Raw genomic sequence first — 112545 nt, forward strand, 5'->3', positions numbered from 1 at the left:
GCGGAGTTGGACACCACCCGCAACTGGGTCAGCTCGAGGGCGAGCAGCTCGTTCTCCAGCTCGGCGATGCGCGCGGCGAAAACCGGATCCGCCATCAGCGTGCCGTGCCCGGTCCTGGTCTGGCGCGCGTAGTCTTTCGCGAGCCCGATCTTGACCTTGGTCTTGCCGACACCGGTGATGGAGGTGCGCTCGTTGCCGAGCAGGAACTTCGCGTAGGTCCAACCCTGGTTTTCCTCGCCGACGAGCTGATCGGCGGGCACCCGGACGTTCTCGAAGAACACCTCGTTCACCTCGTAGCTGCCGTCGATCAGCTTGATCGGTCGCATGGTGACACCCGGCGACTTCACATCGAAGAGCAGGAAGGAGATGCCCGCCTGCTTCTTCGGCGCGTTCGGGTCGGTGCGCACGAGGCAGAAGATCCAGTCGGCGTACTGACCGAGGGTGGTCCAGATCTTCTGTCCGTTGACGATGTAGGAGTCGCCGTCGCGGACCGCGGTGGTGCGCAGTGAGGCCAGGTCGGACCCGGCGTCGGGCTCGGAGAAGCCCTGGCACCACCAGATGTCGAGCGCGGCGGTCGGTGGGAGGAAACGCTGCTTGAGTTCCTCGGAACCGAACTGAGCGATCACCGGCCCCACCATCGAGGCATTGAAGGTGAGCGGTTCCGGCACCGAGGCCAGCTGCATCTCGTCGAGCCACAGGTGCCGCTGCATCGGCGTCCAGTCCTTGCCGCCCCAGGCCACCGGCCAGTTGGGCACGGCGAGGCCGTGATCGTTGAGGATCTTGTTCGAGGTGACGATGTCGTCGCGGGACAGCTCGTGGCCGTACTTCACCCGGTCGCGGATCTCGGCCGGGATCTGGGTCCGATAGAAATGCCGGAGCTCGTCGCGGAAGGCGACCTCTTCAGGGGAAAGGGCTAGCTTCATCCGGGTCTCCCAGCGTGGTCGGTAGCCGTCGAAGTGAAACTTACCTCCGGGTAAACGGTGGTGTCGACAAAATCACACTCGCGCGCCGGTCGCGTCGCACCGGTGCCACGCGCGCGAGGTGACCCAGCGACCCGATGGCGGACCTGGTACGTTGCCAGGCGAGCCCGGGGAACCGGTGAGAGCAGCCTCCGAGGAGTTATAGGTGAACGGCAGATCCATCGCAGGCAGGGCAGCGGCGGTCGCTGCCGCGAGCATCGGCGCGCTGGCACTGCTGGCGCCGGGTGCGAGCGCGGCCCCGGTCGATGACGCCATCACCCACCTGACCGAGGCTGCAGGCACCGACGCCGCCGCGAAGGCCGGTGTCGGCGCGCTCGACAGCTTCACCAAGATGGTCGACACGAACACGCTGCGCGACATCTCCGCGCAGTTCATGCCGTTCACCTATGCGGCGCCTACCTTCGGCTGCGGCAGCAACGGCCCGATCACCACGATCATCGCCGCCGCCACCTTCGAGGGTCCCGGTCCGCGCACCGAGATGAGCATGGCCCCCGGTGACATCCGGTTCAGTGCCAGCCCGCGGCATACCGGCTTCGCGCTGGCGTCCGGCCTCAGCGTCGCCTGGGTGAATGTGAACACCGGGCAGAGCGGCATCGTCCCGCTCGACGACCTCACCGAATTCGGTACCCCGTCGCTGTCGAAGACCGTGCACAGCGGCGCGGGCACGGTGATCGCCTCGATGTGGGGCACCATCGACTACCCGTTCGCCCGCTGCGTGATGACGCCGACCGTCGGCACCTTCGTCGTCCCCGATCTGCCGGTACAGGCCACCGAGGCGCCGGCGGCGCCGCCCGCGCCGGAACCGGAGATCACCAGCCCCGGTTCGGGCGAGGGCAACGGCTCCGCGCCGCAACCGCAGGCACCCGCGCCCGAGACCCCGGCGCCCGCACCGGCTCCGGCGCCCGCACCCGCCCCGGTCGAGACCACGCAGCCCGCGCCGCCGCCGGCGCCGTCCGCGGTCACCGTCGGCGGCTGAACTCGCGCCACCACGGCTGAGACTTCGAGGAGCCGGGCCCCACTTGGGTCCGGCTCCTCGCCTGTCGGGGGAATCAGTGCAGCGGGCGGATACGCAGGACAGTGCCTTCCTCGGAACCGGCGAGCAGCGCCGACGGATCAGCCGGATCGGTGACGACGGCGGTCAGCGGCTGGGTGGAGACCACGGTGCACGCGGTGCCCGTCACCGGATCGACGCGGACGAGATGCCCGGCCAGCGTGGTGACATACAGCGCGCCGTCGCGCACGACGAGGTCGTCGACGAAGTCGGGCAGGCTGCCGAACGAGGTGAGATCGGCGATCGTGACGGCCTGCGCCGGATTCGTCCGCGACAGGCGTAGCACCCGGCCGACCGGACCGCCTTCGGCCGCGACGTAGTTCGCCGTGACATAGACCGAATCCCCCTCGACGACAACACCGTTGGGGCCTTCGACCGAGACGGCCGACCACCACTCCATGTCCTCGCTGCCGTCACGGCGCAGGCGGTGCAGGCCGTTGGCGGTGGTCACGTAGAGGTTGCCGTCGGCGTCGAAGGCGGCGCCGTTCGGCTGCGGGAAGCCGGTGGCGAACGGTGTCGGCACCGGGTTCTCGGCGGCCGGATCGAAGCGGACGATCCCGCCCGAACCCGCCAGCGGCGAGTTGCCGGTGACCACGTAGAGCAGCCCATCGGGGCCGAGCCGGACCGCGCCGGGGGCGGCGACCTCGACCGTGGCGGTGAGCCTGCCGCCCTCGTCGTAGCGTTGCACCTCACCGCGCATGACCCTGGCGACCCACAGATCGCCCGCGGCGTCGATGCCGAAGTTCTCCGACCAGTCGAGCAGCGGAACGCTGGACCGGATCGCGATCTCGTGGCCGGACCGCCCGCAACTCGCGACGGGGTCGGCGGTAGCGGTGCCGGTGGCGATGGCCCCGGTGGTGGCAAGAGCCGCGCCGACGGCAACGTGGGCGACGCGACGACGGAACGACGACATGGAGACCTCGACTCTGTTGACCCGGCTCGACGCGCGAAAGTCTAACGGCTACCGGCGGGTAGTGGCTGGTCCGAACGCCGGGGGTCGGCGGCTGGTATCGCGCACAATCCGCGCGGCGCGGACCGTCGATGGCGCGCAGGATGATTCGCGGTGCGGTCATAATCGGTCGGTGCCCTATTTCGACAGCGCCCGCGGACGGCTGCACTACCGTCGCCGCCATGTCGTCGACGCGGCGGCGACGGTGCTGCTTCTGCCCGGCACCGGCCAGCACAGCGGGCACTATCACCGCTTCGCGACCGCGCTGGAGCGACTGGCGCGGATCGAGCTGTGGACCCTCGACACCGCGGGACAGGGTCTCAGCGAGGGCGATCCGGACACGCCTGGCACCGTCGACGAACTCGTCGCCGATGCCGAAGGGCTGCTCGCCGAGCTCGATCCAGGAGTGCGGCCCGTGCTGATGGGGCATTCGCTCGGCGCGGTCACCGCGCTCGCGGTCGCCGCGCGGCGGGCCGACGGGCCGGCCGGGCTGGTGGTCTGTGGCACGCCGCGGCGCGCCGTCGAGATCGCGCCGGACCCGCGGCTGCCGGTGCTCGCGGTGCACGGCGCCGACGACCGCCGCGCGCCCATCGATGTGATCCGGCTATGGACAGCGCGGCACGGATCGGTAGATTTGCGCGAGTACGCCGACGCGGGCCACGACCTGTTACACGAACCGGTACAGCAGCGCGTGACGGCGGATATCGCGGAGTGGGTACTCGCCGCAGTGCGATGACGACGAAGGGGGAACGGTGCAACCGAACAGATCAGGGCTGCCGGATACGGCGGCGCTCGGCCAAGCCGTGGACGAGGGCACACTGTGGATCGACGGCGTGCTGGTCGCCGACGGCGTGCCGGAACGCTGCGCCCGGCGCTACGAGCTGCTGGCCGACGCGGTGGACGCCCAGGTGCTCGCCCTCGGTGCCACCGAGGTGATCCCCGGATTCGGCGGACTGCCCTCCGGTGCCGCCCTGCGGTCCGGCTTCGAGGGCAAGGCGGTGGACGCGCTCGAGCAGTTGCGCGCCTACGCGAGCGCCGCGCGGGAGCTGGCCGCCGTCTTCCGTGCCGCTGCGGCCGCCTATCAGGACGCCGACCGGGCACTGGCCGGTGCCGTCGCCGCGACCGAGATCCCAGGAGGCGGCGATGCGTAGTATCTCCGGCCGCGCGGCGGGCACCGATCCCGATTACGCGCCCGTTGTCGAGGTCTTCGACCATCTCTCGCACGCCGAGATCTATCAGGCCGTGCGAGAGCTCGACCCGGCCGCGCTCACCGGGGCGGGCGAGCTGTTCCTCACTACCTCCACCGCTCTCGGCGGCGAAGTGGAGAACGCGCACGGCGAGATCGGCGCCGCGATCGCCGACGGGTGGCGCGGCGGTGCCGCCCAGCGCGCCGTCGACGCGGTCCGCGAGTTCGAGCAGGCGGGCAGGCGGATCGCCGATGTGCTCACCGCCGTCGGTGTGCGCCTGAGCCGGGCCGGCGACGCCGCCGAGTCGGTGCGCGCCGCCGTGGCCGAACCCGAAGGGACTCAACCGGATCCGGACACGGCGCTGCTGTATTCGGAACAGGCCGGTGCCAATGCCACGATCGCGCGGCAGGCCGAGAACGCGCGGCTGGACGCGGTCCAGGCCATGGAGACGATCTACGCCGGGGTGTTCGTGCCGACCGGGTCGGGTGTCCCCGCGTTTCCCGGAATCGCCTCGGGGACCGGGGATGTCGGCGCTGCCGCGGCACCATCGTTCCTCGGTGGCGGGGCAGCTGTTCCGTCGGGATCGGCGGTCACCCCGGACACCGATACGACGTCCCGGTCCGGGACTGCCGACGATGACGGCACCATCGACACGGATACGACCACCCCGGCAGGCGTTCAGCTCGCCAGTGGAAACTCCGCTGGTGCGACACTATCCGCGGCGACCTCGATGTCGACGCCGACCGCGGCGACGCCGATCCACGGCGCGACGCCCGGTGGCGGCCACACCGGAGCGACCGCAGGCGTCTCGCCCGGCGGCCCCGGGTCCACGGCCCCGTCCGGGGGCGCCCTGCCTGGTGTCGGCGGGCCACCGCGCCGGAATCGCCCAGCCACGGACCGGGTGGCCAATGGCGGAACCGGCATTCCGGTGCTCACCGGCGAGAACGGCGGAGCCGGCGGCGGCCGGTCCACCCCGAACGACAGCGCCCAGGTCAGCGCCCGAACCAACGGCGGTGTCGCCGATCCCGCGAACACCGATGTGGCCGCTGCGGCCGCGCACTCCGGCGGCGATGGCCCGAGCTCCACGGGAACGGCTGGGGTGCAACAGCTCACCCACACCGTGAACAGCGAGTCGACCGAGACCGCGCAGGCCAACGAGGGCCGTCAGGATGTGGTTGCCGCCGGGGCGGACGCGACGGCCGGGATGAGCGCGGGCGCGATCGGCGGGCTGCTCGGCGGGGCGATGGTCGCCGCCGACCACACGCGACCGCCCGGTGGGCCGCGACCGCCCGAGCGGCAGGACGACGAGGACGAGGACGACGAGTTCCTGCGCTATCTCGACGAGGAGCCGACCTATCTGGAGCCCGCCGACGAGGTGAACCCACTGATCGGCAGGATGGAGCCGACCAGTCCCGCCGTGCTCGGTGAGTGGACCGGTCGGGAGTGAACTGGCATCTCACTCCGGACCAGTTCGCGCTGGCCTGGGCGCGCACCGACGGCGACCGGATCCCGTACCCGCTCGCCGTCCGCGCCTCGGCCCGCGACACCGCCGAGCGCGCGGCCGCCCAGCCCGCCCTCGACACCTGGTGCGCCACCGGCCTCGACGCCGATCTGTCTGCGGCGCTGCGGGTGCTGGCCAAGCCGGAGATCCGGGTCGAGGTCTGCGGGAGCGCGGGGACCGCGGTGCGCATGCTCGGCACGGTCACCGGGGACGTCGCCGTGCTCGCGGTGCAGGCCCCCGGTTCCGCCGACGACCGAGGCGGCACCGTTCACATCCAGGTCGGCAGCACGAAACGCTTTGCCGCCCAGGTATTCACCCGGATGCCCGCCCACCAGCCAGGCACCGGGCCGACCCTGTCCGCACCCGCGGCGCGGGTGCGGGAGGACAGCCGTGACCTGGTCACCGCGCCCGTCGCCGGGCCGTCCGACGCCGCAAGGGTGCGCAAGCTGCTGCAACGCCCCCGCAGCGGGATCGGCCAGATCCTGGTCGGCACCGGCACCGACCACGACCTGGTCGGCGTGCTGTCCTGGATCGATGTCACCGGCGACGGCCGCTACCTGGTCCACACGGCACGCAACGTCGACATCGCCCCGGCCACTCCACTGTTCGCGACCGACTGGTTGCGCAGGCTGCTGCGCATGGCGAGCGGCGGCTGAATCCGTTTCGCGCCGATCGCGGCAGCCGTACTCGCCGACCAGATCGGGAACAATCCGGTCGCCCTGACGCTCTTCGGCCTCGCAGTGCTCACCTGGCTCTGTCTCCCCCAGTTCTTCCTGCCGTCGGCCGGCCGGATCGCCACTGACTCCCGGTGCTGGTCGCCGAGTTCGGCACCGCGTGGGCGATTCGTGCCACCCGCGCCGAGTCCGCTGTGCCTAGCCCAGGCGCAGGAAGCCGGTGAGGGCGGCGAGTTCGTCCTCGGTGTCGGGGAGGTACTCGGTGAGCAGCGGCGAGCGGATGACGATGGCCTTCCACATCGCGCGGCACAGGGTCGCGTGGATCATGGTGCGCGACAGCAGTGTTCGCATGCCGAAGGGCGCGTCGGCGGGGGTGGACGTGGTCATCGAGAGGACGACCACGGCGGCCTCGCGGCCACGGAAACGGTCGGGAGTACCGACCAGGACGTCCTCGATCTTGGCGCGCGCGAGCAGGGTGCGGATGCGGGCCACCTGGTTGGCATAGGGGGCGACGACGAACACATCGTGCGGATGCAGGCGACGGGTGCGGCCGCCGGAGGTCCAGGTCTCGCCGAGCAGGGCACGTACCCGGCGCACCACCTCGCGCGCCTCGGCGTCGGATTCGGTCGCGCTGCCACGATGTTCGACCAGCACGGTGCTCACACCCGGTGCGATCCCCGCCAGATCCCGTGCGAGCGTGATGGTTTCGCTCGACCGCAGGCGCCCGTCGTAGCAGCTGGCAGAGACCGGCTCGCACAGCGCGGGATGCATGCGCCAGGTACGGTCGAGGAAATAGCCGCGCTCCGGTGGCAAGGTGGTGGCGCCCGCGCACAGCCACTCCAGCGCCGAGGACTGCACGGGTTCAGGATGCGCCGCGCGCGCCCGCGCCGGGACCGGATCGCCGATCAGCAGCAGATTGCGCGCACTCACCGCGACGGCGACGGTGTCGGCCAGCGAACTCGCGCCCGCGTCGGCGATCACCAGCAGGTCGAGGCTGCCGGGCGCGATGAGTGTCTCGTCGACGAAATCGGCGGTGGTGCCGCCGATCACGCAACCGTTCACGGCGTTGTCGAGGAAGCGTGGGTAGCGGTCGGCATCGATGGCCGACCACTCCGGGCCCACCGAGGCCACATCCTTCTTGGCGACCAGCTCGGGCAGCAGCCCGGCCTCGACGACGGCGTCGAAGATCCGCTCGATCACCGCGTGCGATTGCGCGACAACGCCGATCCGCCATCGGTGCCGGGCGACCAGCCGTTCGATGGCGCGGCCGGTGGTGCCGGTCTTGCCGGTGCCCGGCGGGCCGTGCACGGCCAGGTAGGAGGCGTCGAGTGCGCCGACGGCGTTGGCGAGTGCGGCGGCGGCGTCACCGTGGACCTGTGGCAGCGCCAGGTCCGCACGCAGCCGTGGGGCGCGCCGCAGCAGCAGATCGAAGACGGCGCTCTCCGGGACCGAAGGCAGCGTCATCAGTAGGTCCTGGGCGGTGACCTCCAGTGCCGCTTCGATTTCGGCCTCGCCCTCGGGTGGGCCCGGCGCGATGGCGGCGGGCAGGTCGTCGTAGGGTGGGCAACCCGCGGGGAGCAGCTCCTCCAGGCGGACGGTATCGTCGAAGTTCGCGTCGACGGAGCTGCCGAGCACGATGGCGGTGGCGGTGGCCCGGCGGCCGAGGGTCTGGGTCATGCCCGCGGCGGCGGCACCGTCGTAGATGGTGACCACCGTGGTGCCGGGGGTGAGGGTGGCCCCGGTGCCGAGCCTGCCGGTGAGGGTGAGGTAGCGCCGCATCGTCGGAAGCTGCGGTGTGCGATGCCATTTGGTGTCGACGGTGCCCCAGTCGGCTACCAGCACGCCCGGCGCGTCGGCCCACTCACCCACCGGATGCCCGAGCCGGTCGATATGCGCCCACCACCGCGGCTGCCGTTCTCTGCGGTGATAGCCGAGTACGGCCGACATCAGCGCCGCCGCCCGCGCCGCGTCGCCGGTCGCGCCCGCGGCGAATTCGGCGAGCGCCGCCTCGAGCGAGCTGGTGCGCAGGGACGGCGGCACATCGGCCGTGGCCACCGCGAACCGGCTACCCGGCACCTCGACCCCGGCCTCGCCGGCTCGGTCGAACAACCAATCCCGCAATGCGAGTACGGTTCCGGCTCGCCCGTCGGACCAGATCGGAGCGGGCGACCCCAGCACGCCGCTGTCGGTCGGCACCGCACCGGCCGCGATCTCATCCGCCGGGCGGCCGGCATGCGATCGCGACCCAGCGGCGTCATTCGCCCCGCCGGGAACACCCGGCTCGGTCCCGGTTCTCCGGACGGCCGTGGTTCCCGCCGACGCGCTACCGGCAGCGACCGAGCCGAGGAGAGTCTCCCCTTCGACCGGACCTGCCGCTTCGGTCGCCGAATTGGGCAACCTCGATCGGTCTCCCGCCACGGGCAGTAGGGCCGCGAGGCCGGTGAGATCGTAGGACTGTTCGCCGACGAGCAGCGCGGTACGGACGATGGGGGCCAGGTCGAACAGGGCGCCCGTGGCGAGGAGTTCGTCGAGCTGATCGGCGCCGGTACCGACGCGGCCCGCCCAGTCGAGCAAGGCGGTGCGGACGGCCGAACCGTAGTGGTAGACACGGAGATCCGGGTCGAGGGCGCGGTGCTCGCCGATGATGTCGAGAAGTTCGTCGAGGATCGCGGCTTCGTCGGCGGGTGCGCCGGGACCGATCGGTACCGGCCGGTAGACGACGGTCCGCGCGTCGGCCAGTTCGACGGCGGTGATGGCGCCGCGCGCGTCGAGGTCGATGATCAGTGCGAGGTCGCCGTCGCTCGGTGCGGGCAGCGCGCCGAGGGCGGTGGCGTCGCGCAGCGCGAAAGCCGGTGCGCCGCAGCGTTCCCGCCGCAGCTGGAGCTCGGCCTGCTCGCGCAGCGATGTCACGGTGCGCGGGGTGAGTCCGGCCACCGGCGTGTCGGTGATGGCGAGCCGGTCGATCGTCAGCACGCCCGCCTCGCGCAGCCGCGCCCGCTGGTTGGGGCGGATCCCGGCGACCAGCAACAGATCCCGTGCCGTCCGCACCGCGTCCCGGCAACTCGCGCACCGCCCGCACGCGAGGAAGCGCGGATCGCCCCACTGCACCGGCAGCAGTTCGGTCAGTTTCTCCTCCACGATCGCCGTCACCCTGGCGCGGCGCGCCCGATACACCGGCGCCAGCTCCTCGACCCGCACCCGCCGCACTCCAGCCGATGTCGTCAGCCACGCCACCGGGTCGACCGCGGCACCGAGGTCGGCGAGCGCCGCCGCACAGGCCGCGAAGGCCAGCCGCGCACGCAGGCTTTCCCGGAACGGATCCGGGTCGGCAGCGCTCACCGCCGCCGTAGCCCGTTCGAACGGCGTCCGCCCCGCCGCCAGTTCGCGCCGAAGGGCACGGAAGTCGGCGGTCACACCATGACTCCCGGCCGGATCTGATTGCGGCGCACCGCCGCGCGGTGCGCTGTCCGGCCCGCCACCGGTGACCGCGCCGTGGTTCCTCGTCGCCGCATCCCCCGCGGTACCCAGCCCGGCCGGCTCATCGCGGTCGGCCGGCTCATCGCGGTCGGCCGCCCTCGGGTCACGTTGCCCCGGCCGAACGCCCTCGGCTCGTACCCGGCCGGCCGGATCCCCGGCGGTCGCCTCCGTCTCGGCCACCGAGGCGCTTCGCCCAGTGGAGTCGGCCTGCCCGGCACCGCTCCCGTCACTGTGGTCGCCCTCGGCCCGCGCGAACCCAGCCGCGGGGTCAGTGCCCGTGGCGGTCCCCACCGCATCGGAACGCGGCGAGCGGCCGAGCGGGGTGGGGCCGTCCCCCGGCCGAACCCCGACGAGCCGAGCCGGCACAGTCGTCGGTGCGGTTCCCGGCAGGTCCGACGAGGCACCGCAGGCGATCGCCGCGCGCCCCGAGTCGGCGGCCCGTCCGCCGGTGCCGACCACGCCGCCGGGAGTGGCGGCGTGCAGGGTGTAGTGGCCGGTGTCGGGATCGCGGACCAGAAGGTCCACGCCGCAGGCGAATCGACCGTCGAAGAAGACGGCGCCGTGAATAGCCGGGGCACCCGCACGCAGGGCCGTCGCCGTCTGCTCGGCGGCAGCGGTGAGCGCCGCGAGACGCGCGGCGGGGGTAGCGCCCGTGGTCTCCGGTGACGGGATGCGGACCAGCGTGTCGCCGAAGCGGCGCAGCCGATCGGGATCGACCGCGGCCTGCCGTACGACGGGGGTCGCGGAATCGGCGCTGCCCGACACACTGCCGATCGCCGCGTCGACGGTGCGCAGCAGCGCGAATTCGCAGTCCGCGGCGCGCACGAGGTCGCCGACGGCACCGATCACCCGATCACCGGAGACGAACAACCGCGGCCCTCCTGCTGTGTTCACGCACACCCGACGGCAAACACCTTAACCAGCAGCGCGGGCCACCAGGCGCACCCGGCGGACATGTCCAGCAATCGCCCAGCAGCCCGAGGTACTCAGGAACGCGGCTTGCGCCGTTCGGTCCGCGGCCGGAAATCACGATCCCGGCGGGGACCACGCGCGTTCAGCCGCTGCGCGGGCGGCCCCTGGTCGGGCTGCAGCTGGATGAGCACACCGCTGATCCTGGTGCGGCGCAAGGCTTCCAGCGTCTCGTTCGGCAGATTCGCGGGCAGCTCGACGAGGCTGTAGTCGGGCCGGATGCTGATGTGCCCGAAGTCGCTGCGGCGCAGCCCGCCCTCGTTGGCGATGGCGCCGACGATGGCGCCGGGCACCACACGGTGGCGCTTGCCGACGCTGATCCGGTAGGTCGCCAGCTCCTGGCCGGACTCGCGGGAGAACGACGGACCGCGGCGGCCACGGTCCTCGTCGTCGAAGCGGCGGGGCCCACGATCACGGTCGCGGTCCCGATCGCGCTCACGGCGTGGCGCGGGTTCCGGCTCCGGCTCGAGGAAGAAATTGTCGCCTTCGAACCCGCTCACGGCCAGCGCGGCCGCGATATCGACCAGCGGCGTGTTGTGCTCGGCCTCGTAGTCCTCGATCAGTTTGCGGAACAGCGCCACGTTGTCCGAGGAGAGATTCTCGGTGATCATGTCGCCGAACTTGGTCACCCTGGTGGCGTTCACATCGTCCACGCTGGGCAGCTGCATCTCGGTGAGCGGATGCCGGGTGGCGCGCTCGATCGACTTGAGCAGGTGCCGCTCACGCGGGGCGACGAACAGCAGTGCCTGCCCGGAACGGCCCGCGCGGCCGGTGCGGCCGATGCGGTGCACATACGACTCGGTGTCGTGCGGGATGTCGTAGTTGACGACGTGCGAGATGCGCTCCACGTCGAGACCGCGCGCGGCGACGTCGGTGGCGACCAGGATGTCGAGGGTGCCCGACTTGAGATGGCCGATGGTGCGCTCACGCTGGTTCTGCGCGATGTCACCGTTGATCGCCGCGGCGGAGAAACCGCGCGAGCGCAGCTTCTCGGCCAGCTCCTCGGTGGCCTGCTTGGTGCGGACGAAGATGATCATCGCCTCGAAGTCCTCGACCTCGAGCACGCGGGTCAGGGCATCGAGCTTGCGCTGATGCGACACCTGCACCCAGCGCTGGGTGATGTTGGTGTTGGTCTGGGTCTTGGACTTGACCGTGATCTCCACCGGATCGTGCAGGTACTGCTTGGAGATCTTGCGGATCGCGCCGGGCATGGTCGCCGAGAACAGCGCGACCTGCTTGTCCTCAGGCGTGTCGGCCAGGATGCGTTCGACGTCTTCCTGGAAGCCCATCTTGAGCATCTCGTCGGCCTCGTCGAGCACCAGGTAGCGCAGCTGCGACAGGTCGAGCGTGCCCTTCTCCAGATGGTCGATCACGCGGCCGGGCGTGCCGACGACGACGTGCGCGCCGCGGCGCAGGCCCGACAGCTGCACGCCGTAGCTCTGCCCGCCGTAGATGGGCAGCACGTGCAGTCCGGGGATATGCGCGGAGTACTTGCCGAAGGCCTCGGCGACCTGGATGGCCAGCTCGCGCGTCGGGGCGAGCACCAGCGCGCTCGGCTTCTTCTGCGCGGTGTCCAGACCCATCAGGATCGGGATCGCGAAGGCGGCGGTCTTGCCGGTACCTGTCTGCGCGAGGCCGACCACGTCGGCGCCGGAGAGCAGCGGCGGGATCGTGGCCGCCTGGATCGGGGAGGGCGACTCGTAGCCCACATCGGCGATGGCCGCGAGGACGCGGTCATCGATCCCGAGATCGGCGAAAGTCGGGCCTTCTTCGTGCCTGTCGTCGTCGGCAGGAACGCTGTCGACCTCATTGGTACTCATTGACCAGCAGTTTACTGCCTGACGGTAGCTGTCCCGGCCACCGGGTGAATACGGTGAGACCTATGCAACTGCCGAACGGGTCAGCACATCAGGAACCGGCACCGGCACCGGTGCCCATCGCGGTCGTCCAATTCGCTCCACGAACCGATCCCGCGGCCAACCTGGCGACCCTGCGCGGGCATGTCCGCGCGGCCGCCGAGGCCGGTGCGCGGGTGGTACTCGCCCCCGAATACTCGATGTTCGCCGTCACCCGGCTGGATGAGCGGGTGGTGGCGATCGCGGAGCCGCTCGACGGTCCGTTCGCCACCGGACTCGGCGCGCTCGCAGCCGAATTCGGGGTGTATCTGGTGGCGGGCGTGGTCGAGCAGCCTGGTCCGGCGGCGACCAGGATCAGCAACACCCTCGTCGCGCACGGGCCGGACGGGGCGCGGGTCGCGGTGTACCGGAAGGTGCATCTCTACGACGCGTTCGGGCACAGGGAGTCGGACGTGGTCGAGGCAGGGCCGCTCACCGCGCCCGCCACGTTCACCGTCGACGGTGTGATGTTCGGCATGCAGACCTGCTTCGACCTGCGATTCCCGGAGGGATGTCGGCGTGTCGCGGCGGCGGGGGCACAGGTGCTGCTGCTGGGCGCGCAGTGGATTCCCGGCCCGGCGAAGGTCGACCAGTGGACCACCCTGCTGCGGGCCCGCGCGATCGAGAACACCGTCTATGTGGCGGCCGCCGATCAGTGCGCCCCGCGCGGTGCGGGCGCGTCGATGATCGTCGACCCGACCGGCAGCGTGCTCGCCGAACTCGGCGACGATCCCGGTGTGCTCACCGCGACGGTCGACCCGGCCCATCTGGCCAGGGTCCGCACCGCCAACCCGAGCCTGGCGCTGCGCCGGTTCGTGATCACCGAGCGCGTATCGCCGGAGCCCGTCGCGGAGTAGCGTTCGAGGTGATGGTCTATCCGGATCGCGCAGCCGCGGGCCGCGTCCTCGGCACGGCCCTCGAACACCTGCGGGGTACGCATCCGCTGGTGCTCGGGCTCCCCCGCGGCGGTGTGCCGGTCGCGGCGGCGGTGGCCGCGCTGGTCGACGGCGAACTCGACGTACTGCTGGTCCGCAAACTCGGCCTGCCGTGGCAGCCGGAGCTGGCGATGGGCGCGCTCGGCGAGGGGAATGTGCTGGTGCTCAACCGGGATGTCGTCGAGCGTGGCGGCGTATCCGCGGACGCCTTCGACGAGGTCGAGCGGGCCGAGCGCGCCGAGCTGGCCCGACGGCAGCGGGCACTGCGCACCGGCGAACCGGTTCCACTCACCGGGCGCACGGTGGTGATCGTCGACGACGGGATGGCGACCGGCGCGACCGTGGTCGCCGCGTGCCGCGTCGCCAGGGCCAAGGATCCGGAGTGGCTCGTTGTCGCGATGCCGGTGTCCTCACCCGAAGCCGCGCGCCGGGTGCGCGCGGAATGCGACGAGCTCGTGTGCCTGTGGACACCGGCCGAACTCGGCGGAGTCGGCATGGCCTACAACGACTTCCACCAGCTCACCGACGCCGAGGTGACCACGCTGCTCGCCTGACCGAGCTCCCTAACCGAAGCACTGCCCTTCGCCGCGGTAGGTGGGAACCGTTGTCCGCGTTCCTGATTCGTCGACCAGGTGGATCTCGGCGAAACGCTCGCAGAGTTCCCCCGCCTTGGCGTGCCGGAACCAGACCCGATCGCCGATCGCCAGCTCCCCGGCACCGGCCAGCGGTGTCTGCACCTCACCCGCGCCCTCGGCACCGAGCAGCTTCAGTCCGGCGGGCCAGACCGGCAGGGGGACCCGGCTCGGCCCGGCCGGGCCGGAAGCGATGTAGCCGCCGGCGAAGACGGTGGCGATGGACGGAGTCGGTTTGCGCAGCACCGGGGTGGCGAAGAACAGTGCCGGGCGCGGGGTGAAGGAACGGTAGTGGTCGAACAGCGTCGGCACGTACAGGCCGGAGCCCGCGGTGACCTCGGTGACGTCGGGGTCGGTGATCGACACCTCGATCGAGCCGGTGCCGCCGCTGTTGACGATCTCCAGCGGGCCGCTCACCATGCGCACGGCGTCGAGCACCCTGGTCCGCCTGCGGCCGATCTCGAGCGCCGAGAGCCGTTTGACCACTCGCACGGCGGGGTTGCTGTCGGGCAGTCCGGCGATCTGGGCCTCGTAGGTCATCACGCCGACCACGTCGAAGCCGCGCTTGCGCGCCTCGGTGGCCAGCACCGCTGCCTGGTCGGGGCCGCGCACCGGGGAACGGCGAGTGCCGAGGTGCAGCGGGCCGATCCGCAGGGCGGCGTCCACGTCGAGGCAGACTCGGGGGTGCGCGGTGTCGGTGCCGAGCGCGGCGCGGGTGAGTTCGAGCTGGGCGACATCGTCGATCATCAGGGTGATCGCGTCGCGCAGGGCCGGGTCGGTGGCGAGCTCGGCCAGCGCGGCACGGTCGAGGGTGGGATAGCCGAGCAGGATGTCGCGGGCGCCGAGGCGGGCCAGCCAGATGGCCTCCCGCAGCGAATAGGCCATGATCCCGGCGAAGCCGCCCGCGGCGGTGAGGCCGGTGCCGAGCGCTCGTTCGAGCACCGCCCGGCAGCGGACCGATTTGCTGGCGACCCGGATCGCGACGCCGTTCGCACGGCGGACCAGGTCGGCGGCGTTGGCGTCGAGCGCGGCGAGGTCGACGGCGGCCAGTGGCGGGTCGAGGTCGGCGGTCGCCGCGTGCAGTTCGGGCAGCGATGTCGGCTGGGTCACCAGACTACTGAAGCATCTATCTGGTCAATCGTCCAGCAATTGGCCGGTCAGGCCTCGACGGCCTTGAGGGTCAGGCAGCCGACCAGATCGTCGATGACCACCAGAGTGGTCTCGTCGTTGCCGTCGGCCAGCCAGCGCAGCACCGCGCCATGGATCACCGAAACCATGTAGGTGGCAACCGAATCCACCGGCTCGAGCCACTCGGTGCCGGAGAGCCGGGCGGCGAGCCCGAGGAAGCTGATCGCCTCGTCGTCCATCCGCTGGAACATGGTGGCGGCAGTGGGATCGCCCACGGCCTCGCCGCCGGACCAGCGCTGCCGCAGGGTGCGCAACGCGGACTCGTAGGCGGCGACCTGACGGTCGGGTGCGGCCTTCACCAGCGGCCAGTACGCACTGAGACCGGCATGCAGCAGCACCCGCAGAGCGCGTACCCCGGTGGCGTCCGAGTGCGCGGCGGCCTCCTCGACGGCCCGGCAGACAGCCGGTCGCAGCGAGGTTTCGGAAAGTTCACGACTGGCGCTCAACGACAACTCCTCGGCAACAAATTTCGCTGCCCGCGGCGATGCGAGCGATGCGGAGAGATCGCCCGAATACGGATCAACCTATCCAACAAGCTCGATCTTAGAAGGTTTTCTGGATTCACGAACTGATTCAGCCACCCTTTTCAGACTGAAAGATTGTTTTGTTACCCGAATGCGACCTAGCGTAAAACCGACCATACGGTTGAATTAGCTTTTCCGGTGGCATCGACACCACCGAGCCACAGCAGGCATACCGATCAATACTACAAGTCACCGCAGGTCCGGCCACGTCCTGTGGGCGACGGCACAGTGACACCCGACGAAACGGACACAACACACTGCGTGACCGATGCGCGAACACACCGGCGTCCGCTCCGGCGGCACCGATAATCTGGACGAGTGACTCTCTCGCCTCCCGCCGATCAGTTCGCCCTGAGCGGCACCTTCAATTTCCGCGATGTGGGCGGCCTGCGCACCGCCGACGGCGCGACGACCCGCCCCGGAGTGCTGCTGCGCTCGGCCCAGCTGAGCGGACTCGACGCACAGGGCCATGCGACCCTGCGCGCACTCCGGGTGACCGATGTGCACGATCTGCGCGGCCTCCCCGAGATCGACCACATCGGCCACGACTCGTTGCCCACCGACATCCGGCTGCACGTCACCCCGTTCGATTCCCGGATGGGCGACGCGCCGCCGCACGAGGCACAGACGGTCTCCGCGCTGGCGCACATGATCGAGGTCTACAAGCAATTCCCGGTGATGCCGGAGGCGAGCGCCGCGATCATCCGCCTTGCCACCACCGTCACCGCCGGTGACGGCGCGGCGCTGGTGCATTGCGCCGCGGGCAAGGACCGCACCGGCTGGGCGGTGGCCACCCTGCTACGCGCGGTCGGCGTCACCGAGGACGAGATCTACACCGACTACCTCACCAGCAACGCGGCCGTCGCGCCGCTGCGGACGCTGCTCGCGCCCAAGCTCGCCGCGGGCGCCGCGCTGTCGGACGACCTGCTCGGCGTGCGCGAGGTCTACCTGCGGACCGCCGACACCACCGTGCGCGAAACCTACGGCGGCACCGAGGAATACCTCAGCGCGATCGGGCTCACCGGCGAGCTGCGCGACACCCTGCGCACCCGGCTGGTCTAGAACCCGCTGACCTGCCGCTGCCGCACCGGCAGCACCGCGTTGACCAGACCGTCGGCATCGATGCGCACCAGATTGCCGGTGTGGAACCAGCTTCCGCTGAACCGGGCGGCCGAGGCGTCGGGGTTGTTCCAGTAGCGCCTGCTGACATTCGGTCCGCGGCACAGCAATTCACCCCGACCCGCCCCGGCCTGCGGGCCGGACAGTGCCAGTTCGGTCCCGCCGAAGGCGAAGCCGAGGGTGGTCCCCGGCTCGTCGCGGTCGGTGTCGTCGACCATCAGGCCGATGCCGCTGGTCTCGGTGGCGCCCCAGACCGACCACTGCCTGGCCGCGGGAAAGAGCCCGCGCAGGGCGGCGGTGAGCGAGGCGGGCGCGGCCGCGGCGGCGCGTTCGGAGCGGTGGCAGGCCTTGCTGATGCGCCGCACGCCGGCACCGGCACCGCGCGCGGTGAGTTCGGGCAGCATCCCGGCGAAGATCCGCGGCGTGGCCGAGACGGTATCGATGCGCTCGGCTGCCAGCACGTCGGCCAACCGGTGCGGACGCGGCGCGAGCACGACTGTGCCGCCGACCGCGAAGGTGGGCAGCAGCTGATCGACGCAGCCACTGGCATGGGCCAGCGGCAGCAGCACCAGATTGCGCAGGCCGTAGGCGGGCAGATCCAGCGCCCCGACCACCGACGACACCGCCGAGAGCAGGTTCTCGTTGGTCAGCTCGACACCGGTCGGCACCGGTCGGCGCGCCGCGGTCCCGGTGTAGCAGAGCAACGCCGGATCGCCGAGGGCCGCACCGTCATCGATGTAGGCGGCGCTGTCGGGCAGCGGGCCGTCCGGACCGAGGACGAAATCGGCGCTGCTGTCGGCGATCACCCGCTCGGCGACCGCGGCAGGCAGTGAATCCGGGACGAGTACCGGCACCGCGCCCGACAGCAGCGCGCCGAGGAAGGCCTGCACCCAGCGCGCGCTCGTCGGCATGTGCACCGCGACCCGGTCGCCGTAGCCGATGCCGTGGTCCTGCAGCCCACCCGCGATGCGGGAGGCGCTGTGCCACAGCTCGCGGTAGGTCAGCCGGGGTCCACCGACCTCGACGACGGCCTCGCGGCCGGTGAACGCGTGCACCCGCAGATCCAGCAGCTCGGTGAGCGCCGGATTGAGATCGCCGTAGCGCAGGACGCCGTCGGAACCTCTGGTCAGCCGTCCGGCCGCGCCACCGGTGGGGAACTCGATGATGGTCGCGTCCGGCTCGTGCTCACTCTGACCCATCTGGCGACCTCCACGTACGTCGATGCAGCACCGCACCTGTGACTATATGACGTGGATCACATCGCTGTCAGGTACTCGAGCGTGTCATTCGCCGCGATAGGTCGCCTTGCCCGGCCCCACCTCGAGGAAACTGCGGACCGCGCCGCGCAGGTCCGCGGTGCCGAACAGCTGTCCGGAGACCTCGGGAGTCACCGAATCCGCGTGTGCCACACCGCCGGAACGCCAGGCCTCGATGATCTGCTTGGTCGCCGCGTGCGCCATGGTCGGGCCATCGGCCAGCCGCGTGACCAGCGCGCAGGCCGCGCTGTCCAGGTCGTCGTGGATCGCGTTGACCACGCCCCAGTCGGCCATGGTCGCCGCGTCGTAGAGGTCGCCGGTCATCACGAACTCGCGGGCGCGGCCCGACCCGGCCCGTTCGGCGAGGCGCTGCGGACCACCCATCGACGGAGTGAGCCCGACAACGGTCTCCACCAGCCCGAACTTCGCCTTCGGCGTGGCCAGGATGATGTCGCAGGCCAGCGACATCTCGAAAGCCGCGGTGAGCGTGAGCCCGTGCGCGGCGAACACCACCGGGCACGCCAGCGCCTCCAGCGGGTGGATGATCCGCCCGAACAGGTCGCGCCACAGCTGCGCGCCCTGCTCGACGGTGAGTCCGTCGAAGACGTTCACGTCGACACCGCCGGAGACGACCTTGCCTTCGGCCCTGATCAGCACGGCGCGCGGGGTTTGCGCGGTCAGCGCGGCGATATCGGCGACCAGCGCGTCCATCATGGCGCGGTCGAACAGGTTCAGCGGCGGGTTGGTGAGGGTGATCGTGGCGAACTCGGCACCGGCGTCGGTGAACTCGCGCGTCAGATTCGTCGGCTTCGTTGCACTCATCCGGTCAGCCTAGAACCGGCGGCGGCCGCCCGGCGAGACCGTGCCCACATGCCGGAACCGGCGAGGTGTCGGTACACGTTGGCATGATGAGCTGTCGGGGACCGCGGTGCCCTACAGTTCGATTCGTCGCAGGCGAAGAGGAGGACGACGCCGTGTTCAACAAAGCGATCGAGAAGGCCGTGGTCGACGTGCTCGACACCGGTTCGAAACTGCAGGCGCCCGCCGTGCGTCGCTATGTCGAATTCCTACGCGAGCGTCATCCGGGCGATAACCCGGCGCAGATCGTCACGCGACTGGAGAAGCAGTACCTGCTCGCCGTCACCGGCAGCGGTGCCGCCGTCGGCGCGACGGCCGCCGTCCCCGGTGTCGGCACCCTGGCCGCGCTCGGCGCGGTCGGCGCCGAGACCGCGTTCTTCATGGAGGCCTCCGCGCTGTTCACGCTGGCCCAGGCCTACGTGCACGGCATCGAGCCCACCGACAAGGAGGCGAGGCGCGCCATGGTGCTCGCGGTCGTGCTCGGCGACGCGGGCCTGGCGATCGTGCAGAAGGGCCTCGGCACCTCGTCGAAGAACTGGGCAGGCACCCTCGCCAACAAGGTCCCCGGCATGGCGGCGATCAACAGCCGCCTCCTGCAGCAGTTCATCAAGCGCTTCATCACCAAGCGCGCCGCGCTGATGGCGGGCAAGGTACTGCCTGCGGGCATCGGCGCGGCCATCGGCGGCGCGGGCAACCGGGCGCTCGGCAAGGTGACCATCGACAACGCGCGCAAGGCGTTCGGACCCGCACCCGCGCGCTGGCCGACCCCGCTGCACAAGGTGATCGACGCCGACCCGCTGCCTGCCATCGACGCCGCGGCCCCGGTGCGCAACCAGTGACCGCGAGCAACGGCGACGCCATTCGGGTCAGCGGGGTCGGCAAGCAGTTCGATCTGATCGGCGCGGTGCACGACGTCGACTTCGCGGTCCCGACCGGCGCGGTGACCGCGCTGGTCGGGCCGACCGGCGCGGGCAAGTCGACGCTGCTTCGGCTGGTCACCGGCTTGCAGCAGCCGAGCAGCGGTGCCATCGAGATCGGGATCCCCGGCCGTGGTCCGCGCTCGATCGGCGCGGTGCTGAACCCGCGCGGCCTGCATCCGGCGCGCACCGTCGCCGATCATCTGCGCTGCTACGCGCCATTGGCCTGCGCGTCACGGCACCGGGTCGACACGGTGCTCGCCGAGACCGGGCTCGCCCCGGTCGCCGACACCGTCATCGCGGGGTTGCCGCCGGGCCAGGCCACCAGGCTCGCCCTGGCCACCGCGTTGCTCGCCGATCCACCGCTGCTCGTCCTCGACGACCCGTTCACCGACGCCGAGCCGTTCGAGCGCGGCTGGCTGCACGAGCTGCTGCGCCGCCACGTCGCGCGCGGCGGGAGCGCGCTGGTGAGTGCGGACCGCCTCGCCGATGTGGTGTCCTCGGCCGATCAGCTGGTGGTGCTCAGCGAGGGCACGGTGGTCTGGCAGGGCAGCCCGGCCAAGCTGCGGCGCGGTCATCCCGACCGGCTCGTCGTCGCGGCGGCGCCGTCGATCGCGCTGGCCACCGCGCTGGCCGCGCGCGGCTTCACCGACGCGGTGATGCGACCCGACGGGCGGCTCGCCGTCGCCGAGGCGGACGAGGCCACCATCCGCGCGGTCGCCGAATCCGCGCAGGTGCGCATCGCGAGCATCGTCGCCGATCCGATCCACCCCGACCGGGTACTCGCCTCGCTGACCAAACCGCGCAGGCACCGCCACACCAGGCAGGCCCCGCAGGTGCCCGCCGCGTTCGTGCCCGCCCCGACCTCCGCTGGGATGCCTCGATGACCTCCTCCGTGCTGCCCGCCGATCTCCTGCCCGGCTTCGAGTCCGAGGCGCGCAAGATCGTCGCCGTGCGCCCGGTCCGGCTGCTGCTCGGTGTGCCCGTGGTGCTGGCGCTGGTGGCGACGCTGATCACCGGGCTGATGGCGGGCCCGGCCGACCCGCTCGGTCAGCCGGTCACCGGCGCGGCGACGATCGGGCTCTATCTCGGGCTGATCGCGGCGTGCGTGGTGGCCGCGCTGCTCGGCATCGCCGCCACCGGCGGCGAGTACCGGCGTAAGACCATGGCACTGACCGTGCTGTTCGCCCCCGACCGCGACCGGCTGGTCACCGCCAAGTACGGCACCACCGCCGCCTTCGCTCTAGCGATCACCCTCGTCGCCGAAGTGGTGAGCCTGCTGGTGCTGTTCGCCGCAGCGCGCGGCAAATTCGACCTCGGCTGGCGGCTGCTCGAGGTGCTCGGCGCCGGGCTGCTGGTGGCCATGTGCTGGGCCGTGCTCGGCGCGGGTATCGGGCTGCTCACCCGCACCGTCGGCAGCGCGGCCTGGCTGGTGCTCGGCTGGGCGTTCGTACTGGAACCACTGATCTGGCTGGTGGCCAAGGGCTTCGGTGCCGGGTGGGTGGCCGCTGTGCTGCCGATCTCGGCGACCGTCGCCGGGGTGAGCGCGGGCTCGTTCGCCGAGGCCGCCGTCTTCGCGCCTGCGCCTGCCGCACTGGTGGTGCTGCTGCTGTGGACCGTCGCCGTCGGCGCCGCGGGCTGGTGGGACCTGCGCTCGCGCGACCTGTAACGCCGGTGGCAGCTACCGGACCCGGCTGGATCCGCCGCCTGTGGCGGCTGTGTCTGGCATACCCGCGGCTGCTCGCCGGGATCGTCGCCGCGGTGCTCGGCGGCGCGGTGGTGTCGATCGCGGCACCACTGGCGACGAAGCGCGCGGTGGACGCGGCCGTCGCCGGTGATACCTCGGTCATCGGCCCGGCGGCGGCACTGCTGGCGGCGCTCGCTGTCGGCCGGTTCGTCGTCTCGTTCGCGCGCAGGCTCTGGGCGGGCAAGCTCTCCCTGGAAGTGCAGCACGGTCTGCGGATATCACTGCTGGCCGCGTTGCAGCGACTCGACGGTGCCGGGCAGGACGCGATCCGCACCGGTCAGGTGGTCTCCCGTTCGATCACCGACCTGCAACTGGTGCAGGGACTGCTGGCGATGGTGCCGTGGTCGGGGCTGGCGGTACTGCAGTTCGTGCTGTCTGCGGTGGTGATGGTGTGGCTGAGTCCACCGCTGACGCTGGCCGCGCTGCTGGTGGCGCCCGCGATGGCGGTGGTGGTGCTGCGGGTCCGGCCGCGCCTGTACGCGGCGACCTGGTCGGCCCAGCAGCGTGCCGCCGACCTGGCCGAGCACGTCGAGCAGACCGTCACCGGCGTGCGGGTGGTGAAAGGGTTCGGGCAGGAGGCCAGGATGGTCGACGTGCTCGAGGAGCACGGCCGCCGCCTGTTCGCCGAGCGCATGCGCGCCGCCAGGATCAATGCCGGGTTCGCGCCGCTGGTCTCCGCGCTGCCGCAGGCCGGGCTGGTCGCGGTGATCATCGTCGGTGGGCTGCTCGCCCGGCACGGCACGATCGGGGTCGGCACCTTCCTCGCCTTCACCGCCTATCTGGCCACCATGACGGCATCGGCGCGCACGATCAGCTCGGTGGTGATCATGGGTCAGCTCACCAAGGCCGCCGTCGACCGGGTCTTCCAGGTGATCGACGCCGCGCCGGTGCTGGTCGACCCGGAGCGGCCGGTCGACCTGCCGCCCGGCCCGCTCGGCATCGAGTTCGACGCGGTGAGCTTCGGTTTCGAGCCCGATCAGCCGGTGCTGCGGGAGCTCGACCTGACGGTGCGGCCCGGTGAGACGGTCGCGATCATCGGTCCGGCCGGGTCGGGCAAATCGACGCTGTCACTGCTGCTGCCCCGGTTCTACGCCCCGGATGCGGGCCGGATCAACCTGGTCGGCACCGATGGAACCAGGGTCGACCTGGCCGAGCTGCGTGCCGATGACCTGCGCGGCGCGCTCGGCGTCGTCTTCGACGATCCGTTCCTGTTCTCCGACACCATCGCCGCCAATATCGCCCTCGGCAGGCCGGAGGCCACCGATGCCGAGATCGCGGCCGCCGCGACCGCCGCCGCCGCGGACGAGTTCATCGCGGCCATGCCCGACGGGTACGACACCGTCATCGGGGAACGTGGCCTTACTCTCTCCGGCGGACAGCGGCAGCGCATCGCGCTGGCAAGGGCCCTGCTGACCAGGCCGCGCGTGCTGGTTCTCGACGACGCCACCTCCGCCGTCGACGCCGTCACCGAGGCCGAGATCTTCCGCAGACTGCCCGACCCCGGCGGGCGGACCACGCTCATCCTGGCGCACCGGGAGTCGACACTGGCCCAGGCCGACCGCGTCATCCGGTTGCCCGCGCCGACGGGCTCGGCGGTCCCAGCCGCGCCCGCACCGACAAGCAGGGCCCGCGAGGTCGGTCGGCCGCGCTCGATGGCCGCCGCCGCGGGCGACCTCAGCGAGACCCCCGAACTGCGCGCCGCCGTCGACGCCCTGCCGCCGGCCACCGAGCGCCCCGGCCTGCCAGGCGACCTGCGCGCGCCGCAGCCCGGCTTCGGCCTGCGCGCGCTGCTGCGCCCGGTTCGCGGCCTGGTGTGCGCGGTGATGCTGCTGCTCGCGGCCGACGCGCTGATCGGCGTCGCATTCCCACCGCTGGTCCGCTACGCCATCGACACCGGCGTCACCGCGGGCGACGGCACCGCGCTGGCGATGGCGGGGGCCGCGGGCATCGGTCTGGTCCTCGCCGGTCTCGCGGTCGGCGTCGCGGTCACCGTGCTCACCGCCCGTACCGGGGAGCGGGTCCTGTTCGGCCTGCGGGTGCGCAGCTACGCGCACCTACAGCGCCTCGGCCTCGACTACTACGAGCGCGAGCTGTCCGGCCGGATCATGACCAGGATGACCACCGACGTCGACGCGCTCTCGACCTTCCTGCAGACCGGGGTGGCCACCGCGCTGATCGGGCTGATCACGCTGGTCGGCGTGGCGGTGGGCCTGGTCGTCATCGACGCCGGGCTCGCCCTGGTCGTGCTGGCCACCGTGCCGCCGATGCTGCTGGCCACGCTGGCCTTCCGCCGGGTGTCCTCGGTGGCCTACACGGTCTCGCGCGAACGGGTCTCCGCGGTCAACGCCGATTTCCAGGAGAACATCGCGGGCCTGCGCGCGGTGCAGGCCGCCCGCAACGAGCCGACCGCGGCCCGCCGCTTCACCGAGTACTCGCACCGCTATCGAGATGCCCGCGTCCGTGCTCAGCGCGCGATCGCCGGGTACTTCTCCTTCGGGTTGGCCTGGGCCGATCTCGCGCTGGCCGCGGTGGTGTATCTAGGCGCCAACGCGGTCGCCGACGGGCGAACCACCGCGGGCACCCTGGTGGCCTTCGTGTTGTATCTCGGCTTGCTGTTCGGTCCGATCCAGGAGCTCTCCCAGGTCTTCGACGGCTATCAGCAGGCCAGGGTCGGGCTGCGCCGCATCGGTGATCTGCTGCGCACCGAGTCCTCGATCGCGGCCGACCCGCCGGACGCGGTGCGGATCGACCGGCTCGACGGCGAGGTCGTCTTCGACAACGTCGGATTCCGCTACCCGGGTGCGGCCACCCCCGCACTCGACGGCGTCTCGTTCACCGTCCCGGCCGGCGCGACCCTGGCGCTGGTCGGCCCGACCGGCGCGGGCAAGTCGACGATCGTGAAGCTGCTGGCCCGGCTCTACGACCTGCCTGATGACCCGTCGGCCGGAACGATTCGGGTCGACGGGAAAGATATACGTAAATTTGTGCTCACCGACTATCGGCGGCGGCTGGGAATTGTGCCGCAGGAAGCTCACTTGTTCACCGGTGACGTCGCCAGCAACATCGCATTCGGGTATCCATCGGCCACCACGGCCGACATCGAATCGGCCGCGGCGAGCGTTGGTGCGGCCGAGATGATCGCCGGATTGCCGCAAAAAATAAACCAATCGGTCGGTGAACGAGGACGTGGACTCTCGGCGGGCCAGCGCCAGCTGATCGCGCTCGCCCGCGCCGAACTCGTCGACCCCGACCTGCTGTTACTCGACGAGGCGACCTCGACTCTCGACCCTGCTACCGAGTCATCGGTGCTGGTAGCGAGCCGATCGCTGGCCAAGGGCCGGACCACCGTCGTGGTCGCTCACCGCCTCGCCACCGCGGCGCGCGCCGATCTGATCGGCGTCGTCGAGCACGGGCGGATCGTGGAATTCGGAACGCACTCCGAACTCCTCGCCGTCGGCGGACGTTACGCGCGACTCTGGTCGGCGACGGGTTCGCGGGAGGGAATATTCTCCGCCGACGACGGGGCTGTAACCCGGAGGTCGGGTCAGTAGCAACACCAGGATGCCACTGGGCATATGCTCGGTGAGGGCGCATCGGCAGCCACCCGCTGATGAGTCTGCCGGGCACGTCACAAACGTCGCAGCGCAAAGAACGAAATGAGGCGAACACCAGCTGTGAGCAGCTCAACTTCCCAGTTCGGACAGAACCAGTGGCTAGTCGACGAGATGTATCAGAAGTTCAAACAGGACCCGACCTCGGTCGACGCGAGTTGGCACGAGTTCCTCGCCGACTACACCCCGGAGGCAGGCACCGAATCCGGTAACAGCCAGACTCCGGCGGCTGCTCCGGCACCGGCACCCGCGGCTACCGCCCCGGCACCGGCCGCGCCGAAGGCCACCGCCGCGCCGAAGGTTGCTGCGGCTCCGGCGCCCGCGCCCAAGCCCGCGACCGCGCGCACTCCGCAGACCACGCCTGCGCCCGTGTCGAACGCCCCGGCCACCGCGCCCAAGGCCGCCGTCGCCACCGCCGACGAGTCCAAGGTGCTGCGCGGCCCCGCCGCCGCCATCGCCAAGAACATGTCCGCCTCGCTGACGATCCCCACCGCCACCTCGGTGCGCGCGATCCCGGCCAAGCTGATGATCGACAACCGCCTGGTGATCAACAATCACCTGGCCCGCACCCGCGGCGGCAAGATCTCCTTCACCCACCTGCTCGGCTACGCCATCGTGCAGGCGGTCAAGGCGTTCCCGAACATGAACCGCCACTTCGCCGAGATCGATGGCAAGCCCAACTCGGTCACCCCGGCGCACACCAACCTCGGCCTTGCCATCGACCTCGCGGGCAAGGACGGCAACCGTTCGCTGGTCGTCGCGGCCATCAAGGGCACCGAGGAGATGAGCTTCGGCCAGTTCCACACCGCCTACGAGGACATCGTCCGCCGCGCCCGCGAGGGCAAGCTCGGCACCGACGACTTCTCCGGCGTCACCATCTCGCTGACCAACCCGGGCACCATCGGCACCGTGCACTCGGTGCCGCGGCTGATGCCGGGCCAGGGCGCGATCATCGGTGCCGGCGCCATGGAGTACCCCGCCGAGTTCCAGGGCATGAGCGACGAGCGCATCGCCGATATCGGCGTCGGCAAGCTCATGACGCTCACCTCGACCTACGACCACCGGATCATCCAGGGCGCCGAGTCCGGCGACTTCCTGCGCACCATCCACAACCTGCTGATCTCCGACGAGTTCTACGATGAGATCTTCCACGGCCTCGGTGTGCCGTACGAACCGGTCCGCTGGCGCAAGGACATCAGCGAGCGCGGCGTCGACAAGAGCGCCCGCGTGCTCGAGATGATCGCGGCCTACCGCAACCGCGGTCACCTGATGGCCGACACCGACCCGCTGCGCCTGGTCAAGGACAAGTTCCGCAGCCACCCCGACCTCGATGTCACCGAGCACGGGCTCACCCTGTGGGACCTGGACCGCACCTTCAATGTCGCCGGCTTCCACGGCCAGGAGCGGATGAAGCTGCGCGATGTGCTGTCGATCCTGCGCGACGCCTACTGCCGCCACGTCGGTGTGGAGTACACCCACATCCTCGATGTCGAGCAGCTCAAGTGGATCCAGGACCGGGTCGAGCAGAAGCACGTCAAGCCGACGGTCGCCCAGCAGAAGTACATCCTGAACCGGCTCAACGCCGCCGAGGCGTTCGAGACGTTCCTGCAGACCAAGTACGTCGGGCAGAAGCGCTTCTCGCTCGAGGGCGCCGAGGCCGTCATCCCGATGATGGACGCCACCATCGACCAGTGCGCCGAGCACGCGCTCGACGAGGTCGTCATCGGCATGCCGCACCGCGGTCGCCTCAACGTGCTGGCCAACATCGTCGGCAAGCCGTACTCGAAGATCTTCACCGAGTTCGAGGGCAACATGAACCCGGCGGCCACCCACGGCTCCGGCGACGTGAAGTACCACCTCGGCGCGCAGGGCCAGTACCTGCAGATGTTCGGCGACAACGAGATCGAGGTCTCGCTGACCGCGAACCCGTCGCACCTGGAGGCGGTCGACCCCGTCCTCGAAGGCCTCGTGCGCGCCAAGCAGGACCTGCTGGACAAGGGCGACGGCCCCGAGGGCTTCTCGGTCATGCCGCTGATGCTGCACGGTGACGCCGCGTTCGCCGGTCAGGGCGTGGTGGCCGAGACGCTGAACCTGGGTGGCCTGCGCGGCTACCGCGTCGGCGGCACCATCCACATCGTGGTGAACAACCAGATCGGCTTCACCACCGCGCCGGAGAACAGCCGCTCCACCGAGTACTCCACCGATATCGCGAAGTTCATCGGCGCGCCGATCTTCCACGTCAACGGTGACGACCCGGAGGCCTGCGACTGGGTCGCGCGCCTCGCGGTCGACTTCCGGCAGAAGTTCCGCAAGGACGTGGTCATCGACCTGGTCTGCTACCGCCGCCGCGGCCACAACGAGGGCGACGACCCCTCGATGACCCAGCCGGAGATGTACGACGTCATCGACACCAAGCGTTCGGTCCGCAAGGCTTACACCGAATCGCTGATCGGCCGTGGCGACATCTCCATGAAAGAGGCCGAGGACGCGCTGCGCGACTACCAGGGTCAGCTGGAGCGCGTGTTCAACGAGGTCCGCGAGCTGGAGAAGTACAGCCCGGAGCCGTCGGAGTCGGTCGAGGACGACCAGAAGGTTCCGGCCACCGTGCAGACCGCGGTCGACAAGTCGGTCCTGCAGCGCATCGGCGACGCCTTCAACAACCCGCCGGACGGCTTCAACGTGCACCCACGCGTCAAGCCGGTGCTGGAGAAGCGCCGCGAGATGGCCTACGAGGGCAAGGTCGACTGGGCCTTCGCCGAGCTGCTTGCCTTCGGCTCGCTGATCGACCAGGGCCACGATGTGCGCCTGACCGGTCAGGATTCGCGCCGCGGCACCTTCACCCAGCGGCACGCGGTGATCATCGACCGCCTCAATGCCGACGAGTACACCCCGCTGCACAACATCGGCTCGGAGAAGCCGGGCTGGTTCGCGGTGCACGACTCCGCGCTGAGCGAGTACGCCGCCGTCGGCTTCGAGTACGGCTATTCGCTGGGCAACCCGAACGCGCTGGTCCTGTGGGAGGCCCAGTTCGGTGACTTCGTCAACGGCGCGCAGTCGATCATCGACGAGTTCATCTCCTCGGGCGAGGCCAAGTGGGGCCAGCTCTCCGACGTGGTGCTGCTGCTGCCGCACGGCCACGAGGGCCAGGGTCCCGACCACACCTCCGGCCGCATCGAACGCTTCCTGCAGCTGTGTGCCGAGGGCTCGATGACCGTCGCGGTGCCGTCCACCCCGGCCAACTACTTCCACCTGCTGCGCCGCCACGCGCTCGACGGCATCCGCCGGCCGCTGATCGTCTTCACCCCGAAGTCGATGCTGCGCAACAAGGCCGTGGTCTCCGACATCAAGGACTTCACCGAGTCGAAGTTCCGTTCGGTGTTCGACGAGCCCACCTACGAGCAGGGCATCGGCGACACCGCCAAGGTCAAGCGCATCCTGCTGACCTCGGGCAAGCTCTACTACGAGCTCGCCGCGGAGAAGGCCAAGCACAAGCGCGAGGACGTGGCCATCGTCCGGATCGAACAGCTCTACCCGATCCCGACCTACCGCCTCAACGAGGCACTGGCCAAGTACCCCAACGCGACCGATATCGCCTGGGTCCAGGAGGAGCCCGCCAACCAGGGCGCGTGGCCGTTCTTCGGCCTCAACCTGCCCGAGGTCCTTCCCGAGCGACTCGGCAAGCTGCGCCGCATCTCCCGCCGCGCCATGTCGGCCCCGTCCTCGGGTTCGTCCAAGGTGCACGCCGTCGAGCAGGCCGAGATCATCGCCGAAGCCTTCGAGCCGACCGCGTAATCGGTTACCGCACAGCGGCGAACGCCGGGCGGATCGAGATGATCCACCCGGCGTTCGCCGTTTGCCCTACCCGCTCGGCTACCTGACCGGCGCCAGTTCCGCACGCCGCCGCGCCAGCATCCGGGCAAGGCGGTCGGTCGTCGGGTCATCGGGGTGTGCCACCGTCGGAGCGAAGCGGGACCACTGTCGCTGCCGTCGTGCCGACATCACGTTGAGGCAGACACGCGAGGGTCAAGCCGAGTGCGTCCAGGACCGCAGTGTCACATCAAGCGGCGGGGAACGCCGACCGGATTCCAGATTGTGCACTGTCGACACGCCGACATCGGCCAGGTCGGCGAGATCCAATTGCGCGAGCCCCAGCTGATGTCGACGGTCAGCGAGTGCTCGGCCGAATTCCGCAAGGGGACCCGGATCTGACACGATGCGCCTCCGCGGCCTCGGCCTGCTTTCGTCCAGCGTTGTCCAGGCAACGATAGGGCCGAACCGCCCGGGCCGGATCCTGCTTGGAGCCGAAAGCGCAGGCCGGAGCGGACACCCACCCCGGCCTGCTACTTCTACTCCCCGAGAGTGATCCAGGCCATGCCCGAGAGTTGTTCCAGGTCCATGTGGTGGGGATAGCTGTCGGTGGTCGCGACGATCGTCGCCTCGACCCGGCCCGGACCGGGCCCCATTCCCATTCCGGTGATCACGCCGTCGGGCGCGTGCTCGACGACCCCGTCGACGACTTTGTGGGACTGCCCGTTGGTGTTTCCGGTGTCGAGGTTCTTCCACCGCACCGCGACTCGGAAGACCTCGCAGTTCTGCCCGGTCTGGACGATTTTCACGCGGACACCGAGGTGACCGGCCTGCGGTTGCGGGACCGTCTCGGCGTTGATGATGGCCGCGCAGCCATTGCCCGGAATCCTGGCGAGAGTCGGGTTGAACTGGACGACCTGATCGGACGGCAAGGCCGCCGCTGGACTACTGAACCCGACGAGCGCGGCAACGGCCGCTGCGGCGGCCACCCCGACCCGAACCGAAACCCGTTGACTTTGTGTGCTTTTCAGACTCATGTTGGTGTTTTCGCGGGCCACCCGGAGATCGTTAACCACCGTAATGGTCTCGATGCGGCAACGCACCACGGAGATCTGGATCACAGAGTTTCCTCAGTCGGGCGGCACACTGCCCTCACAGAACCCGGGTACCGTCCAGCGCGAACCATCGGATGGGAGTGACGACAGATGAGCGGACGTAACGGATTTCTGCTGCTCGGCGGGATCGCGTCGGTCGGTGCGGGTGCGGTGCACTTCCTGGCCGCGGGCCTGCACGACGAACACACCACACTGGCGCGGCTCATGGTCGTGCTCGCCGCCGTCCAATGCGCCATCGGCCTCGCGGTACTGCTGAGCGAGCGCAGGCCGGTCGTGTCGGCGATGGTCGCCGTCAACGCGGCGGCGGTGGCGATCTGGGCGTACACCCGGTTCGCGGATATCCCGTGGATCACCGGTCTCACCGCGGAAGCGCCGGGGGTGGCCGACACGGTGTGCGCCGCGCTCGGAGCGCTGGCCGTCGCCGCAGCAGCCGTCGCGCTGCTGCGCCCGACCGCGACCCTGCCACCGCTGCGGTCCGGGGTCGCGGCCTCGGCGGTAGGTGTGCTCGCGCTGGCGGCGATGCTCAACGGCGTCGGCCACGTCCACAGCCACGGCGGCGACCACGCGGCCGGCGACGACCACGCCCACGCCGCGGGTGAGGACCACACCGACCTCGGTGACGCGTGGCCGCGCCCGTTCGACCCCAGCGCGCCGATCGATGTCTCCGGCGTACCCGGCGTGACCGCCGAGCAGGAACAGCGCGCGAGCGCCCTGATCCGCGACACCCTCGACAAGCTGCCCGCCTTCGCCGACGTCACCACGGTGGCCGCACTCGGCTACCGTTCGATCGGCGACTCGGTGACCGGCTACGAGCACTACATCAATACCAGCTACATCCGCGACGACGGTTTCCTCGACCCCACCCGCCCGGAATCGCTGGTCTACCGCGTCGACGGCACCGACCGCACCCTCGTCTCGGCCATGTACATCGCCAAGGGCAAGACGATCGACGACCCCGAGCTCACCGACTACGCGGGCCCGCTGATGCAGTGGCACGTCCACGACAACCTGTGCTGGCGCGCGGGCGACAACGGACCCCAGGTCGCCGGCGTCACCGACGCCGCAGGCAACTGCCCACCCAACTCGATCAACCCCGGATCCGGCAACCCGATGGTGCACGTGTGGATCGCCCCGCACCAGTGCGGCCCGTTCGCGGCACTCGAAGGACACGGCGCAGGCCAGGCCGCGACCGACGGCCGCCGCACCGACACGTGCGACCACGACCACGGGGGTGGCCACAAGTAGGTCGTCTCCGGCACGGGCCGCCCGCACGCGACAGTGGTCGGGCCCAGGTGGGCCACGGCGATCTGCCCGTCCGGCTGGGCCACCACCCCGAGCCGGACTGTCATGTTCAGCTCGGCCGCACCCACCGCCGCAGCGCGTCGATCGTGGTTTCCGGAGAAGTGTTGAAGCAGAACCGGATTCCGGGCGCCAGCGCGGTCGCGACATTGATCAGCCGCTCGAACAACAGGGTGTGCTCCGGCGCCATCCGCACGCCTGCGCCGATCATCGCGACTCCGAACTCCCGGCCGGCCACGCAATCGCGCAGCACAACCTCGGCGGCATCGGGGTCGGCCGGAACCTGGCAGGTGACGATGTCGAAGCCGGCCTCGCGCAACGCGGCTTCACCGGCCGTGATGCGTGCGGTGAGGGTGGCTTCGTCGAGCTGCGGGTAGCGGCGGTAGTCGACGGCGCCGGGGTGTAGGCCGATCGACAGCACGGTGTCCGAATACTGTTGTGCCACTGCGTCCTCCGTAGTCATGAGCTGGGCGGCGATCGCCCTCACCACGGTGCGGTGCCGTTCCGGTCGGCGAACGTGCCGGTCGGGCCGTCCGGCCCCGTTGTCGCCATGGCGACGACGGCGTCGGTGCCCTCGGTCACGGCCTGGAAACCACTGTGCCCGTTCAGGTCGGTGGCGGTGTAGCCGGGATCGATCGCGTTGACCTGCATCCCGCGCAGTTCCCTCGCATACATCACGGTCAGCATGTTCAGCGCCGCCTTCGTGGTCGGATAGCCGAGGACCGGCGGCAGCTGCTCGGCCCATATCGGGTCGGTGATGGTGGCGATCGAACCCATGCCGCTGGAGACCATCACGATGCGTGGCTGTTCGGCGCGACGAAGCAGCGGCAGGAAGGCGCGAGTCACCCGGATCGGGCCGAATACGTTGGTCTCGAACAGTTTCCGCAGGTCGTCCGGGCAGGTCTCGGAGGTTGCGGCATGCGGACCCAGGATGCCCGCATTGTTGATCAATACGTCCAGTCTGCCCGCGACGGATTTCACCGCGTCCGCGGCCGCGGCTACCGACGCATCGTCGGTGACGTCAAGGCCGAGGAATTCGACGTCGAGTCCTGCCGCGGCGAACTCGGCCACCGCCGCTTCGCCGCGGGTCCGGTCGCGGGCCGCGAGGAACACCCGCTATCCCGCTTCGGCCAGTCTCCGAACCGTTTCCCGGCCGAGACCCTTGTTGGCCCCGGTGACCAGGGCAATCGTTGTCGTCATCACTCCAGCTTCGCGTCGCGGATCGCCCATCTCCAGTGCCACGGTGGCCTAGGACCGGCGATACCACCCCGAGCCGCTGGGCCTGCGGCACCATGGAAGGCGTGGACAGAGCGGAACTGGCGACGGTATTGCGCACCGCGCGCTCCCGTATCACCCCCGCCGACGTCGGCTTGCCGACCGGATCGCGCAGGCAGGTGCCGGGACTACGGCGCGAAGAGGTGGCCGCTCTGGCCGGGGTGAGCGTCGGCTACATCGTGCGGCTGGAGCAGGGGCGCGGGCCGAAGCCGTCCGAGCAGGTGCTCGGCGCACTCACCAGAGCGCTGCGACTCACCGAGGTGGATCGCGATCTCGTCTACCGGCTGGCCGGATCCGAGCCACCGCAGGCGGGCCGGATTCCGATGGTGGTCCGGCCGAGCGTACTGCGACTGCTGGACCGGTTGGCGGATCTGCCGGTGCTGGTGCTGTCCGCCAAATCTGATGTGCTGGCGTGGAATCCGATGGCCGCCGCGCTACTCGGAGACTTCTCCGCGCTCCCACCCGCTCGGCGAAACATCATGTGGCAGCGGTTCCTCGGCACCGGTATGGGCCGGATGGTCATGACCCCGGAGGAGGCCGAGCGCAATGCCGCGGCGTGCGTCGGCTGCCTGCGCGCGGTCAAGGCCACCTACCCCGACGACCGCGACCTGATCCGCCTGCTCACCGAACTCCGCACCGGCAGCACCGAATTCGAGACCCACTGGCAAGCGGGCCGCTCGAGCACCATGCACAGCCTCACCAAGACCATCGCGCACCCCACCCTTGGCACTCTCACCCTGGACTGCGACGCCATGCACGTCCCCGCCACCGACCACACCGTCATCATCTACTCCGCTCCCCCGAACACCCCCACCGCCACCGCCCTCGAACTCCTCCGGGTAACCGGCCTGGAGTCCTTCGACGCCAGGTAGCCGATCCGCGCCGTTTCACCCACGAAATGCGTCGGGTCGAATTCGATGGCTCAAGGGTCCGCCGCCGGGATAGGGTGCCTGCTTCACCTGAGGGAGGACCCATGACGACCGCACGACCCACCACCACTCTCTGGCGCCTCACCGGCCCGGAGGAGCTGGCACTGGTGGCCGAATCCGGGTGGCGGGCATGGCCGCCGCGGCTGCCGGATCAGCCGATCTTCTACCCGGTGCTCAGCGAGGAGTACGCCGTGCTGATCGCCCGCGACTGGAATGTGCCCGCCTCCGGCGCCGGGTACGTCACCCGGTTCGAGGTGCGCGCCGACTTTCTCGACGGGTACCAGGTGCGGCAGGTCGGCGGGCGCGACATTCTCGAATACTGGATTCCCGCAGAGGATCTCGACGAGTTCAACCGCAATGTCGTCGGTCCGATCACGGTGGTGCGCCGGTTTCCCTGGGATGCGCCGCTGCCCTGATCAGCGGGAGCTGGTGTGCTCGCCTACCGCGGCCTCGATGAGCGCGACGGCGGCGCGGGGGTCGTCGGCCCAGAAGGCGACGACGCGGGTGGTGTGTTCGCCCGTAGGTGTGGCGAATGCCCGTGGTTCGATCAGATCTATGCGGACGTTGGTCGAGTCGCCGACGGGTACGACGAGGGTGCCGTCGTCGACGAGCTGTGCGGGCCGCACGCCGTCGTGGGCCCGGAGAACCGGACGGGCGGTGCGGATCTGCGCCAGCGGAAGGTCGAGTTCGGTGCGGCGCAGATAGCGCACGCGAAGCCGGTCGGCCGTCAGTACGTGCGGGTACATGTGGTGGGCGGCGAGCAAGCCGAGCATCCACAGCACTCCCCAGATGCCGAGCGCCAGCGCGGCCAGCCGGACCGGCGTCCACGGGATGAGCAGGTGCACCGCGGGGATCTCCACCGCGCTGACCACGACGAATGCCCAGAGCACCGCCGACATCGCGCCCGCGTAGCGGAGGGGGGTGCCGCCCGCGGTATCGGGTCGACGGGTGACGGCGCGGCCGAGACTCGCCCAGATGTCGATTTCCCAGCGGACGAATCGGCGGGCGAGCCGCAGGATGGGGCGCATATCCGGTCCTCCTTTGCAATACGACTGCATTGTAAAGGCCGCGAGGTCGCCGTGGCAATACGACTGCATTGTGAAAGGATCGGACGCATGCCGAAAAGGGTCGACCACAGTGCTCGCCGGACGGCGATCAGCGACGCGGTGATGCGACTGCTCGCCCGCGACGGACTGGAGGCCATCAGCCTGCGTCACGTCGCCGCCGAAGCCGGGGTGTCCGCGGGCCAGGTGCAGCACTATTTCCCCACCAAGGACGCGATGATGGAGTTCGCCGTCGGCGCTATCGCGAGCCGGATCGAAGCCCGCATCGCCGCCGCGGGTCCCGACCCCGACCTCCCCACCGTCCTCAGCGCCCTGCTGCCCACCGACGCCGAGTCGACCGCCGACTCCCGCACCCTGATCGGCTACCTGGCCTTCGCTTCGGTGCGCCCCCGAGTCGCCGAGACCATCGCCGCCAACGGCCTCGCCTTCCGCGACCACATCGCGACCATGCTCCCAAAGAGCCCCGACCCGACGGCTGCCGCCGATACCCTGCTGGCCCTGCTCGACGGCCTCGCCCTGCACGTCACCCTCGGCCAGCTGTCCGCCGACCGCGCCATAGCCCTGCTCACCGCCGCGATCGACGACCGATCACACCGAGCCACACCATGATTCAGCCGTTCACACCCACCTGGACGTTCGATCACCAGGCTCTAAGGCAAGCAATCGCCGAGTACGATTCTGCCCCATTGCCTGGTGATCGAATGTCCAGAATCATGAACCGCCGGAGAGCGCGGAACCTGGATCACACGCCCACTCGAGCCGCCGCGACCGCGCGCTCGGTGTCGACCATGACCAGTTCGGCGTTGATCTGCGCCCCGGCCATGGCTCCGGCCGCGGCGGCGGCGCCGACCTGGGCCGACGGGTCGGTGGCATTGCCCGCGATCCAGACGCCGGGCACGCTCGTGCGGCCCACCGGGTCAGCGGGGATGTGCTCACCCATGCCGGAGGGATGCGGTTCGGGGGTGAGCCCGAGGTCGCCGAGGAAGGTGGCGCGGGTGTTCATCCTCGGGGCGACCACGAGCGCGTCGATGGCGACCGAGGAGCCGTCGGCGAGGGCGACACCGGCGAGCGTGTTCGTATCGGACAACACCTCGGTCACTTCGCCCTCGATGATCGAGATCCCGCGCGCCACCAGCTTTTCCGCGTCCTCGGGCGACAGCGCGGGCGCGGTGTGGACCAGGAACACGACGTCGTCGCTCAACTGGCTGAACAGCAGCGCCTGGTGCACCGACATCGGGCCGCTCGCCAGGATCCCGATGCGCTGGTCACGCACCTCCCAGCCGTGGCAGTACGGGCAGTGCAGCACGCCGTGGCCCCACTGCTCCCGCAGGCCGGGGATCTCGGGGAGTTCGTCGGCGAGGCCGGTGGTGACGAGGATCCGGCGCGCGGTCACCTCGCGGCCGTCGGCCAGGGTCACCCGGAACTCGGGCGCAGGCGCGTCCGAGGTCGCCGGGCCGTCCGCCACCGGACGGTTGTCCCCACCCTGCGGCACGGTGACCCGATCGGCACCCGCGCCGCCGGCATCGGATTCGCCCCGCTCCGTCGAGCCGATGCGTTCGACCGTGACGACCGTCCCCGGCACCACGTGCCCGCCGTAGGCGCGCACTTCCGCGCGGCCGCGCTCGAGGAGTTCCAGTGGCGGCATCCCTTCGCGGGCCAGCAGGCCGTGCACCCCGTCGGCGGGTGCGTTGCGGGGCGACCCGGCGTCGATCACGGCGACCGAGCGGCGCGAGCGGGCGAGCATCAGCGCGCCGTTCAGCCCGGCCGCACCACCGCCGAGCACCACCACGTCATAGGTTTCGTTCAAGTCCGTCATCTCGTCCTCCTTCGGGTTCCACCCTGCGCCCTCCACGCGATATTGGCAACTATGATTGCCGATATGGCAAAATAAGTGTCATGGACGACCTCGAACAAGCACTCGACGCGGTCGGCCCCCGGCTGCGCGGCCTGCGCAAACAGCGCCAGACCACCCTCGCCGACCTCGCGTCCGAGACCGGCATCTCGGTGAGCACCCTGTCACGCCTTGAGTCCGGCGACCGCAAACCCACCCTGGAACTACTCCTCCCCTTGGCCAAAGCACACGGCGTGACGCTCGACGAACTCGTCGACGCGCCGGAAACCGGCGATCCCCGCATCCACCTGCGCCCGATCATCCGCTTCGGCGTCACCATGCTCCCGCTGACCAAACGCGCGGGCGGCATCCAGGCCTTCAAGATGGTCATCGCCCCCAACGCCCGCGCCACCCCGGAACCGAAGGTGCACGAGGGCTACGAGTGGCTCTATGTCCTCAACGGCCGCCTCCGCCTGATCCTCGGCGACCACGACATCGTCCTCACCCCCGGCGAAGCCGCCGAATTCGACACCCACATCCCCCACTGGTTCGGCACCGCCGACGACCACCCCGTCGAATTCCTCAGCCTCTTCGGCAAACAGGGCGAGCGAGCCCACTTCCGCGCCCGCCCGAAGTCATCGGACTGATCTCATGATCTCGAGCTAGGATCGCCGGAGAAGATCCATGGGGGCGGGCTAGTGTCGTTGCGATACAACATTATTCAATCCTGCCTCCACAGGCCTGCGCTCGGAACGCAACCGCACCGCCACGTCGGCCGACCAGCCACGGAGGCACTGTGAACAACGTCGCGGTCGACACATCCCGGCTCGCCGGATTCAAGCTCGATCTCCAGGACATCGCGGCGAACGTATCGTCGAACGCCACCCGATTCAACACCGCGCTGACCTTGCCGACCGGCACGTCGGGCCTGCTCGGGAACCTCGCGGCGTCACTGGAGAAGTTTCGCAGCGCCCACACGTCGGCGCTGCAAAAGGACTCCCATGGCACCACAGATCCCACCGATGCCCACGCCACCTGAGACGGACGCCGGCGCAGGCGGACACGGCTCACAGCCGATATACAGCCGAGCTGACGATCTCGCGTTCTTCACCGTCGCGCTGCGGGCGCAGGTTGTTGCGGACGCTGCGGGTTTGACTCACGCGGCGTCAGGCATGCGCCACTACCTCTCCAATTCGGGCGACGACTTCACTATCAGCCCGGACGAGGCGATGAACGACGTTCCTGGGCTCAAGAAGTGGGCCGACTATGTCGTCACCGAAGCAGTGACTGCTGTGGCCAACAACCCAGCCAACTACGACAAGGCGGTCGCCTTCACCTCAGAATGGTTGGACTACTATGTCGGCCAGGAAGCGAGCCAGGACTGGTTTCTCGCAATGGGTGGGGTGGAAGTCTCCGCAACCGGAGTGGTGACGACAACCCTGGCTGAGTCAGGAAGCCGTCCCCGAATCTCGATGAGCTACCAGATTCACCTATTCGATCGCTACAACTGGGATGGCGGAAAGGGTGTCACCATCTTGGGCATCGACATATCCGACGAGCGGTTGGGGGCGTTGCACACAGCAGGGTTGGCGCGAGAGTTCAATCAGTACGGCACCTCTGGTACACAGCAGTTCGAGGGTGTTCTGCCTGACGTAGGCCCACTCGACCTGCCCGCGCCCGATCCAGGGCGCAGCGGCTCACGGACGGATCCGGGCCGGTGACGGAAGGCACGTCCCGCATGCGAAAGCGCATCCGACACTTCTTTGCCCTCACCGTGATCGGGCTAGCCTTAGCCGGATGTTCGGGAATCACCGTTCACCATGAACCTCCCGTGTCTTCGGACAGTCCCGAGCTCATCCAAGAAGCCATCGAATTCGGCGACTGGTCCTTGCCCACAGATGGGAAGGTGCTGCTTGTCCGCCGCGAACACCTCGACGACGTCAAATACAACATGGTCGTCGAGACCTCACCGAACGGCTTGACCCACATGCTGGAGCAGTCGAAGTACACCGCGCAATTCAGAAAGTGGTATTCGATTCAACCCGAGTACGAACAGGTTATTGCCGGACCACCGCTGGAAACGTCACCGAACGTACAAAAGGCCCAGGATCTGTTTGTCTCAACGGAGGGCGACTCCATGATCCGCGATGTGCTCGTCGATGAGCGCACCCCCGAACTCCGGATCGTGCACATCGAGTTCCGCGGGCAATAGAACTCAGCCCTGCAAGGCCGCGACCAGCGCAGGGCTGAGCGCGAGGGCGGGCAGCGATTCCACCAGCAGGTCCACCAATTGCTCACGGGTGATGGGCTTTTCGTTCATCCAGGTGAGGATGGTCTCCTCGACGAAGGCGATCCAGCCGCGGATGGCGAGGGTGAGGCGGGCCAGATCGGGGTCCTCGGGTGGGAGGGGGAGCTCGCCGACAATGAGATCGGCGATGGCGGCACGGGTTTCGTTGACATAGTTGGCCAAGTCGGGGGCGACGCTGGCGGGGCCGCGCAGGACCGAGCGGTAGGACGCGGAGTGTTCGGTGGCGTAGTCGACGAAGCGTTCGATGGAGTCGCGCAGCATGTCGAACAGCGACAGCTCGCGGTTGGGGGTGACCGCGGCGAAGAACTCCGCGCTCACATGCCTGGCGATGGCCTCGTGGAACTCCTGCTTGGAGGCGAAGTAGTGGAACAGCAGGCCGCGCGAGATGCCCGCCTGCTTGGCGATGTCGTCGACCGAGATGTCCTCGAGCGAGCGTTCGGCCAGCATCTCGGCACCGAGGGTGATCAGCTGCAGCCTGCGCTCCTCGGGACTGAGCCGCACCCGCTTGGTCTCTCCAGCACTCCTGATACTCACACCGCCATCCTAGCCACTACTGAACGCCGCTCAATAGCTGTTGACTCCGGCTCAATAAGAACGTAGTCTGCATTACATGAGTCGCAAGGTTACAGACAAAGTCGTCGACAACCGCCCCCGCCACGTGCAGACGATCATCGTCGGCAGCGGGTTCGCGGGCCTGGGCATGGCCATCCGGCTGCGGCAGCAGGGGCGCGAGGACTTCCTCGTGCTCGAGCGCGGCAGCGATGTCGGCGGCACCTGGCGGGACAACACCTACCCCGGCGCCGCCTGCGACGTGCCGTCGCACCTGTACTCCTACTCGTTCGCGCTGAACCCGGACTGGTCGCGCTCGTTCTCCAAGCAGGGCGAGATCCAGGCCTACATCCGCAAGGTCGCCGAACAGAACAATGTGCTCGACAAGCACCTGTTCGACTGCGATGTGCTGAGCATGCGCTGGAACGCCGAGACCGCCCGCTGGGACATCACCACCAGCAAGGGTGATTTCACCGCCGAGACCGTGGTCTCCGCGGTCGGCGCGCTGTGTGAACCCTCGCTGCCCGATATCAAGGGCATCAACGATTTCGAAGGCGAGATCTTCCACTCGGCCCGCTGGGACCACGATGTGGAGCTCGCGGGCAAGCGGGTCGCGGTGATCGGCACCGGCGCCTCGGCCATTCAGATCGTGCCCGCCATCGCGGGCAAGGTCGCCCACCTCGACCTGTACCAGCGCACCGCGCCGTGGCTGCTGCCGCGCATGGATCGCCCGTACTTCCTGCCCGAGCGCCTGGCGTTCAAGTACATTCCGGGCGTGCAGCGACTGTCCCGCGCCGCGATCTACGCGGCCCGCGAGACCCAGGTCGTCGGCCTGGCCAAGTACCCGGCGCTGATGAAGATCTTCGAGACCATCTCGCGCGCCAAGCTGCTGGCCGAGGTTCGCGACCCGGTCAAGCGCGCCAAGGTGACCCCGAACTACCGCATCGGCTGCAAGCGCATGCTGATCTCCAACGAGTACTACCCGGCGATCGACCGCGACAATGTCGAAGTGGTCACCGACGGGATCGCCGAGGTGAAGGCGGGCTCGATCGTCACCAAGGACGGCACCGAGCGTGAGATCGACGCGCTGATCGTGGCCACCGGCTTCCACGTCACCGACTCCCCGGCGTTCGAGACCATCACCGGGCGCACCGGGCAGACGCTGTCCGAGCAGTTCGACGAGGTCGGCCAGCGCGGCTACAAGGGCTCGGCCATCGAGAACTTCCCGAACATGTTCTTCCTGCTCGGCCCGAACGTGGGCCTCGGCCACACCTCGATGGTGTACATGATCGAATCGCAGATCAACTACGTCGCCGACGCGCTGGCCACCATCGACAAGAAGAAGCTGAAGACTGTCGAGGTCAGCCCCGAAGCGGTGCGCGTATACAACGCCGAACTGCAGGACAAGATGGCCGACAGTGTCTGGATGAACGGCGGCTGCGCCAGCTGGTATCTGGACAAGCACGGCAACAACACCACGCTGTGGCCCGACTTCACCTTCCAATTCCGTAGGCTGACCAAGAATTTCGACGTCGCGGCCTACAACACGACTACCACGACCGACTCCGACACCAAACTGAAAGCGGTGGCTGCACAGTGAGCAAGGACGCTTACTTCACGAACAAGGTCTGCGTGATCACCGGCGCCGGCTCCGGCATCGGGCGCGCGCTGGCCGAGAACCTGGCCCGGCGCGGCGCCAAGCTGGCGCTGTCCGATATCGACGCCGAGGGCCTGGCCGAGACCGTGCGCATCGTCGAGGGGCTCGGCGCGCAGGTCAAGTCCGACCGGCTCAATGTGGCCGAGCGCGAGGCCTTCCTGCTCTACGCCGACTCGGTGAAGGCGCACTTCGGTGTGGTGCACCAGGTCTACAACAACGCGGGCATCGCCTACCACGGCGACGTGGTGAAGACCGACTTCAAAGACATCGAACGCATCATGGATGTCGATTTCTGGGGTGTCGTCAACGGCACCAAGGCGTTCCTGCCGATGCTGATCGAGTCCGGCGACGGACACGTGGTGAATGTGTCGAGCCTGTTCGGTCTGGTCACCGTGCCCGGCCAGGCGGCCTACAACTCGGCCAAGTTCGCGGTGCGCGGCTTCACCGAGGCGCTGTACCAGGAGATGAAGATCTCGAAGACGCCGGTCAAGGTGACCTGCGTGCACCCCGGCGGCATCAAGACCGCGGTGGCCCGCAACGCCACCTACGCCGCCGGCATCGACGGCGCCAACACCGCCTCGCTGTTCGACAAGTACCTGGCGATCCACAGCCCGGAGATGGCTGCCCAGACCATCACCGAGGGTGTGCGCAAGGGGCATTCGCGGGTGCTCATCGGCTGGGAGGCCAAGATGCTCGACGTGAGCGTGCGTTTCCTGGCCTCGGGCTACAACCGGATCTCGGCCGTGGTCAACGGCCGGTTCATGCCGCACTGAGCCGACGCGGGTAACCCCATGCGCGAGTTCACGATTCCGCTGCCGATCGCCCGCGCGCTGCTCGACCCGCTGTTCCGGGTCGCGTTGCACGCGCGGATGCCGGTGACGGTACAACGCACGCTGCTGGACGTGGCCTCCCTGGCGCAGCTGCTGCCCGACGGTTCGATCGTGCAGCACCTGCAGCTGGGCGGCCGCCCGGCCGAGCGGATCATGGCCGAGACAGCCATCCCCGGGTCGCGGACCGGGGCGGTTCCGCCGGAGCGCGCCGCGGGCGCGGTGCTGTACCTGCACGGCGGCGGGTATGTGATCGGTTCGCTCACCACGCACCGGTCGCTGGTGGCCCGGCTGGCCAGGGAGAGTTCCTGCGCGGTGTACTCGCTGGACTACCGGCTGGCTCCCGAACACCCGTTCCCCGCCGGCCTCGACGATGCCGAGGCGGCGTTCCTCGACCTGGTGCACAACGTGGGCTACCGACCGGAGCAGATCAGTCTGGCCGGCGATTCCGCGGGTGGCGGGCTGGCACTGGCACTGGCCCAGCGGCTCATCTCCCGGCACGGAATGACTCCGGCCGCGCTCGGCCTCATCGCGCCCTGGGTCGATCCGACCCAGGCGCCCGACAAGGCGCGCGACCTGGTGATCAACCGGGCGTGGTCGCGGGCCTGCGCCGCCCGATATCTCGGCGACGCCGCCGCGACCGAACCCGGGTACGCCCCGCTGCACGGGAAACTGATCGGCCTGCCTCCCACCTATGTCCAGGTGGATGTGAGCGAACTGTTACACGATCAGTGCACCCGGCTCGTCGCGGCGTTGCGCGGCGCGGGCGTGCATGTCCGGTTCACCGAAACGCGCGGATTATGGCATGTCGCGCAACTACAAGCAGCGCTGGTCACCGAGGCCGCGCTGGCACTCAGCGAACTCGCGGAGTTCCTGCGAGAAGCGATTCAGCCGGTATCGATCGACGATTTACGATAAGTCCTGGTGAGGGCCAATTCGGGCGGCGATATCGCAACCCGGCCGAACGTGTCGTAGATTACTGGCGAGTAGAACCCACTGGAAGGGCACTGATGCGAGAGTTCGAAGTTCCGGCTTCCTACACCATCCCGGACGATGCGAACAATTCCGACAACGTCTTCCGCTTCGGCGAGGAGTCACCGAACGCGGTGTTGTTCAACGTCCCGAACGGCAGCGGCGGCTGGAGCGACGTCACGGCGAAGGAGTTCGCCACCGCCGTCACCGGCGTCGCCAAGGGTCTGATCGCGTCCGGTATCGGACTCGGCGACCGCGTGGCGATCATGGCGGCGACCCGATACGAGTGGACGCTGCTCGACTTCGCGATCTGGGCCGCCGGCGGCGTCACGGTCGCGATCTACGACAGCTCGGCGGCCGAGCAGGCCAAGTGGATCCTGCAGGATTCCGAGACCAAGCTGCTGGTCGTCGAGAACGACAAGCACCGCGCCACGATCGACGAGATCGAAACCGGTTCGCTGCCCGCGCTGGCCGAGACCCTGCAGATCGACAAGGACGCGATCGGCGAGCTCACCAAGCGTGGCGCCGAGCTGGACGACGCGGTCGTGCACGAGCGGCGCAAGCAGGTCGGCGCGGCCTCGCCCGCGACCCTGATCTACACCTCGGGCACCACCGGCAAGCCCAAGGGCGTGCAGCTGACCCACGCGAACCTGTACGCGGAGTCGCGTTCGGGCGGCATCGAGCTGTCCGCGTTCGTCTCCGAGGGGCAGAAGACCCTGCTGTTCCTGCCGCTGGCGCACGTGTTCGCCCGCGCGGTGGCGCTGATCGCCTTCGACTCGAAGGTGACCATCCGCCACTCCTCGGACTGGACCACCCTGGTCGAGCAGTTCGGCGAGTTCAAGCCGGACTTCATCCTGTCGGTGCCGCGCGTGTTCGAGAAGGTCTACAACTCGGCCAAGCAGAAGGCGCACGACGGCGGCAAGGGCAAGATCTTCGACGCCGCCGCCGAGACCGCCATCGCCTACAGCGAGGCGCTCGAGAAGGGCAGCCCCGACCTGCTGCTCAAGCTCAAGCACTTCGTCTTCGACAAGCTGGTCTACAGCAAGCTGCGGGCGGCGCTGGGCGGTCAGTGCCTGGCCGCGGTGTCCGGCGGCGGCCCGCTGGGCGCGCGTCTTGGCCACTTCTTCCGTGGCGTCGGCGTCACCATCTACGAGGGCTACGGTCTGACCGAGTCCACCGCCGCGTTCAGCGTGAACACCCCCCAGCACATCCGGGTGGGTTCGGTGGGTCGCCCGATCCAGGGCCACGCCGCCAAGATCGCCGAGGACGGCGAGCTGCTGCTCAAGGGTTCGGTCGTGTTCGGCGGCTACTGGCAGAACGAGGAGGCCACGGCCGAGTCCTTCGACGACGGCTGGTTCAAGACCGGTGACCTCGGTGCCATCGACGCCGACGGCTTCATCACCATCACCGGCCGCAAGAAGGAAATCCTGGTCACCGCGGGCGGCAAGAACGTCTCCCCCGCCGTGCTCGAGGACTCCCTGCGCGCGCACCCGCTGATCAGCCAGGTCATGGTGGTCGGTGACGGGCAGCCGTTCATCGGCGCGCTGATCACCCTCGACCCGGAGGCCCTGCCGGGCTGGAAGGACCGCAACGGCGTCGCCGCCGACACCGCGATCGAGACCCTGATCGAGAACACCGCGCTGGTCGCCGAGATCGAGGCCGCGGTCGCCGAGACCAACAAGAAGGTCTCCAAGGCCGAGGCGATCAAGAAGATCCGCATCCTCCCGGTCGACTGGACCCAGGAGGGCGGCGAGCTCACCCCGAAGATGTCGCTCAAGCGCGCCGTCGTCATGAAGCAGTACGCGTCCGAGGTGGACAAGATCTACAGCTGATCCGTCCGCAGTTCTCCGCCAAGGCCGGTTGCGCTCGTCGCGACCGGCCTTCCGGCTGTTCGGGGCCGGATCTCGGATTGCTTGCCGGGCAGGGGATTCCGATCCCGGATAGGGTCAGCGGGTTCGAGGTGGTGTTCGACGAAGGGGACTCTCGACGATGATGAACAGTGGTAAAGCCCTGCAGTGGGCCGAGTTCGAGCTCATGCGGCTCATCAGCAACGCGCTGACCGGACCGGTCCGGTTCCCCCACCCGTTCCGCCCCAGCCTGCGTGACCGGGTTGCGGGCAAGACCGTGCTGATCACCGGCGCCTCCAGCGGGATCGGGCGCGGGCTGGCGATGCGGCTGGCCGAAGCGGGGGCGATCACCGTCGTCACCGCGCGCCGCACAGCGGAATTGGATCAGCTGGTCGCCGAGATCCGCAGTAGTGGCGGAACCGCGTTCGCCATCACGTCGGACCTGTCGACCGAGGAGGGTGTCGAGCGGCTCGCCGACGACATGCTCGTCGAGTTCGGGGCACCGGACATCCTGGTCAACAACGCGGGCCGCTCGATCCGACGGCCGCTGGCGAAATCCACCCAGCGACTCCACGATTTCGAACGCACCATGCGGATCAACTACTTCGGCGCGGTCGGCCTGATCCTGCGACTACTACCCGACATGCGTGAGAAGGACGGCGCGCAGGTCATCGCCAGCTCGTCGCTCGCCACGCTGACCTATCCGCCGCAATTCGCCGCCTATATCGGTTCGAAGGCCGCCCTGGACGCGGTCATGCGCATCGCGGCCATCGAAACACTGTCCGACGGAGTTGTTTTCACCCGAGTGCACCTGCCCTTGATCGACACCGACATGGTCGCGCCGGAGGGCTTGCACGTGTACGCCAAGCTGCCCGTCGACGCCGCGGTCGACATGATGGTCGATGCCATCATCCGCCGCCCCGACCACGTCGAGGACCTGCTCGGCCTCGCGGGCGCCTGGCTGAATCTGCTCATTCCCGGGGTGGTCAAGCACGCGCTGCACGGCGTGCACCACAGAATGCCGCGTGGAACGGCATCGGCGCGGGCGCCGCGATCGCCGCAGTCCGCGCTCCCGCAGCAGCAACCGATCGACTGATCCGAATCGGTGGGGCAGGTCGCGAATCCGCGGCCTGCCCCACGGCTCGGCGCTAGCCGCGCTGCAGGGCGAAGTCGGCGGCGGTGAGGGTCATTCCGTTGACGCTGTAGAGGACGTGCAGACCGTTGGGCTGGGCCAGCGGTGATCCATCGCAGATATTGTCGCCGGTGATGCACAGGTCGATCGTCTTGGTGCGGTAGGACGGTTCGAGGACGGGGACCGGGGCGCCCGCATCACGGAGGAAGCGTTGCGACGGCTTGCCGAACAGGGCGACGGCGGTGACCCGTTCGGCCACCTCCGGCGCCATCGGCGGCGGCAGGTACTTCTCGTATTCGGCGGGTACCCCCTCCGGCACCTCGCTCATGGTGGCGAACTCGGCGACCGCCGCACCCTGCGAATACCCGCCGAGCACGATCTCGGTGTCCGGGCAGCCAGCCGCGATCTGTTCGATCCGCTGCCGCGCATCCCCGATCCCCTGCAGGACGGTGTGCGCGAAGGCGAGTTTGTCGGCGAACTCGGCGCTGGCCGGGTAGTTCACCCCATACACGCCCACCGACCGGCCACCCGAGTTCAGGCGCAACGATTCGGCGAAGCTGGTGCCGGTGAAGCCGACACTCCCCCCTGGTTCGGCGGTGCCGCGAGCGAACACCACCTCGATCTCGGCGCAGGGCGCCGCCTGCGCGGCTTGCAGGGGCGAGGCCAGCGGAATCGCCGCGGCGATCATGGCCGAACACACGAATCTCGCGGAAAGACGTGGAGGCATGCTCGGCAGACTACTGACCATGCCGACGGACGAACACCCGCCACACCGTCGGCGCCGCTCAACAGGGCGGCCAGACGGGCTCGGGGTCGGCAGCGGTACTCGCGCGCACGGGCGCCGGCTCCGCACAGGGCCGACGAGACAGCAGGCGATGACGGCGGCGCCGACCAGCAGCGCGGCGGCCGGCCGGAATACGGTGGCGATCGCGGGCAGCGGCGCCCAGGGGGCAGACGGTCACCGCCCCACCGACCGCCGCGAACCCCGTCGGCGGCTCGGCCGGGTCGGCCACGTGCAGGGCCGTGGCGCCAGCGGCGCCACCGAGAACGACGAACCCGGCAATTCGGCGCCGAATCTCCTTGCGCAGAGGCCATGTCGACGTCACCGCGCGTTCGCCGACATCTGCGGTCGGCGGGCGGGCCGTCATACTTCGGTCACAGTTGAGGTAGTCGGCGCGCAGTAGGCTCGATTCATGGCGTTGTTGCGGGTGGTGGCCGGGATCGTGGCCGCCGCGCTGGTGCTCGGAGTGGCGGAACTGGTCGCGGTGTTCGCCGGAGCGCAGAGCGCGCCCGCGTACGCGCTGGGGGCGACCGTCGTCGATCACACGCCCGACGGCGTGCGGGAGTGGGCGATCCAGACATTCGGGACCAGCGACAAGGCCGTGCTGTTCGCGTGCATGGGCGTAGTCGCGGTGGTCGTCGCCGGGCTCGCGGGGTTGGTCGAGCGGACCGACCGGGCGATCGGATCGATCGCCTTCGGCGCATTCGGCGTGGTCGCCGCGGTGATCGGGGCGAGCCGGGCAGGTTCACCGGCCGGGGCACTGCCCGCGCTGCTCGGGACCGCCGCGGGGATTCTCGCATTGCGCGCGCTCACCCGCCGGATCGACGCCGCCGCACCGGCACTCGGCGCGACAACGGTTCCGGCAAGCGACGACTCGGCAGTGACGGTATCCCGGTCCGGAGCCGCGGGCGTGGGACGCAGGCCCATCCTCGGGGGCATCGCGGCGACAGGCGTGTTCGCGGTCGGTGCCGGGCTGGCGGGACGGCTGCTCGGGGGCGCGCGGTCGAATGTGTCGGCCGAGCGCGCGACCGTCGCGCTGCCGAGCCCGGCGACCCCGCTACCCGAACTGCCGCCGGAGGCGGATCTGCGGGTGCCCGGGCTCACCCCGTACCTCACGTCCAACCGCGAGTTCTACCGGATCGACACCGCGTTGATCGTGCCGCAGGTGTCCACCGACTCGTGGTCGCTGCGCATCCACGGCCTTGTCGAACGCGAAGTCGTGCTGAGCTGGGACGATCTCGCGCGCCGCACGCCGGTGGAGCGGCTGGTGACGCTGGCCTGTGTCTCCAATCCGATCAACGGCGACCTGATCGGCAACGCGCGCTGGCTCGGCTATCGGGTCGACGAACTGCTCGCCGAGGCAGGCCCGCGGCCCGAGGCCGACATGGTGCTCTCGCACAGCACCGACGGCTGGAACGCGGGAACCCCGCTGTCCGCGCTCACCGACGGCCGGGACGCGCTGCTCGCGATCGGCATGAACGGCGAACCGCTGCCGGTGGAGCACGGGTATCCGGCGCGGCTGGTGGTACCGGGTCTGTACGGGTACGTGTCGGCCACCAAGTGGGTGACCGAACTCGAGGTCACCCGGTTCGACCGTGCCACCGCCTACTGGACCCGCCGCGGCTGGTCGGCGCGCGGCCCGATCAAGACCGGCACTCGCATCGACACCCCGCGCGGCCGCGGCCGGATCCCGCAGGGGCGCACGACGATCGCGGGGGTGGCCTGGGCGCAGCATCGCGGGATCACCGGGGTGGAGGTACAGATCGACAACGGCGACTGGCAGCCTGCCCGCCTGTCGACTGAGGTGTCGATCGATACCTGGCGGCAATGGGTCTTCGAGTGGGACGCCACGCCGGGTCAGCACACCATCCGCGCCCGCAGCGCCGACCCGGCAGGCACCCAGACCGCGGTCGGACAGGACGTGATTCCCGACGGTGCCACCGGCTATCCGACTCTCACCATTCAGGTGCGGGACTAGCTCCGACCACGCTGCTCGTTCACAATCACGCGGATCGGTCGAAATCCAGGCACGCGAACCGATTTGTGGTCGTTCAGCGCGGGACTTTCGCGGACTCGCCGTGCCCGACGAACATGGCCGCCGCCGCGAGGCCTACGAGCAGGATGACGGCGGGCAACAGCATCGCCTGCGCCAGCGACGTGCTGAACTCGTCGACGATCTGCGGTGGCAGTGGGCCGGTGGCGGTGCCCTCGCCGATCGGGGCGCCGCCGCCGAGCCCGTTGGCCGCGAGCCTGGCCGCGATCAAGGCGCTGATGGCGGCACTGCCGAGCACCGAACCCACCTGGCGGGTGGTGTTGTAGACGCCCGCGCCCGCTCCGGCCTGGGCGACCGGCAGGTTGTGGGTGGCGGTGGAGGCCAGCGGCGCCCAGATGCAGGCGTTGGCGAAGCCGGCCACGGCGGCCACGACCAGGAACCAGCCGATCTCCGAGTCCGGACGCATCAGCCCGGCGAAGGCGAAGATCGAGGCCGCGAACAGGGCGAAGCCGACGGTGGGCACCAGCCGGGGCGGTAGCCGGTCGGAGAACCGGCCGATGAACGGGGCGGCCACGCCGGTGGTGATCGCCATCGGCGCGAACACCAGCGCCGACGAGGTCGGCGACAGCTCGCGCACCGCCTGCAGGTAGAAGTACGCCGGGAGCATCTGCGCGGTGACCGCGGCACCCATGGTGGCGATCGCGATATTGGCCAGCGAGAAATTGCGGTCGCGGAACAGGCTCAGCGGCACCAGCGGTTCGCCGGTGTTGCGGGCCTGGTTGCGCACGAACAGCACCAACATCACCAGCCCGAAACCGATCAGCAACCAGATCAGCGGCGACCAGTCCTGTGCGTTGCCCTCCTGGATACCGAACACCAGCGCTGTCATGCCGACACCGCTGAGCACGACGCCGACGAGGTCGAACCGGTGCTCACTGGTCGGCAACGCGGGCACCAGCCAGACCGCGAGCCCGAACGCGATGATGCCGACCGGCACGTTGACGATGAAGATCCATTCCCAGCCGAGACTGTCGACCAGCACCCCGCCGAGGATCGGGCCCACCAGCGTCGCAAGCCCGGCGACCCCGCCCCACAGCCCCATCGCCGCGCCGCGCCGGTCCGGCGGGAAGGTACGGGTGATCACCGCCATCGTCTGCGGCGTCATGAGCGCGGCGCCGACGCCCTGCGCGGCGCGCGCGGCGATCAGCATCCCGATGCTGCCGGACAACCCGCACCACAGTGACGCGCCGGTGAAGATCGCCAGGCCGATCAGGTAGATGTTCTTCGGCCCGAACCGGTCCCCGAGCCGCCCGGTCACCAGCAGCGGCACCGCGTAGGTGAGCAGATACGCGCTGGTCACCCAGATGACCGAGGAGATATCGGTGTGCAGGTCGGCCATGATGGCCGGATTGGCGACCGCGACGATCGTCATGTCGAGCAGGATCATGAAGAACCCGACCACCAGCGCGAACAGCGCCAGCCACGGATTGCGCCGGGGCGCCGCTTCCGGCTCGGTGCCGACCACTGATTCCGACCCTTCGCGCGGTGCCGACATGGTGTTCACCCTACTGGACAGACGCCCGGCTGCAGACCGCGCGGCGGCGGTAGCTCGTGCGCGTCGAGCCGAGTGGGCGCGCCACATTCGCCGGCGAAGTCGACATCGGGATCACCCCGACCCGATTACCCGTGCGGTCAGAGTCCGTGATCGTCCAGCCACGTCCGGGCGAGAACCGATGCCTCGGCGCCGTTCTCGGCCTGGCGGACCAGGTCGACCAGCTCCTCGGTGGTGAGTTCGCCCGCGACGTAGTTCAGCTTCTTCAGCTGCCGCCGGTCGAAGACGCCGGAGCGGTACACGGTGAGGATGTTCTCCGCGCGCAACGCGTAGTCGGGGTCGTCGAGGACCAGCAGGTCGGCGAGGTCGGGGTCGGCGGGTGGGCCGTTGACGATGCCGACTCCGACCTCGCCCGCGCGCAGGGCATGTCGGAGGGCGGCGGGGTCGGGGTAGGCCCTGGCGGTGCGCACAGCGCAGCCGGCGACGGCCGGTACCCGCACCGGGTCGAGGCCTGCGACGGTGGCGGTGCCGGCGGTGAGTTCGGCGCAGCGCGGGTCCAGGTCGGCGACGGTGGTGATGCCGAGCTCCGGGGTGACCAGCAGCCGGGGCCGCAGATCGGTGCCGTCGGCGGGGTCGGAGACCGACAGCCCCTGGGGGAGGGCGGCATTGACGGCCGCGCCGACGGCCGCGGGGGTGTTGGCGGCGGATTCGGGGTTCCAGCGGTCGAGCAGGGCGCCGTTGCGGGCCGGCAGCACCGTGATCCGGCCCGCATCGAGATCGGCCATGGGGGTCGCCGAGTCACGCACGACGGCGGCGGTGCCGGTGCGCGCCAGCGCCTGCGCGTAGATCTGCGCGAGCAGAACCGATTCGGTCGAGGAATCCGCACCGACCGCGACTACCCGTTCCGGCTCGCCACCAGCGCACGAAATCGTGGTGAAAGCGCAGGTCGTGAGCAGAAAAGCAGCGACAGCCGAACGCAGCGCTCCCGACACCATCCGGCGACACCAACTTTCCGTCTTCGCGGACCACCCGCGCGATTCGGCGCGACGCGGGCAGTATGAACAACCAGAATGTACCCGCGGCCCGATGGCCGCACGCACAGCGCACTGCCCGCCTTTGCCGGAAGGACCCCTGTGAAAACCGTCGTCTCCCGAGTACACGGACCACGCCGACCGGCCCGCCGCCTCGCAGTTCGCGCGGGTCGGGTGCTCGCCGCCGCCGTCGCGCTCGCGGCCGCCATGATCGTGGCCTCCTGCGGCAACTCCGATCCGCTCGCCGCCAAGGGCGATTGCGCCAGCGACGACCTGATCATCGGGTCGGCCAATTTCCCCGAATCCGAGACCGTGGCCAATATCTACACCGAGGTGCTGCGGATCAACGGGTTCAAGGTCGATACGAAATTCAATATCGGCAGCCGCGAGGCCTATATTCCGGCGCTACGCCAGTGCGCGATCTCGCTGATCCCGGAATACACCGGAAACCTGCTGCAGTACTTGAACAAAGACGCCACCGCCACCGCGGAACCCGAGGTGAACGCGGCGCTGACCGCGGCCCTCGGCAGCGAATTGGCCATCGCCACCCCGGCGCCGGGTCAGGACTCGGACGCGGTCGTGGTCACCCGCGAGACGGCCGAGAACTGGAGCCTGACCAGCATCGCCGACCTCGCCCCGCACTCCGCCGAGGTGAAGTTCGGCGCGCCCGCTGAATTCGCGCAGCGGCCAGGCGGGCTGCCCGGTCTCGCGAAGAACTACGGGCTCGAGATCAGCGAGGCCAACTTCGTGCCGATCGCCGACGGTGGCGGCCCGGCCACGGTCCGCGCCCTGGTCGACGGCCAGGTCACCGCGGCCGATATCTTCACCACCTCACCGGCTATCGCCCAGAACGACCTGGTGGTGCTCACCGATCCGGCGAGCAACTTCGCCGCCCAGAACGTGGTGCCGCTGTTCAACGCCGCCAAGCGGACCGACAAGGCGGTGGCCGTGCTCGACGCCGTCTCGGCCAAACTCACCACCACCGAACTGATCTCGCTGAACACGGCGGTCTCCGGCGACAGCAAGATCGAGCCGAAGGCGGCCGCGCTCGCCTGGATCACCGCACAGGGCCTCGACTCCCCCATCGGCTAGGAGATCTGTTGTCCGACATCGAATTCCGCGGAATCGAGAAGACCTATCCCGATGGCACCGAGGCGGTCCGCGCACTGGATCTGCGGATCGAGTCGGGATCGTTCACCGTGTTCGTCGGCCCGTCCGGCTGCGGCAAGACCACCTCGATGCGGATGATCAACCGCATGGTCGACCCGAGCGCGGGCACCATCACGATCGACGGGCGCGATATCGCCTCGGTCGACCCGGTGAAGTTGCGGCTCGGCATCGGCTACGTGATCCAGAGCGGCGGGCTGCTGCCCAACCGCAAGGTGATCGACAATGTGGCGACGGTGCCGATGCTGCTCGGCAGGCCGCGCAAACGGGCGAGGGCCGACGCGCTCGAGGTGCTCGACCGGGTCGGCCTGGATCGCGAACTCGCGCAACGGTATCCGGCGCAACTGTCCGGCGGCCAGCAACAGCGGGTCGGGGTGGCACGGGCGCTCGCCGCCGACCCGCCGGTATTGCTGATGGACGAGCCGTTCAGTGCCGTCGACCCGGTGGTGCGCGCCGAACTCCAGGTGGAGATGCAGCGGCTGCAGGCCGAACTGCACAAGACGATCGTGTTCGTCACCCACGACATCGACGAGGCCATCACCCTCGGCGACCGGATCGCGGTGTTCGGCCGCGGCGGCGTGCTGCAGCAGTACGACGCGCCGGACCGGGTACTCGCCCAGCCTGCCACCGATTTCGTCGCCGGCTTCGTCGGAAGGGATCGCGGCTACCGTGCGCTGTCGTTCCGCACCGCCACAGATCTCGAGCTCACGCCGATCCGCACCGTCGCGGCGGACGAGGTGGCCGGTTTGCGGCTCGCGCAGGGCGAGTGGGCGCTCGTCGTCGACGCCGATGGCAAACCCGGCGGCTGGGTCGATGTCACCGGAGTCGAGGGCGTCCGTGCCGGAAATCCCGTCGCGACGAGCGTGTCGGCAGGCGGTTCGCTTTTCACCCGAGACGGTGACCTGCGCCAGGCGCTCGACGCGGCCATCTCCTCCCCCTCCGGCATCGGCGTCGCCGTCGACGGCGAAGGCGCGGTGCGCGGCGGAGTACTCGCCACCGACGTGCTGACCAGGCTGGCACGGCAGCGCGAAGCCGAAGACGCCGAACGCAATCGGGAATTCTTCGAACAGGGCGTCTCGTGACGTACCTCATCGACAACTTCGCCGACATCATGGCGATCACCAGGGAACATCTGGTGCTCGCCCTGGTTCCGCTGCTGCTCGGGCTGCTCATCGCGGTGCCGGTCGGTGCGCTGATCCGCGGCAACGGGTTGGCACGCAAGATCACGACGACGGCGTCGAGCCTGGCCTACACCATTCCTTCGCTCGCGCTGTTCGTCATCATCCCTCCGCTGGTCGGGCTTTCGGCGATCGACCCGCTCAATGTGGTCATCGCGCTCACCGTGTACTCGACGGCGCTGCTGCTCATCGCGGTGCCGTCGGCACTCGACACCGTCCCGGCCGAGGTGGCCGACGCCGCGGACGCCATCGGGTTCGGGCGGCTGCGGCGCACGCTCACCGTCGATCTGCCGCTGGCGCTACCGGTGTTCGTGTCGAGCCTGCGGGTGGTCGTGGTCACCAATATCGCGATGGTGTCGGTTGGCGCGCTGATCGGGGTCGGCGGACTCGGCAAGCTGTTCACCCAGGGCTATCAGCGCGACTATCCCGACCAGATCATCGCCGGCATCATCGTCACACTCGCGCTCGCGCTGATCTTCGACCGGCTGGTGTTCGCGCTCGGCAGGCTCGCGACCCCATGGGTCCGCGCCGGGACGCGCGGGCCGAAGACCGCGCGGACGGCGTCATGACCACACCGAGGACCAACGTCGCGGCGCCGAGCCCGCAGCCAGCCCCCGCTGCGCTCGGCTGCCGAAAGGAACCGGCATGAATCTGTTCGTCGACGCGTGGCAGTACCTGACCGACGGTGCGAACTGGGGCGGGCCGTCAGGCATCGATCAGCGGCTGCTGCAACATCTCTGGTACAGCTTCCTCGCTGTCGCGCTGTCGGCGGTGATCGCGGTACCGCTCGGCCTCGCCATCGGGCACACCCGGCGCGGCAGTGCGCTGCTCGTCGGCTTCGCCAATGCCATGCGGGCCCTGCCGACGCTGGGTCTGCTCACCTTCCTGGTGCTCGGCCTCGGGCTCGGGCTCATTCCGCCGCTGCTCGCGCTGATCACGGTCGGGATCCCGCCACTGCTGGCCGGGGCGTACGCGGGCATCGCCAATGTGCCCGCCGATGTGGTCGACGCGTCGCGGGCGATGGGGATGACCGAGTCGCAGATCCTGTTCCGGGTCGAGGTCCCCAATGCCATGCCGGTGCTGCTCGGTGGGCTGCGCAGCGCCACCCTGCAGGTGGTGGCGACCGCGACGATCGCGGCCTACGTCAACCTCGGTGGGCTCGGTCGCTACATCTTCGACGGGATCGGGCTCTACCGCTACGACCTGGTGCTGGTCGGCGGACTGCTGGTGGCGGCGCTCGCGCTGGTGCTCGATGCGCTGCTGGCCGCCGCGGTGTGGGTGAGCGCGCCGGGCAGCGGGCGATTGGCACGGGGGACGATCGTCGGGACCGACGCGTCCACCGTCAGCAAGTAGGGCACCACCCAGGCGGAGGCGGCAGCTCGACCGTGCCAGACCGTGTGCCAGGTGAGTACCAGGGCGATCCGCCCAGACGAGTGCGCCGCGCGAGGCAGGTGGCACGTGGGAGCCACGAACTGCTCGCCACCGCGCCGTTCTGCTGCGCGGGGTGGATATCGCGCCGCTGCGGGCCCCTGGATCGCCGCGTCAGTCGTCGCCGAGCAGTGCCCGCAGTTGCGGGTCGCCCGCGAGCACGGATCGCATCCTGGCGCGCTCGTTGGCCCGCTGGGCCTGGACGTGCAGCCAGTCCTGGACCGCCGCCACCACGGCCGCGTTCACCGAGATGCCATCGGCACCGGCCGCCGCGGTCAGCTGCGCTGCCAGCTCGGCGGGGAGATGCACGCTGATCGTCGTCATGCCCCGATGATCCCAGAAAGCCGCGAAGCGCCCCGTTCCGGGAACAGGGCGCTTCGGCTGTGTCGGTGTGCGGCTACGCGACGCCCTCGGCGCGCGCGGCCTCGGCCACCGCCTCGGCGACGGCCGGTGCGACCCGCGGGTCGAGGGGGCTCGGGATGATGCGATCCACGGCGAGCTCCTCGGCGACCACGCCGAAGATGGCGTCGGCGGCGGCGACCTTCATACCCTCGGTGATCCGGCGGGCACCCGCGTCGAGCGCGCCCTTGAACACGCCGGGGAAGGCGAGCACATTGTTGATCTGGTTCGGGAAGTCGCTGCGCCCGGTGGCCACGATCGCGGCGTACTTGGCGGCCACGTCCGGGTGGATCTCCGGGTCGGGGTTCGACATGGCGAACACGATCGACTGCGGCGCCATCGAGGCGATGAGCTCCTCGGGAATGGTGCCCGCGGACAGGCCGAGGAACACGTCGGCGCCCGCCAGCGCCTCGGCGGCGCCACCGGTCAGGCCGCGCGGGTTGCTGCGGGCGGCCAGATCGGCCTTCACGCCGTTGAGACCGTCGCGGCCGGTGCTCACGATGCCCTTGGAGTCGAGCACGACCACATCGGGCACCCCGGCGGCCAGCAGGATGTTGGCGCAGGCCACACCGGCCGCGCCCGCACCGGAGACGACGACCTTCAGCGCCGACATGTCCCTGCCCTGCTGCGCGGCGGCGCCCTTGAGCGCGGCGAGCACCACGATGGCGGTGCCGTGCTGGTCGTCATGCATGACCGGGCAGTCGAGCGCCTCGATCACCCGCTGCTCGATCTCGAAGCAGCGCGGCGCCGAGATGTCCTCCAGGTTGACCGCGCCGAAGCTCGGGCGCAGCCGGATCAGAGTCTCGACGATCTCGTCCGGATCGGTGGTGTCGAGCACCAGCGGGATCGAGTTCAGCCCGGCGAACTTCTTGAACAGCGCCGCCTTGCCCTCCATCACCGGCAGCGAGGCACGCGGGCCGATGTCGCCGAGGCCGAGCACGGCGGTGCCGTCGCTGACCACGACCACAAGGCGATCGGTCCAGGTGTAGGTCTTGGTGAGCGCCGGGTCGTCAGCGATCGCGCGGCTGACCTGGGCGACGCCGGGCGTGTAGGCGATCGAGAGGTCACGCTGGGTCTCGAGCGGAGCGCTGAGCTCTACCGACAGCTTGCCGCCGAGGTGACCCGCGAAGATCTCGTCGTGGGTGATGGCAGCGAGGCTCGCTGCGTCATCGGCCTTGGGCGCCGCGGTGGCATTCGGTGCGTCAGTCACAGATGACACGATTTCACTCCTGCTCGAGTCGGACTCAACCGGGGGACGGTTACCGCCGGGTATATCGGGATCACGGAATATTCGAAGCGCTCGTGGGTGCGCAGCCTGCGAAAACACCGGCGAAACCGGGTTCGAGTGGCGCGACACTGGTCCGCCGAGCGGAGCCGGACGGGTGGTCCGGGGAACAAACGGGTCGGCCGTCGGCCGCGACGGTGCGTCGCGGAGCGGAGGCCACCTTGGTTCCCGTACCCGGCGGTGGCAAGGGCAGGGAATCCGCAATATTCTGCCAGCCGTGGCGACCACTTGCCAAACCGGTTCGGTGTGTCACCCGGCCACGCTTCATGGACCGAGCGTAGCCGCGGGGAATTGCCGTGGCGTTAGCGAAATCTCGCGACCGCGAGGGAACAGCCGGTGAACAATCACACCGTGGCGGGTCGGCTCGCGGTGAGCTCGGCGGCCGCGACGCACCGCCGCACCCACACCGTGTCCAGCCCACCACAGCGCTGGCCGACCTGCCAGCCGACGGCCGGTTCCGGGTGATCGACGCGCCGGTGGATGCCGCGGCTCTCGGTGCGCACCAGCGCGCTGTAGCCCGCCCACCGCGCGACCGCGAGCAACGCTGCGGCCTGCCTTGCCCGCACCTGTCCGGCACCGATCCCACCCAGTTCGTAGCGCGCGGCCGGCCAGATCGAGTCCAGCTCGGCGATGCTGTCGCGCAGGCTGCCCGCGCTGCGGCGATAGCTGCGCCGCAAGGGCAGGGTGTGTTCCTGCACCAGCCCGATGACGGCGCGTGGGTCGAGGTGAGCGTGCGGACCGAGTCCGCCGCCTGGCACCGGACGCGCGTCATCCGCCCGCCCTGCGTCCAGCGCGAAGGCGGCCGCACCGGCACCGGCCCAGGTACCCGAGGACAGCGCCCACGCGCCACGCGGGCCACCGGTCGGCCCGGCCGCCCCGAAGACGACCTCGCGCCCGGCCACCGCGCCCGCGGCGAAGAGCCCACGCACGGTGGTCGCGCAGTCGGTGCCGGTCAGCGCGAGTCCGCCCGCACCTGCGACGGTCCCGGTGAGCACCGCGCGCACCGGCACCCGGCCCACCGCGTCGACCGCGCCGTGCCTGCTGAGCCAGTGCCGCACCGTGTCGGGCACCTCGTGCAGCGCCGCGAACACCCTGCGGCCGTCGGCCAGCGCGGTCAGCGCGGCCGGATAGCCACCGGCCAGCTCCCGGCCGCCGTCGTCGTAGAGCGCGGCGAACCGCACCGAGAGTCCGGGGGCGACAGCCGGATTCGGGTGCACCTTGGCCAGCACCGGGGCCAGGCCGTACGCGCTGGAGAATTCCATTCCGGACAGTTCGGCGCCGGCCTCGGCCGCCATCAGCAGACCTTCGCCGGTGTTCACCTCGGTGCCTGCCCCGCCCGAGAGGAAGGCGCAGCCACCGGTGGCGACCACCACCGCGCCGGCGCGAATCGTCCACGGCCGGAACTTGTTGTGCCGCTGGACGCCCGCCGCCCCGACGATGGTGCCCGCCGGATCGGCGAGCAACTGCAGCGCCGGATGATGATCGAGGATGCGCACCCCGGCTTCCAGCGCGCCGCGCCGCAGGCGGCGCAGGTAACTGGCCCCGTCGAGCCGCGCGACCGGCGGATCGCCATCGGCGCCGTCGGGACCGCGGTGCCTGATACCGGACCAGACCCGCAACCGCCGGTGGGTCTCGTCGACCATCCGGTGCAGCCACGCCTCGTCGCCGAGACCACCGCCGCCGCGCAGCGCACGGTCCACCGCTTCGGTCCTGGACCGGCCGGGCGGGATGTCCCACAGCGTGGTGCTGCCGTAGACGGTCGGGCCGTTGGACCCGCAGCGGCTCTTGTCCACCAGCACGACGCGCGCCCCTTCGGCCGCCGCGGAGACGGCGGCCCAGAGCCCGGCGGGGCCACCGCCGAGAATGAGCACATCCGTCTCGATGCTGGTCACAAAGAGAAATATTCCGGCACAGTTCACCCGTGCGCAACCATTACGCGCCCATCAACCCCACCATTGTGTCCAGAGCAACCCGCCCGCCACACCGAGCACGATCGCCGACCCGGCGAAGGCAGCCGCCCCCCGATGCCGATCGGCGTAGACCTGGGCGGCGACAACGGTCACCGCGGCCACCACATGCCAGGTCAGCGATTCGGCGCCGGGCCCGGGAAAGTCCCTGCGCGCCCCGATCACCGCCGCGCCGACCACCACGCCGAGCAGCACGACCACCCCACCGGCGACGATGCCGCTGATCCCGCGGATCAGCGTCACGACGCGATCACCGGCACCCCACTCGCCTTGCCGATCAGCGCCTCGAACTGTTCGGGATCGGTGTGGCAGGCACCGAGCGCGATGGTCTTGTTGCTGCCGTGGTAGTCCGAGGATCCGGTGCGCAGCAGGCCGAGCTCGGCCGAGAGATCGGTCAGCCGCTCGCGATCGGCGGCGCTGTGGTCGGGGTGGTCGATCTCGAGCCCGCCGAGGCCGAGCGCGGCCAGGTCCCTGATCTCGTCGATCGCGAGCAGCCTGCCGCGCTTGCGGGCACGCACATGGGCGAGCACGCTCACCCCGCCCGCCGCGGCGATCAGCTGCACCGCCCTGGTCAGCGGAGTGTCCGCCTTCTCCGCGTAGTACGGACCGTGCGGGGCGAGCAACTCGTGGAACGCGGCGTCGACGCTCTCGACCACACCGGCGGCGACCAGCGCCCTGGCCAGATGCGGCCTGCCCGCCGCCGGACCGGCACCGGCGAGCACCGCGTCGGGATCGATCGGCAGACCGTCGGCCACCATCTTGTCGGCCATCGCCCGCACCCGCGCCACCCGCTCGGCGCGCAGCCGTTCACGCTCCTCGGCGAAACCCCGATCGGTGGGGTCGAACAGGTAGGCCAGCAGATGCACCGGCACCGGCCACCCGTCCTCACCCATGCCCTGACACGACATCTCCATACCCCGCACCAGGGTCAGGCCGGGCGGCCGGGCGGCCTCGGCCTCGGCCCAGCCGGAGGTGGTGTCGTGGTCGGTGATCGCGACGACGTCGAGCCCGGCCGCGGCGGCGCGGCGCACCAGCTCGGCCGGGCTGTCCGTGCCGTCGGAGGCCGTCGAATGGGTATGCAGATCTATGCGCACCCTCTCAGTCTTACAGTGCCGTCTCGGCCCGCGTCTGGTCCACCGCCGAGTCCGTCGGTGGCCGTAGCATCGGAGTTCGTGCCCTCCCTCCCGCAGATGCCGTCGTTTCGCGGCCAGAACCGGACGGCGCCGCCGCTGCCGCGGATCCCCGTGCCGACCGCACGCGCCATCGTGGACTGCGGTGTCTATGTCGACGGACAGCGGCTGCGCGGACACTTCACCCCGCGGCAGGCGCTGACCGAAGCCAACGAGACCGTGAGCGGTTTCGTCTGGGTGGGGCTGCACGATCCCGACGAGGGCCAGATGACCGAGATCGCCGAGATCTTCGGGCTGCATCCGCTGGCCGTGGAAGACGCGGTGCAGGGCAGGCAGCGACCCAAGCTGGAGCGCTACGACAACACCCTGTTCCTGGTGATGCGCACCGTCAAGTATCTCGAGCACGACATCCACGCCATCAGCGAGATCGTGGAGACCGGCGACATCATGGTCTTCACCGGCCCGCATTTCGCCATCACCGTGCGCCACGGCGAGCACACCGGGCTGGCCGGGGTGCGCAGGGAGCTGGAGGACAAGCCGGACCAGCTACGGCTCGGACCGTGCTCGGTGCTGCACGCGGTGGCCGACCATGTTGTCGATTCCTATGTTGCCGTCGCCGATTCGGTGGAGTCGGATATCGACGAGATGGAGGAGGCGGTGTTCACCCCGGCGGCGAAGGTGGGCATCGAGTCGATCTATCAGCTCAAACGCGAAGTGGTGGAACTGCGTAGAGCCGTCGCGCCGCTGGGGACACCGCTGCAGACGCTGGTGCAGAACGAGGACATGCCGATACCCAAGGAGATCCGCCGCTACCTGCGCGACGTGGCCGATCACCACACCAGCGCCACCGAGCACATCACCTACTTCGACGAATCACTGTCGGGCCTGGTCAACGCCGCGCTGGCGAAGATCAGCGTGCAGCAGAGCACCGACATGCGCAAGATCGCCGCCTGGGCCGCCATGGCCGCGATACCGACCATGATCGCCGGCATCTACGGCATGAACTTCGACTACATGTGGGAACTGCACCAGCCGTGGGGATACCCGGTGGTGGTCGCGATCATGGTGGTCATCTGCGCGATCCTGTTCCGCAGCTTCCGCAGGAACAAGTGGATCTAGAGGTTCACCGCTCGGCGGTCCGGGTCGCGGACATCGATGCCCGCCTCTGCCCAGGCCTCGCGCAGGGCCTGGGCGCCGCGGACCCGGACCCAGGCGGCTTCGGTCGCGGTGACCGGGGTGACGCTGAAATACCGGACGGGGTCGGCGGGTTCAGGGAGGTCGACCGGGGCGATCTCGCTCTCGCTGAGCAGGACCGCGGTGAACGAGGCGTTGCGCCACAACGGTTCTCCCAGGTCGAGCAGCGCATCGGCTTGCAGCACAACACCTTCCACGGACGGTGTGGCGACGAGCACGCCGAGGGTCTTGGCTACGCCTGCCTGCGGTCCGGCCGAAGCCAGGAGCGAAAGCACCAGTTCGGCGCGCGGGCCGCGGACCGGGTCGGCCAGCAGGTCGGCCGGGTCGCCCATCGGATGCCTGGCCCCGCCCAGAGTGGCGTAGTGCACCGCGTCGGTGCCGGGGATGCGCAGGATCTCGATCGGTTCGAGGCCGAGGAAGGTCACCGAGGCCGAGTCGACCGCATCGCGCGCCACCCCGAAGTGGTCCAGCACCGCGGTGCGGACCGTGTTCACCACATCCATCGGTTCACAGGGCCAATCGGGCGAGCATGTCGCGGGCGCGTTCGGCGGTCTTCGGGTCGCACAGCACGTCGTAGCGGCCCGCCACCAGCTGCATGGTCGAGGCGAAATCGCGCTGGCCACGGGTGGCCGCGTACGGGATGGAGGTGGTGATCACGCCGAACACGATGCCACCGAGCAGGCCGACGGCCAGCGGGCCGAGCGCACCGCCGGTGGTGGTGAACAGGCTGAGCAGCAGACCGAGGAACAGGCCGAGCCAGGCGCCCGACACCACACCGCCACCGATGACCTTGGCCCAGGTGAGCCGGTACAGCACCCGCTCCACCTGCATCAGGTCGACGCCGACGATGGTCACGTCCTGCACCGGGAACTGCCCGTCGGCCAGGTAGTCGACCGCGCGCTGCGCCTCGGCGTAGGTCGGATACGAGCCGACCGGCCAGCCCGACGGCGGCGTCGGCAACGCCTGCCGTCCGCGATTCGGGTTGCCCAAGGGATTCGTCATAGTCCCATTCTGCTAGTTCTGCTCGGGTGTTGGTGGAGTGAAACGCGTCGTGCGGGTCATGCCGGCGGCCCTGCCCTTGTCCGCGATCACCTGCGCCATCTTCGCGCTCGCCTCATCGATCATCTCATCACCGAGCATCACCGCGCCACGAGCGCCGCCCGCGGCCGAGGTGTGGAACGCGTAGGCCTCCAGGATCAATTCGGCCCGGTCGTAGTCGTGCTGGCGGGGGCTGAAGATCTCGTTGCAGGCGTCGACCTGGCCGGGATGCAGCACCCATTTGCCGTCGAAACCCAGTGCGGCGGTGCGGCTCGCGGCCCGGCGGAATCCGTCGACATCGCGGATCTGCAGGTACGGGCCGTCGATCGCCTGCAGGCCGTGCGCGCGGGCGGCGAGCAGGATGGTCATCAGGATGTGATGGTAGGCGTCGCCGACGTCGTAGCCCTCCGGCTGCTCGCCGACCACCAGCGTGCGCATATTGATACTGGCCATGAAATCCGCTGGGCCGAACACGAGTGTCTGCACGCGCGGGCTCGCGGTGGCGATGGCATCGATATTGCGCAGCCCCATGGCGTTCTCGATCTGCGGCTCGATCCCGATCCGGCCCACCTCGAGGCCGCTGGCCTTCTCCAGCTGGGTCAGCAACAGATCGAGGGCCTGCACCTGGGCGGCGTCGGTCACCTTGGGCAGCAGGATCGCGTCGAGCGCGGCGCCCGCGCCCTCGACCACCATGATCACATCGGCGTAGGTCCACTCGGTGGACCAGTCGTTGACCCGGACCACCCGCAGCTGCGAGCCCCAGCCTGGTTCGTGCAACGCCGCGACCACATTGGCCCGTGCGGCGGCCTTGGCGCCCGGCGCCACCGCGTCCTCGAGGTCGAGGAAGATCTCGTCCACCGGCAGGCCCTTGGCCTTGGCGATCATCTTCGGGTTGCTGCCGGGGACGGCGAGCACCGATCGGCGGGGCTGCATGGGCTCCTCCTCCATTCGCCTAACCTGAAGGCCATGGCAACCACCAGGGTGTACGTTGCCCGGCTCGCCGGTCTGACGGTGCTGGGCCCGGACGGGGAGTCTATCGGCCGGGTCCGCGACGTGGTCGTCGCCGTCCGGCACGGCCGCCAGCAACCGCGGGTGCACGGACTGGTGGTCGAACTGGTCACCCGGCGAAGGATTTTCGTGCCGATGCTGCGGGTCACCGCGATCGAGCCCGGCATCGTCACGCTCAATACCGGCACCGTGAGCCTGCGCCGGTTCGCCCAGCGACCCGGTGAGATGCTGGCCCTTGCCCAGATCGTGGACACCCAGGTGCGGGTGAACGATCCCGGTCTGCCCGACCTGGACGGGGTGGATGTGTTCGTCGCCGATCTCGGGATCGAGCAGACCAGGACACGGGACTGGGTGATCGGCCGGGTCGCGGTGCGCGGACATCGCCGGATCGGGCGCAGGCGCACCGTGCACGTGGTCGACTGGTCGCAGGTGGACGGACTGACCCCGGCCGATGTCGACCGGCCCGGCCAGGACGTCACCACCCTGCTCGAACAGTTCGAGGGGCTGCGCGCCGCCGATGTCGCCCACCGGTTGCGCGAGCTGCCGGAGAAGCGCCGCGTGGAGGTGGCGCTCGCGCTCGACGACGGTCGCCTCGCCGATGTCGTCCAAGAGCTGCCCGACGACGACCAGGTGGACCTGCTCGGCCATCTCGAGGTGCGCCGCGCTGCTGACGTGCTGGAGGCGATGGACCCCGACGACGCCGCCGACCTGCTCGGCGAGCTGCCCGAGAGCGAGGCCGAATCGCTGCTCGCCCTGATGGACCCGGAGGAGTCCGAACCGGTGCGCAGGCTGCTCGCGCACTCCCCCGACACCGCGGGCGGTCTGATGACACCGAAACCGGTGGTGCTCGGCCCGTCCACCACCGTCGCCGAGGCACTGGCCCGGGTCCGCGACCCCGACCTCACCCCGGCGCTGGCCTCGATGGTCTTCGTGGTGCGCCCGCCGACCGCGACGCCCACCGGCCGCTACCTCGGCTGCGTGCACATCCAGCAGCTGTTGCGCGAGCCGCCGGCGCATCTGGTCGGCGGCATGGTCGACGCCGATCTGATGCCGCTGTCGCCGGAACTGCCGCTCGCGGCGATCACCCGCTACTTCGCCACCTACAACCTGGTGTGCGGACCGGTGGTCGACACCGAGAACCATCTACTCGGGGCGGTCACCGTCGACGATGTCCTCGACCACCTGCTGCCGGAGGACTGGCGCGAGGAAGAAGAGCCCCTCGCGGAGGGAAGCGGACTATGAGCGAGAAGAATCCCGCCCGGTTACGGCTGGAGACCCCGGTCGGTTCGCGGTTGCGCCTGGACTGGGACTCCGAGGCGTTCGCGCGCAGCAGCGAGCGGGTGGCGCGGTTCCTCGGCACCGGGCGATATCTGGCGATCCAGACGGTGATCGTGATCGTGTGGATCGTGCTGAACGTGTTCGTGGTGGCGTTGCGCTGGGACCCCTATCCGTTCATCCTGCTCAACCTGGCATTCTCCACCCAGGCCGCCTACGCGGCGCCGCTGATCCTGCTGGCGCAGAACCGCCAGGACAACCGGGACAAGGTCTCGCTGGAGGAGGACCGCAGCCGAGCCGCGCAGACCAAGGCCGATACCGAGTTCCTCGCCCGCGAGCTGGCCTCGCTGCGCCTGGCGGTCGGCGATGTCGCCACCCGCGACTATCTGCGCCGTGAGCTGGAGGAGATCCGGGAGGTGCTCGACCGGATCGACGCGGTCACCGCACCCGACGGCGCGCCGAAGGCACCCAAGAAGCGGAAGACTTCCCGCAAGAAAACCTCCGGTCAAACCCCCGGTGCCGCCCCGGTTTCGCCAGCTGGGCAAGCTGAGTAACCGGAAATGCTCTACAACCTTCTGACCGGTGGGTAACCTGGATCACGTTGTTCCGGGCGGGCCGGAGGGGGACTTGCGGGCCGCTGCTTCGACGTAAAGGGTTGGTGTGGCCGCAATGCGAATCTCTGCTCCGATAACGATGTCGGCCCTTGTCGTCGCGGGACTGGTCGCCTCCGGGTCCACCGTGCAGACCGCGGCGCCGAGCAAGGCGCCCACCGCGCCGGAGGCACTGCTCGCCGCCGCGGCGAGCAGCACCGAAGAAACCGGGGAGACAGACCCTTCCGAGATCGTCGGGCTGCTGCCGATCACGCAGGAGGCGCCGCGCAAGCTGCGCGCGCTCACCCCGTCGGCGAACAGTCTGGCCCCGTTTGCCGGAACCGTTCCACTCCAGAGCATCTCGCTCCCCGCGGGCAGCGGCGCGCTAGGCATCCCGGAGATCGTGCTCGCCGCTTATCGCAATGCCGAGCTGGCGCTGGAATCCGCCCAGCCGGGCTGCGGGCTCACCTGGAACCTGCTGGCCGGCATCGGCCGGATCGAGTCGGGGCACGCCAGCAACGGCCGCACCGACGCGGCGGGCACCTCCACGACGCCGATCTTCGGTCCCGCACTGGACGGCACCCTGCCGGGCAACGAGATCATCCGCGAGGCCGACGGCGGTTTCGTCCGTGCCGTCGGTCCCATGCAGTTCCTGCCGAGCACCTGGGCGCTGTACTCCGCCGACGGCAACGGTGACGGCGCCAGCGACCCGCACAACGTATTCGACGCCGCGCTCGGGGCGGGCAAGTACCTGTGCTCGGGCGGGCTGAATCTGCGCGACGCGGCCCAGGAATTGCGCGCGGTACTGCGCTACAACAACTCGATGTCCTACGCGGCCAATGTGCTGAGCTGGTCGGCCGCCTACCGCACCGGCGGCGCGCCGAGCCAGGTGACCATCTCCCCCGATATCGTGCCGCCTGGCAGCGCGCCGACGGTGGCGCCGAATGTGCTGGCCGCGGTCACCGACGCGCCGGTCACGGCGGCACCGCCGTCGACGGTCGACCAGTTGCCGCCGAACACCCCCAAGGTCACCACGCCCACGGAGGTGATGATCACCCTGCCCGGGCTGCCGCCGATTCCGTGCGGCATCTTCTGCCCGGCGCCCGCCCCGGTTCCCGAGGTATGTACCGGCGATCCGGTCCCGGCGCAGATGCCGAACCCGATCGAACCGGGCAGGCCGCTCGAACAGACCTTCGGCGCCGCGGCACCGCGGGATCCGGCCCAGCCGGAGCAGGCGCCCGCGCCGGTGTGCACGCCCGAACCCGCCGAGCCCACGCCCGCGGAGAGCCCGGCGCCGATGGCACCGGAGAAGACACCGGAACCGGGCATCGCGACGACCGAGGAACCCGCTCCCGCCGAGCCGGCGCCCGCGGCTCCCGAGCCGACCCAGCAGCCGGGAATCACGTTGCCGTTCAACATCGTCATCCCGCTGCCGCCCGGTCCGCCCGCCCCGTAGAAATCAAACCGATATTCAGATCACGGAGGGGTAACAAAAAGGTCTCGGATGCGGTAGCCTCGAACCATGGGTCGCCATCGGAAACAGCCCGCTACCAACGTTCGACGTAGCTCGCTCATCGCTCTGACCGGATTGGTTCCCGCCGGACTCGTGGCCGTCACCGCCGCCGCGACCGACGCTTCAACCCCCACGACCGCCGCCGTGGAACACGACCTGCCCGAGCTCGATCCAGAGGCGGCCGCCCCCGACCTCGTCGCCGCGCCACAGGCCGACCCGGCCATGGTCGAGCACGCGGAGGCACGCCTATCGGCCTCGGCCACACCCGAGGTGAAAACCGTTGCGCTGCCCGGCGATCGGGTCGCCGCCGATATTCCCGCCGGCCCCCTGGGAATTCCCGGGATCGCGGTCGCGGCCTACCAGAACGCCGAAGAGCAACTGGCCGTGGAGAATCCGAACTGCGGCATGTCGTGGTCGCTACTGGCGGGCATCGGCCGGGTGGAGTCCACCCACGCCTTCGGCAAAGCCGACGCCGACGGCAATCCGATCAAGGCCGTCTACGGACCGGTCCTCGACGGCAGCCTCTACGGCAACCACGTCATCTACGACAGCGACGGCGGCGAGCTCGACGGTCTCGGCGGTTACGACCGCGCGGTCGGCCCGATGCAGTTCCTGCCCGAAACCTGGCAGCGCTACGCCGCCGACGGGAACGCCGACGGGATCGCCGACCCACAGAACCTGTTCGACGCCGCCCTCACCGCGGGCCGCTACCTCTGCGACGGCGGCCTGAACATGCGCGACCTGTCCCAGCAGTCCAAGGCAATCCTGCGCTACAACAACTCGATGGCCTACGTGGCCAATGTGATGGCCTGGTCCACCTCCTACTCCAGTGGCCTCGCCCCGAAGCCCCAAGACCTCCCCCGAATCTGAGACAGCCTAAAATCGGGCATATGCCAGTGATTGCGGAAGCGGATGTGCGGGCGGCGCTCGCGAAGGTCGACGACCCGGAGATCCGCAAGCCGATCACCGAGCTGGGGATGGTCAAGTCGATCGCCATCGCCGAGAGCGGTGACGTGCATGTCGAGGTGTACCTGACCACGTCGGGGTGCCCGCTGCGGACCGAGATCGTGCAGCGTGTCACCAAGGCCGTCGCGGATGTGCCCGGCGCAGGCGCGGTGACCGTCGACCTCGACGTGATGAGCGACGAGCAGCGCACCGAGCTGCGCAAGTCGCTGCGCGGCGATTCGGCCGAGCCGGTGATCCCGTTCGCCCAGCCCGGTTCGCTCACCCGGGTGTACGCTGTCGCCTCCGGCAAGGGTGGTGTCGGCAAGTCCAGTGTCACCGCGAACCTGGCGGTCGCGCTGGCCGAGCGCGGGCTGTCGGTCGGTGTGCTCGACGCCGATATCTACGGACACTCGATTCCGCGCATGCTCGGCACCGACGCCCGCCCGACCCAGGTCGAGCGGATGATCATGCCGCCGGTGGCGCACGACGTGAAGATGATCTCGATCGCGCAGTTCACCCAGGGCAACACCCCGGTGGTGTGGCGCGGCCCGATGCTGCACCGCGCGCTGCAGCAGTTCCTGGCCGACGTGTTCTGGGGCGATCTGGACGTGCTGCTGCTCGACCTGCCGCCCGGCACCGGTGACGTGGCCATCTCCATCGCCCAGCTGATCCCCAACGCCGAGATCCTGGTGGTCACCACCCCGCAGGCCGCGGCCGCCGAGGTGGCCGAGCGCGCCGGCGCGATCGCCCTGCAGACCAGGCAGCGGATCGCCGGCGTGGTGGAGAACATGTCCTGGCTCGACCTGCCCGACGGCTCGCGGATGGAGCTGTACGGCTCCGGCGGCGGCCAGGCCGTGGCGGACCGGCTCACCCGCGCGGTGGGCGCGACGGTGCCGCTGCTCGGCCAGATCCCGATCGAGCAGGCGCTGCGCGAGGGCGGCGACGAGGGCACTCCGATCGTGCTCGGCGACCCGGACAGCCCGGCCGCCAAGGCGCTGCTCGAGGTCGCCGACAAGCTCGCCGTCCGCAAGCGCGGGCTGGCTGGCATGTCCCTCGGGATCGATACCACCCGTCACCTGTAGAACATGGGTAGCTCACCGGGCGCGGGCGCACGTCGACGGCTGGATCGCCAACCGTCGACGTGCGGCGCGCGGGCACCTCGAGCCAGCCGGAAGTCCCCGGGGAGGCGGACATGACATTACTGCTGTACGTGCTCATCGTCGGGCTGGTGGCGGCCATGTTGTTCCTCGTGGCCAGTGCCGTGTTCGGGCGGTCCGAGGAGCTCGGTCCGCTGCCGGAGGGCACCACCGCGACCGTGCTGCCCGCACAGGGTGTCACCGGGGCCGATGTGCGCGCCCTGCGGTTTCAGCAGGTGGTGCGTGGCTACAAGGCGGGCGAGGTCGACTGGGCGCTGAGCAGGCTGGCCGATCGGATCGACGAACTGGAGGCCGAGCTGGCGCAGGTGCGCCGGTGGCAGGCGGCACCGGGCCAGGACCGGCCGTGACCGAGCTCGCCGACGACGGTCTGGTGCGCTGTCCCTGGTCGACCGGTTCCCAGCTCTACCGCGACTACCACGACACCGAATGGGGCCGACCGCTGCACGGCGACGACGCGCTCTTCGAACGGCTGTGTCTCGAGGCGTTCCAGTCCGGCCTGGCCTGGATCACCATCCTGCGCAAGCGGCCCGCCTTCCGCGCGGCCTTCGCCGGGTTCGAGATCGCGAAGGTCGCCGAATTCGACGACACCGACCGCGCCCGGCTGCTCGCCGATCCCGGGATCGTCCGCAATCGCGCCAAGATCGACGCGGCGATCGCCAACGCCAAGGTTGCCCGAGACCTGCCGGTGCGCCTCGACGAGCTGCTGTGGTCGTTCGCACCCGCGCCGCGCCCGCGCCCCGCAGCGGTCGCGGACGTGCCCGCGACCACACCCGAATCCATTGCTCTGGCAAAGGAATTGAAGCGCCGGGGCTTCGCATTCGTCGGCCCGACGACGGCCTACGCCCTGATGCAGGCGACCGGGATGGTGGACGATCACCTGGCGGTTTGCTGGGTACGCGCCGCCGGAACCGGAACCGACTCGGGAGTCACATTTCGTACTCAGGTGTCCGCCCGAGACGGCAATAGGGAAGAATAGGGCGAGTGTGGCCCGCCGAACACCCGGCGAGTCGGAGAACAGGTGCGCACTCGACCGCGCAGATCTGGAGGGAGCAGAGGATGGCGGCCATGAAGCCCCGTACCGGGGACGGTCCCCTCGAGGCAACCAAGGAAGGTCGTGGAATCGTCATGCGGGTTCCACTCGAGGGTGGCGGGCGTCTGGTCGTCGAACTCACACCGGACGAGGCTGCGGCGCTCGGTGACGAACTGAAGAGCGTCACCAGCTGACGGCACTCGGCGAGGTAGCCGCGCTCCTGGCCTGTCCTGAGTGCGGTGCAGAACTACGAGCGCACGAGCGCGCCCTACGCTGCGCTACCGGGCACAGCTTCGACATCGCCCGTCAGGGCTATGTCGGGCTGCTGACCGGCGCGTCGACGAAGATGACCGGCGACACCGCCGACATGCTCGACGCGCGTGCCGCGTTCCAGGGCGCCGGGCATTTCGCGCCCATCGCCACCGCGATCACCCGCGCGTTCGCGCTGGATCCGGCGGGCGGAACCCACTCGCCGCCGGACCTTACCCCCAGCCTCGAGACGCGAGGCACGCCAGGGCCGGACGCGCCGCCCATCGTGGACACGGTCGCCGCGTTGCCCGACAACATTCCGCAGCGGGCTCGGCCCGCCGACGGCACCTCCGCGACGCCGCTCGAGCCGACGCGGCAGGCCACTGGGCCCACCACCGGCAACCACGCGACGCGAGACGTGGTCATGCCATCCGGCGGTCCGGCTCGGGGCGAGACGATCCTCGAAGTCGGCGCGGGCACCGGCTACTACCTCGCCGAGGTCCTCGCCGCCCGGCCCGGCACCGCTGGCATCGCCCTCGACGTGGCCAAACCAGCGGCGCGCCGGGCTGCCCGTGCGCATCCCCGGCTGGCCTCCGTGCTGGCCGACGCCTGGCGGGGACTGCCGATCCGCGATCACGTGCTGGCCGGGGTGCTGTCGGTGTTCGCGCCACGCAATCCCGCCGAGGTCGCCCGGGTGCTCGCGCCCGGCGGCCGCTTCGTCGTGGTCACCCCGACCGCGCGGCATCTGAGGGAACTGGTCGGCCCGCTCGGGATGGTCCGCGTCGACCCCGAGAAGCAACGGCGCCTGGCCGCGTCGATGGCGGGGACCTTCGTTCGGGTCGACCACACCCTGGTCGAGTTCCCGATGAAGCTGTCCCGCCAGGATGTGACCCGGGTGGTCGCGATGGGACCGTCGGCTTTCCACGGCACCCCCGCCGACGATCCCCGCATCGCGGCCCTCCCCGAGGTCACCGAGGTCACCGCCGCGGTGACGGTGTCGACCTTCGTCCCGATGAGGACACACGCCGCCTCCGCCCGCTAGCCGGCTCCGCAACTCCCCCTGAGCCCCAGATGGCCGTTCCGCCTGTCTCGATGCGCGACTCGGCCGACACCCCCGAACGCGTTAGGCGGGGAAGGCGCTCGCTTCACGTTCGAGACGCCGGACCATCATGGCGTGTGCCAGCGGGATCAGCAGCTCGACGGAACCATCAGGACGTAGAACAAGGATGCAGCGCAGCGATGCCGGTGACGGCCCTCGACAGCGTTCTACCGCAACACGCTTCGGTACACCTCGACGGTCTGCTCGGCGATCCGCGCCCAGTCGAACCGGGAGATGGCCCGTGCCCGCCCGGCCTCGCCGAAGCGCGCGGCCAGGCCGGGATCGCAGGCGACCGCGTTGACGGCGGCGGCGAGCCCGCGTTCGTAGGCGGCGGTGTCGGACGGGTCGTAGCGCACCAGCCGACCGGTGACTCCGTCGTCGACCACCTCGGGAATCCCGCCGACATCCGAGGCGACGACCGCCGTGCCACAGGCCATGGCCTCCAGGTTCACGATGCCGAGCGGCTCGTACACCGAGGGGCACACGAACACCGCCGAAGCGGCCAGGATCTGGCGGACCTGCTCGGTGGGCAACATCTCCCTGACCCAGAACACGTTGCCGCGCCGCGCCTGTAGGTCGTCGACCGCGGCGGCCACCTCGAGCTCGAGTTCCCTGGTGTCGGCGGCGCCTGCGCACAGCACGAGCTGGAGGTCGGGGTCGAATTCGGCGGCCGCGGCGAGCAGGTGGCCGACGCCCTTCTGCCGGGTGATCCGGCCGACGAACGAGACGATCGGCGCGTCGGGCCGCACTCCGAACTGTTCCAGCACCGGCCGCTGGTCGCGCGCCGGCGGACCGGGATGCCAGACACCGGCGTCGATCCCGTTGTGCACCACATGAACCCGGCCAGGGTCGATCGCCGGGTACGCGTCGAGCACGTCGTGGCGCATGCCCTCGCTCACCGCGATGACCGCGTCGGCGTGCTCCATCGCGTTGCGTTCCGACCACGACGAGAGCCGGTAGCCGCCGCCGAGCTGTTCGGCCTTCCACGGCCTGCGCGGTTCCAGCGAGTGCGCGGTGAGCACGTGCGGGATGCCGTAGAGCGCCCCGGCCAGGTGCCCGGCCAGCCCGGCGTACCAGGTGTGCGAGTGGACCACGTCGACCGCGCCGACCGCATCGGCCATCCGCAGCTGCGCCGACATCATCTGCAATGCGGCGTTGGCGGCGTACAGCTCGGGGTCGGGCCGATGCACGACGGCACCGTTGCGCGGGGCACCCATGCAGTGCACGGTCACCTCGGTCAATTCCCGGAGCCTTGCGGTGAGTTCGGTGACATGCACACCGGCGCCGCCGTAGACCTCCGGTGGGTACTCCCGGGTCAGCATCGCGACGCGCGGCGGGTCCACCTGCGCCTGCGGGCTGAGGGTGCCAGAACTCACCGGTCCAAATTAGACCCTCGGGTCGACATGGGCCACCGTAAGGCTGCCCAGCCTGTACTTTGACAGGGTGAGGAGCCAGCCGCACGTACTCGGGATCGTGCTCGCCGGTGGCGAGGGCAAACGACTGTTTCCGCTCACCGCAGACCGCGCCAAGCCCGCGGTGCCGTTCGGCGGGGCCTACCGGCTGATCGATTTCGTACTCAGCAATCTCGTCAATGCCGGATACCTGCGGCTGTGTGTGCTCACCCAGTACAAATCGCACTCGCTGGACCGGCACATCTCCCAGACCTGGCGACTGTCCGGCTTCACCGGCGAGTACATCACCCCGGTGCCTGCGCAGCAGCGGCTCGGCCCGCGCTGGTACACCGGCAGCGCCGATGCGATCATGCAGTCGCTCAACCTGATCTACGACGAGGACCCCGACTACATCGTGGTCTTCGGTGCCGACCATGTGTACCGGATGGATCCCGAGCAGATGGTGGCCGGCCACATCGCCTCCGGCGCCGGTGTCACCGTCGCCGGAATCCGGGTACCGCGCAGCGAGGCCAGCGCCTTCGGCTGCATCGACTCCGACGAATCCGGCCGGATCACCCAGTTCCTGGAGAAGCCGGCGCATCCGCCCGGCACCCCCGACGACCCGAACGTGACCTTCGCGTCGATGGGCAACTACGTGTTCACCACGCGCGTGCTGGTGGACGCGATCCGCGCCGACGCCGAGAACTCCGACTCCGACCACGACATGGGCGGCGACATCATCCCGGCGCTGGTCGCCGCGGGCAAGGCCGCCGTCTACGACTTCGCCGACAACGAGGTGCCCGGCGCCACCGAACGCGACCGCGGCTACTGGCGCGACGTCGGCACCATCGACGCCTTCTACGACGCGCACATGGACCTGGTGTCGGTGCATCCGGTGTTCAACCTCTACAACAAGCACTGGCCGATCCGCGGTGCGGCCGAGAATCTGCCGCCTGCCAAGTTCGCGCGCGGCGGGCTGGCTCAGGAATCGATCGTCGGGGCCGGATCGATCCTGTCCGCGGCCACCGTCCGCAATTCGGTGCTCAGCTCGAACGTGCTCATCGACGACGGCGCCACCGTGGAGGGCAGCGTGCTCATGCCGGGCGTGCGGATCGGCAAGGGCGCGGTGGTCCGGCACGCCATCCTGGACAAGAACGTGGTTGTCGCCGACGGCGAGATCATCGGTGTCGATCTGGAGCGCGACCGGGACCGGTTCGCCGTCAGCAACGGTGGGGTGGTCACCGTCGGCAAGGGAATCTGGGTCGGCTAACCCCGCGAGGCGCAGAGCAGCCCGTCTCCGATGGGGATCAGGACGCTGGTGAGCTCGGGGTTCTCCGCGATGGCCCTGGTCGCCGCGCGGACCGCCTGGGTGGCCGGGTCGCGCTGGCTCTGATCGGGGACGCGACCGCCGAGCAGGGCGTTGTTCAGGATGAACGCGCCGCCTTCGCGCAGCAGCCGGACGCCCTGTTCGACGTAGTGCGGATGTTCCATCGGCGCGGCGTCGACGAAAACCAGATCGTAGGCACCGTCGGCGAGCCGGGGCAGCACGTCCAGGGCGCGGCCGTTGATCAGCCGGGTCCTGGCAGGCGCGATCTCGGCGGTGCGGAACGCCTCCTTGGCCGCGCGCTGATGCTCGGGTTCGGAGTCGATCGTGGTGAGTGTTCCGTCCTCGCGCATACCGTCGAGCAGCCACAACCCGCTGATCCCCGCCCCGGTGCCGATCTCGACGACCGCGCGGGCGCCCAGCATCTGCGCGTACATGCTCAGCAGCGCGCCGACCGAGGCGGGCACGGGCGCCGCGCCCAGCTCGGTGGCCCGCTCGCGCGCCTCGAGCAGGACTTCGTCCTCGACGACGGACTCCTCCACATAGGTCAGGTTGCGCTCCACGTTCGATGCCACAGCTAAGAGGCTATGTCACCGGAGGGCTCCGTGTACTCAGCGAAAGTGCCGGTGCGGGTTGGTGTCGCCACACCCATCGACAATTGCCGAAAGTTTGCGGAACGGCAACGAACGGCGCGGAACTGCTGCTTTCGCGGTGGCGGCGGGGATAGGCTCGGCTCGAGTAAGGATTCTCAGGTCACGCTCAGGATCTCCACACCTGGCCCATATCGGGGCAGGAAATAGTTGGCCTACGCAAGACCAGCCGATCGCGGCGGGTACGAGACGCGGGAACAACCGCACACAGTTGCTGGTTGATTCCGATAGCAAGGTTCGCTGACCCGGACCGGCGTGGTTTCGTGCCAGCGGTCCCGAGTAGGAGGTGTCCCATCCCGATGGTAGACACGGCGCGTCACGCCACACTGCCCGAACAGCCACTCACCGCCGTCGACGGTGACGAGATCGAGGCCGAGCTCACCGGCACCGCAGCCTTCGACGCGACCGGCGACCGCACCGTCATGCCGTCCTGGGACCAGCTGGTCCGCGAACACGCCGACCGGGTGTACCGCCTGGCCTACCGCCTTTCCGGCGACGCCCAGGACGCCGAGGACCTCACCCAGGAGACCTTCATCCGGGTTTTCCGCTCGCTGCAGAACTACCAGCCCGGCACCTTCGAGGGCTGGCTGCACCGCATCACCACCAACCTGTTCCTCGACATGGTCCGCCGCCGCAACCGCATCAGGATGGAGGCGCTGCCGGAGGACTACGACCGCGTCCCCGCCGACGGCCCGACACCGGAGCAGTCCTACCACGACGCGCGGCTCGACCCCGACCTGCAGAAAGCACTCGATTCGCTGGCGCCGGAATTCCGTGCCGCGGTGGTCCTGTGTGACATCGAAGGCCTGTCCTACGAGGAGATCGGCGCGACGCTCGGCGTGAAGCTGGGCACGGTCCGCAGCCGGATCCACCGTGGGCGTCAGGCATTGCGCGAGTACCTTGCGCATAATGGAACTGAGCAGCGGTACTCCGCTGACGCCTTCGCAGGGTGAGGCCCTTCGCGGCGTCGTCGGGGCTCTCGGTTGATGTCGGTCGGAAGGAACAACCTGGTATGAGCGTGGACCCAAGTGCCTCCGGTCGCCCCGCGCGCTTCCAGCCCACCGAGCACCTGGCCAGCGAGGCGATCGCGGCCTACGTCGACGGCGAACTGCGGATGAACGCCTATCTGCGCGCCGCCCAGCATCTTTCGGTGTGCCCGGAATGCGCGGCCGAGGTCGACGCCCAGCAGCAGGCGCGGATCGCGCTGCGTCGCGCGGGCGAGGTGGCCGTGCCGCGCAGCCTGCACGACAGCCTGACCCGGATCCCGCTGGCCGAACTGCCCGGCACCGCGCCCGAACAGCCGCGCCGGAACGAGGCGTTTCTCGGATTCATCACCGATTCCTTCACCGCGACCCGGTGGACTACCTGGCGGCGCAAGTAGAGTCTCGGACGTGACAGGCGAATCGACGAATTCCGGATCGACCGAACACGCGGATTCGGCGGCCGACCGGGGGAACCTGCGGCCGTCGGACGCGCCGAGCCTCGGCCCGCGTCCGGTGTACCGGCCACACATCGACAGCCATACCGCGCGCGCGTTCCGCCGCCCGAACGGCCAGCACGGCTCGTTCGCGCCGCACGAGTCCGCGTCGTCCGGCACGGCCGTCGACGCCGATCAGCTGGTTGCCCAGCGCCCACCGGACGGTGTGCTCGCCGAGGCCTTCGCCCGCCCCGCGGGCTCCGACGAACTGCTACAGCGCGAACCCGGCTCCGAGCAGCCGAGGACCGTCGTCGCAGGCCCGGTCGATCCGTGGCGTGATCCGGAGGCGGGCGCCCGCCTCGGCGCGCCCGCCGTCGCGACTCCCGAACCCGAACGGCTGCCCGTCGCTCCGAAGCTGTCCGCCCGCGAGGTCCTGTTCGGTTCCCGCGTCGCGCCCAAGGCACTGGCCGTGCTCGCCGCGCTGGCACTCGGCATCGCCGTGCTCGGCGGACTGGTCGGGCGGATCACCGCCGAGACCGCGTCGACCCTGACCTCACGCAAGGTCACCCTGGAGCAGACCGGCGGCATCGACGAACCGCACAGCCGGATCGCCGCGGTGGCCGATGCCGTACTGCCGTCGGTGGTGTCCATCCGGGTCACCGTCGGCGACAACGGCGCCACCGGTTCCGGTGTGGTGATCGATGGCGCGGGCTATGTGGTGACCAACAACCACGTGATCTCGATGGCCGCGGCCGACAAGTCCGACCGGGCCGTCATCCGGGTGCAGTTCTCCGACGGCACGCGTGTGCCCGCCGAGATCGTCGGGCGCGATCCCAAGACCGACCTGGCCGTACTCAAGGTCGACGCCGAGAACTTGACCGTGGCCGAACTCGGCAGCTCCGACGCCGTGCAGGTCGGTGACGCCGTGCTCGCGATCGGATCGCCGCTCGAGCTGAGCAAGACCGTCACCTCGGGCATTGTCAGTGCCCTGCATCGCCCGGTGAAGCTCGGCGGCGAGGGCACCGATACCGACGCGGTGATCGACGCCGTCCAGACCGATGCCGCGATCAATCCCGGCAACTCCGGTGGCGCCCTGGTGGACATGGAGGGCAAGGTCATCGGCATCAACACCGCCATCCGCAGCGGCGGTTCCGGTGGGTCGATCGGGCTCGGGTTCGCCGTCCCGGTCGACGTGATGACCACCGTCGCACAAGCTTTGATCCGCGACGGTCAGATGCACCACCCGGTGATCGGGCTGACCGCCCGCACCCAGACGGTCGCCAACGAAGCGATGAGTGGTGCCGCGGTGGCCGACGTGACCGCGGGCGGCCCGGCCGCCAAGGCGGGCATCGTCGAGGGCGACGTGATCGTCAAGGTCGGCGACCGGGAGGTCACCGGGCCCGACGAGCTGGTCATCGCGGTGCAGTCGCGCGCGATCGGGGAAACGGTGAACGTGCAGTTGATCCGCGATGGCAGGCAGGTGGACGTGCCGGTGACGCTCGAATCCGACTGAGCCGGGTCGCCGCGCGCCGGGTAGCCTGGATTCGTGTTCAGCAACATCGGGTGGGGCGAGCTGATGATCCTGCTCGTCGCCGCTCTCGTGATCCTCGGCCCGGAGCGCCTGCCCGGCGCCGTCCGGTGGACCACGCAGTCCCTGCGGCAGGTGCGCGATTACGCCAGCGGTGCCACCACGCAGTTGAAGCAGGAGCTCGGGCCGGAGTTCGACGAGCTGCGCAAGCCGCTGGCCGAGCTGAACGAACTGCGCGGCATGAGTCCGCGGGCCGCGGTCACCAAGCATCTGCTCGGCGGTGACGATTCGGTCCTGCGCGATCTGGAGAGCGCGGTGCCGGACAAGAAGCAATTGTTCGGCACGAGCAGCGGGATGCCGTCGAGCCCGTCCTCGCCCTCGCTGTCCAAGCCGTTGAATCCCAACGAGCGGCCACCGATCGACCTCGACGCCACCTAGCACACCGCACGGTCGGCATTTGCCACGGAATCGCGCGTGACCCACCGGGCCACGGTGACCTCGAAATACTGTGATTGCCGACAATCCGGACACGATTGCCCTTGTGCCGCAAGACAGTTGGATGTCAACCGTTATAGACACGGAATGCTGTCGAGCTGTCTAGACTTCCCACATGTCGGCCGATGACGTGGCACGAGTCTTCGCGATCGAGGACAAGGTCGAAAGACTCAAAGCAGCCACCGACGGAGTGGCGGCTGCCCAGCAGACCATCAACGAACTCACCAGGATCCGGCGCGCCGTGATCCGCGAACTACATGCCGAGGGGTGGACCTTCGCCAGGATCGGCGCCGCCGCCGGACTCTCCCGTGCGCGGATCCACCAGGTCAGTACGCAGGGCCCGGTGCCGGAGGGCCTGTTCTTCGGACACGGTGCGCTCACCGTGCTCGCCCCCGAGGTCAGGGCGGGCAGACTGCTCGGCGCCCCCGACCCCGGCGCGGCGCAGCGGCTGGCCGAGCTGCTGAGGCAGCTCGGCTTCGCGGCCTCGGTGGAGACCTTCCTGCCCGGCAGGCCGGTCGATCTCAACCGCGACGGGCTGGTCGTACTCGGCGGCCCCGAACTCTCGCCCAGCCTGCGTCAGCTGGTGGTGGCCGATCCACGGCTGCGCCGGACGGTCACCAGAGCGGGCGACACCAGACGCGGCATCGAGGACAGGGCGGCGCGGCGGGTCTATCGCCCCGGCGGCACCGAACCGCACGACATCGCCTATCTGGCCCGGCTCCCCCGGCCGGACCGGCGCGGCAGCGTGATGGTGATCGACGGCTTGCACCCGCCGGGTTCCCTCGGCGCGATCCGATTGCTGGCCACCCGGCTCGCCACTCTGCACGAGCGCGCGAGCACGCATCTGTTCTCGGTTCTCATCGCGGTGCGATACGACCGTGCCACCGGAGAACCAGTAGATGCAGACCTCCTCACCCCGGTCTATCGACATGAAACCGACCCCAAGTTGGCTATGACCCGGACTCGCACTTAGGTGGAATTGAACTCCGCTTCTTTTGTGATGCGCATCACGTTCCTGTTATTGTTCACATAGCGTTGCCGATAGTCAGCTTGCTAGCGAGTAACTCGAATGTGAGTAGGTGAGCATCACATGTTCTCGTCTCCCGAGGCCAGCGCATGCCGGGCGCTGCCGGTCCACGTGACAGGCGCCGCCGATCCGACCCCGGGTGAGCCTGTCGTCGCCACCCACCGCGTGACCTACAGCGATCGCCTGAAGGTCTTCATCGGCGAGTACGAGGACGTGGACAGCTTTCTGCGCCCGCTGCGCAGGCTGGACGGCCGCCAGCGTTACGCGCTCGACCTGACCGTGCTGCCGGAGCCGATGCCCGCCACCGAGATCACCGCCGCGGTGAGCGCGGCCCGCGGCACGCGCGCGCTGTGGTGCGCCGGCTCGGCCGAAGCGATGACGGTGCAGCTGCGCCAGACCGTCGACCACGTATCGCGCCGCTACACCCTCGGCATGCCGGGCAGCAGACTCGGACTGCCCACCGTGTACCTCCCGCATGGCGACGACGACACCTACGTATACGCCGACGAGGTGTTCACCGCCGAGAGCGCCGCCGAGATTTTCCGCAGCTTCTTTCTCGAAGGTACGGTCCCCGCGAGCCTGCAGCACCGCGAGATCATCGACTGACCCGCGCTCACCGCGCGCGGATGCTGCGCGATAGCTAGGCTGGTCAGCACGGTCACAACGATTGCGAGGGTGACCGTGGAAGGCTGGTGGGTGATGCGGGATCTGCTCGAGCAACTGCTGGAACTGCTCGCCGAGGAGCCGGTCGCGCTGGCCAGGATCGTCGACCGGACCGGGGCAGGGCCACGGGATACCGGCGCGGCGATGGCGGTGGGCGCGAGTGGTCGGGTCATCGGCTCGCTGTCCGGCGGGTGCGTCGAATCGACGATCGTCACCACCGCGCGCCACGTCCTGCGCGACGGCACGGCGTGTTCGGAGCACTTCGCCGCCGCCGACGAACTCACGGTCGGGCTGCCGTGTGGCGGGGAGATCGAGGTCTTCGTCGAACCGCTCGGCGGGGACCAGGTGCCGCTGCTGCGCGAACTGCGCGCGGCACTCGGTGCGCACGTTGCCGTCGCCTACGCCACCACCCTCGAATCGCACCCGGATCGAAAGCTGTTGTTCCCCGGCCGGATCGAGCCGTGGCGGGAACTCGACCGCGACGCCGCCGCGCTGCTGGCGGCAGGCCGCAACGGCCTGATCGGCGCGCAGGACAGCACCCCCGCCGAAGCCTGCCGACCCCGCGCGTTCGTGCAGGTCTTCCGCTCCCCCGCGCGGATGATCCTGGCGGGAGCCAACGATTTCACCCGAGCCCTCACCGTGGCCGCCACCCAGCTCGGCTATCACGTCACCGTCGTCGACGCCCGCGAAACCTTCACCACCCCAGCCCGTTTCCCCGCGGCCGACGCGGTGGTCGTCGACCGGCCGCACCGCTACGTCGCGGCCGAGCACGAGGCAGGCCGGATCGACGACCGCACGGTGGTCTGCGTGCTCACCCACGACCCCAAGTTCGACGTCCCCACCCTGACCACCGCCCTGCGCCTGCCCGCCGTCGGCTTCCTCGGCGCCCTCGGCTCCCGCCGCGCGCACGCCGACCGCACCACCCGGCTGCGCGACGCCGGCCTCACCGAACCCGAAATCGCCCGCATACACAGCCCACTCGGCCTAGACCTCGGTGCGCACACCCCCGCGGAAACCGCGATCTCGATCCTCGCGCAGATCCTCGCCGAGCGGGCCGGTGCCTCGGCCGCAGCCCTCGCGGCCCTCGACGGACCGATTCATCCCCGACGGCCGTAGCCCGCGGCGCACGACTCAGCGCGAGGTACGCACCGGAGCGGGGTCGGCCACACGCCAGCCGACCGCGATGCTCAGCAGGCCGTAGACCAGGTGCAGGTAGTTGTCCGGCTCACCGACGGAGTGGATGTTCAAGAACCCGGCGCCGCCCGCCACGCCGAGCACGAACGCGGCGAGCAACCCGAATCCGAGGACGATATTGGCGATCCGGGTGATCGACGGCAGCAGCGCCGCGATCAGCCAGGCCGCGCCGAGCGCCACGTGCACGGTGTTGTGCAGTGGGTTGACCGACAGCACGATGATCTTCTCGTGGTGCGCGCCTGCGAAATCGCCGACCCCGGTGATGAGGAAGCCGATAACGCCCGCCGCGAAGTAGATCGCCGCGGAGACGAACGCGAAGAGCTGGTTGCGAGTCATGGGAGGTCCCTTCCTGCGTGCCACCCGATGTGGCTGTACGCAGGTACCGACTCGCCGGCGCCGCAGTCGTTACACCGGGGACTCGCCGGACCGGCGGCCGAGCTCGGCCAGCAGCGCGTCGAAGTTCGACGGCCGCACTTCGACACTCTCGTCACGAACAGCCACCGACAATCGGATCGTGCGCCGAACCTGGTCGAGGAAGATCGTGCACGCCTGACAACGGTCGGTGTGCTCGACGAAGCGGCGCAGGTCGGATGCCCCGAGCGCGCCGTCGAGATAATCGGTGACCAGCTCGACCGCGTCGGCGCAGCTCAGCCGCAGCTCGTTGAGTACGAATTCGTCGTCAGTCATCGAGATACTCCTCCAACGCTGCCCGCAGGGCGCTGCGGCCACGGTGCAGCAGCACGCGCTGATTCACCGCTGAGATCCCCAGCGCCTCACAGGTTTCCTCGCTCGACCAGCCCTCCACGTCACGCATGGTGACCACTTCGCGCTGGGCGCCGGGAAGCTTCTGCATCGCATCGGCGATCAGCGACCGTACCTCGGCCGACATCAGCTCCCGCTCCGGTCGCAGATCCCAGCGGGCAGGTGGCTCCGGCCAGTAGTGCGCACCCAGCTCCGGGTGCACGAGACGGTCGGGATCGACGGCGGGATGCGTGTCCAGTCCCGGTCCCTCGGTCGCGAACGGCACGCTACGCGCCTCCCGGCGCGCGATCGTCCGTGCCCTGTTCACCATCACCCGGAACACCCAGGTCTTCAGGCTCGACCTGCCTTCGAAGGCGTCGATCGAGCGCACCACGGCGAGCCAGGTGTCCTGGACGACCTCTTCGGCCACCGCGGTCGACAGGTACATCCTGGCCAGCCGGACCAACGGCGCGTGCAGGGCGTCCACCAGTGCGCGGAAGGCCTCGGTGTCACCCGCGCGCAGCGCGGTGACCAGCTCGTCGTCGGTGTGCCACCGCGGATCGGTGACGGTCGGCGTTCGTGCGGACACGACTGATTCTTCCTCACTGTGCGAAGCCATGGCGGCGATGTGTAACGCCACGGCCGCTGCGTAGTCAAGAACAGCAGTCCGTCGGTCGACTCCGCCGGACAACACAATTCGACGATACCGGAGGACATCATGAGCGAACTGCAGCCCATCACCGACGCACAGGCGACCACCGACCAGGCGGCGGCGCTGGCCGCGGTGCAGCAGGCCATGGGCGTGGTGCCGAACCTGACCCGCGTGATGGCGCACAGCCCAGCGCTGGTTCGCGGGTACCTCGCCCTCAACGGCAGCTTGGCCGCGGGTGCCCTGCCCGCGGCGACCAGGGAACGGATCGCTGTCGCGGTGGCCCAGGCCAATCGCTGCTCGTACTGCCTGTCGGCACACAGCTACCTGGCCGAACACGTCGCAGGCGTCAGCGCCGACCAGGTCGAGGCCGCCCGCAAGGCCGACTCCGACGATGCCAAGACGGCGGCGATCCTGGCGTTCGCCGTCGCCGTCAACGAGCAGCGCGGCCACGTCGACGCCGACGCCCTCGCCACGGTCCGCGCCGCCGGGGCGGACAACGCCGAGATCGCCGAGATCATCGGGCACGTCGGTCTCAATGTGCTGACGAACTACTTCAACAACGTCGCGCACACCGAGATCGACTTCCCGCTGGTACAGGCGTGAGGCCGGGCCGGGCACGGCGGCGCGCCGTGCCCGGCGCCGGCGAGACTAGGCCGCGACCTGTTCCGGGCGCAGGGTGTTCATCGGCGGCCGGTCATCGAGTGAGACCTCCGTGGCATGGGCAATGAATTCACCACTGATCAAAGGGAATTGGGTGAGGGCCGCGCCGGAGTCGGGGACGCCGCTGCGGCGAAGGGCGGTGCCGAGGATCTGGCGGCTCATCACGCCGAGGTCCGACAGCGGGCGGTTGCGGTGGGTGCGCACGCCCAGGTTGACCTGGGTGATGGCGTCGAGGCCGAGGCGGTCGTAGGTGTCGAGCAGCAGGCCGATCTCCACGCCGTAACCGGGCGCGAAGGGTACGGCGGTGAGCAGTTCGCGGGTGCCCGCGTACTCGCCGCCGAGCGGCTGCAGCACCTGGCACAGTTCGGGGCGCAGCGCGGCGAGCAGCGGACGGGCCACCAACTCGGTGACGCGGCCGCCACCGTTGGCGTCGACGGACTCGCCCTGGCGCAGCGGGCGCCGGTAGTACGCCTTGGCCAGGTGGGTGCCCGGCGTGGTCAGCAGCGGGCCGAGCAGCTTGGGCACGAAGGCCGGGTCAGGATCGATCAGATCGGAGTCGACGAAGGCGATGAGGTCGCCGCTGGTGCAGGCCAGCGAGCGCCACAGCACCTCACCCTTGCCGGGTACCGGGTCCAGCTCGGGAACGGCTTCCTCGCGGCTGATCACCTCGGCGCCCGCGGCGGCCGCCCTGGCGGCGGTGGCATCGGTCGACCCGGAGTCGAGCACGATGAGCTCGTCGACGAGCGTGCCGAGCAGCGGCCGGATGCTGGCCACCACGTCGGCGACGGTGTCTTCCTCGTTCAGCGCGGGCAGCACCACCGATACGGTGCGGCCTGCCTTGGCGGCGACGAGTTCGCCGACCGTCCAGTCAGGGTTGTCCCAGGTATGGGTGGTGGCCCAGGCGGGCTCGCGGTGTTGGATTTTCATGCCAGACCTCGCAGAGTTCGTGCGGGGGGCCGGATGCCCTGGATAGCGGCGATCATGTCCACGACCCGCCGCGTTTCGGCGACTTCGTGGACCCGGAAGATGCGAGCGCCCGCGGCGGCCGCCCATGCGGTTGCCGCCAGTGTGCCCTCCACCCTCTCGGTGAGACCGACACCTAGAGTCTCCCCGATAAAGTCCTTGTTACTCAGTGCCATCAAGACTGGCCATCCGGTTTTTACAAGACCGTCGATTCCGCGCAACAACTCGAGCCCGTGATAGGTGTTTTTGCCGAAATCGTGGGTGGGATCGATCACGATGCCGTCGCGCCGCACCCCCGCCGTCGCCGCGCGCTCGGCCGCGGCGACCACCGTCGCGGTCACCTCGGCCACCACATCGGCATAGCGCACCCGGTGCGGCCGGGTCCGCGGCACCGCCCCGCCGGTGTGGCTGCACACGATGCCGACGCCCCGCTCGGCCGCCACCGGCACCAGCTCGGGGTCGGCGCCCGCCCAGGTGTCGTTGATCAGGTCGGCACCCACCTCCACCGCCGCGGCGGCCACCTCGCTGCGCCAGGTGTCCACACTGATCAACAGCTCCGGGTACTTGGCCCGGATCGCCGCGACGAACGGCACCACCCGCCGCGATTCCTCGGCCGCGTCGACGGTCTGCCCCGGCCCGGCCTTCACCCCGCCGATATCGACCAGATCGGCGCCCTCGTCGACCGCCCTGGCCACCCGCTCCATCGCGGCCGCGTCGCTGAAGGTGGCGCCGCGGTCGTAGAAGGAGTCGGGGGTGCGGTTCACAATCGCCATCACCAGGGCGCGATCCGTGGCGACCGGCCGCCCACAGAGGCTCGCCCGGCGCGCCACGACGGATACCGACGGCCCAGCTGCGTCAGCGGTACCGCGTCGGGCCTGCGGTGCTGGTTCGGGCGCGCCCGACGAGTTACCGATGGTCATGAGAGATCAGCCGTCACCTTTGCTAGCGCGGGGCCTTGCCGGCCGCCACGTCGGCAGCGTAACCGTCGTAGGCGGGAAGGTAGCCGGTGTCCTTGTCCGCGAGCACGTAGAGGTCGCTGTCGGGGTCGGGGGCGTAGCCCTGTTTGCGCAGCTCCACCTTGCGGCTCTTGAAGGTGGAGGTCTGTTCGAGTTCGGCCACCACGCGAACGAACAGCGGGATCGCGTAGCTGGGGAGTCGCTGGTAGACGGTGGCCGCCAGGGTCTTGCCGTCGAAGTCCGCGCCGGGGCGCAGGGTCACCGCGGCCATGCCCGCCTTACCGTCGGTGCCGGGAATGTCGACGCCGTAGACGACGGCTTGCTCGATGTTCGGGTCGTGGTCGATGGCTGCCTCGACCTCGGTGGTCGCCACGTTCTCGCCCTTCCAGCGAAAGGTGTCGCCGAGCCGGTCGACGAAGGCGATATGCCAGAAATGCTGGTCACGCACCAGATCGCCGGTGTCGAACCAGCAGTCACCGCGGGTGAAGCCGTCGCGCACCAGTTTGGCCTCCGACGCCTTCGCATCGGTGTAGCCGTCGAACGGCTGACGGTTGTTCACCTTGGCCAGCAGCAGCCCGACCCCGCCGGAACGCACCCGGCGCAGCTTGCCGTCGGCACCGCGACGCGGCTTCCCGGTCTCGTCGTCGTACTCCACCACCGCGTAGGGCAGCGGCCCGAAACCCGCGGTCCGGTCGACGCCGAACGCGTTGACGAAAGCCAGCGGCGCCTCGCTGGAACCGTAGAACTCCACCACCCGGCCGATCCCGAACCGGCTGCGGAACTCGTCCCACAGCTCGGGCCGCAATCCGTTGCCGACGGCGAGGCGCACCCGGTTGTGCCGTTCGGCGGCCTGCACCGGCTGATTGAGCAGATAGCGGCACAGCTCGCCGATGTAGATGAAGGCGGTGGCCCGTTCCCGGTCGATCTCGTCCCAGAACTTCGACGCCGAGAACTTTCGGCTCAGCACGTAGGTGGCCTCGCCGGCCAGCACCGCCGACAACGCCACTGTGAGCGCGTTGTTGTGATACAGCGGCAAGCAGCAGTACAGCGCGTCGTCGCCACGCAGCCGGATGCCGAGCCCGCCGAGGCCCGCCATGCTCTTGGTCCAGCGATGGTGGGTCATCACACTGGCCTTCGGCAGGCCGGTGGTTCCGGAGGTGAAGATGAGGAAGGCGCGTTCACCCGCGGTGACCTGCGCGCACACCGCCGGATCGGAGTCCGGTGCGGTGCGGGCCGATTCGGCCAGTTCCTCCGCAGGCAGTACCCCGGCGGGTGGCTCGGGCAGCGAGTCCAGCGCCTCGGCGCACTCGGCGCCCGCCACCAGCAGCACGCTGTCGAGCAGGCCGACGCTGTGCGCGAGAACCTCGTCGCGCTGGTGATAGTTGAGCAGGCCGACGGTGCCGCCGAGCTTGAGCACCGCCAGCACCGTGAACAAGGTCTCCGGGCGGTTGGTCATCAGCACCCCGACGACGTCGCCGCGGCACACCCCGCGCGCGGAAAGCACTGCCGCGTACCGGTTCACCGCACTGTTGGCGGCGCGATAGGTGTAGGACCTGCCTTCGAAACGCAGGAAGACACGATCGGGCTTGCGGTGCGCGACCCGCTGGAAGTACAAGCCGATCGAGGCCTTGTCCTTGGGCCGCACCAGCATGCCGAGCGCGTTGCGCAGCATGCCCGGCGCGTCGAGCGCCATGCCGGGCAGCGCCTTGGCGATGTCGAACACGCTGACGGTCGAGCGGGCGTCGTTGCTCACGTCGATACTCCTCTAGCCTTGGGCCGCAGCCGGTTCCAGTGCCGCGAAGGCCGCAGGCAGGTCGGTCGCCACGATGATGTGGTCCAGCGCGGGGCCGGGCACCATTCCGCGATCGGACAGTTCACCGATCCAGCGGAAGAGCCCGCTGTAGAAGCCGTCCGCGTCGAGCACCACCAGCGGTTTACTGTGCTCGCCGAGATAGCCGCCGGTCCATGTCTCGAAGAACTCCTCGAGCGTGCCGATGCCACCCGGCAGCGCGAGGAACGCGTCCGCGCGCTCCTCCATCAGCCGTTTGCGCTGACGCATGGTGTCGGTGACCACCAGCTCGTCGGCATCGACATCGGCGACTTCCTTGTGCACCAGATGTTTCGGGATCACGCCGACGGTGTGCGCGCCACCGGCCCGCGCCGCCGTGGCGACCGCGCCCATCATCGACACGTGCCCACCGCCGGACACCAGCTGCCACCCGCGCCGGGCGATCTCGGTGCCGGTACTGGCGGCCAGCCGCAGCAGGCCGGGATCGGTGGTGCTCGCGGAACAGTAGACGCAGACGGAGTACGGTGCGCTCACCACTGGTCCTCGGTGCCGAGCCGCTCGATCTCGGAGTGATCGCCGGTGGCGCCCTTGACGATCGCGACGACCTCCTCGACGCTGTCGGTGAGCTGGATCAGGTCCAGATCCGCCGGCGAGATCTTGCCCGAGCCTGCCAGCGAGTCGCGCATCCAGTCGACCAGGCCCGACCAGTACCGCGTGCCGAACAGGATGATCGGGAACCGGGTGATCTTGCGGGTCTGCACCAGGGTGAGCGCCTCGAACAGTTCGTCGAGGGTGCCGAAACCGCCGGGGAGGCAGACGAAGGCCTGCGAGTACTTCACGAACATGGTCTTGCGGACGAAGAAGTAGCGGAAGTTGATCCCCAGGTCGACCCAGTCGTTGAGACCCTGCTCGAACGGCAGCTCGATGCCGAGCCCGATCGAGTAGCCGCCCGCCTCCGATGACCCGCGGTTGGCCGCCTCCATCGCGCCGGGCCCGCCGCCGGTGATCACCGCGAAACCGGCCTCGGTGAGCGCGGCGCCGATCGCCAGCCCGGCCGCGTACTCGGGATCGGTGCTCGGGGTGCGCGCCGAACCGAACACAGTGACGGCGGGTGGCACCTCGGCGAGCGCGCCGAAACCCTCGACGAATTCGGCCTGGATGCGCAGCACCCGCCACGGGTCGGTGTGTACCCAGTCGCTGTCCTGCCGGGAATCGAGAAGGTTTCGATCGGCGGTCCGTACGCCCGGCTTGCGTTCGCGCCGGAACATCACCGGCCCCCGGAACTTCGCCGTCGGTTTGACCTTCCCGGCCTGGTCAGCGGAATCGGTAGACATGCCACCACGCTACTTGCCCGGATTTACCGCCAGTCGTCAGCGGGCTGACAGGTAGGTGCGCAGCATCGCGGTGACGGCCGTGATCTGGGCCAGCGGGACATGTTCGTCGCGCTTGTGTGCCAGGTTCGGGTCGCCGGGCCCGAAGTTGACCGCCGGGATGCCGCGCGCGGCGAAGCGCGAGACGTCGGTCCAGCCGTACTTGGCCCGCACCCCGCCACCGCCGTGCGCGTTGACCGAGTCGATCAGGGTGCGGGCCGCGGGCGCGGTGAGCCCCGGCAGGGCGCCGGGCGAGGAGTCGGTGACCTCGAAGCGCACGTCCAGGCCCGCGAAGACCTCGCGCACGTGGGCGATGGCCTGCTCGACGGTGCGGTCCGGCGCGAAGCGGAAGTTCACGTCGACCTCGGCGACGTCGGGCACCACATTGCCCGCGACCCCGCCCGAGACTCGCACCGCCGACAGGCCCTCGCGGTAGACACAGCCATCGATATCGACCTCGCGCGCCCGGTAGGCCGAGAGCCGCTCCAGCACCGGGGCCAGCGCGTGGATCGCGTTCACGCCGAGCCAGGCCCGCGCCGAGTGCGCGCGCACACCGGCGGTGCTCAGCCGCATCCGCAGCGTGCCCTGGCAGCCCGCCTCGATCCAGCCGCCGGAGGGTTCGCCGAGAATGGCCAGATCGCCGTCGAGCCAGTCGGGCAGGTCGCGTTCGATATGGCCGAGGCCGTTGAATTCGGCGGCGATCTCCTCGCCGTCGTAGAAGATCAGCGTCAGGTCGTGTGCCGGGTCGGCGATGGTGGCGGCCAGGTGCAGGAAGACCGCGTCGCCGGACTTCATGTCGACGGTGCCGCAGCCGAACAGCACCGGCTCACCGTCCACCTCGTCGGGTCTGCTCGGGACATTGTCGGCGATCGGCACCGTATCCAGGTGCCCGGCCAGGATCACCCGCGTCGGCAGCCCACGCCGGGTGCGGGCCAGCACCACATTGCCGTGCCGCAGCACCTCGAACCCCGTGGTCTGTTCCCGCAACGCCCGCTCGACCAGATCCGCGATCTCGGCCTCGTCCCGCGACACACTCGGCACATCGACGAGGTCGGCAGTCAGCTGAATAGGGTCGGCGCGCAGATCGAGGTTCACATCTCGACCCTAGTACGGACCCAGGTCCCCCGGTCGTCACGCAGGCCGCCCGAACCCCTGGACGTTCCCGGTGCACGGTCCGCGGGGGTGGCCGACACTTTCGCGCGCGGAACCGGCAAAATGAGGCTCGTGAGTATTCAGGGAGCAACCGCAGTCGGCATCGCGAACGTCACCTCGGACGGCACCGTCCTCGACACCTGGTACCCCAGCCCCGAGCTGGGCGAGTTCACCGAGACCGGCTCCAAGCGGATCGACGCGGCCGAGGCCGCCGAGTTCGCCGAGCTGCTCGGGGCCGACGCGGCGCGCGGGGTCGAGGTGATCGCGGTCCGCACCACGATCGCCGACCTGTCGGCCGCCCCGGTCGACGCGCACGATGTGTATCTGCGCCTGCACCTGCTCTCGCACCGGCTCGTGCGGCCGCACGGACTCAACCTCGACGGCCAGTTCGGCCTGCTCAGCAATGTCGTGTGGACCAACCACGGCCCGTGCGCGGTGGAGGGCTTCGAGCAGACCAGGCTGAAGCTGCGCGCCCGCGGCCCGGTCACCGTGCTCAGCGTCGACAAGTTCCCCAGGATGGTCGACTACGTGGTGCCCTCCGGCGTGCGCATCGGCGACGCCGACCGCGTGCGGCTCGGCGCCCACCTGGCCACGGGCACCACCGTCATGCACGAGGGCTTCGTCAACTTCAACGCGGGCACCCTCGGCACCTCGATGGTGGAGGGCCGCATCTCCGCGGGCGTTGTGGTCGGCGACGGCTCCGATATCGGCGGCGGTGCCTCCACCATGGGCACCCTGTCCGGCGGCGGCACCACCGTCATCTCGGTCGGCGAGCGCTCCCTGCTCGGCGCCAACGCCGGTCTCGGCATCCCGCTCGGCAACGACTGCGTGCTCGAGGCGGGCCTGTACCTGACCGCGGGCACCAAGGTCACCGCGCCCGACGGCACCGTGGTCAAGGCGGCGACCCTGGCGGGCAAGGACAACCTGCTGTTCCGCCGCAACTCCACCACCGGCGCCGTGGAGGTCGTGCCGCGCAAGGGCACCGGCATCGAGCTCAACGCCGCACTGCACGCCAACGACTGAGTCCCGCCGCCCTTGCGGCTGTGGCCCAGATCACCATCACGAACCTGCCCGCACGCGCATCTCATGGTCGAAGGCGAAAACCGACGGCAGGAGACTGAGATGAACATCGTGGTGGTCGGAGCGGGGTACGCGGGTACGGTCGCGGCGAACCGGCTGGCGAAGAAGGTGCCGGACGCGCGGATCACGGTGGTGAATCCGCGCCAGGAGTTCGTCGAGCGGGTGCGGCTGCACGAACAGCTCGCCGGGTCGGGGTCGGCGGCGCGGCCGCTCGGCGACATGCTCGCCGACGGCATCACCTGCCACCTCGGCACCGTGGACAAGATCGGCGACGGTGCCGTCACGCTCGACGACGGCAGGGCTTTCGATTTCGACCACCTGTTCCTCGCGGTGGGCAGCACGAGCACCCCGCTGCCCGGCGCGATCGGCATCGACAGCTGGGAGGGCGCCGAACAGGCCCGCACCGCGCTCGACGACCTGCCCGCCGACAGCGCGGTGACCGTGATCGGTGGCGGGCTCACCGGCATCGAGACCGCGGCAGAGATCGCCGAATCCCGGCCCGACCTGCGGGTTCTCCTGGTCGGGCCGGAGCTGGGGGCGAGCCTGTCCGCCGGTGGACGGCGCAAGGTCGAGCGCACGCTCGGCCGGCTCGGCGTGCGGATCGTCGTCGACGAAGTCACCGAGATCGTCGACGGCGCCGTGGTACTGCGCACGGGAGGGGCGCAAGCGTCGGCGCTGACGCTGTGGGCCATCGTCGGGTCGGTGCCGGAACTGGCCGCACGCAGCGGTCTCGCGGTCGACGGGACCGGACGCGCGCTCGTCGACGCCTGCCTGCGCAGCGTCAGCGACGACCGAATCTTCGCGGTCGGCGATTGCGCCGCCGTGCCAGGCACGCGGATGGCCTGCGCCACCGCGGCGCCGCAGGCCATGCACGCCGCCGATACGCTGGCCAGGACTATCGCGGGACGCACGCCGAAGCCCTTCGCGATGGGCTACGCGGGCCAGGCACTGAGCCTGGGGCGCCGCGATGCCCTCGTCCAGGCCACCCGGCTCGACGACCGGCCGCTGCCGGTGTCGTACGCGGGCCGGCTCGCGGCGTTCACCAAGGAGCGCATCGTTCGCTACGCCGCGTGGAGCGCGCGCACCGGCTTCGCCATGGCCGCGCCGGGCCGACCGCGATGACCGGGGCCGACGAGTTCGCCGCCAATCGCCGACTGCTGTTCTCGATCGCCTACGAGATCCTCGGCTCGGTCGTCGACGCCGAGGACGTATTGCAGGACAGTTACCTGCGCTGGCGCGAGGTGGACCACACGACGGTGGAGCACCCACGGGCCTACCTGGCCACGATCGTCACCAGGCAGGCCATCGGTGTGCTCCGCGCGTCGGCGCGTAAGCGCGAGGAATACATCGGGCCGTGGCTGCCCGAACCGCTCGCCGCGTCCTCGGAGGGCGGGGTCGAGCACGTGCTCACCGGCGAGGCGGTGACCACGGCGATGCTGCTGGTACTGGAGACGCTGACCCCGGTACAGCGGGCGGTGTTCGTGCTGCGCGAGGTGTTCGCTTTCGGGTACGCCGAGATCGCGGCGGCCGTCGGGAAGTCGGAAGCCGCCGTGCGCCAGCTGAATCAGCGCGCGCGGGAACGGGTGCACGAGAAGCGGCACACCGCCGTCGCGACACCGGAGCAGGCGCGGTCGGTGACCGAACGGTTCCTGGTGGCCGCCGCCGGTGGCGACGTGCAGGCGCTGATGGACGTGCTCTCGCCCGATGTGGTCTATCTCGGGGACGGCGGCGGGCTGGTCAACACGACGCGCAGGCCGGTCGTCGGACCGGACAGGGTGGCGAGGTTGGTGGTCGGGTTGTTGCGCAAGGGCAGCGGGATGGGCGAGGTGGGAATCCATTTCGGCGTCTACAACAGCATGCCCGCGGTGGTGGCGACCCTCGACGGCGCGCTCGACAATGTGACCGCGATCGAGGTGACCGGCGACCGGATCACCGCGGTGTATTGCGTGCGCAATCCCGAGAAGCTGGCCACGGTGCGGATTCCCGGCTGAGATCGCGCTCACCAGGTCTCGACTCGGCCGGGTTCGCGCACTACGCTCAACTCCTATACGGAACCGTATAATTGGAGGTTGGGCATGCCACTCCCCCCTGGTCAACGCGAGATCGACGGATTTCCCCGCTTCGGCACCCACCTGCACCACCCGCCACCACCGGTCCCGCCGAACCCGACGCTCGAGCTCGCCGGGGCGCTGCGCGAGCCGCGCACCCTGTCGCTCGACGATCTCGCCGAACTGCCACGTCGCGAGCAGGTCGCCGATTTCCACTGTGTCGCGGGCTGGACCGCGACCGACTTGCGATGGGCGGGAACACCGTTCGCCACGCTGTACCGCGAGCGGGTCGCACCGGTGACCACCGCACCGATCAGCCACGTGGTCTTCGCCGGACTCGACGGCTACCGGTCGGTGGCCCTGCTCGACGACGCCATGGCCGACGACGTACTCATCGCCGACCACCTCGACGGCGCGCCGCTCGACAGCGACCACGGCGCGCCGCTGCGCCTGGTGAGCCCGAGCCAGTACGGCTTCGTCAATACGAAACATCTGTGCCGCATCGAATTCCACACCACCGCGCCGCCCGATCCCGACCGGTTCTCCCCACTGGCCGGACACCGCAGGGCCAGAGTCTGGGCGGAGGAGCGCCATCGCTATCTACCCGGACGGATCATCCGCCCGATCTACCACCGGCTGATCGGGCCGATCCGGCGACTCAGCGCCAAGGGCAGCACCGTGCGCCCGCTCAGCTGAGCAGCTTCTTCTGCACCTTGCCCATGGCATTGCGCGGCAGCGCGTCGACGAAGCGGATCTCGCGCGGCCGCTTGTGCGCCGAGACCTGTTCGCCCACATGGGCGATCAACTCGGCGGCATCGACCCCACCGTCGCGCGCCACGACGAAGGCGACGATGCGCTGCCCGAGGTCGTCATCGGGCAGACCGACCACCGCGACCTCGGCCACCGCGGGATGCCCGAGCAGCGCGGTCTCGATCTCCCCCGCACCGATCCGGTAGCCGCCGGACTTGATCAGGTCGATGGATTCGCGGCCGACGATCCGGTGCCGGCCGTCGGCGTCGATCACGGCGACGTCGCCGGTGCGGAACCAGCCGTCGTCGGTCCAGTCGGCGGCGGTGGCGTCGGGGCGGTTCAGGTAGCCGTCGAACAGCATCGGGCCGCGCACCTGCAGTCCGCCGATGCTCTCACCGTCGTGCGGGACCGGCTCGCCCGCCTCGTCACGCAGCCGGGTCCGCACTCCGCGCACCGGCGTGCCGACCCAGCCGGGCCTGCGCTCGCCGTCCGCGCGGGTCGACAGGGTGATCATGGTTTCGCTCATGCCGTACCGCTCCACCGGCGCCTGCCCGGTGAGTTCGGTCAGCCGCTCGAACACCGGCACCGGCAGGGGTGCGCTCCCCGAGACCAGCAGCCGCGCCTTCCCCAGTTCCCGTGCCAGCTCCGGCTTCTCGACCACCCGCGACCACACCGTCGGCACGCCGAAGTACAGCGTGCCGCCCGCCGCCGCGTACGCCTCCGGGGTGGGCTTTCCGGTGTGGATCACCGGGCTGCCGACCCGCAGCGGACCGAGCAGCCCGAGAATCAGGCCGTGCACATGGAACAGCGGAAGCCCGTGCACGAGCGTGTCTTTCCAGGTCCAGTCCCACGCCTCGGCGAGCGCGTCGAGCCCGGCGGCGATGGCGGCGCGGCTCAGCATCACGCCCTTGGGCGCGCCGGTGGTGCCGGAGGTGTAGAGGATGAACGCGGTCGAGGCCGGGTCCGGCTCCGGGTAGGTGTGCCAGGACCTGGCGTGCAGGCGCACCGGCACCACCGGCAGCCCGGTGCCGTCCGGTGCAGCGCCGAGCCAGGCCTGGGCACCGGAATCGCGCAGGATGTGCTCGAGTTCGGCGGCACCGGAATCGGGCGGCACCGGCACCACGGTCACCCCCGCGATCAGGCAGCCGACCACCGCGAGCACGGTTCGTACGGTCGGCTCCGCCAGTACCGCCACGCGGTCGGCGCGGGCGATCCGCTCGGCCACCGAGGTCGCCGCACCGAGCAGATCCGACCGGGACAGCGTGGCATCATCGATGGTGACGGCGTCGGGAATGTCGGCCCCGGCGGCGATGGCGGCCGGATTCAGCGAGGCGAGCAACAGCGGCGGACCGTAGGACATCCGTCCACGCTAACGCGAGCGGGCTCGGACCGGCAGGCCGCCGTCCGTTGACACCCCGTCGACGTGATGAGACATTCTTTGTATAGTTCTCTCACCGATGAAAATGGGGTCAACGATGACCATCCTCGCTCGCTCGCGTTCGCGGCACTCCGAACCGGCGGACTTCGACATCCGGGACTACATCGACGGAGCCGCCGCCTTCTACGGCGCGACCGCCAACGTGATCATGCAGCTGAGCCTGCCGCCGGTCGGCTACGGCGTGGCCGAATCGCGCGTGCACAGCGGCAGCATCATGCGCCATCCGGTGAAACGAACACGCACCACGCTCACCTACCTGTCGGTGGCGCTGATGGGCGACGACGCCGATCGCGCCGCCTTCCGTACCGCGGTCAACGGCGCGCACAAGTACGTGCGCTCCACCGCCGAGAGCCCGGTGCAGTACAACGCCTTCGACAAGAACCTGCAGTTGTGGGTGGCCGCCTGCCTGTACTGGGGTTCGGTCGATGTGATGCGCCGCCTCTACGGCCCCGTCCCCGACGATATCGCCGACACCTTCTACGGCTACGCCCACCACCTGGGCACCACCCTGCAGGTACCGCGCGAGATGTGGCCCGCCGACCGTGCCGCGTTCGACGCCTACTGGGCCGAGAACCTGCCGCGCACCAGCATCGACCCCACCATCAAGGCCTACTTCGACCGCCTGCTCGACCTGAAGATGGTGAGCCCGCCGATCCGCTTGCTCTTCGCCCGCTTCCACCGCTGGTTCACCACCGGCCTGCTCCCCGCGCGTCTGCGCGCGGAGATGGACCTGACCTGGACCGAGCGCGACGAGCGCAGACTGAACCGCCTGATGCGGACCACCGGCATGGTCTCGGAGCGAATGCCACGTGTGATCCGCAACTTTCCGTTCAATGCCACGCTGGCCGATATGCGCCGTCGGCAGCGCCGGGGGAAGCCGCTCATCTAGCCCCCCCCCGCTGCTCGCACACAAACGCGCCCGATGGATGCGAACAGCTCCACACGGGCCGATTGTGCACGCCCAGCGCGGGTTCGGCGGCGGCCGGGCGCGAGATCAGAGATCGTCGGCGATGATCCGCTCGATATTGCGCTCGGCAAGGGCGGTGATGGTGACGAAGGGATTCACACTGGTGTTGCCCGGGATCAAGGCGCCGTCGATGACGTAAAGGCCCTGGTAGCCGTGCAGGCGGCCGTAATTGTCGGTGGCCTCGTTCAGGACGCAGCCGCCGAGCGGGTGGTAGGTGAAGTCGTCGCCCCAGGTCTTGTAGACACCGAACAGGTCGGTGCGGTAGATCGTGCCCTCCTTCTTGTTGATCTTGTCGAAGATGCGTTTGGCGGCGTCGATCGAGGACTGGTTCCAGGCGGTCTGCCAGTTCAGGTCGACCTTGCCGGTGCCGGAGTCGAAGGTGAACTTCGCCCGGATCGGGTTCTTGGTGATCGCCAGGTACAGGCTCACATAGGTTTCCAGGCCGGCCGGGAACGGCGCTACCTCAGCGAAGGCGGGGCCACCCGCGTCGGCCCAGTTGTCGATGCCGAGGCAGGGCATGGCCGATTGCAGCGTGCCGGTGCCGTCCCACATATGGTTGGCGCGGCCCACCATGACGTTGCCGTTGTTGCCCCAGTTCTGCCCGACCGCGTCGGACAGGTCGCCGAGCTGCCCCTGCGCCTTCATCGACACCAGCAGCTTGCTCGTGCCGACGCTGCCCGCCGCGAAGAAGACCCGTTGCGCGACAACCTTCTTGGTGGTGACGGTGGCGCCCTGCGTATCGATCTGGGCCAGTTCCACCTCGTAGCCGCCGCCGCTCGGACGGACCGCGGTGACCATGTGCTGAGCGGCGATGGTCACTTTCCCGGTGCCGGTGGCCGCCGCGAGATAGGTCTTGTCCAACGACCGCTTGCCCGCGTTGTTGCCATAGATCACCTCACCGGCCAGCGCGGACCGGCGCACGGTATTCGCCTGCTCCTTCTTCATGTACTCGAAGTCGTACACATTGGGCACGAAAGTCCAGTCGAAGCCGGACCTTTCGGCGTGCTTGCGGCCCACCCGCGCGAACTTGTAGCACTCGGCGGACTCGAACCAGTTCTGGTCGATATGGTTCACGCCGAGCGCGGAATTGGCGCGCGGGTAGTAGGTGGCATACATTTCCTCGGCATTCACCGACGGCAGGATGGCGGCGAAGTTCTCCCGCTTCGGCGTGACCGCCATGCCGCCGTTGACCAGCGATCCACCGCCGACACCGCGACCCTGGTAGACACGGATGCCGCTGAATTTCTCGGAGTCGAGCACGCCGGTGTAGCGATCGATGTCCTTGTTGTAGGACCCACCCATGAAGTAGCCCACCGGCTGATCGGTGGTCTCGCGCAGCCAGTACGAACGGCCGTCGGGCTTCAGTACCGGGCAGAAGATGTCGCCGTCGGGGCCGGGCTCGGTCCAGGACATCCCCATCTCGGCGATCAGCACGTCGACCCCGGCCTGGGCCAGGCGCAGCGCGGCCACCGCGCCGCCGTAGCCGCTGCCGATCACCAGGGCGGGGACCTGGGCGCCGTCGATCGCGGGCTCCGCCGACGCCGTCGCACGACTGCCCAGCGCCGCCACGCCGACTATGAAACCTGTTGCAGCCAGGAACCCGCGGCGGGAGATACCCCCGGCATAGCGGTTACTACCTGGCTTTTCATACACGAAATCACGCACGGAGCGGCTCCTCATCGAGACTACAATGAGAACCTGTTATACCGAGACATTCAGTGAAGCGAACATGTTTCGGACAAACGAAACCCCGGACACGCGCGTGCCCGGGGTTTGCGGAAGCGGGGGTTCAGGCCAGCCGTTCGGCCGCGGCCGCGACGCGTTCGTCGGTCGCGGTAAGGGCGATGCGGACGTGCTCCGGGGAGCGCGGACCGTAGAAATCGCCGGGGGCGGCGAGGATTCCACGCTCGGCGAGCCAGTCGAGGGTGTGCCTGCACGCCTCGCCCCGCGTGGCCCACAGATACAGGCCCGCATCGGAGTAGTCGATCCGGAAACCGGCTTCCTGCAACGCCTTTCGCAGGATCTCGCGGCGGGTGCGGTAACGCTCGCGCTGGGCGGCCTCGTGCTCGTCGTCGGTCAGCGCCGCGGTCATGGCGGCCTGGATCGGCAGCGGCAGCATCATCCCGGAGTGCTTGCGCACCTCGAGCAGCTCGGCGACCAGTTCCGGGTCACCGGCGACGAACCCGGCGCGGTAGCTGGCCAGATTCGAGGTCTTCGACAGCGAATGGATCGCCAGCAGACCGGTGTGGTCGCCGTCGCACACGCGCGGATCGAGGATCGACAGCGCCTCGCCGGCCCAGGTGAGCCCCAGATAGCACTCGTCGGAGGCCACCACGGCGCCGCGTTCACGGGCGAACGCGACGACCTTGCGCAGGTGTTCGAGCCCGAGCACCTTGCCGGTGGGGTTCGATGGCGAGTTCACGAAGATCAGCGCGGGATTCTGCGGCCCGATCTGGGTGAGCCCGTCGGCGCGCCACGGCTTGGCACCGGCGAGCAGGGCGCCGACCTCATAGGTGGGGTACGCGATCTCGGGGATCACGACCAGATCGTCGGCACCGAGACCGAGCAGCCGCGGCAGGCCTGCGATGAGCTCCTTGGTGCCGATCACCGGCAGCACCGCCGATTCCTCGACGCCGGTGACCCCGAACCGCCGCGCCAGCGCGGCGACGGCGGCGGCACGCAGCTCAGGCGTGCCGTGCGTGGTCGGATAGCCCGGCACCTCGGCGACCGAGCTCAGCGCCGCCTGGATCAGCGGGTCGACCGGGTCGACCGGGGTGCCGACCGACAGGTCGACCAACCCGCCGGGATGCGCGGCCGCCTTCGCCTTGACCGCGGCGATCGTGTCCCAGGGGAAATCGGGCAGCAGCGAGCTGACCCTCATTCTTCGGCCATGGGCGGCAGCGCCTTGATGAACGGCGGGTCGTAGTCGACCACACCGACCTTGGTGGCGCCACCGGGGGAACCGAGCTCGTCGAAGAAGTCGACGTTGGCGTTGATGTAGCCGCTCCACTGGTCCGGGGTGTCGTCCTCGTAGAAGATCGCCTCCACCGGGCAGACCGGCTCACACGCACCACAGTCAACGCACTCGTCGGGTTGGATGTACAGCATGCGGCCACCCTCGTAGATGCAATCCACGGGGCATTCCTCGATGCACGCCTTGTCCTTCACGTCAACGCACGGTTCAGCGATGATGTACGGCACTGCCGTTCTCCTAGTCTGTCCTTGCCTGCGGTGGAACTCCGCCACCGAAACCCTATCCCGAGACCACACCCCAGTCCCAGGTCAGCCTGCCCTAACTCACACCATCGATCACCCGATAGAGGTCGGCAACGCCGCCGATGTCGGTGCCCCGGCCTAGCCTTCGCCCATGAGCTCCGACGCCTATGATTTCACCGCGCGGGTGTGGCTGCACGACGCAGGGTCGTGGCACTTCGTCTCGCTGCCGGAATCGTGCGCCGACGACATCGCCGATCGCCACCCGCGCACCGGTCCCGGCTTCGGCGCGGTGCCGGTCACCGTCACCGTCGGCGGCACCACCTGGTCCACCTCCCTGTTCCCCGACAAGGCTCGCGGCACGTACCTGTTGCCGATGAAGAAGGCGGTGCTGCGCGCCGAACGGATCGATGCGCAGGACCACGTTCACGTCCATCTGCGCACCGGGCGCCGACCCGAGCACCTCCGTCCTAACCGATCGTGAGCGGCAGGGCCACCGGCTTGGCCGGCGCCGTGCCGTAGACCGTGGTGCGCTCACGCACCGGCCGACCGATCCCCGCCGCGACCTCGGCCAGCTCGGCCACGGTCTTGGCCGACCCGTGCTGCGAGCCCGCCATCCGGGAGATGGTCTCCTCCATCAGGGTCCCGCCGAGGTCGTTGGCGCCGCCGGTGAGCATCATCTGGGTGCCGACGGTGCCGAGCTTGACCCAGCTGGTCTGGATGTTGTCGATGCGGCCGTGCAGCATGATGCGGGCAAGGGCGTGCACCGCGCGGTTGTCGCGGTTGGTCGGGCCTGGCCGCGCCGCGCCGGCCAGGTACAGCGGGGCGCTCTGGTGCACGAACGGCAGCGGGACGAATTCGGTGAAGCCGCCGGTCTCGTCCTGGATGCCGCGCAGCACCCGCAGGTGCCCCACCCAGTGCTTCGGATTGTCGACGTGGCCGTACATCATGGTCGAGCTCGACGGGATACCGAGCCGGTGCGCGGTGGTGATCACCTCGATCCAGGCGGAGGTGGGCAGCTTGCCCTTGGTGAGCACCCAGCGCACCTCGTCGTCGAGGATCTCCGCCGCCGTGCCAGGAATCGAGTCGAGCCCGGCCTCTTTCAGTGCCGAGAGCCAGTCGTGGATGCTCTGGCCGCCGCGCGAGGCCCCGTTGACGATCTCCATCGGGCTGAACGCGTGCACATGCATGCCGGGCACCCGCCGCTTGATCGCGCGGACCAGGTCGGCGTAGCCGGTGACGGGCAGTTCCGGGTCGATGCCGCCCTGCATGCAGATCTCGGTGGCGCCGTCGACGTGGGCTTCCCAGGCGCGGTCGGCGACCTCGTCGGTGCTCAGGGTGAACGCGTCGGCGTCGCCCTTGCGCTGGGCGAACGCGCAGAATCGGCAGCCGGTGTAGCAGATGTTGGTGAAGTTGATGTTCCGGTTCACCACATAGGTGACCTCGTCACCGTTGACCGCCTGGCGCAGCGAATCGGCCAGTGCCGCGATGGCGTCGAGGTTCACCCCGTCGGCGGTCGCCAGCGTGAGGTACTGGTCGTCGGTGAGCCCCGCGGGGTCGTGCTCGGCGGCGCGCAGGGCTGCGAGCACCTCGGAATCCAACCGCTCCGGCGCGGTGGTGGCCAGATCGCGGGCGTGTTCGCGGATGGTCTCCCAGTCGCCGAAGGCACCGACCACCTCCTGGCCGAGCCCGGAATCGCTGCGGCTCTCGGTGTTTCGGCCCTCGGTGTCGATGGCGGTGTTGAGGTCGACGCGGCCCATCGAATCCCACGACTCGTCCGGCTCCTGCCAGGGCAGGCCGACCGGCAGCGCGTCCGGCCTGGCCAGCCCGGTCGCCGGGTCGGTGAGCGCGGCGACGTGCGCGCCGATGCGCGGGTCGATCCACGGGTGGCCTGCCCGCACGTATTTCGGATGCGCGGAGGTGCGCTCGACCAGGGTGAAGCCCGCCGACTCGGTGATCTCGCGCAGAGTGTCCAGGTTCGGCCACGGCCGCTCGGGGTTCACGTGGTCGACCGTCACCGGTGACACCCCGCCCCAGTCGTCGATGCCCGCGTCGATGAGGGCGCGGCAATCGCTGTGCGACACCAGGTTCGGCGGCGCCTGCACCGGGACGTCGGGGCCGAGCAGCAGCCTGGTCACCGCGACGGTCGCCAGGAACTCGGCGACATCGGCATCGGGGGTGTCGCGCATGGCGGTATCGTCCTTGGCCCGGAAGTTCTGCACGATCACCTCCTGGATGTGCCCGAACTCGCGGTGCTGTGCGCGAATGGCCATGATCGAGTCGGCGCGCTCGGCCAGGGTCTCGCCGATCCCGACCAGGATGCCGGTGGTGTAGGGCACCGAGAGCCGCCCGGCGTCGGTGATCGCGCGCAACCGAACCGCCGGGTCCTTGTCGGGGCTGCCGTAGTGGCACTGCCCCTTCTCGGTGAACAGCCGGGTGGCGGTGGTCTCGAGCATCATGCCCATCGACTGGGCGACCGGCTTGAGTCTGGCGATCTCGGCCCAGCTCAGCACGCCCGGATTCAGGTGCGGCAGCAGACCGGTCTCCTCCAGCACGAGGATGGACACGGCGCGCAGGTAGTCGAGGGTGGAGTCGTAGCCGCGTTCGTCGAGCCACTGCGCGGCCTCCGGCCAGCGGTCCTCCGGCCGGTCACCCAGGGTGAACAGGGCTTCCTTGCAGCCGAGCGCGGCGCCTGCCCTCGCGATCTCGAGCACCTCGTCGGGTTCGAGGAACATGCCGTGGCCCTCGGCGCGCAGTTTGCCCGGCACGGTGACGAAGGTGCAGTAGTGGCATTTGTCCCGGCACAGCCTGGTGAGCGGGATGAACACATTCCGCGAATAGCTGATGGTGCCCGGTCGCCCCGCCGAGGCGAGTCCGGCGTCGCGGACCCTGGCCGCGCTCGCGCAGAGGTCGGCGAGGTCGTCGCCGGTGGCGTGCAGCAGGACGGTGGCCTCGTCGGCGTTGAGGGTGACGCCGTCGCGGGCGCGGCGCAGCGCCCGGCGCATGGCGGCGGGCGTCGGCGGCGGCGGGGGAACGTGCGGCTGCGGAAGGTCGGTCACCCCGTCGATCATGCGCTACTTCCTTCCGGAATGTGCTCCCCGGGTGGTCACCCCGTCGCCACCACAACCCTCCCGGCGACCGTGTGTATTCCCGAGCGGGGTGAGCTCGGCGGCCCGGCATGCCACGATGGCCTCATGTCGTTGCCGCGTTCCACCATCCTGGCCGAACCGGCCTGGCGTCCGAGTTCCAAGGCCAAACTGCTGTGGGCGGTGGAGAACGCCATCGGGATCCTGATCCTGGGCGCCCTGCTGGTGGCATGGGTGGTGTTCGACGGTGAGCGTCGCGGCTGGCAGGTTGTCGCCGGGCTGGCGCTGGTCGCGCTCGCGGTGCTCGGGGTGGTCGTCGTGCCGCTGTGGCGGTACGCGGTGCACCGGTGGGAGGTCACCGACGAGGCGGTGTACACCCGGGTCGGCTGGCTGGACCAGGAGTCGCGGGTGGCGCCGATCTCGCGGGTCCAGACGGTGGACACCGAGCGTGGACCGCTGGAGCGGCTGCTCGGGCTGGCGACCGTCACCGTCACCACGGCCTCCTCGGCGGGCGCGGTGAAGATCGGCGCGCTCGACCTGCCGGTCGCCGAGCAGACCGTCACCCGGCTGACCGCCATCGCCGCGCAGCATCGCGGAGACGCCACATGAGCAGGCCGACGTCGGTGCCGAACGGAGCACGACGGTGAGCGCACCCGTGACCACCGAGGACGAATGGCTGCGGCTCGATCCGCGGATGCTGCTGGTGTATCCGGTGACCGAGATCGTGAAATACATTCCGGTGCTGCTCGGTTCGGTCATCCTCGGCACCACCAGCGGCAACCCGCTGTGGGGCCTGATCCCGATCGTGCTGGTCGCCGGGGCCGGGATGGCCCGCTGGTTCACCACTTCGTACCGGATCGATGCCGATCACGTGCGGTTGCGCACCGGGCTCATCGCGCGAAAGACCCTCTCGGTTCCCCGGCCACGCATCCGCTCGGTGGACGTGGAAGCCGATCTGCTGCACCGGGTGCTCGGCCTCGCGGTGCTGGAGATCGGCACCGGCGCCCAGGCCGAGAAGGGGGAGGGCTTCAAGCTCGACGCGCTCGAAACCAGCCGGATTCCCGCCCTGCGCGCCGAACTGCTCTCCCACACCGGGCAGATCGCACCTGGCACGCCCACTCCCGCAGCGGCTGACCGGGTTCCGCGGCCCGACGCCGCCGCCGCGTCGGGACGCGAGATCGGGCACTGGCGCGCCGCGTGGGTGCGCTACGCGCCGCTGTCGCTCACCGGGCTCGCGGTGATCGCGCCGATCGCCGGCCTCGGCGCCCAGTACGGGCTGATCGATGTGGTGTCGGACTCGGCGCCGGTGCGGCACCTCGGCGACGACAGCGTCCCAGTGGTGGCGATCGTGATCGCCGGGCTCGCACTGTTCTCGGTGGTGCTGGTGAGCCTGGCCGCGTGCGCCCAGTACCTCGCCACCTGGTACGGCCTGCGGGTGCTCGACAACGGCGCCACCCTGCACCTGCGCCACGGCCTGTTCACCACCCGGCAGATCACGCTCGACCTGGCCCGTTTCCGCGGCGCGACGCTCAATGATCCGCTGCTGCTGCGCGCCGCGCGGGCCGCGCAGCTGGAAATGATCATGACCGGGGAGAACCCGCGCCAGAAGATCCTGCCCCAGGCGCCACGCACCGCCGTCGAACGCACCCTCGACGAACTGCTGCGCACCCGCAAGCGACCGGGCACCGCACCCGGCGAACACCCAGCGGGCCACTTCGACGAGCCGCGACCGACGGACGAGTTCGGCGACGGCGTTCGTCGCAGGGAGCAGGCCCCGGCGATCACCGGCGCGACCCTCGGCACGATCCCACTCGTCCGGCACGGCTCGGCCGCGCATCGGCGGCGCTACACCAAGGCCGCGTGGCCGGTGAGCGCGGTGGTCGTGGCGATGGTCGTGCTCGCGGTGCTCGCCGGACCGCTTCCGGTGTGGCTGTGGTCGATTCCCCTGGTGTTCGCCGTGGTCATGGCGGCGCTGGCCGAGGACCGGTATCGCAGTCTCGGCCATCGGGTGCTGCCCGGCAGCACCGGGCCGACCTGGCTGATCACCCGGCGCGGCAGCCTCGACCGCAATCGCGACTGCCTGGAATCGCCGGGCATCATCGGCTGGACCATTCGCCGCACGTTCTGGCAGCGGCGAGCCGGGCTGGCCTCGGTCGTCGCGGCGACCGCCGCGGGCAAGAAGGCCTACCTGGTGGACGACATCCCGTACGAGCAGGCGGTCGCCATGATCGAGGCCGTCTCCCCCGGCCTCCAAGGCAGCCGCTGACCGGACCGCCGAGGAACCGACCGCGAGCGGGTGTTCGCCGGATCCGGCGGCGCGCGGAACACTGTTCGGTCACCGAACACTGTTCAGGCGGGAGTTATGCTGGGCGGACACGTCACCGGAGGGAGGCACCGGATGGAAATCGCATCGGTGTGGACCAGGCCCGTACGCGAACGACGCGACCAGCCAGCGCTGAGCCGGGACCAGATCGTGGCCGAGGCGATCGCCCTGCTCGACGCGGAAGGCTTCGACGCGCTGAGCATGCGCAAGCTCGGTGCCCGGCTCGGGGCGGGCGCGACCTCGCTCTACACCCACGTGGCGAACAAGGACGAACTGCTCGAACTGGCCGTCGACCAGGTGATGGGCGAGGTGCCGAACCCCGAACCCGATCCGGCGCGCTGGCGCGCACAGGTACACGAACACGCCGACGGAATCCGCGCGACACTGCTGGCGCATCCGTGGATCACCATCGTGTTCGGCAACGCGGCGCTCCATTACCTCGGCCCGAACATGATGCGGCTGACCGACACCATGCTGGCCATCGTGGAGGCGGGCGGCTTCGCCGACGCGCTCGTCGACGTCACCACCACTACGCTGTTGCGGTTCATCGTCGGCTCCTCGGCCAACGAGGCCGCCATGGTGACAACGGTCGCGCGCAGCGGTCTGCCCGCCGATCAGTGGGCCGAGCAGGTCATGACCATCAGCGCCGCCGCGTCGATCGCCTACCCGCGGCTGCACCGCCGCTATGTCTCGCAGCGGCCGCAGGTGGTGGCCGAAGCCGCGAACGGGGTACTCGAACCCTTCAGCCAGGCCATCGACCTGATCCTCGACGGTGCGCAGACCCGCCGTGGCTGATCGGCCTCAGTACGGCCGCGCCACCCCGGCGGAATTGGCGCGAAAGTAGAGGTAGCCCGCCGGGGCGAGCACGCCGCAGGCGAGCAACAGCAGCGTGCGCCCGTCGCCGCCGAGCAGCACGTCGCCACCGGGACCGCGGGTGGCGCACACCAGAAAACCGAAGACCCACACCACGATCGGGGCGAACATGAACGCCAGCCGGTCGGTCACCGTCGCCATGCCGCGGACGAGGGCGACATTGATCGGCGCCGCGAGCAACGCCGACACCGGCAGCGCGAGCGCACCGAGATAGAGCGGCAGGAACATCACCTCGAACACCAGCGTGATGAGCGCGTCGACCAGCAACAGCAGCACGATCAGGCTCGTGACGACCGGCTCGAACCCGGCCCGCAGCACCGGTTTCGGTAGGGCGGCGGTCGGCGCGGGCTGATCGGAGTCGGTCACCATGCGGCGAGTCTATTCGGCCGCGCCGGACCCACCCGCCCGGCTGGGGCCGAGCCCGGCGAACAGATCGTGTTCGAATCCGTCCGGGCCGACGTGGCCTCGCGTGCCGCGCACCAGGGTGAAGTGTTCCTCCGGCAGCACCGGCAACGCGATGTTGTTGGACAGCGCGAACTCCCGGCCGCTGGGCGCCACGGTGATCTGGGTGGCGTGCGCGCGCATCGCGGCGCGCTTGGCGGTGAGCACGTCGGAGACATCGACCACGGTGGTGACCCCGCCGGTCGACATGGCCGCCAGTTCCGGCTCGGCGGGCAACCGCCACCCCGCGGGCAGCGCGCCGGGCAGCCCGTCGACGGTGCGTCGGGCCAGCGCGGCGGTGTGCTGGCGCAGCAGGTCGCCGTCGGTGACGGTCCAGTAGAACTTGGGCACATCCCAGCCCTGTTCGGCGGCGGCCGCCACGGCTTCGGTGGTGATCTCGTGCGCGCGGATGTGGTCCGGATGCCCGTAGCCGCCGCGCGGATCGTAGGTCACCACCACCTCGGGGCGTCGCTCCAGCAGCACCGCGACGAGGGCATCGACCGCGGCGGCACCAGAATTCACGAAGGCCCGTGGATTTTCGGCCGACGGCGTGCCTGCCATCCCCGAGTCACGCCAGCGGCCCGCGCCGCCGAGGAAATGCGGCTCGCCCGCGTCCAAGGCGGCCAGCGCGGCGGTGAGTTCGGCGATGCGGTAACCGCCCAGCTGGTCGGCGCCGGCGGCGATCAGCCCGGCCCAGCGGTCGCCGATCACCTCACCTTCCTCGCCGAGCGTGCAGGTCACCACGGTCACCGGAACTCCACGACGGCGGTAGTGCGCGATGGTGCCGCCGGTGGTGAGGGTTTCGTCGTCGGGGTGGGCGTGCACCAGCAGCAGCCCGCCGTGTCGCGTCACGGAATCCTCCGCCATTGCGCCGAGTCGGCGAAGACACCGACCTGGATGGTGCCCGACAGCGAGACACCGTCGACGCGCGGCCCCGCCGCCGCGACCACATTGTCCTGCATGATCGGCAGCACGGTGGCCAGCTCCCACAGCCGCGGTTCGGCCTCGGCCAGCACGCGGGGCACGTCGATCCCGCGCAACGCCTCGTCGATCGAGGGTTGCAGGCCTGGATCGCACACGCCGCCGATATTGCTGGGCGCCTGGCGATACGCCTCGGCGGCAGCGGCCACGGCGTCCTCGGCGTCGGGCAGTTCCGGCGGTGGACAGCCGTAGCGGGAGGCGAGCACGGTGGCCGGATCGTCACCGGCCAGCTCCCAGCCGACGATGGCGTCGATCCGCGATTCGGTGAGCTCGGTGCCGTAGAGCTCGTCGGCGGGCAGTCCGCGCACCGTGGCATCGATACCGGCACTGCGCAATTGGTCGGCCGCGGTATTGGCGACGGCCAGCGCGGTCGCGTCGTCGGCGACCGCGCCGATCCGCACCGACAGGCCCTTGCCCGCACGAGCGACCGACCGAGGCTGCGGTGCCGGCGAGGTCGGCGAGCCGGTCGCGGGCTCCTCGGGCGCGCGGCCGAAACCGGCCTCGGCGAGCAGGGCGAAGGCGTCGTCGGCGGGCAGGCGCGGCGGCGCGGTCGGCACATACCCCGGACTCGACGGCGGAAGCACCTGAGCGAGCGCGGGTTCCACCCAGCCGCCGGTCTGCGCGCCGACCGTGGCGAGCAGCGCGGGGTCGAGCAGCGCGAGCACTGCCTTGCGCACCCTCGGGTCGGTCAGATCGCCGGAGCGGCCGTTGAGCGCCAGTTGCAGTTCACGCGCCTGCGGCATGATCGTGGTCCGCACCGAGGGGATCGCGGCCAGCTGCGCCTGGGTCGCGACGCCGCCGTGCACCAGCGCCATCTGCGCGTCACCGGAGCGCAGCGATTCGGCCAGCTGCGAGGCGGTGCCGCCGCGGCGCAACAGGATCTGATCCGGCGCGGCCGGGGTACCCCAGAAGCGGTCGTTGCGTTCGAGCAGGATCTCGTCGCGGCCGCGATCCACCGATTTGATCGTGAAGCTGCCGCCCGACACCGGAATCCGGTCGACCAGGCCGCTGGTGAACCCACCCGGCGAATCCTTCACCAGATGCGATGGCAGCAGATTCGCGAACAGTTCCCGCCAGGCCGGATACGGCTGGCGCAGCGTCACGGTGACCGTCTTGCCGCCGTCGGAGGACGCCACATCGGTGATCAGCCGGTAGCCCGCCGGGTCGATCACCCCGGGCTGCGTGGTCATCTGCTGCCACAGGAACCGGAAGTCCTCGGCGGCGATCGGTGCGCCGTCGGACCAATTGGCCTGATTGCGCAGGGTGTAGGTGATGGTGAACGGCTGCTCGGCGGTCACCTCCGCCGATTCGATCAGCGCGGTATCGGGCACCCGGTCGACCACGCCGGGCAGCGCCGGATTGGGCACCGGCCGGAACGGGCTCGGCAGCACCATCGAACTCACCGCGTTGGTCGCGGGCGACTGGTCCGAGCGCAGATGCGGATTGAACCCGATCCCGATGTCGTCGATCGCCACCACCACGGTGTTCTTGCCTGGTTTGGCCTGGGTGGTCTTGGGCGAATCGGTGCTCTCGATCGGCGGGGGCGGATTCGCGGTGCAGCCGGCGATCACCGCCACCGAGGCCGTCATCGCCATCACCGCCACGCGCCACGTCGCGCGTCTGACCCCCGAGCTCACTCTGGCACCCTACCTCGCCCATCTTTGCGGAGCCCGGCACCGGACTCCGTGGAAACGACAGTGGGACGGTACCGAAGCACCGTCCCACTCCTGGAGCACTCGATCAAGAGTTGCTCACCGCGCGGTCGCGCGCCTTGCGGCGGGACAGCTCGCGGGCACGCTCGTTCGCGCCGAGCACCACCTTGCGCACGCGGACCACCTCGGGGGTGACCTCGACGCACTCGTCGGCGGCGCAGAACTCCATGGCCAGTTCGAGATCCAGGGCCAGCGGCTTGGCCAGGGTCTCCATCACGTCGGCGGTCGCGCTGCGCATATTGGTCAGCTTCTTCTCGCGGGTGACGTTGATGTCGAGATCCTCGGCGCGCGGGTTGATGCCGACGACCATGCCCTCGTAGGTGTCGGCGCCCGGCTCGACGAAGAACTGACCGCGGTCGGCCAGCTGGATCATCGCGAACGGGGTGACCGAGCCAGCGCGGTCCGACACCAGCGAACCGGTGTGGCGGGCGCGGATCTCACCGGCCCACGGCGCGTAGCCGTGCGAGACGGCGTTGGCGATGCCGGTGCCGCGGGTCTCGGTGAGGAACACCGTGCGGAAGCCGATCAGGCCACGCGAGGGGACGATGAACTCCATGCGCACCCAGCCGGCGGCGTGGTTGCTCATCTGCACCATCTTGCCCTTGCGGGCGGCCAGCAGCTGGGTGATCGCGCCCAGGTATTCGTCGGGGCAGTCGATGGTGAGCTCTTCGAAGGGCTCGTGCACCTTGCCGTCGACGGTCTTGGTGACCACCTGCGGCTTGCCGACGGTGAGCTCGAAGCCCTCGCGGCGCATCTGCTCGACCAGGATGGCCAGCGCCAGCTCGCCGCGGCCCTGCACCTCCCAGGCGTCGGGGCGGCCGATGTCGAGCACCCGCAGCGACACGTTGCCGATCAGCTCGGAGTCCAGGCGCGACTTCACCATGCGGGCGGTCAGCTTGTGGCCCTGCACCCGGCCGACCAGCGGCGAGGTGTTGGTGCCGATGACCACCGAAATGGCGGGCTCGTCGACGGAGATGCGCGGCAGCGCGACCGGGTTGTCGATATCGGCGAGGGTGTCGCCGATCATGATGTCCGGGATACCGGCGATGGCCACGATGTCACCGGCGACGGCGACCTCACCGGGCTGCCGCTCGACACCGATGGTCTGCAGCAGCTCGGTGATCTTGACCTGCTTGGCGCCGTCGGCGTTGATCCAGGTGACGTTCTGGCCCTTGCGCAGCTCGCCGTTGTGGATGCGGACCAGGGCGAGCCTGCCGAGGAACGCCGAGGCGTCGAGGTTGGTGACGTGGGCCTGCAGCGGCGCCTCCGGGTTGCCCTTGGGCGCCGGGATGTTGTTGAGCAGCACGTCGAACAGGGCGTCGAGGTTCTCGGCGTCGGGCGCCTGACCGTTCTCGGGGCGCTCCTTGGAGGCCTTGCCCTCGCGGCCGGAGGCGTAGAGGACCGGCAGGTCCAGTGCCAGCTCGGCGGCTTCGGCGGCCTCGTCGTCGAGATCCGACGCCAGGTCGAGCAGCAGGTCGTGCGATTCCTCGACGACCTCTTCGATGCGCGCGTCCGGGCGGTCGGTCTTGTTGACGACCAGGATCACCGGCAGCTTGGCCGAGAGCGCCTTGCGCAGCACGAACCGGGTCTGCGGCAGCGGGCCCTCGGACGCGTCGACCAGCAGCACGACACCGTCGACCATGGACAGGCCGCGCTCGACCTCGCCACCGAAGTCGGCGTGGCCGGGGGTGTCGATCACGTTGATGACGGTGACGGAACCGTCGGGATGGTGCCGATGCACCGCGGTGTTCTTGGCGAGAATGGTGATGCCCTTCTCGCGCTCCAGGTCACCGGAGTCCATCACCCGGTCGACCAGCTCGGCACGCTCGGCGAACGCGCCCGACTGACGAAGCATGGCGTCGACCAGCGTCGTCTTGCCGTGGTCGACGTGGGCCACGATGGCGACGTTGCGAAAATCGCGTGTAGACGACACGCCTCAATCCTCCTGCTGTTGGTGTATTGGCGCGCATTCAACTGGCATCGCGGCCTGTTACACCCTACCGGTATCGCGGTGGCACGTACGTGTCAGGCTTTGTACTTAGGCTACGCTAACTTGCTATGGGCAAGGTGAAGGCGAAGAAGGTGTCCAGCCTGAAGCCGAAGAAAAAGTGCTGCAGAAAGAAGACGCGGTGCTTCAAATGCCCCGTCGTGATCATGCGGATGAAGAAGGCCGAAGCCGCCGGAGTGTGCGGCAAAGATCTCAATAAAGCATTGAAACGGGCGCGCGCCGCATAACGCGTCGACGACGGGCGATGCGGGCTGCGCGCCCGCGGCGTAGAACCGAGGTATGGGTACTGGAAAACCGGCACTGCTCGCCGACCCCGAGATCACCATCGCGCTGGCCACGCTGCCGGAATGGTCGCGCGACGGAGACGCCATCACCCGCACGGTCGAGGCGCCCTCGTTCCTCGACGGCATCGAACTCGTCCGCAAGGTCGCGCACGCCGCCGAGGAGGCCGACCACCATCCCGACATCGATATCCGCTGGCGCACCGTGCGATTCACGCTCAGCACGCATTCGGCGGGTGGACTCACCGCGCTGGACACGGCGATGGCGCATCACATCGACACGATCCTCGCCTGAGGCTCAGGCCGCGACCTCGACATCGCGCCCGCCGACGAGGCCGCGCGCCTGGGCACGCAGGGTCTCGCGTCCGCGCCAGACCAGCCAGCCGAGCAGGAAGAACACCCCGAGCACGTCGACCGCGCCGAGCCAGGCCAGCGGCCACGGCCGCGGGATCGTCCAGATCGTCGGCTGCGCGAACGACAGCACCCACGGCACGCCGACCAGCATCGTCAGCACCCAGAAGCCCGCGATCAGCCGCGCGATGCGCTCGGCCCGCAGCGGCCCGTAGAGCAGCCACAGCACCGTCGGGATCAGCCAGACCCAGTGATGCGACCAGGAGATGGGCGAGATCATCAGGCCGAACAACTGCACCAGGACCAGGGTGCCGAGCCGGTCGCCGGGACCGAGCGTGCGCCAAGCCAGGAACGCGAGCACCGCCGTCAGCCCGACGGCCGCGATCCACCACGGCCCCGATTGCACGTCGTAGCCGAGGATCCGGCTCAGCGCGCCGCGCAGCGACTGGTTCCAGACCGAACCCACCGGCCCGATCCGGTCGGCGTCACCGAGCAGCGTGCCGAAGTAGCGCTTCGCCTCGCCGGCATTGATGAGAAAGCTCACCGCCACCGTCAGCCCGAACGCCGCCGCCGACCACAGCACCGTCGCCCAGCGGCGGCGAGCGACGAAGTAGAGGCCGGTGATCGCGGGGGTCAGCTTGATGCCCGCGATCACGCCGACCAGCGTGCCCGAGATCCACCAGCGCGCGCTGCGCACCGCCAGCATCGCCCCGAAGACCAGGAACACGTTGACCTGGCCGTAGTCGATGGTGGTGCGTACCGGCTCCAGCCAGATCCCGAGCGCTGTCCAGCCGACGGCCGCGGTGATCCACGGCGTGCGCTCGGCCCGCTCGGAGCCGAGCAGCAGTTCGAAACTGATCCTGATCACGCCGTAGAGCGCGGCGACGGTGGCCAGCATCCAGCCCACCGCCACCGCGGGAAACGGCAGATAGTGCAGCGGGAAGAAGACCAGCGCCGCGAACGGCGGGTAGGTGAACGGCAGCGGGAAGTCCGGCGTCTTCTCCGCGTAGGTGAAGTCGTAGAGCCGATCGGTGAGCAGCGACGCCGAACCGTCGACGTAGACGTGCAGGTCGACGACATTGAGCCCGTTCTCGGCGAACAGCATCCAGCCCAGCCTGGCCAGCACGGACAATCCGAGCAGCGCCAGCGCCCAGCGGAGGTGTCGGTTCAATGCCGGACTTTCGGTCTCGTGGTTGACGTCGCGTACTTCGATCACCTTAGCTGTGCGGACGCCCGCGCCCGCGCGCGCGGGTTGCCGGGCGACGCGCGACACCATCGGTAACATTTGCATCAACATCCCCAGCTGTAACACCGGTGCGGGCTAGCGTCGATGAACACGGCTCGCGCGGGAGTTCCCCGCTACGGGCCGGGCGGCTGTACAACACGGCGACGATGTCCTTAGAGTGACCCCGACATCGCAGGGCTCTCGACACCCTCGCCCCATTGGCACACCGAGGTAAGGACGGCTGGACAAGTGCTTCGTAGCCGAGGATCGCGGATCGCAACGACCGCCTTCGCCATTGCGGCAAGCGCCATGCTCATCGCGCCCGCGTCGACCGTCGCCGCGCCCGCGCCGCAGGCCGCGCCGATCAGCGTGCCGATGGTGCCGGAGGGCGTCCCCGTCGACGCGCTCGCTGCCTTCGCCCCTGCCGTCACCGGCCTGATCGCCGGCCACGCCGACATCGCGAGTCCGCAGACCGCGCTGCTCGATCAGGCGCGCGCGCTGCTGGCCACCCTGAACCTGCCGCCCGCCATCAAGGCCACGCTGGAGCGGATCATCGCCTTCCTCGACGGCAGCGGCGGCGGTGGCCCCGACATCCCGGAGGACGGCCCGGTCATCGCCCAGTTCCTCTACCCGACCATCGGCAAGGGCTGCATCGGCGACGGTGCCGACTCGGTCGGGACCGCGCTGGCCGTTCCAGGGCCCGCG

At 69.7% G+C, this 112545-nt stretch carries 109 protein-coding genes and 1 pseudogene (2 of these 110 cut by a window edge); 63 read left to right on the forward strand and 47 right to left on the reverse strand.

Annotated elements, in window-relative coordinates:
- On the reverse strand, positions 1 to 923 hold the 5' portion of the coding sequence (locus ACFOW8_RS11025) for an acyl-CoA dehydrogenase family protein (RefSeq protein ID WP_378549548.1). 250 nt of this gene lie to the left of the window's left edge; the window shows 923 of its 1173 coding nt (coding positions 1–923); the start codon lies at positions 921 to 923; its stop codon lies beyond the left edge, outside the window.
- Between the two features lie 202 nt (positions 924 to 1125).
- On the opposite strand from ACFOW8_RS11025, the gene ACFOW8_RS11030 reads away from it, so the two are divergent.
- On the forward strand, positions 1126 to 1956 hold the full coding sequence (locus tag ACFOW8_RS11030) for a hypothetical protein (protein ID WP_378549551.1): 831 nt from the start codon (positions 1126 to 1128) through the stop codon (positions 1954 to 1956).
- Between the two features lie 73 nt (positions 1957 to 2029).
- On the opposite strand, the gene ACFOW8_RS11035 is transcribed toward ACFOW8_RS11030, so the two are convergent.
- Positions 2030 to 2944, reverse strand: a complete 915-nt coding sequence (locus tag ACFOW8_RS11035; protein WP_378549554.1) for a hypothetical protein — start codon at positions 2942 to 2944, stop codon at positions 2030 to 2032.
- A 169-nt stretch (positions 2945 to 3113) separates the two neighbouring features.
- Here ACFOW8_RS11035 and ACFOW8_RS11040 point away from each other — a divergent pair, with 169 nt between their 5' ends.
- From ACFOW8_RS11040 to ACFOW8_RS11055, 4 genes are read left to right on the forward strand one after another with little or no spacing between them, the layout of a single operon-like run.
- Positions 3114 to 3716 (forward strand): alpha/beta hydrolase, encoded by a 603-nt coding sequence (locus ACFOW8_RS11040; RefSeq protein ID WP_378549557.1) that lies wholly within the window; start codon positions 3114 to 3116, stop codon positions 3714 to 3716.
- Between the two features lie 16 nt (positions 3717 to 3732).
- Positions 3733 to 4131: a hypothetical protein gene (locus ACFOW8_RS11045; protein WP_378549560.1), complete on the forward strand. Its 399-nt coding sequence runs from the start codon at positions 3733 to 3735 to the stop codon at positions 4129 to 4131.
- A complete protein-coding gene (locus ACFOW8_RS11050; RefSeq protein WP_378549562.1) occupies positions 4124 to 5614 on the forward strand; it encodes a WXG100 family type VII secretion target in 1491 nt (496 codons plus the stop codon). The genes ACFOW8_RS11045 and ACFOW8_RS11050 overlap by 8 nt, the downstream gene beginning before the upstream one ends.
- Positions 5611 to 6324, forward strand: a complete 714-nt coding sequence (locus ACFOW8_RS11055) for an ESX secretion-associated protein EspG (RefSeq protein ID WP_378549565.1) — start codon at positions 5611 to 5613, stop codon at positions 6322 to 6324. Before ACFOW8_RS11050 ends, ACFOW8_RS11055 begins: the two co-directional genes overlap by 4 nt.
- 216 nt (positions 6325 to 6540) lie before the next feature.
- Here ACFOW8_RS11055 and ACFOW8_RS11060 read toward each other — a convergent pair whose 3' ends face one another.
- Positions 6541 to 10713, reverse strand: a complete 4173-nt coding sequence (locus ACFOW8_RS11060) for an AAA domain-containing protein (RefSeq protein ID WP_378549568.1) — start codon at positions 10711 to 10713, stop codon at positions 6541 to 6543.
- Between the two features lie 92 nt (positions 10714 to 10805).
- Complete coding sequence (locus tag ACFOW8_RS11065; protein WP_378549571.1) at positions 10806 to 12608, reverse strand: DEAD/DEAH box helicase; 1803 nt, start codon at positions 12606 to 12608, stop codon at positions 10806 to 10808.
- 62 nt (positions 12609 to 12670) lie between these two features.
- On the opposite strand from ACFOW8_RS11065, the gene ACFOW8_RS11070 reads away from it, so the two are divergent.
- Positions 12671 to 13540 (forward strand): carbon-nitrogen hydrolase family protein, encoded by an 870-nt coding sequence (locus tag ACFOW8_RS11070; RefSeq protein WP_378549574.1) that lies wholly within the window; start codon positions 12671 to 12673, stop codon positions 13538 to 13540.
- 11 nt (positions 13541 to 13551) lie between these two features.
- Positions 13552 to 14172 (forward strand): phosphoribosyltransferase, encoded by a 621-nt coding sequence (locus ACFOW8_RS11075; RefSeq protein ID WP_378549577.1) that lies wholly within the window; start codon positions 13552 to 13554, stop codon positions 14170 to 14172.
- A gap of 9 nt (positions 14173 to 14181) precedes the next feature.
- Here ACFOW8_RS11075 and ACFOW8_RS11080 read toward each other — a convergent pair whose 3' ends face one another.
- Together ACFOW8_RS11080 and ACFOW8_RS11085 are read right to left on the reverse strand one after the other, a co-directional pair.
- Entirely contained in the window at positions 14182 to 15360 is a 1179-nt protein-coding gene (locus ACFOW8_RS11080; RefSeq protein ID WP_378549580.1) for an alanine racemase, read from the reverse strand.
- Positions 15361 to 15407: 47 nt separating this feature from the next.
- Positions 15408 to 15884, reverse strand: a complete 477-nt coding sequence (locus ACFOW8_RS11085; RefSeq protein WP_378549583.1) for a TetR family transcriptional regulator — start codon at positions 15882 to 15884, stop codon at positions 15408 to 15410.
- Positions 15885 to 16280: 396 nt separating this feature from the next.
- On the opposite strand from ACFOW8_RS11085, the gene ACFOW8_RS11090 reads away from it, so the two are divergent.
- Positions 16281 to 17024 (forward strand): tyrosine-protein phosphatase, encoded by a 744-nt coding sequence (locus ACFOW8_RS11090; protein ID WP_378549585.1) that lies wholly within the window; start codon positions 16281 to 16283, stop codon positions 17022 to 17024.
- On the opposite strand, the gene ACFOW8_RS11095 is transcribed toward ACFOW8_RS11090, so the two are convergent.
- Positions 17021 to 18280 (reverse strand): class I adenylate-forming enzyme family protein, encoded by a 1260-nt coding sequence (locus tag ACFOW8_RS11095; RefSeq protein ID WP_378549588.1) that lies wholly within the window; start codon positions 18278 to 18280, stop codon positions 17021 to 17023. The genes ACFOW8_RS11090 and ACFOW8_RS11095 overlap by 4 nt on opposite strands.
- Positions 18281 to 18364: 84 nt before the next feature.
- Entirely contained in the window at positions 18365 to 19159 is a 795-nt protein-coding gene (locus ACFOW8_RS11100) for an enoyl-CoA hydratase/isomerase family protein (protein WP_378549591.1), read from the reverse strand.
- A gap of 152 nt (positions 19160 to 19311) precedes the next feature.
- Between ACFOW8_RS11100 and ACFOW8_RS11105 the strand changes: the two genes are divergently transcribed.
- The 5 genes from ACFOW8_RS11105 to ACFOW8_RS11125 all read left to right on the forward strand — a co-directional run bounded on the left by ACFOW8_RS11105 (position 19312) and on the right by ACFOW8_RS11125 (position 29262).
- Positions 19312 to 20034, forward strand: a complete 723-nt coding sequence (locus tag ACFOW8_RS11105; protein ID WP_378549594.1) for a hypothetical protein — start codon at positions 19312 to 19314, stop codon at positions 20032 to 20034.
- Entirely contained in the window at positions 20031 to 20999 is a 969-nt protein-coding gene (locus ACFOW8_RS11110; RefSeq protein ID WP_378549597.1) for an ATP-binding cassette domain-containing protein, read from the forward strand. The genes ACFOW8_RS11105 and ACFOW8_RS11110 overlap by 4 nt, the downstream gene beginning before the upstream one ends.
- The gene (locus ACFOW8_RS11115; protein ID WP_378549600.1) at positions 20996 to 21781 is read left to right on the forward strand and encodes an ABC transporter permease subunit; all 786 of its coding nucleotides are present in this window, start codon (positions 20996 to 20998) and stop codon (positions 21779 to 21781) included. Before ACFOW8_RS11110 ends, ACFOW8_RS11115 begins: the two co-directional genes overlap by 4 nt.
- 5 nt (positions 21782 to 21786) lie before the next feature.
- Positions 21787 to 25410, forward strand: coding sequence for an ABC transporter ATP-binding protein (locus ACFOW8_RS11120; protein WP_378549603.1), 3624 nt, complete (start codon positions 21787 to 21789; stop codon positions 25408 to 25410).
- A 105-nt stretch (positions 25411 to 25515) separates the two neighbouring features.
- Positions 25516 to 29262 carry a multifunctional oxoglutarate decarboxylase/oxoglutarate dehydrogenase thiamine pyrophosphate-binding subunit/dihydrolipoyllysine-residue succinyltransferase subunit gene (locus tag ACFOW8_RS11125; protein ID WP_378549606.1) on the forward strand — a complete coding sequence of 1249 codons (3747 nt, stop codon included), beginning with the start codon at positions 25516 to 25518 and terminating at the stop codon, positions 29260 to 29262.
- A gap of 231 nt (positions 29263 to 29493) precedes the next feature.
- Here the strand turns inward: ACFOW8_RS11125 and ACFOW8_RS11130 are convergent, their stop codons facing one another.
- Positions 29494 to 29682 carry a helix-turn-helix domain-containing protein gene (locus ACFOW8_RS11130; protein WP_378549609.1) on the reverse strand — a complete coding sequence of 63 codons (189 nt, stop codon included), beginning with the start codon at positions 29680 to 29682 and terminating at the stop codon, positions 29494 to 29496.
- A gap of 134 nt (positions 29683 to 29816) precedes the next feature.
- Complete coding sequence (locus ACFOW8_RS11135) at positions 29817 to 30398, reverse strand: hypothetical protein (RefSeq protein WP_378549612.1); 582 nt, start codon at positions 30396 to 30398, stop codon at positions 29817 to 29819.
- An 84-nt stretch (positions 30399 to 30482) separates the two neighbouring features.
- Here ACFOW8_RS11135 and ACFOW8_RS11140 point away from each other — a divergent pair, with 84 nt between their 5' ends.
- Positions 30483 to 31637, forward strand: coding sequence for a hypothetical protein (locus tag ACFOW8_RS11140; protein ID WP_378549615.1), 1155 nt, complete (start codon positions 30483 to 30485; stop codon positions 31635 to 31637).
- 106 nt (positions 31638 to 31743) lie between these two features.
- Here the strand turns inward: ACFOW8_RS11140 and ACFOW8_RS11145 are convergent, their stop codons facing one another.
- Positions 31744 to 32136, reverse strand: a complete 393-nt coding sequence (locus ACFOW8_RS11145) for a hypothetical protein (protein WP_378549618.1) — start codon at positions 32134 to 32136, stop codon at positions 31744 to 31746.
- A 38-nt stretch (positions 32137 to 32174) separates the two neighbouring features.
- Positions 32175 to 32804, reverse strand: a complete 630-nt coding sequence (locus ACFOW8_RS11150) for an SDR family NAD(P)-dependent oxidoreductase (protein WP_378549621.1) — start codon at positions 32802 to 32804, stop codon at positions 32175 to 32177.
- Positions 32805 to 32992: 188 nt separating this feature from the next.
- Between ACFOW8_RS11150 and ACFOW8_RS11155 the strand changes: the two genes are divergently transcribed.
- A complete protein-coding gene (locus ACFOW8_RS11155; protein ID WP_378549624.1) occupies positions 32993 to 33838 on the forward strand; it encodes a helix-turn-helix transcriptional regulator in 846 nt (281 codons plus the stop codon).
- A gap of 101 nt (positions 33839 to 33939) precedes the next feature.
- The gene (locus ACFOW8_RS11160; protein WP_378549627.1) at positions 33940 to 34311 is read left to right on the forward strand and encodes an ADP-ribosylation/crystallin J1; all 372 of its coding nucleotides are present in this window, start codon (positions 33940 to 33942) and stop codon (positions 34309 to 34311) included.
- Here the strand turns inward: ACFOW8_RS11160 and ACFOW8_RS11165 are convergent, their stop codons facing one another.
- On the reverse strand, positions 34312 to 34923 hold the full coding sequence (locus ACFOW8_RS11165) for a hypothetical protein (RefSeq protein ID WP_378549630.1): 612 nt from the start codon (positions 34921 to 34923) through the stop codon (positions 34312 to 34314).
- 87 nt (positions 34924 to 35010) lie between these two features.
- Between ACFOW8_RS11165 and ACFOW8_RS11170 the strand changes: the two genes are divergently transcribed.
- A complete protein-coding gene (locus tag ACFOW8_RS11170; protein WP_378549633.1) occupies positions 35011 to 35568 on the forward strand; it encodes a TetR/AcrR family transcriptional regulator in 558 nt (185 codons plus the stop codon).
- Between the two features lie 133 nt (positions 35569 to 35701).
- Here the strand turns inward: ACFOW8_RS11170 and ACFOW8_RS11175 are convergent, their stop codons facing one another.
- A complete protein-coding gene (locus tag ACFOW8_RS11175) occupies positions 35702 to 36775 on the reverse strand; it encodes an NAD(P)/FAD-dependent oxidoreductase (RefSeq protein WP_378549636.1) in 1074 nt (357 codons plus the stop codon).
- Positions 36776 to 36855: 80 nt separating this feature from the next.
- Here ACFOW8_RS11175 and ACFOW8_RS11180 point away from each other — a divergent pair, with 80 nt between their 5' ends.
- From ACFOW8_RS11180 to ACFOW8_RS11195, 4 genes are all read left to right on the forward strand, one after another.
- The gene (locus ACFOW8_RS11180) at positions 36856 to 37437 is read left to right on the forward strand and encodes a helix-turn-helix domain-containing protein (protein ID WP_378549639.1); all 582 of its coding nucleotides are present in this window, start codon (positions 36856 to 36858) and stop codon (positions 37435 to 37437) included.
- A gap of 149 nt (positions 37438 to 37586) precedes the next feature.
- Positions 37587 to 37829: a hypothetical protein gene (locus ACFOW8_RS11185; protein ID WP_378549641.1), complete on the forward strand. Its 243-nt coding sequence runs from the start codon at positions 37587 to 37589 to the stop codon at positions 37827 to 37829.
- On the forward strand, positions 37792 to 38511 hold the full coding sequence (locus tag ACFOW8_RS11190; protein WP_378549644.1) for a hypothetical protein: 720 nt from the start codon (positions 37792 to 37794) through the stop codon (positions 38509 to 38511). The genes ACFOW8_RS11185 and ACFOW8_RS11190 overlap by 38 nt, the downstream gene beginning before the upstream one ends.
- Positions 38508 to 39002 (forward strand): hypothetical protein, encoded by a 495-nt coding sequence (locus tag ACFOW8_RS11195; RefSeq protein ID WP_378549647.1) that lies wholly within the window; start codon positions 38508 to 38510, stop codon positions 39000 to 39002. The genes ACFOW8_RS11190 and ACFOW8_RS11195 overlap by 4 nt, the downstream gene beginning before the upstream one ends.
- A 3-nt stretch (positions 39003 to 39005) precedes the next feature.
- Here ACFOW8_RS11195 and ACFOW8_RS11200 read toward each other — a convergent pair whose 3' ends face one another.
- Positions 39006 to 39632 (reverse strand): TetR/AcrR family transcriptional regulator, encoded by a 627-nt coding sequence (locus tag ACFOW8_RS11200; protein WP_378549650.1) that lies wholly within the window; start codon positions 39630 to 39632, stop codon positions 39006 to 39008.
- A gap of 76 nt (positions 39633 to 39708) precedes the next feature.
- Between ACFOW8_RS11200 and ACFOW8_RS11205 the strand changes: the two genes are divergently transcribed.
- The 5 genes from ACFOW8_RS11205 to ACFOW8_RS11225 all read left to right on the forward strand — a co-directional run bounded on the left by ACFOW8_RS11205 (position 39709) and on the right by ACFOW8_RS11225 (position 46046).
- Positions 39709 to 41247, forward strand: coding sequence for a flavin-containing monooxygenase (locus ACFOW8_RS11205; RefSeq protein ID WP_378549653.1), 1539 nt, complete (start codon positions 39709 to 39711; stop codon positions 41245 to 41247).
- The gene (locus ACFOW8_RS11210) at positions 41244 to 42077 is read left to right on the forward strand and encodes an SDR family NAD(P)-dependent oxidoreductase (protein ID WP_378549656.1); all 834 of its coding nucleotides are present in this window, start codon (positions 41244 to 41246) and stop codon (positions 42075 to 42077) included. The genes ACFOW8_RS11205 and ACFOW8_RS11210 overlap by 4 nt, the downstream gene beginning before the upstream one ends.
- Before the next feature lie 18 nt (positions 42078 to 42095).
- The gene (locus ACFOW8_RS11215) at positions 42096 to 43049 is read left to right on the forward strand and encodes an alpha/beta hydrolase (protein WP_378549659.1); all 954 of its coding nucleotides are present in this window, start codon (positions 42096 to 42098) and stop codon (positions 43047 to 43049) included.
- 92 nt (positions 43050 to 43141) lie between these two features.
- The gene (locus ACFOW8_RS11220) at positions 43142 to 44935 is read left to right on the forward strand and encodes an AMP-dependent synthetase/ligase (protein WP_378549662.1); all 1794 of its coding nucleotides are present in this window, start codon (positions 43142 to 43144) and stop codon (positions 44933 to 44935) included.
- A 160-nt stretch (positions 44936 to 45095) separates the two neighbouring features.
- Positions 45096 to 46046, forward strand: coding sequence for an SDR family NAD(P)-dependent oxidoreductase (locus tag ACFOW8_RS11225; protein ID WP_378549665.1), 951 nt, complete (start codon positions 45096 to 45098; stop codon positions 46044 to 46046).
- Between the two features lie 52 nt (positions 46047 to 46098).
- On the opposite strand, the gene ACFOW8_RS11230 is transcribed toward ACFOW8_RS11225, so the two are convergent.
- Positions 46099 to 46809 carry a cutinase family protein gene (locus tag ACFOW8_RS11230; protein WP_378549668.1) on the reverse strand — a complete coding sequence of 237 codons (711 nt, stop codon included), beginning with the start codon at positions 46807 to 46809 and terminating at the stop codon, positions 46099 to 46101.
- Positions 46810 to 47275: 466 nt separating this feature from the next.
- On the opposite strand from ACFOW8_RS11230, the gene ACFOW8_RS11235 reads away from it, so the two are divergent.
- Positions 47276 to 48841, forward strand: coding sequence for a molybdopterin-dependent oxidoreductase (locus ACFOW8_RS11235; RefSeq protein WP_378549671.1), 1566 nt, complete (start codon positions 47276 to 47278; stop codon positions 48839 to 48841).
- A gap of 73 nt (positions 48842 to 48914) precedes the next feature.
- On the opposite strand, the gene ACFOW8_RS11240 is transcribed toward ACFOW8_RS11235, so the two are convergent.
- Together ACFOW8_RS11240 and ACFOW8_RS11245 are read right to left on the reverse strand one after the other, a co-directional pair.
- On the reverse strand, positions 48915 to 50303 hold the full coding sequence (locus ACFOW8_RS11240) for a DHA2 family efflux MFS transporter permease subunit (RefSeq protein ID WP_378550706.1): 1389 nt from the start codon (positions 50301 to 50303) through the stop codon (positions 48915 to 48917).
- 245 nt (positions 50304 to 50548) lie between these two features.
- Positions 50549 to 51403 (reverse strand): glycine betaine ABC transporter substrate-binding protein, encoded by an 855-nt coding sequence (locus ACFOW8_RS11245; RefSeq protein ID WP_378549674.1) that lies wholly within the window; start codon positions 51401 to 51403, stop codon positions 50549 to 50551.
- A 243-nt stretch (positions 51404 to 51646) separates the two neighbouring features.
- On the opposite strand from ACFOW8_RS11245, the gene ACFOW8_RS11250 reads away from it, so the two are divergent.
- The 4 genes from ACFOW8_RS11250 to ACFOW8_RS11265 all read left to right on the forward strand — a co-directional run bounded on the left by ACFOW8_RS11250 (position 51647) and on the right by ACFOW8_RS11265 (position 55137).
- Positions 51647 to 52531 carry an ABC transporter substrate-binding protein gene (locus ACFOW8_RS11250; RefSeq protein WP_378550708.1) on the forward strand — a complete coding sequence of 295 codons (885 nt, stop codon included), beginning with the start codon at positions 51647 to 51649 and terminating at the stop codon, positions 52529 to 52531.
- An 8-nt stretch (positions 52532 to 52539) separates the two neighbouring features.
- On the forward strand, positions 52540 to 53688 hold the full coding sequence (locus ACFOW8_RS11255; RefSeq protein ID WP_378549677.1) for an ABC transporter ATP-binding protein: 1149 nt from the start codon (positions 52540 to 52542) through the stop codon (positions 53686 to 53688).
- A complete protein-coding gene (locus tag ACFOW8_RS11260; protein ID WP_378549680.1) occupies positions 53685 to 54353 on the forward strand; it encodes an ABC transporter permease in 669 nt (222 codons plus the stop codon). Before ACFOW8_RS11255 ends, ACFOW8_RS11260 begins: the two co-directional genes overlap by 4 nt.
- A gap of 76 nt (positions 54354 to 54429) precedes the next feature.
- The gene (locus ACFOW8_RS11265) at positions 54430 to 55137 is read left to right on the forward strand and encodes an ABC transporter permease (protein ID WP_378549683.1); all 708 of its coding nucleotides are present in this window, start codon (positions 54430 to 54432) and stop codon (positions 55135 to 55137) included.
- A 189-nt stretch (positions 55138 to 55326) separates the two neighbouring features.
- Here the strand turns inward: ACFOW8_RS11265 and ACFOW8_RS11270 are convergent, their stop codons facing one another.
- The 5 genes from ACFOW8_RS11270 to ACFOW8_RS11290 all read right to left on the reverse strand — a co-directional run bounded on the left by ACFOW8_RS11270 (position 55327) and on the right by ACFOW8_RS11290 (position 59957).
- The gene (locus ACFOW8_RS11270) at positions 55327 to 55536 is read right to left on the reverse strand and encodes a hypothetical protein (RefSeq protein WP_378549686.1); all 210 of its coding nucleotides are present in this window, start codon (positions 55534 to 55536) and stop codon (positions 55327 to 55329) included.
- A 73-nt stretch (positions 55537 to 55609) separates the two neighbouring features.
- Positions 55610 to 56830: an NAD(P)-dependent malic enzyme gene (locus ACFOW8_RS11275; protein ID WP_378549689.1), complete on the reverse strand. Its 1221-nt coding sequence runs from the start codon at positions 56828 to 56830 to the stop codon at positions 55610 to 55612.
- A 410-nt stretch (positions 56831 to 57240) separates the two neighbouring features.
- Positions 57241 to 58788, reverse strand: coding sequence for an FAD-binding protein (locus ACFOW8_RS11280; RefSeq protein WP_378549692.1), 1548 nt, complete (start codon positions 58786 to 58788; stop codon positions 57241 to 57243).
- Positions 58789 to 58839: 51 nt separating this feature from the next.
- Complete coding sequence (locus ACFOW8_RS11285) at positions 58840 to 59106, reverse strand: hypothetical protein (RefSeq protein ID WP_378549695.1); 267 nt, start codon at positions 59104 to 59106, stop codon at positions 58840 to 58842.
- Positions 59103 to 59957: a PHP domain-containing protein gene (locus ACFOW8_RS11290; protein WP_378549698.1), complete on the reverse strand. Its 855-nt coding sequence runs from the start codon at positions 59955 to 59957 to the stop codon at positions 59103 to 59105. The genes ACFOW8_RS11285 and ACFOW8_RS11290 overlap by 4 nt, the downstream gene beginning before the upstream one ends.
- Before the next feature lie 78 nt (positions 59958 to 60035).
- On the opposite strand from ACFOW8_RS11290, the gene ACFOW8_RS11295 reads away from it, so the two are divergent.
- Entirely contained in the window at positions 60036 to 61112 is a 1077-nt protein-coding gene (locus ACFOW8_RS11295; protein ID WP_378549701.1) for a magnesium and cobalt transport protein CorA, read from the forward strand.
- On the opposite strand, the gene ACFOW8_RS11300 is transcribed toward ACFOW8_RS11295, so the two are convergent.
- The 3 genes from ACFOW8_RS11300 to ACFOW8_RS11310 are packed head-to-tail and all read right to left on the reverse strand — an operon-like array spanning position 61109 to position 63158.
- Positions 61109 to 61690 (reverse strand): suppressor of fused domain protein, encoded by a 582-nt coding sequence (locus tag ACFOW8_RS11300; RefSeq protein WP_378549704.1) that lies wholly within the window; start codon positions 61688 to 61690, stop codon positions 61109 to 61111. The two genes, ACFOW8_RS11295 and ACFOW8_RS11300, sit on opposite strands and share 4 nt — an antisense overlap.
- A gap of 4 nt (positions 61691 to 61694) precedes the next feature.
- The gene (locus ACFOW8_RS11305) at positions 61695 to 62189 is read right to left on the reverse strand and encodes a general stress protein (protein ID WP_378549707.1); all 495 of its coding nucleotides are present in this window, start codon (positions 62187 to 62189) and stop codon (positions 61695 to 61697) included.
- A gap of 12 nt (positions 62190 to 62201) precedes the next feature.
- Positions 62202 to 63158: an HpcH/HpaI aldolase/citrate lyase family protein gene (locus ACFOW8_RS11310; RefSeq protein WP_378549710.1), complete on the reverse strand. Its 957-nt coding sequence runs from the start codon at positions 63156 to 63158 to the stop codon at positions 62202 to 62204.
- Positions 63159 to 63191: 33 nt separating this feature from the next.
- Here ACFOW8_RS11310 and ACFOW8_RS11315 point away from each other — a divergent pair, with 33 nt between their 5' ends.
- The 10 genes and pseudogenes from ACFOW8_RS11315 to ACFOW8_RS11355 all read left to right on the forward strand — a co-directional run bounded on the left by ACFOW8_RS11315 (position 63192) and on the right by ACFOW8_RS11355 (position 71034).
- On the forward strand, positions 63192 to 64475 hold the full coding sequence (locus ACFOW8_RS11315; RefSeq protein WP_378549713.1) for a magnesium transporter MgtE N-terminal domain-containing protein: 1284 nt from the start codon (positions 63192 to 63194) through the stop codon (positions 64473 to 64475).
- Positions 64472 to 65062 carry a DUF1003 domain-containing protein gene (locus tag ACFOW8_RS11320; RefSeq protein ID WP_378549716.1) on the forward strand — a complete coding sequence of 197 codons (591 nt, stop codon included), beginning with the start codon at positions 64472 to 64474 and terminating at the stop codon, positions 65060 to 65062. Before ACFOW8_RS11315 ends, ACFOW8_RS11320 begins: the two co-directional genes overlap by 4 nt.
- Positions 65063 to 65177: 115 nt before the next feature.
- The gene (locus ACFOW8_RS11325; RefSeq protein ID WP_378549719.1) at positions 65178 to 66554 is read left to right on the forward strand and encodes a lytic murein transglycosylase; all 1377 of its coding nucleotides are present in this window, start codon (positions 65178 to 65180) and stop codon (positions 66552 to 66554) included.
- A gap of 66 nt (positions 66555 to 66620) precedes the next feature.
- The gene (locus ACFOW8_RS11330; RefSeq protein WP_378549722.1) at positions 66621 to 67481 is read left to right on the forward strand and encodes a lytic transglycosylase domain-containing protein; all 861 of its coding nucleotides are present in this window, start codon (positions 66621 to 66623) and stop codon (positions 67479 to 67481) included.
- 20 nt (positions 67482 to 67501) lie between these two features.
- Positions 67502 to 68638 carry an Mrp/NBP35 family ATP-binding protein gene (locus tag ACFOW8_RS11335; protein ID WP_378549725.1) on the forward strand — a complete coding sequence of 379 codons (1137 nt, stop codon included), beginning with the start codon at positions 67502 to 67504 and terminating at the stop codon, positions 68636 to 68638.
- 110 nt (positions 68639 to 68748) lie between these two features.
- The gene (locus ACFOW8_RS11340; protein WP_378549728.1) at positions 68749 to 69060 is read left to right on the forward strand and encodes a DivIVA domain-containing protein; all 312 of its coding nucleotides are present in this window, start codon (positions 68749 to 68751) and stop codon (positions 69058 to 69060) included.
- On the forward strand, positions 69057 to 69689 hold the full coding sequence (locus tag ACFOW8_RS11345; protein WP_378549731.1) for a DNA-3-methyladenine glycosylase I: 633 nt from the start codon (positions 69057 to 69059) through the stop codon (positions 69687 to 69689). Before ACFOW8_RS11340 ends, ACFOW8_RS11345 begins: the two co-directional genes overlap by 4 nt.
- Before the next feature lie 80 nt (positions 69690 to 69769).
- Positions 69770 to 69937: a DUF3117 domain-containing protein gene (locus tag ACFOW8_RS11350; RefSeq protein WP_011211259.1), complete on the forward strand. Its 168-nt coding sequence runs from the start codon at positions 69770 to 69772 to the stop codon at positions 69935 to 69937.
- Between the two features lie 26 nt (positions 69938 to 69963).
- Positions 69964 to 70059 (forward strand): annotated as a pseudogene (locus ACFOW8_RS29145) (putative RNA methyltransferase); the annotation flags it as partial.
- Positions 70060 to 70089: 30 nt separating this feature from the next.
- Positions 70090 to 71034, forward strand: coding sequence for a methyltransferase type 11 (locus ACFOW8_RS11355; RefSeq protein ID WP_449289768.1), 945 nt, complete (start codon positions 70090 to 70092; stop codon positions 71032 to 71034).
- 224 nt (positions 71035 to 71258) lie between these two features.
- Here the strand turns inward: ACFOW8_RS11355 and glgA are convergent, their stop codons facing one another.
- On the reverse strand, positions 71259 to 72413 hold the full coding sequence (gene glgA, locus ACFOW8_RS11360) for a glycogen synthase (RefSeq protein WP_378550712.1): 1155 nt from the start codon (positions 72411 to 72413) through the stop codon (positions 71259 to 71261).
- A 121-nt stretch (positions 72414 to 72534) separates the two neighbouring features.
- Between glgA and glgC the strand changes: the two genes are divergently transcribed.
- On the forward strand, positions 72535 to 73752 hold the full coding sequence (glgC, locus tag ACFOW8_RS11365; protein WP_378549738.1) for a glucose-1-phosphate adenylyltransferase: 1218 nt from the start codon (positions 72535 to 72537) through the stop codon (positions 73750 to 73752).
- Here glgC and ACFOW8_RS11370 read toward each other — a convergent pair.
- Entirely contained in the window at positions 73749 to 74381 is a 633-nt protein-coding gene (locus tag ACFOW8_RS11370) for an O-methyltransferase (protein ID WP_378549740.1), read from the reverse strand. The two genes, glgC and ACFOW8_RS11370, sit on opposite strands and share 4 nt — an antisense overlap.
- Before the next feature lie 374 nt (positions 74382 to 74755).
- On the opposite strand from ACFOW8_RS11370, the gene sigE reads away from it, so the two are divergent.
- The 7 genes from sigE to ACFOW8_RS11405 all read left to right on the forward strand — a co-directional run bounded on the left by sigE (position 74756) and on the right by ACFOW8_RS11405 (position 80702).
- Positions 74756 to 75409: an RNA polymerase sigma factor SigE gene (gene sigE / locus ACFOW8_RS11375; RefSeq protein WP_378549743.1), complete on the forward strand. Its 654-nt coding sequence runs from the start codon at positions 74756 to 74758 to the stop codon at positions 75407 to 75409.
- Between the two features lie 59 nt (positions 75410 to 75468).
- Complete coding sequence (locus tag ACFOW8_RS11380; RefSeq protein ID WP_378549746.1) at positions 75469 to 75837, forward strand: zf-HC2 domain-containing protein; 369 nt, start codon at positions 75469 to 75471, stop codon at positions 75835 to 75837.
- A gap of 10 nt (positions 75838 to 75847) precedes the next feature.
- Positions 75848 to 77386, forward strand: coding sequence for a S1C family serine protease (locus tag ACFOW8_RS11385; protein ID WP_378549749.1), 1539 nt, complete (start codon positions 75848 to 75850; stop codon positions 77384 to 77386).
- 33 nt (positions 77387 to 77419) lie between these two features.
- Complete coding sequence (gene tatB, locus ACFOW8_RS11390; protein ID WP_378549752.1) at positions 77420 to 77839, forward strand: Sec-independent protein translocase protein TatB; 420 nt, start codon at positions 77420 to 77422, stop codon at positions 77837 to 77839.
- A 172-nt stretch (positions 77840 to 78011) separates the two neighbouring features.
- The gene (locus ACFOW8_RS11395) at positions 78012 to 78869 is read left to right on the forward strand and encodes a hypothetical protein (protein WP_378549754.1); all 858 of its coding nucleotides are present in this window, start codon (positions 78012 to 78014) and stop codon (positions 78867 to 78869) included.
- A 117-nt stretch (positions 78870 to 78986) separates the two neighbouring features.
- Positions 78987 to 79529 carry a hypothetical protein gene (locus ACFOW8_RS11400; RefSeq protein WP_378549756.1) on the forward strand — a complete coding sequence of 181 codons (543 nt, stop codon included), beginning with the start codon at positions 78987 to 78989 and terminating at the stop codon, positions 79527 to 79529.
- A 93-nt stretch (positions 79530 to 79622) separates the two neighbouring features.
- On the forward strand, positions 79623 to 80702 hold the full coding sequence (locus tag ACFOW8_RS11405; RefSeq protein ID WP_378550714.1) for an XdhC family protein: 1080 nt from the start codon (positions 79623 to 79625) through the stop codon (positions 80700 to 80702).
- 15 nt (positions 80703 to 80717) lie between these two features.
- Here ACFOW8_RS11405 and ACFOW8_RS11410 read toward each other — a convergent pair whose 3' ends face one another.
- The 3 genes from ACFOW8_RS11410 to ACFOW8_RS11420 form a co-directional block, all read right to left on the reverse strand.
- Entirely contained in the window at positions 80718 to 81116 is a 399-nt protein-coding gene (locus ACFOW8_RS11410; RefSeq protein WP_378549759.1) for a DUF4383 domain-containing protein, read from the reverse strand.
- 69 nt (positions 81117 to 81185) lie between these two features.
- Entirely contained in the window at positions 81186 to 81467 is a 282-nt protein-coding gene (locus tag ACFOW8_RS11415) for a zf-HC2 domain-containing protein (protein WP_378549762.1), read from the reverse strand.
- On the reverse strand, positions 81460 to 82110 hold the full coding sequence (locus ACFOW8_RS11420; protein ID WP_378549765.1) for an RNA polymerase sigma factor: 651 nt from the start codon (positions 82108 to 82110) through the stop codon (positions 81460 to 81462). Before ACFOW8_RS11420 ends, ACFOW8_RS11415 begins: the two co-directional genes overlap by 8 nt.
- A 129-nt stretch (positions 82111 to 82239) precedes the next feature.
- Between ACFOW8_RS11420 and ACFOW8_RS11425 the strand changes: the two genes are divergently transcribed.
- Positions 82240 to 82776, forward strand: a complete 537-nt coding sequence (locus ACFOW8_RS11425) for a carboxymuconolactone decarboxylase family protein (RefSeq protein WP_378549768.1) — start codon at positions 82240 to 82242, stop codon at positions 82774 to 82776.
- A 45-nt stretch (positions 82777 to 82821) separates the two neighbouring features.
- Here the strand turns inward: ACFOW8_RS11425 and ACFOW8_RS11430 are convergent, their stop codons facing one another.
- The 6 genes from ACFOW8_RS11430 to dapE are packed head-to-tail and all read right to left on the reverse strand — an operon-like array spanning position 82822 to position 89006.
- Complete coding sequence (locus tag ACFOW8_RS11430) at positions 82822 to 83760, reverse strand: glucosyl-3-phosphoglycerate synthase (protein WP_378549771.1); 939 nt, start codon at positions 83758 to 83760, stop codon at positions 82822 to 82824.
- Positions 83757 to 84716, reverse strand: coding sequence for a dihydropteroate synthase (gene folP / locus ACFOW8_RS11435; protein ID WP_378549774.1), 960 nt, complete (start codon positions 84714 to 84716; stop codon positions 83757 to 83759). The genes ACFOW8_RS11430 and folP overlap by 4 nt, the downstream gene beginning before the upstream one ends.
- A gap of 22 nt (positions 84717 to 84738) precedes the next feature.
- On the reverse strand, positions 84739 to 86505 hold the full coding sequence (locus ACFOW8_RS11440; protein WP_378549777.1) for a long-chain-acyl-CoA synthetase: 1767 nt from the start codon (positions 86503 to 86505) through the stop codon (positions 84739 to 84741).
- Positions 86506 to 86517: 12 nt separating this feature from the next.
- On the reverse strand, positions 86518 to 87075 hold the full coding sequence (locus tag ACFOW8_RS11445) for an LOG family protein (protein WP_378549779.1): 558 nt from the start codon (positions 87073 to 87075) through the stop codon (positions 86518 to 86520).
- Entirely contained in the window at positions 87072 to 87875 is an 804-nt protein-coding gene (locus tag ACFOW8_RS11450) for an LOG family protein (RefSeq protein ID WP_378549782.1), read from the reverse strand. The genes ACFOW8_RS11445 and ACFOW8_RS11450 overlap by 4 nt, the downstream gene beginning before the upstream one ends.
- 36 nt (positions 87876 to 87911) lie before the next feature.
- Positions 87912 to 89006 carry a succinyl-diaminopimelate desuccinylase gene (gene dapE / locus ACFOW8_RS11455; RefSeq protein ID WP_378549785.1) on the reverse strand — a complete coding sequence of 365 codons (1095 nt, stop codon included), beginning with the start codon at positions 89004 to 89006 and terminating at the stop codon, positions 87912 to 87914.
- Between the two features lie 129 nt (positions 89007 to 89135).
- Between dapE and dapD the strand changes: the two genes are divergently transcribed.
- The 4 genes from dapD (at position 89136) to ACFOW8_RS11475 (ending at position 92887) form a co-directional block, all read left to right on the forward strand.
- Positions 89136 to 90086: a 2,3,4,5-tetrahydropyridine-2,6-dicarboxylate N-succinyltransferase gene (dapD, locus tag ACFOW8_RS11460; protein ID WP_378549788.1), complete on the forward strand. Its 951-nt coding sequence runs from the start codon at positions 89136 to 89138 to the stop codon at positions 90084 to 90086.
- A 99-nt stretch (positions 90087 to 90185) separates the two neighbouring features.
- Complete coding sequence (locus tag ACFOW8_RS11465) at positions 90186 to 91265, forward strand: NAD(P)/FAD-dependent oxidoreductase (RefSeq protein WP_378549791.1); 1080 nt, start codon at positions 90186 to 90188, stop codon at positions 91263 to 91265.
- Positions 91262 to 92134, forward strand: coding sequence for an RNA polymerase sigma-70 factor (locus tag ACFOW8_RS11470; protein ID WP_378549794.1), 873 nt, complete (start codon positions 91262 to 91264; stop codon positions 92132 to 92134). Before ACFOW8_RS11465 ends, ACFOW8_RS11470 begins: the two co-directional genes overlap by 4 nt.
- Before the next feature lie 84 nt (positions 92135 to 92218).
- On the forward strand, positions 92219 to 92887 hold the full coding sequence (locus ACFOW8_RS11475; RefSeq protein WP_378549797.1) for a molybdopterin-dependent oxidoreductase: 669 nt from the start codon (positions 92219 to 92221) through the stop codon (positions 92885 to 92887).
- On the opposite strand, the gene ACFOW8_RS11480 is transcribed toward ACFOW8_RS11475, so the two are convergent.
- Positions 92880 to 94301, reverse strand: a complete 1422-nt coding sequence (locus ACFOW8_RS11480) for an acyl-CoA synthetase (protein WP_378549800.1) — start codon at positions 94299 to 94301, stop codon at positions 92880 to 92882. The genes ACFOW8_RS11475 and ACFOW8_RS11480 overlap by 8 nt on opposite strands.
- A gap of 115 nt (positions 94302 to 94416) precedes the next feature.
- On the opposite strand from ACFOW8_RS11480, the gene ACFOW8_RS11485 reads away from it, so the two are divergent.
- Positions 94417 to 95268, forward strand: coding sequence for an oxygenase MpaB family protein (locus ACFOW8_RS11485; protein WP_378549803.1), 852 nt, complete (start codon positions 94417 to 94419; stop codon positions 95266 to 95268).
- A 105-nt stretch (positions 95269 to 95373) separates the two neighbouring features.
- Here the strand turns inward: ACFOW8_RS11485 and ACFOW8_RS11490 are convergent, their stop codons facing one another.
- The 3 genes from ACFOW8_RS11490 to fdxA form a co-directional block, all read right to left on the reverse strand.
- Positions 95374 to 97011 carry a GMC oxidoreductase gene (locus ACFOW8_RS11490; RefSeq protein ID WP_378549806.1) on the reverse strand — a complete coding sequence of 546 codons (1638 nt, stop codon included), beginning with the start codon at positions 97009 to 97011 and terminating at the stop codon, positions 95374 to 95376.
- Between the two features lie 124 nt (positions 97012 to 97135).
- Positions 97136 to 98227, reverse strand: coding sequence for a succinyldiaminopimelate transaminase (gene dapC / locus ACFOW8_RS11495; RefSeq protein ID WP_378549809.1), 1092 nt, complete (start codon positions 98225 to 98227; stop codon positions 97136 to 97138).
- Complete coding sequence (fdxA, locus tag ACFOW8_RS11500) at positions 98224 to 98547, reverse strand: ferredoxin (RefSeq protein WP_110036615.1); 324 nt, start codon at positions 98545 to 98547, stop codon at positions 98224 to 98226. The genes dapC and fdxA overlap by 4 nt, the downstream gene beginning before the upstream one ends.
- Before the next feature lie 166 nt (positions 98548 to 98713).
- On the opposite strand from fdxA, the gene ACFOW8_RS11505 reads away from it, so the two are divergent.
- A complete protein-coding gene (locus tag ACFOW8_RS11505) occupies positions 98714 to 99043 on the forward strand; it encodes a DUF1905 domain-containing protein (protein ID WP_378549814.1) in 330 nt (109 codons plus the stop codon).
- Here the strand turns inward: ACFOW8_RS11505 and ACFOW8_RS11510 are convergent.
- The gene (locus ACFOW8_RS11510) at positions 99030 to 101630 is read right to left on the reverse strand and encodes a bifunctional FO biosynthesis protein CofGH (RefSeq protein ID WP_378549817.1); all 2601 of its coding nucleotides are present in this window, start codon (positions 101628 to 101630) and stop codon (positions 99030 to 99032) included. The genes ACFOW8_RS11505 and ACFOW8_RS11510 overlap by 14 nt on opposite strands.
- Positions 101631 to 101753: 123 nt before the next feature.
- Here ACFOW8_RS11510 and ACFOW8_RS11515 point away from each other — a divergent pair, with 123 nt between their 5' ends.
- The 3 genes from ACFOW8_RS11515 (at position 101754) to ACFOW8_RS11525 (ending at position 104763) form a co-directional block, all read left to right on the forward strand.
- On the forward strand, positions 101754 to 102254 hold the full coding sequence (locus tag ACFOW8_RS11515; RefSeq protein ID WP_378549820.1) for a PH domain-containing protein: 501 nt from the start codon (positions 101754 to 101756) through the stop codon (positions 102252 to 102254).
- An 85-nt stretch (positions 102255 to 102339) separates the two neighbouring features.
- Positions 102340 to 103911, forward strand: a complete 1572-nt coding sequence (locus ACFOW8_RS11520; protein ID WP_378550716.1) for a PH domain-containing protein — start codon at positions 102340 to 102342, stop codon at positions 103909 to 103911.
- A 132-nt stretch (positions 103912 to 104043) separates the two neighbouring features.
- Positions 104044 to 104763 (forward strand): TetR/AcrR family transcriptional regulator, encoded by a 720-nt coding sequence (locus tag ACFOW8_RS11525; RefSeq protein ID WP_378549823.1) that lies wholly within the window; start codon positions 104044 to 104046, stop codon positions 104761 to 104763.
- A 6-nt stretch (positions 104764 to 104769) separates the two neighbouring features.
- Here ACFOW8_RS11525 and ACFOW8_RS11530 read toward each other — a convergent pair whose 3' ends face one another.
- The 4 genes from ACFOW8_RS11530 to typA form a co-directional block, all read right to left on the reverse strand.
- The gene (locus tag ACFOW8_RS11530; RefSeq protein WP_378549826.1) at positions 104770 to 105210 is read right to left on the reverse strand and encodes a hypothetical protein; all 441 of its coding nucleotides are present in this window, start codon (positions 105208 to 105210) and stop codon (positions 104770 to 104772) included.
- Between the two features lie 9 nt (positions 105211 to 105219).
- Positions 105220 to 106149: an N-acetyl-1-D-myo-inositol-2-amino-2-deoxy-alpha-D-glucopyranoside deacetylase gene (mshB, locus tag ACFOW8_RS11535; protein WP_378549829.1), complete on the reverse strand. Its 930-nt coding sequence runs from the start codon at positions 106147 to 106149 to the stop codon at positions 105220 to 105222.
- Entirely contained in the window at positions 106131 to 107858 is a 1728-nt protein-coding gene (locus ACFOW8_RS11540; RefSeq protein ID WP_378550718.1) for an ABC transporter family substrate-binding protein, read from the reverse strand. Before ACFOW8_RS11540 ends, mshB begins: the two co-directional genes overlap by 19 nt.
- Positions 107859 to 108003: 145 nt before the next feature.
- The gene (gene typA, locus ACFOW8_RS11545; RefSeq protein ID WP_378549832.1) at positions 108004 to 109908 is read right to left on the reverse strand and encodes a translational GTPase TypA; all 1905 of its coding nucleotides are present in this window, start codon (positions 109906 to 109908) and stop codon (positions 108004 to 108006) included.
- A gap of 125 nt (positions 109909 to 110033) precedes the next feature.
- Here typA and ACFOW8_RS11550 point away from each other — a divergent pair, with 125 nt between their 5' ends.
- Positions 110034 to 110210, forward strand: a complete 177-nt coding sequence (locus tag ACFOW8_RS11550) for a hypothetical protein (RefSeq protein WP_378549835.1) — start codon at positions 110034 to 110036, stop codon at positions 110208 to 110210.
- A 52-nt stretch (positions 110211 to 110262) separates the two neighbouring features.
- On the forward strand, positions 110263 to 110559 hold the full coding sequence (locus tag ACFOW8_RS11555; RefSeq protein ID WP_378549838.1) for a 4a-hydroxytetrahydrobiopterin dehydratase: 297 nt from the start codon (positions 110263 to 110265) through the stop codon (positions 110557 to 110559).
- A gap of 3 nt (positions 110560 to 110562) precedes the next feature.
- On the opposite strand, the gene ACFOW8_RS11560 is transcribed toward ACFOW8_RS11555, so the two are convergent.
- Positions 110563 to 111891 carry a mannosyltransferase gene (locus ACFOW8_RS11560; RefSeq protein WP_378550720.1) on the reverse strand — a complete coding sequence of 443 codons (1329 nt, stop codon included), beginning with the start codon at positions 111889 to 111891 and terminating at the stop codon, positions 110563 to 110565.
- A 258-nt stretch (positions 111892 to 112149) separates the two neighbouring features.
- Between ACFOW8_RS11560 and ACFOW8_RS11565 the strand changes: the two genes are divergently transcribed.
- Positions 112150 to 112545 carry the 5' portion of an Rv1157c family protein gene (locus ACFOW8_RS11565; protein ID WP_378549841.1) on the forward strand. It continues 318 nt past the right edge of the window, so the window shows 396 of its 714 coding nt (coding positions 1–396); its start codon is at positions 112150 to 112152; its stop codon lies off the right edge, out of view.

Source organism: Nocardia rhizosphaerae (genome assembly GCF_042650365.1).
GTDB lineage: Bacteria > Actinomycetota > Actinomycetes > Mycobacteriales > Mycobacteriaceae > Nocardia > Nocardia rhizosphaerae.

Bases quoted from the DNA above. Each gene is read 5' to 3' on its own strand.
- ACFOW8_RS11035 (WP_378549554.1), bottom strand. From the start codon at position 2,944: ATGTCGTCGTTCCGTCGTCGCGTCGCCCACGTTGCCGTCGGCGCGGCT.
- ACFOW8_RS11050 (WP_378549562.1), top strand. From the start codon at position 4,124: ATGCGTAGTATCTCCGGCCGCGCGGCGGGCACCGATCCCGATTACGCG.
- ACFOW8_RS11065 (WP_378549571.1), bottom strand. From the start codon at position 12,608: ATGAGTACCAATGAGGTCGACAGCGTTCCTGCCGACGACGACAGGCAC.
- ACFOW8_RS11070 (WP_378549574.1), top strand. From the start codon at position 12,671: ATGCAACTGCCGAACGGGTCAGCACATCAGGAACCGGCACCGGCACCG.
- ACFOW8_RS11075 (WP_378549577.1), top strand. From the start codon at position 13,552: ATGGTCTATCCGGATCGCGCAGCCGCGGGCCGCGTCCTCGGCACGGCC.
- ACFOW8_RS11095 (WP_378549588.1), bottom strand. From the start codon at position 18,280: ATGGGTCAGAGTGAGCACGAGCCGGACGCGACCATCATCGAGTTCCCC.
- ACFOW8_RS11100 (WP_378549591.1), bottom strand. From the start codon at position 19,159: ATGAGTGCAACGAAGCCGACGAATCTGACGCGCGAGTTCACCGACGCC.
- ACFOW8_RS11115 (WP_378549600.1), top strand. From the start codon at position 20,996: ATGACCTCCTCCGTGCTGCCCGCCGATCTCCTGCCCGGCTTCGAGTCC.
- ACFOW8_RS11125 (WP_378549606.1), top strand. From the start codon at position 25,516: ATGAGGCGAACACCAGCTGTGAGCAGCTCAACTTCCCAGTTCGGACAG.
- ACFOW8_RS11140 (WP_378549615.1), top strand. From the start codon at position 30,483: ATGAGCGGACGTAACGGATTTCTGCTGCTCGGCGGGATCGCGTCGGTC.
- ACFOW8_RS11160 (WP_378549627.1), top strand. From the start codon at position 33,940: ATGACGACCGCACGACCCACCACCACTCTCTGGCGCCTCACCGGCCCG.
- ACFOW8_RS11165 (WP_378549630.1), bottom strand. From the start codon at position 34,923: ATGCGCCCCATCCTGCGGCTCGCCCGCCGATTCGTCCGCTGGGAAATC.
- ACFOW8_RS11170 (WP_378549633.1), top strand. From the start codon at position 35,011: ATGCCGAAAAGGGTCGACCACAGTGCTCGCCGGACGGCGATCAGCGAC.
- ACFOW8_RS11175 (WP_378549636.1), bottom strand. From the start codon at position 36,775: ATGACGGACTTGAACGAAACCTATGACGTGGTGGTGCTCGGCGGTGGT.
- ACFOW8_RS11180 (WP_378549639.1), top strand. From the start codon at position 36,856: ATGGACGACCTCGAACAAGCACTCGACGCGGTCGGCCCCCGGCTGCGC.
- ACFOW8_RS11190 (WP_378549644.1), top strand. From the start codon at position 37,792: ATGGCACCACAGATCCCACCGATGCCCACGCCACCTGAGACGGACGCC.
- ACFOW8_RS11205 (WP_378549653.1), top strand. From the start codon at position 39,709: ATGAGTCGCAAGGTTACAGACAAAGTCGTCGACAACCGCCCCCGCCAC.
- ACFOW8_RS11215 (WP_378549659.1), top strand. From the start codon at position 42,096: ATGCGCGAGTTCACGATTCCGCTGCCGATCGCCCGCGCGCTGCTCGAC.
- ACFOW8_RS11220 (WP_378549662.1), top strand. From the start codon at position 43,142: ATGCGAGAGTTCGAAGTTCCGGCTTCCTACACCATCCCGGACGATGCG.
- ACFOW8_RS11225 (WP_378549665.1), top strand. From the start codon at position 45,096: ATGAACAGTGGTAAAGCCCTGCAGTGGGCCGAGTTCGAGCTCATGCGG.
- ACFOW8_RS11230 (WP_378549668.1), bottom strand. From the start codon at position 46,809: ATGCCTCCACGTCTTTCCGCGAGATTCGTGTGTTCGGCCATGATCGCC.
- ACFOW8_RS11235 (WP_378549671.1), top strand. From the start codon at position 47,276: ATGGCGTTGTTGCGGGTGGTGGCCGGGATCGTGGCCGCCGCGCTGGTG.
- ACFOW8_RS11240 (WP_378550706.1), bottom strand. From the start codon at position 50,303: ATGATCCTGCTCGACATGACGATCGTCGCGGTCGCCAATCCGGCCATC.
- ACFOW8_RS11245 (WP_378549674.1), bottom strand. From the start codon at position 51,403: ATGGTGTCGGGAGCGCTGCGTTCGGCTGTCGCTGCTTTTCTGCTCACG.
- ACFOW8_RS11250 (WP_378550708.1), top strand. From the start codon at position 51,647: ATGATCGTGGCCTCCTGCGGCAACTCCGATCCGCTCGCCGCCAAGGGC.
- ACFOW8_RS11265 (WP_378549683.1), top strand. From the start codon at position 54,430: ATGAATCTGTTCGTCGACGCGTGGCAGTACCTGACCGACGGTGCGAAC.
- ACFOW8_RS11270 (WP_378549686.1), bottom strand. From the start codon at position 55,536: ATGACGACGATCAGCGTGCATCTCCCCGCCGAGCTGGCAGCGCAGCTG.
- ACFOW8_RS11300 (WP_378549704.1), bottom strand. From the start codon at position 61,690: ATGGATGTGGTGAACACGGTCCGCACCGCGGTGCTGGACCACTTCGGG.
- ACFOW8_RS11305 (WP_378549707.1), bottom strand. From the start codon at position 62,189: ATGACGAATCCCTTGGGCAACCCGAATCGCGGACGGCAGGCGTTGCCG.
- ACFOW8_RS11310 (WP_378549710.1), bottom strand. From the start codon at position 63,158: ATGCAGCCCCGCCGATCGGTGCTCGCCGTCCCCGGCAGCAACCCGAAG.
- ACFOW8_RS11315 (WP_378549713.1), top strand. From the start codon at position 63,192: ATGGCAACCACCAGGGTGTACGTTGCCCGGCTCGCCGGTCTGACGGTG.
- ACFOW8_RS11320 (WP_378549716.1), top strand. From the start codon at position 64,472: ATGAGCGAGAAGAATCCCGCCCGGTTACGGCTGGAGACCCCGGTCGGT.
- ACFOW8_RS11325 (WP_378549719.1), top strand. From the start codon at position 65,178: ATGCGAATCTCTGCTCCGATAACGATGTCGGCCCTTGTCGTCGCGGGA.
- ACFOW8_RS11330 (WP_378549722.1), top strand. From the start codon at position 66,621: ATGGGTCGCCATCGGAAACAGCCCGCTACCAACGTTCGACGTAGCTCG.
- ACFOW8_RS11335 (WP_378549725.1), top strand. From the start codon at position 67,502: ATGCCAGTGATTGCGGAAGCGGATGTGCGGGCGGCGCTCGCGAAGGTC.
- ACFOW8_RS11340 (WP_378549728.1), top strand. From the start codon at position 68,749: ATGACATTACTGCTGTACGTGCTCATCGTCGGGCTGGTGGCGGCCATG.
- ACFOW8_RS11350 (WP_011211259.1), top strand. From the start codon at position 69,770: ATGGCGGCCATGAAGCCCCGTACCGGGGACGGTCCCCTCGAGGCAACC.
- ACFOW8_RS11355 (WP_449289768.1), top strand. From the start codon at position 70,090: ATGACCGGCGACACCGCCGACATGCTCGACGCGCGTGCCGCGTTCCAG.
- glgA (WP_378550712.1), bottom strand. From the start codon at position 72,413: ATGCTGACCCGGGAGTACCCACCGGAGGTCTACGGCGGCGCCGGTGTG.
- sigE (WP_378549743.1), top strand. From the start codon at position 74,756: ATGGTAGACACGGCGCGTCACGCCACACTGCCCGAACAGCCACTCACC.
- ACFOW8_RS11380 (WP_378549746.1), top strand. From the start codon at position 75,469: ATGAGCGTGGACCCAAGTGCCTCCGGTCGCCCCGCGCGCTTCCAGCCC.
- ACFOW8_RS11395 (WP_378549754.1), top strand. From the start codon at position 78,012: ATGTCGGCCGATGACGTGGCACGAGTCTTCGCGATCGAGGACAAGGTC.
- ACFOW8_RS11400 (WP_378549756.1), top strand. From the start codon at position 78,987: ATGTTCTCGTCTCCCGAGGCCAGCGCATGCCGGGCGCTGCCGGTCCAC.
- ACFOW8_RS11405 (WP_378550714.1), top strand. From the start codon at position 79,623: ATGCGGGATCTGCTCGAGCAACTGCTGGAACTGCTCGCCGAGGAGCCG.
- ACFOW8_RS11410 (WP_378549759.1), bottom strand. From the start codon at position 81,116: ATGACTCGCAACCAGCTCTTCGCGTTCGTCTCCGCGGCGATCTACTTC.
- ACFOW8_RS11415 (WP_378549762.1), bottom strand. From the start codon at position 81,467: ATGACTGACGACGAATTCGTACTCAACGAGCTGCGGCTGAGCTGCGCC.
- ACFOW8_RS11425 (WP_378549768.1), top strand. From the start codon at position 82,240: ATGAGCGAACTGCAGCCCATCACCGACGCACAGGCGACCACCGACCAG.
- ACFOW8_RS11430 (WP_378549771.1), bottom strand. From the start codon at position 83,760: ATGAAAATCCAACACCGCGAGCCCGCCTGGGCCACCACCCATACCTGG.
- folP (WP_378549774.1), bottom strand. From the start codon at position 84,716: ATGACCATCGGTAACTCGTCGGGCGCGCCCGAACCAGCACCGCAGGCC.
- ACFOW8_RS11450 (WP_378549782.1), bottom strand. From the start codon at position 87,875: ATGTCTACCGATTCCGCTGACCAGGCCGGGAAGGTCAAACCGACGGCG.
- ACFOW8_RS11465 (WP_378549791.1), top strand. From the start codon at position 90,186: ATGAACATCGTGGTGGTCGGAGCGGGGTACGCGGGTACGGTCGCGGCG.
- ACFOW8_RS11470 (WP_378549794.1), top strand. From the start codon at position 91,262: ATGACCGGGGCCGACGAGTTCGCCGCCAATCGCCGACTGCTGTTCTCG.
- ACFOW8_RS11475 (WP_378549797.1), top strand. From the start codon at position 92,219: ATGCCACTCCCCCCTGGTCAACGCGAGATCGACGGATTTCCCCGCTTC.
- ACFOW8_RS11480 (WP_378549800.1), bottom strand. From the start codon at position 94,301: ATGTCCTACGGTCCGCCGCTGTTGCTCGCCTCGCTGAATCCGGCCGCC.
- ACFOW8_RS11485 (WP_378549803.1), top strand. From the start codon at position 94,417: ATGACCATCCTCGCTCGCTCGCGTTCGCGGCACTCCGAACCGGCGGAC.
- dapC (WP_378549809.1), bottom strand. From the start codon at position 98,227: ATGAGGGTCAGCTCGCTGCTGCCCGATTTCCCCTGGGACACGATCGCC.
- ACFOW8_RS11505 (WP_378549814.1), top strand. From the start codon at position 98,714: ATGAGCTCCGACGCCTATGATTTCACCGCGCGGGTGTGGCTGCACGAC.
- ACFOW8_RS11510 (WP_378549817.1), bottom strand. From the start codon at position 101,630: ATGATCGACGGGGTGACCGACCTTCCGCAGCCGCACGTTCCCCCGCCG.
- ACFOW8_RS11515 (WP_378549820.1), top strand. From the start codon at position 101,754: ATGTCGTTGCCGCGTTCCACCATCCTGGCCGAACCGGCCTGGCGTCCG.
- ACFOW8_RS11520 (WP_378550716.1), top strand. From the start codon at position 102,340: ATGCTGCTGGTGTATCCGGTGACCGAGATCGTGAAATACATTCCGGTG.
- ACFOW8_RS11525 (WP_378549823.1), top strand. From the start codon at position 104,044: ATGGAAATCGCATCGGTGTGGACCAGGCCCGTACGCGAACGACGCGAC.
- ACFOW8_RS11530 (WP_378549826.1), bottom strand. From the start codon at position 105,210: ATGGTGACCGACTCCGATCAGCCCGCGCCGACCGCCGCCCTACCGAAA.
- mshB (WP_378549829.1), bottom strand. From the start codon at position 106,149: ATGGCGGAGGATTCCGTGACGCGACACGGCGGGCTGCTGCTGGTGCAC.
- ACFOW8_RS11540 (WP_378550718.1), bottom strand. From the start codon at position 107,858: ATGGCGATGACGGCCTCGGTGGCGGTGATCGCCGGCTGCACCGCGAAT.
- ACFOW8_RS11550 (WP_378549835.1), top strand. From the start codon at position 110,034: ATGGGCAAGGTGAAGGCGAAGAAGGTGTCCAGCCTGAAGCCGAAGAAA.
- ACFOW8_RS11555 (WP_378549838.1), top strand. From the start codon at position 110,263: ATGGGTACTGGAAAACCGGCACTGCTCGCCGACCCCGAGATCACCATC.
- ACFOW8_RS11560 (WP_378550720.1), bottom strand. From the start codon at position 111,891: ATGGTGTCGCGCGTCGCCCGGCAACCCGCGCGCGCGGGCGCGGGCGTC.